The organism is Bacillus sp. FSL K6-1006, assembly GCF_038593175.1.
GTDB classification, from domain to species: Bacteria; Bacillota; Bacilli; order Bacillales; family Bacillaceae; genus Bacillus; species Bacillus safensis.
The window spans coordinates 3,509,639-3,624,981 of the sequence record NZ_CP151970.1; the positions used below are offsets into that span (position 1 = coordinate 3,509,639).

The 115,343-nt window shown below is 42.4% G+C and carries 112 protein-coding genes, 2 pseudogenes and 3 riboswitches (2 of these 117 running past the window's edge); of the genes and pseudogenes, 25 read left to right on the forward strand and 89 right to left on the reverse strand.

What is annotated here, in order from left to right:
- On the reverse strand, nucleotides 1–602 hold the 5' portion of the coding sequence (locus NSS65_RS18280; RefSeq protein ID WP_214755325.1) for a class I SAM-dependent rRNA methyltransferase. Its footprint begins 580 nt before the window's first position; 602 of the gene's 1,182 nt are visible here — the first part of the coding sequence; the start codon lies at nucleotides 600–602; the stop codon falls past the left edge of the window.
- 118 nt (nucleotides 603–720) lie between these two features.
- On the opposite strand from NSS65_RS18280, the gene NSS65_RS18285 reads away from it, so the two are divergent.
- Entirely contained in the window at nucleotides 721–1,104 is a 384-nt protein-coding gene (locus tag NSS65_RS18285) for a VOC family protein (protein WP_024423854.1), read from the forward strand.
- An 85-nt stretch (nucleotides 1,105–1,189) separates the two neighbouring features.
- Here the strand turns inward: NSS65_RS18285 and NSS65_RS18290 are convergent, their stop codons facing one another.
- The 3 genes from NSS65_RS18290 to NSS65_RS18300 form a co-directional block, all read right to left on the reverse strand.
- Nucleotides 1,190–1,918 (reverse strand): amino acid ABC transporter ATP-binding protein, encoded by a 729-nt coding sequence (locus tag NSS65_RS18290; RefSeq protein ID WP_034281322.1) that lies wholly within the window; start codon nucleotides 1,916–1,918, stop codon nucleotides 1,190–1,192.
- Nucleotides 1,915–2,559: an amino acid ABC transporter permease gene (locus NSS65_RS18295; protein ID WP_024423856.1), complete on the reverse strand. Its 645-nt coding sequence runs from the start codon at nucleotides 2,557–2,559 to the stop codon at nucleotides 1,915–1,917. The genes NSS65_RS18290 and NSS65_RS18295 overlap by 4 nt, the downstream gene beginning before the upstream one ends.
- 70 nt (nucleotides 2,560–2,629) lie before the next feature.
- Entirely contained in the window at nucleotides 2,630–3,394 is a 765-nt protein-coding gene (locus tag NSS65_RS18300; RefSeq protein WP_024423857.1) for a transporter substrate-binding domain-containing protein, read from the reverse strand.
- A gap of 518 nt (nucleotides 3,395–3,912) precedes the next feature.
- Between NSS65_RS18300 and NSS65_RS18305 the strand changes: the two genes are divergently transcribed.
- Both NSS65_RS18305 and NSS65_RS18310 read left to right on the forward strand, forming a co-directional pair.
- The gene (locus NSS65_RS18305) at nucleotides 3,913–4,998 is read left to right on the forward strand and encodes a Rap family tetratricopeptide repeat protein (RefSeq protein ID WP_211043686.1); all 1,086 of its coding nucleotides are present in this window, start codon (nucleotides 3,913–3,915) and stop codon (nucleotides 4,996–4,998) included.
- 19 nt (nucleotides 4,999–5,017) lie between these two features.
- Nucleotides 5,018–5,158: a hypothetical protein gene (locus NSS65_RS18310; RefSeq protein WP_162860197.1), complete on the forward strand. Its 141-nt coding sequence runs from the start codon at nucleotides 5,018–5,020 to the stop codon at nucleotides 5,156–5,158.
- A gap of 45 nt (nucleotides 5,159–5,203) precedes the next feature.
- Here NSS65_RS18310 and NSS65_RS18315 read toward each other — a convergent pair whose 3' ends face one another.
- The 5 genes from NSS65_RS18315 to NSS65_RS18335 form a co-directional block, all read right to left on the reverse strand.
- On the reverse strand, nucleotides 5,204–5,836 hold the full coding sequence (locus NSS65_RS18315; protein WP_025093809.1) for a GTP pyrophosphokinase family protein: 633 nt from the start codon (nucleotides 5,834–5,836) through the stop codon (nucleotides 5,204–5,206).
- Between the two features lie 95 nt (nucleotides 5,837–5,931).
- Nucleotides 5,932–6,945 carry an ABC transporter permease gene (locus NSS65_RS18320; protein ID WP_326135218.1) on the reverse strand — a complete coding sequence of 338 codons (1,014 nt, stop codon included), beginning with the start codon at nucleotides 6,943–6,945 and terminating at the stop codon, nucleotides 5,932–5,934.
- Nucleotides 6,942–8,438 carry a sugar ABC transporter ATP-binding protein gene (locus tag NSS65_RS18325; protein WP_217008662.1) on the reverse strand — a complete coding sequence of 499 codons (1,497 nt, stop codon included), beginning with the start codon at nucleotides 8,436–8,438 and terminating at the stop codon, nucleotides 6,942–6,944. Before NSS65_RS18325 ends, NSS65_RS18320 begins: the two co-directional genes overlap by 4 nt.
- A 69-nt stretch (nucleotides 8,439–8,507) precedes the next feature.
- Complete coding sequence (locus NSS65_RS18330; protein WP_034281327.1) at nucleotides 8,508–9,626, reverse strand: sugar ABC transporter substrate-binding protein; 1,119 nt, start codon at nucleotides 9,624–9,626, stop codon at nucleotides 8,508–8,510.
- A gap of 171 nt (nucleotides 9,627–9,797) precedes the next feature.
- Nucleotides 9,798–9,907, reverse strand: a riboswitch (SAM riboswitch).
- A gap of 97 nt (nucleotides 9,908–10,004) precedes the next feature.
- Nucleotides 10,005–11,432: a right-handed parallel beta-helix repeat-containing protein gene (locus NSS65_RS18335; RefSeq protein WP_046312807.1), complete on the reverse strand. Its 1,428-nt coding sequence runs from the start codon at nucleotides 11,430–11,432 to the stop codon at nucleotides 10,005–10,007.
- 367 nt (nucleotides 11,433–11,799) lie between these two features.
- On the opposite strand from NSS65_RS18335, the gene NSS65_RS18340 reads away from it, so the two are divergent.
- Nucleotides 11,800–12,891, forward strand: coding sequence for a branched-chain amino acid aminotransferase (locus NSS65_RS18340; RefSeq protein ID WP_326135217.1), 1,092 nt, complete (start codon nucleotides 11,800–11,802; stop codon nucleotides 12,889–12,891).
- 316 nt (nucleotides 12,892–13,207) lie between these two features.
- Here the strand turns inward: NSS65_RS18340 and NSS65_RS18345 are convergent, their stop codons facing one another.
- The 13 genes from NSS65_RS18345 to sigY form a co-directional block, all read right to left on the reverse strand.
- Nucleotides 13,208–13,606: a hypothetical protein gene (locus tag NSS65_RS18345; protein ID WP_326135216.1), complete on the reverse strand. Its 399-nt coding sequence runs from the start codon at nucleotides 13,604–13,606 to the stop codon at nucleotides 13,208–13,210.
- Nucleotides 13,607–13,724: 118 nt separating this feature from the next.
- Nucleotides 13,725–15,053: a 6-phospho-beta-glucosidase gene (locus tag NSS65_RS18350; protein WP_326135215.1), complete on the reverse strand. Its 1,329-nt coding sequence runs from the start codon at nucleotides 15,051–15,053 to the stop codon at nucleotides 13,725–13,727.
- A complete protein-coding gene (locus NSS65_RS18355; protein ID WP_024427495.1) occupies nucleotides 15,050–15,376 on the reverse strand; it encodes a PTS lactose/cellobiose transporter subunit IIA in 327 nt (108 codons plus the stop codon). Before NSS65_RS18355 ends, NSS65_RS18350 begins: the two co-directional genes overlap by 4 nt.
- A 26-nt stretch (nucleotides 15,377–15,402) precedes the next feature.
- Entirely contained in the window at nucleotides 15,403–16,752 is a 1,350-nt protein-coding gene (celB, locus tag NSS65_RS18360) for a PTS cellobiose transporter subunit IIC (protein ID WP_326135214.1), read from the reverse strand.
- 14 nt (nucleotides 16,753–16,766) lie between these two features.
- Nucleotides 16,767–17,072 (reverse strand): PTS sugar transporter subunit IIB, encoded by a 306-nt coding sequence (locus tag NSS65_RS18365; RefSeq protein ID WP_024423869.1) that lies wholly within the window; start codon nucleotides 17,070–17,072, stop codon nucleotides 16,767–16,769.
- 122 nt (nucleotides 17,073–17,194) lie between these two features.
- A complete protein-coding gene (locus NSS65_RS18370) occupies nucleotides 17,195–19,138 on the reverse strand; it encodes a BglG family transcription antiterminator (protein ID WP_144496448.1) in 1,944 nt (647 codons plus the stop codon).
- Nucleotides 19,139–19,375: 237 nt separating this feature from the next.
- The gene (locus tag NSS65_RS18375) at nucleotides 19,376–19,990 is read right to left on the reverse strand and encodes a class F sortase (protein WP_061110250.1); all 615 of its coding nucleotides are present in this window, start codon (nucleotides 19,988–19,990) and stop codon (nucleotides 19,376–19,378) included.
- Nucleotides 19,991–20,049: 59 nt separating this feature from the next.
- A complete protein-coding gene (locus tag NSS65_RS18380) occupies nucleotides 20,050–21,432 on the reverse strand; it encodes a hypothetical protein (RefSeq protein WP_061110251.1) in 1,383 nt (460 codons plus the stop codon).
- 126 nt (nucleotides 21,433–21,558) lie between these two features.
- Entirely contained in the window at nucleotides 21,559–21,672 is a 114-nt protein-coding gene (locus NSS65_RS18385; RefSeq protein WP_223250414.1) for a hypothetical protein, read from the reverse strand.
- 82 nt (nucleotides 21,673–21,754) lie between these two features.
- Nucleotides 21,755–23,125, reverse strand: a complete 1,371-nt coding sequence (gdhA, locus tag NSS65_RS18390) for an NADP-specific glutamate dehydrogenase (RefSeq protein WP_144496449.1) — start codon at nucleotides 23,123–23,125, stop codon at nucleotides 21,755–21,757.
- A gap of 311 nt (nucleotides 23,126–23,436) precedes the next feature.
- Complete coding sequence (locus NSS65_RS18395; protein WP_034281335.1) at nucleotides 23,437–23,649, reverse strand: hypothetical protein; 213 nt, start codon at nucleotides 23,647–23,649, stop codon at nucleotides 23,437–23,439.
- Nucleotides 23,646–23,957: a YxlC family protein gene (locus tag NSS65_RS18400; protein WP_034281336.1), complete on the reverse strand. Its 312-nt coding sequence runs from the start codon at nucleotides 23,955–23,957 to the stop codon at nucleotides 23,646–23,648. Before NSS65_RS18400 ends, NSS65_RS18395 begins: the two co-directional genes overlap by 4 nt.
- Nucleotides 23,954–24,487 (reverse strand): RNA polymerase sigma factor SigY, encoded by a 534-nt coding sequence (sigY, locus tag NSS65_RS18405; RefSeq protein WP_041118218.1) that lies wholly within the window; start codon nucleotides 24,485–24,487, stop codon nucleotides 23,954–23,956. Before sigY ends, NSS65_RS18400 begins: the two co-directional genes overlap by 4 nt.
- A 461-nt stretch (nucleotides 24,488–24,948) precedes the next feature.
- Here sigY and NSS65_RS18410 point away from each other — a divergent pair, with 461 nt between their 5' ends.
- Nucleotides 24,949–25,986: a pectate lyase gene (locus NSS65_RS18410; RefSeq protein ID WP_034281462.1), complete on the forward strand. Its 1,038-nt coding sequence runs from the start codon at nucleotides 24,949–24,951 to the stop codon at nucleotides 25,984–25,986.
- Between the two features lie 57 nt (nucleotides 25,987–26,043).
- Here the strand turns inward: NSS65_RS18410 and cydC are convergent, their stop codons facing one another.
- From cydC to NSS65_RS18485, 15 genes are all read right to left on the reverse strand, one after another.
- Entirely contained in the window at nucleotides 26,044–27,777 is a 1,734-nt protein-coding gene (gene cydC, locus NSS65_RS18415; RefSeq protein WP_326135212.1) for a thiol reductant ABC exporter subunit CydC, read from the reverse strand.
- On the reverse strand, nucleotides 27,767–29,503 hold the full coding sequence (gene cydD, locus NSS65_RS18420; RefSeq protein WP_214755323.1) for a thiol reductant ABC exporter subunit CydD: 1,737 nt from the start codon (nucleotides 29,501–29,503) through the stop codon (nucleotides 27,767–27,769). Before cydD ends, cydC begins: the two co-directional genes overlap by 11 nt.
- On the reverse strand, nucleotides 29,503–30,519 hold the full coding sequence (gene cydB / locus NSS65_RS18425) for a cytochrome d ubiquinol oxidase subunit II (protein ID WP_041108365.1): 1,017 nt from the start codon (nucleotides 30,517–30,519) through the stop codon (nucleotides 29,503–29,505). Before cydB ends, cydD begins: the two co-directional genes overlap by 1 nt.
- Entirely contained in the window at nucleotides 30,506–31,921 is a 1,416-nt protein-coding gene (locus tag NSS65_RS18430) for a cytochrome ubiquinol oxidase subunit I (RefSeq protein ID WP_041118224.1), read from the reverse strand. The genes cydB and NSS65_RS18430 overlap by 14 nt, the downstream gene beginning before the upstream one ends.
- A gap of 320 nt (nucleotides 31,922–32,241) precedes the next feature.
- Nucleotides 32,242–33,363, reverse strand: coding sequence for a heme oxygenase (isdG, locus tag NSS65_RS18435; protein ID WP_034281342.1), 1,122 nt, complete (start codon nucleotides 33,361–33,363; stop codon nucleotides 32,242–32,244).
- Nucleotide 33,364: 1 nt separating this feature from the next.
- On the reverse strand, nucleotides 33,365–34,378 hold the full coding sequence (locus NSS65_RS18440; protein WP_326135210.1) for an iron ABC transporter permease: 1,014 nt from the start codon (nucleotides 34,376–34,378) through the stop codon (nucleotides 33,365–33,367).
- Entirely contained in the window at nucleotides 34,375–35,313 is a 939-nt protein-coding gene (locus NSS65_RS18445) for an ABC transporter substrate-binding protein (RefSeq protein WP_326135208.1), read from the reverse strand. The genes NSS65_RS18440 and NSS65_RS18445 overlap by 4 nt, the downstream gene beginning before the upstream one ends.
- Nucleotides 35,314–35,331: 18 nt before the next feature.
- Nucleotides 35,332–36,084 carry a class B sortase gene (gene srtB, locus NSS65_RS18450; RefSeq protein WP_144496453.1) on the reverse strand — a complete coding sequence of 251 codons (753 nt, stop codon included), beginning with the start codon at nucleotides 36,082–36,084 and terminating at the stop codon, nucleotides 35,332–35,334.
- A gap of 26 nt (nucleotides 36,085–36,110) precedes the next feature.
- Nucleotides 36,111–36,881 (reverse strand): ABC transporter ATP-binding protein, encoded by a 771-nt coding sequence (locus tag NSS65_RS18455; protein ID WP_326135207.1) that lies wholly within the window; start codon nucleotides 36,879–36,881, stop codon nucleotides 36,111–36,113.
- The gene (locus NSS65_RS18460) at nucleotides 36,868–37,854 is read right to left on the reverse strand and encodes an iron ABC transporter permease (RefSeq protein ID WP_041118234.1); all 987 of its coding nucleotides are present in this window, start codon (nucleotides 37,852–37,854) and stop codon (nucleotides 36,868–36,870) included. Before NSS65_RS18460 ends, NSS65_RS18455 begins: the two co-directional genes overlap by 14 nt.
- Before the next feature lie 33 nt (nucleotides 37,855–37,887).
- Nucleotides 37,888–38,775: a heme ABC transporter substrate-binding protein IsdE gene (gene isdE, locus NSS65_RS18465; protein WP_120207960.1), complete on the reverse strand. Its 888-nt coding sequence runs from the start codon at nucleotides 38,773–38,775 to the stop codon at nucleotides 37,888–37,890.
- A 75-nt stretch (nucleotides 38,776–38,850) separates the two neighbouring features.
- A complete protein-coding gene (locus tag NSS65_RS18470; protein ID WP_120207962.1) occupies nucleotides 38,851–40,662 on the reverse strand; it encodes an NEAT domain-containing protein in 1,812 nt (603 codons plus the stop codon).
- Between the two features lie 19 nt (nucleotides 40,663–40,681).
- Nucleotides 40,682–41,335, reverse strand: coding sequence for a heme uptake protein IsdC (gene isdC, locus NSS65_RS18475; protein WP_326135206.1), 654 nt, complete (start codon nucleotides 41,333–41,335; stop codon nucleotides 40,682–40,684).
- Nucleotides 41,336–41,355: 20 nt separating this feature from the next.
- A complete protein-coding gene (locus tag NSS65_RS18480) occupies nucleotides 41,356–41,814 on the reverse strand; it encodes an NEAT domain-containing protein (RefSeq protein WP_326135205.1) in 459 nt (152 codons plus the stop codon).
- Nucleotides 41,815–42,179: 365 nt separating this feature from the next.
- Nucleotides 42,180–42,512: a helix-turn-helix domain-containing protein gene (locus tag NSS65_RS18485; RefSeq protein WP_034281352.1), complete on the reverse strand. Its 333-nt coding sequence runs from the start codon at nucleotides 42,510–42,512 to the stop codon at nucleotides 42,180–42,182.
- A 177-nt stretch (nucleotides 42,513–42,689) separates the two neighbouring features.
- On the opposite strand from NSS65_RS18485, the gene NSS65_RS18490 reads away from it, so the two are divergent.
- Genes NSS65_RS18490 through ribD form a run of 3 tightly spaced genes read left to right on the forward strand, consistent with a single transcriptional unit; the run spans nucleotide 42,690 to nucleotide 45,400 of the window.
- A complete protein-coding gene (locus NSS65_RS18490) occupies nucleotides 42,690–43,544 on the forward strand; it encodes a VOC family protein (RefSeq protein WP_070326187.1) in 855 nt (284 codons plus the stop codon).
- Nucleotides 43,545–43,560: 16 nt separating this feature from the next.
- A complete protein-coding gene (locus NSS65_RS18495; protein ID WP_034281353.1) occupies nucleotides 43,561–44,322 on the forward strand; it encodes a GTP cyclohydrolase II in 762 nt (253 codons plus the stop codon).
- The gene (gene ribD, locus NSS65_RS18500) at nucleotides 44,309–45,400 is read left to right on the forward strand and encodes a bifunctional diaminohydroxyphosphoribosylaminopyrimidine deaminase/5-amino-6-(5-phosphoribosylamino)uracil reductase RibD (protein ID WP_070326188.1); all 1,092 of its coding nucleotides are present in this window, start codon (nucleotides 44,309–44,311) and stop codon (nucleotides 45,398–45,400) included. The genes NSS65_RS18495 and ribD overlap by 14 nt, the downstream gene beginning before the upstream one ends.
- Nucleotides 45,401–45,444: 44 nt before the next feature.
- On the opposite strand, the gene NSS65_RS18505 is transcribed toward ribD, so the two are convergent.
- The 7 genes from NSS65_RS18505 to NSS65_RS18535 form a co-directional block, all read right to left on the reverse strand.
- Nucleotides 45,445–45,813 carry a VOC family protein gene (locus tag NSS65_RS18505; RefSeq protein ID WP_024423896.1) on the reverse strand — a complete coding sequence of 123 codons (369 nt, stop codon included), beginning with the start codon at nucleotides 45,811–45,813 and terminating at the stop codon, nucleotides 45,445–45,447.
- A gap of 321 nt (nucleotides 45,814–46,134) precedes the next feature.
- Nucleotides 46,135–46,968: a polysaccharide deacetylase family protein gene (locus NSS65_RS18510; RefSeq protein ID WP_251027170.1), complete on the reverse strand. Its 834-nt coding sequence runs from the start codon at nucleotides 46,966–46,968 to the stop codon at nucleotides 46,135–46,137.
- 80 nt (nucleotides 46,969–47,048) lie between these two features.
- A complete protein-coding gene (locus NSS65_RS18515) occupies nucleotides 47,049–47,378 on the reverse strand; it encodes a PTS lactose/cellobiose transporter subunit IIA (RefSeq protein WP_024423898.1) in 330 nt (109 codons plus the stop codon).
- Between the two features lie 19 nt (nucleotides 47,379–47,397).
- Complete coding sequence (locus tag NSS65_RS18520; RefSeq protein WP_024423899.1) at nucleotides 47,398–47,721, reverse strand: PTS sugar transporter subunit IIB; 324 nt, start codon at nucleotides 47,719–47,721, stop codon at nucleotides 47,398–47,400.
- A gap of 12 nt (nucleotides 47,722–47,733) precedes the next feature.
- Complete coding sequence (locus NSS65_RS18525; RefSeq protein ID WP_326135204.1) at nucleotides 47,734–49,167, reverse strand: glycoside hydrolase family 1 protein; 1,434 nt, start codon at nucleotides 49,165–49,167, stop codon at nucleotides 47,734–47,736.
- Nucleotides 49,168–49,198: 31 nt separating this feature from the next.
- Nucleotides 49,199–50,509 (reverse strand): PTS transporter subunit EIIC, encoded by a 1,311-nt coding sequence (locus NSS65_RS18530; protein WP_041118250.1) that lies wholly within the window; start codon nucleotides 50,507–50,509, stop codon nucleotides 49,199–49,201.
- Between the two features lie 89 nt (nucleotides 50,510–50,598).
- Nucleotides 50,599–52,557, reverse strand: a complete 1,959-nt coding sequence (locus NSS65_RS18535) for a BglG family transcription antiterminator (protein ID WP_144496457.1) — start codon at nucleotides 52,555–52,557, stop codon at nucleotides 50,599–50,601.
- Between the two features lie 136 nt (nucleotides 52,558–52,693).
- Between NSS65_RS18535 and NSS65_RS18540 the strand changes: the two genes are divergently transcribed.
- Complete coding sequence (locus NSS65_RS18540; RefSeq protein ID WP_231122805.1) at nucleotides 52,694–52,909, forward strand: hypothetical protein; 216 nt, start codon at nucleotides 52,694–52,696, stop codon at nucleotides 52,907–52,909.
- 48 nt (nucleotides 52,910–52,957) lie between these two features.
- On the opposite strand, the gene NSS65_RS18545 is transcribed toward NSS65_RS18540, so the two are convergent.
- The 6 genes from NSS65_RS18545 to NSS65_RS18570 form a co-directional block, all read right to left on the reverse strand.
- The gene (locus NSS65_RS18545) at nucleotides 52,958–53,383 is read right to left on the reverse strand and encodes a DUF5082 family protein (protein ID WP_065214959.1); all 426 of its coding nucleotides are present in this window, start codon (nucleotides 53,381–53,383) and stop codon (nucleotides 52,958–52,960) included.
- 289 nt (nucleotides 53,384–53,672) lie between these two features.
- Nucleotides 53,673–53,936, reverse strand: a complete 264-nt coding sequence (locus NSS65_RS18550) for a YwqI/YxiC family protein (protein ID WP_034281361.1) — start codon at nucleotides 53,934–53,936, stop codon at nucleotides 53,673–53,675.
- 37 nt (nucleotides 53,937–53,973) lie between these two features.
- The gene (locus tag NSS65_RS18555; RefSeq protein WP_024423906.1) at nucleotides 53,974–54,399 is read right to left on the reverse strand and encodes a DUF5082 family protein; all 426 of its coding nucleotides are present in this window, start codon (nucleotides 54,397–54,399) and stop codon (nucleotides 53,974–53,976) included.
- A 296-nt stretch (nucleotides 54,400–54,695) separates the two neighbouring features.
- Nucleotides 54,696–56,102 carry a Na+/H+ antiporter NhaC gene (nhaC, locus tag NSS65_RS18560; RefSeq protein WP_034281362.1) on the reverse strand — a complete coding sequence of 469 codons (1,407 nt, stop codon included), beginning with the start codon at nucleotides 56,100–56,102 and terminating at the stop codon, nucleotides 54,696–54,698.
- 143 nt (nucleotides 56,103–56,245) lie between these two features.
- The gene (aspA, locus tag NSS65_RS18565) at nucleotides 56,246–57,667 is read right to left on the reverse strand and encodes an aspartate ammonia-lyase (RefSeq protein ID WP_024423908.1); all 1,422 of its coding nucleotides are present in this window, start codon (nucleotides 57,665–57,667) and stop codon (nucleotides 56,246–56,248) included.
- A 28-nt stretch (nucleotides 57,668–57,695) separates the two neighbouring features.
- Nucleotides 57,696–58,685 (reverse strand): asparaginase, encoded by a 990-nt coding sequence (locus NSS65_RS18570; RefSeq protein WP_024427527.1) that lies wholly within the window; start codon nucleotides 58,683–58,685, stop codon nucleotides 57,696–57,698.
- A gap of 205 nt (nucleotides 58,686–58,890) precedes the next feature.
- Between NSS65_RS18570 and NSS65_RS18575 the strand changes: the two genes are divergently transcribed.
- Entirely contained in the window at nucleotides 58,891–59,238 is a 348-nt protein-coding gene (locus tag NSS65_RS18575) for a helix-turn-helix transcriptional regulator (protein ID WP_065214960.1), read from the forward strand.
- A 54-nt stretch (nucleotides 59,239–59,292) separates the two neighbouring features.
- Here the strand turns inward: NSS65_RS18575 and NSS65_RS18580 are convergent, their stop codons facing one another.
- The 5 genes from NSS65_RS18580 to NSS65_RS18600 all read right to left on the reverse strand — a co-directional run bounded on the left by NSS65_RS18580 (nucleotide 59,293) and on the right by NSS65_RS18600 (nucleotide 62,701).
- On the reverse strand, nucleotides 59,293–59,757 hold the full coding sequence (locus tag NSS65_RS18580; RefSeq protein ID WP_326135203.1) for a helix-turn-helix transcriptional regulator: 465 nt from the start codon (nucleotides 59,755–59,757) through the stop codon (nucleotides 59,293–59,295).
- Between the two features lie 99 nt (nucleotides 59,758–59,856).
- Nucleotides 59,857–60,384: a YfjD family protein gene (locus NSS65_RS18585; RefSeq protein ID WP_046312740.1), complete on the reverse strand. Its 528-nt coding sequence runs from the start codon at nucleotides 60,382–60,384 to the stop codon at nucleotides 59,857–59,859.
- Nucleotides 60,385–60,405: 21 nt separating this feature from the next.
- Nucleotides 60,406–61,164 carry a hypothetical protein gene (locus tag NSS65_RS18590; protein ID WP_326135202.1) on the reverse strand — a complete coding sequence of 253 codons (759 nt, stop codon included), beginning with the start codon at nucleotides 61,162–61,164 and terminating at the stop codon, nucleotides 60,406–60,408.
- Nucleotides 61,165–61,176: 12 nt separating this feature from the next.
- Entirely contained in the window at nucleotides 61,177–62,373 is a 1,197-nt protein-coding gene (locus tag NSS65_RS18595) for a glycine zipper domain-containing protein (protein WP_024427531.1), read from the reverse strand.
- A 4-nt stretch (nucleotides 62,374–62,377) separates the two neighbouring features.
- The gene (locus NSS65_RS18600) at nucleotides 62,378–62,701 is read right to left on the reverse strand and encodes a WXG100 family type VII secretion target (RefSeq protein ID WP_046312739.1); all 324 of its coding nucleotides are present in this window, start codon (nucleotides 62,699–62,701) and stop codon (nucleotides 62,378–62,380) included.
- Nucleotides 62,702–62,927: 226 nt separating this feature from the next.
- Here NSS65_RS18600 and pepT point away from each other — a divergent pair, with 226 nt between their 5' ends.
- Together pepT and NSS65_RS18610 are read left to right on the forward strand one after the other, a co-directional pair.
- Nucleotides 62,928–64,160, forward strand: coding sequence for a peptidase T (gene pepT, locus NSS65_RS18605; protein ID WP_047202931.1), 1,233 nt, complete (start codon nucleotides 62,928–62,930; stop codon nucleotides 64,158–64,160).
- 289 nt (nucleotides 64,161–64,449) lie between these two features.
- Complete coding sequence (locus NSS65_RS18610; protein ID WP_008345664.1) at nucleotides 64,450–64,629, forward strand: hypothetical protein; 180 nt, start codon at nucleotides 64,450–64,452, stop codon at nucleotides 64,627–64,629.
- An 85-nt stretch (nucleotides 64,630–64,714) separates the two neighbouring features.
- Here NSS65_RS18610 and NSS65_RS18615 read toward each other — a convergent pair whose 3' ends face one another.
- Nucleotides 64,715–65,392 carry a DUF3298 and DUF4163 domain-containing protein gene (locus NSS65_RS18615; protein WP_034281367.1) on the reverse strand — a complete coding sequence of 226 codons (678 nt, stop codon included), beginning with the start codon at nucleotides 65,390–65,392 and terminating at the stop codon, nucleotides 64,715–64,717.
- A 161-nt stretch (nucleotides 65,393–65,553) separates the two neighbouring features.
- Here NSS65_RS18615 and NSS65_RS18620 point away from each other — a divergent pair, with 161 nt between their 5' ends.
- The 5 genes from NSS65_RS18620 (at nucleotide 65,554) to NSS65_RS18640 (ending at nucleotide 71,709) form a co-directional block, all read left to right on the forward strand.
- Complete coding sequence (locus NSS65_RS18620) at nucleotides 65,554–66,411, forward strand: MurR/RpiR family transcriptional regulator (protein ID WP_170825854.1); 858 nt, start codon at nucleotides 65,554–65,556, stop codon at nucleotides 66,409–66,411.
- 198 nt (nucleotides 66,412–66,609) lie between these two features.
- Nucleotides 66,610–67,503: a 2-hydroxy-3-oxopropionate reductase gene (gene garR, locus NSS65_RS18625; protein WP_034281369.1), complete on the forward strand. Its 894-nt coding sequence runs from the start codon at nucleotides 66,610–66,612 to the stop codon at nucleotides 67,501–67,503.
- 7 nt (nucleotides 67,504–67,510) lie between these two features.
- The gene (locus tag NSS65_RS18630; RefSeq protein WP_034281465.1) at nucleotides 67,511–68,932 is read left to right on the forward strand and encodes a four-carbon acid sugar kinase family protein; all 1,422 of its coding nucleotides are present in this window, start codon (nucleotides 67,511–67,513) and stop codon (nucleotides 68,930–68,932) included.
- 49 nt (nucleotides 68,933–68,981) lie between these two features.
- On the forward strand, nucleotides 68,982–70,301 hold the full coding sequence (locus NSS65_RS18635; RefSeq protein WP_024423918.1) for a gluconate:H+ symporter: 1,320 nt from the start codon (nucleotides 68,982–68,984) through the stop codon (nucleotides 70,299–70,301).
- A gap of 82 nt (nucleotides 70,302–70,383) precedes the next feature.
- Nucleotides 70,384–70,496: riboswitch (SAM riboswitch) on the forward strand.
- 88 nt (nucleotides 70,497–70,584) lie between these two features.
- Nucleotides 70,585–71,709 carry a 5-methyltetrahydropteroyltriglutamate--homocysteine S-methyltransferase gene (locus tag NSS65_RS18640; protein WP_034281370.1) on the forward strand — a complete coding sequence of 375 codons (1,125 nt, stop codon included), beginning with the start codon at nucleotides 70,585–70,587 and terminating at the stop codon, nucleotides 71,707–71,709.
- A 53-nt stretch (nucleotides 71,710–71,762) separates the two neighbouring features.
- Here NSS65_RS18640 and NSS65_RS18645 read toward each other — a convergent pair whose 3' ends face one another.
- The 11 genes from NSS65_RS18645 to NSS65_RS18695 all read right to left on the reverse strand — a co-directional run bounded on the left by NSS65_RS18645 (nucleotide 71,763) and on the right by NSS65_RS18695 (nucleotide 84,183).
- A complete protein-coding gene (locus NSS65_RS18645; protein ID WP_034281371.1) occupies nucleotides 71,763–73,181 on the reverse strand; it encodes a glycoside hydrolase family 1 protein in 1,419 nt (472 codons plus the stop codon).
- The gene (locus NSS65_RS18650; RefSeq protein WP_101676604.1) at nucleotides 73,153–75,060 is read right to left on the reverse strand and encodes a beta-glucoside-specific PTS transporter subunit IIABC; all 1,908 of its coding nucleotides are present in this window, start codon (nucleotides 75,058–75,060) and stop codon (nucleotides 73,153–73,155) included. Before NSS65_RS18650 ends, NSS65_RS18645 begins: the two co-directional genes overlap by 29 nt.
- Nucleotides 75,061–75,386: 326 nt before the next feature.
- Entirely contained in the window at nucleotides 75,387–76,220 is an 834-nt protein-coding gene (locus tag NSS65_RS18655) for a PRD domain-containing protein (protein WP_034281373.1), read from the reverse strand.
- A gap of 235 nt (nucleotides 76,221–76,455) precedes the next feature.
- Nucleotides 76,456–77,271, reverse strand: coding sequence for a YwqG family protein (locus NSS65_RS18660; RefSeq protein WP_041118272.1), 816 nt, complete (start codon nucleotides 77,269–77,271; stop codon nucleotides 76,456–76,458).
- A 169-nt stretch (nucleotides 77,272–77,440) separates the two neighbouring features.
- Nucleotides 77,441–78,280 carry a methyl-accepting chemotaxis protein gene (locus NSS65_RS18665; RefSeq protein WP_326135200.1) on the reverse strand — a complete coding sequence of 280 codons (840 nt, stop codon included), beginning with the start codon at nucleotides 78,278–78,280 and terminating at the stop codon, nucleotides 77,441–77,443.
- Nucleotides 78,281–78,430: 150 nt separating this feature from the next.
- Nucleotides 78,431–79,165, reverse strand: coding sequence for an energy-coupling factor transporter transmembrane component T (locus NSS65_RS18670; protein WP_120207977.1), 735 nt, complete (start codon nucleotides 79,163–79,165; stop codon nucleotides 78,431–78,433).
- The gene (locus NSS65_RS18675; protein ID WP_326135199.1) at nucleotides 79,155–80,753 is read right to left on the reverse strand and encodes an energy-coupling factor transporter ATPase; all 1,599 of its coding nucleotides are present in this window, start codon (nucleotides 80,751–80,753) and stop codon (nucleotides 79,155–79,157) included. The genes NSS65_RS18670 and NSS65_RS18675 overlap by 11 nt, the downstream gene beginning before the upstream one ends.
- Nucleotides 80,728–81,327 carry an ECF transporter S component gene (locus NSS65_RS18680; RefSeq protein WP_061110279.1) on the reverse strand — a complete coding sequence of 200 codons (600 nt, stop codon included), beginning with the start codon at nucleotides 81,325–81,327 and terminating at the stop codon, nucleotides 80,728–80,730. Before NSS65_RS18680 ends, NSS65_RS18675 begins: the two co-directional genes overlap by 26 nt.
- Nucleotides 81,324–82,010, reverse strand: a complete 687-nt coding sequence (tenA, locus tag NSS65_RS18685; protein WP_025093767.1) for a thiaminase II — start codon at nucleotides 82,008–82,010, stop codon at nucleotides 81,324–81,326. The genes NSS65_RS18680 and tenA overlap by 4 nt, the downstream gene beginning before the upstream one ends.
- Nucleotides 82,011–82,097: 87 nt before the next feature.
- Nucleotides 82,098–82,201: riboswitch (TPP riboswitch) on the reverse strand.
- Nucleotides 82,202–82,257: 56 nt separating this feature from the next.
- Complete coding sequence (locus tag NSS65_RS18690; RefSeq protein WP_326135198.1) at nucleotides 82,258–83,385, reverse strand: hypothetical protein; 1,128 nt, start codon at nucleotides 83,383–83,385, stop codon at nucleotides 82,258–82,260.
- 141 nt (nucleotides 83,386–83,526) lie between these two features.
- On the reverse strand, nucleotides 83,527–84,183 hold the full coding sequence (locus NSS65_RS18695; RefSeq protein ID WP_326135197.1) for a type 1 glutamine amidotransferase domain-containing protein: 657 nt from the start codon (nucleotides 84,181–84,183) through the stop codon (nucleotides 83,527–83,529).
- 255 nt (nucleotides 84,184–84,438) lie between these two features.
- Here NSS65_RS18695 and NSS65_RS18700 point away from each other — a divergent pair, with 255 nt between their 5' ends.
- The gene (locus NSS65_RS18700; protein WP_003214630.1) at nucleotides 84,439–84,603 is read left to right on the forward strand and encodes a hypothetical protein; all 165 of its coding nucleotides are present in this window, start codon (nucleotides 84,439–84,441) and stop codon (nucleotides 84,601–84,603) included.
- Between the two features lie 34 nt (nucleotides 84,604–84,637).
- On the opposite strand, the gene NSS65_RS18705 is transcribed toward NSS65_RS18700, so the two are convergent.
- The 11 genes and pseudogenes from NSS65_RS18705 to NSS65_RS18755 form a co-directional block, all read right to left on the reverse strand.
- A complete protein-coding gene (locus NSS65_RS18705; RefSeq protein ID WP_034281380.1) occupies nucleotides 84,638–85,009 on the reverse strand; it encodes a DUF1304 domain-containing protein in 372 nt (123 codons plus the stop codon).
- Nucleotides 85,010–85,014: 5 nt separating this feature from the next.
- On the reverse strand, nucleotides 85,015–85,269 hold the full coding sequence (locus NSS65_RS18710; protein ID WP_012011773.1) for an ORF6C domain-containing protein: 255 nt from the start codon (nucleotides 85,267–85,269) through the stop codon (nucleotides 85,015–85,017).
- A gap of 206 nt (nucleotides 85,270–85,475) precedes the next feature.
- A complete protein-coding gene (locus tag NSS65_RS18715) occupies nucleotides 85,476–87,857 on the reverse strand; it encodes an immune inhibitor A domain-containing protein (protein WP_144496460.1) in 2,382 nt (793 codons plus the stop codon).
- 189 nt (nucleotides 87,858–88,046) lie between these two features.
- A complete protein-coding gene (locus NSS65_RS18720) occupies nucleotides 88,047–88,340 on the reverse strand; it encodes a putative quinol monooxygenase (protein ID WP_024423933.1) in 294 nt (97 codons plus the stop codon).
- Nucleotides 88,341–88,364: 24 nt separating this feature from the next.
- The gene (locus NSS65_RS18725; protein ID WP_041118286.1) at nucleotides 88,365–89,003 is read right to left on the reverse strand and encodes a nitroreductase family protein; all 639 of its coding nucleotides are present in this window, start codon (nucleotides 89,001–89,003) and stop codon (nucleotides 88,365–88,367) included.
- A 13-nt stretch (nucleotides 89,004–89,016) separates the two neighbouring features.
- Nucleotides 89,017–89,501: pseudogene (locus tag NSS65_RS18730) on the reverse strand (MarR family transcriptional regulator).
- A gap of 149 nt (nucleotides 89,502–89,650) precedes the next feature.
- Nucleotides 89,651–90,952 (reverse strand): pyrimidine-nucleoside phosphorylase, encoded by a 1,302-nt coding sequence (locus tag NSS65_RS18735; RefSeq protein WP_041087525.1) that lies wholly within the window; start codon nucleotides 90,950–90,952, stop codon nucleotides 89,651–89,653.
- A 25-nt stretch (nucleotides 90,953–90,977) separates the two neighbouring features.
- Nucleotides 90,978–92,159: a NupC/NupG family nucleoside CNT transporter gene (locus NSS65_RS18740; protein ID WP_144496461.1), complete on the reverse strand. Its 1,182-nt coding sequence runs from the start codon at nucleotides 92,157–92,159 to the stop codon at nucleotides 90,978–90,980.
- 166 nt (nucleotides 92,160–92,325) lie between these two features.
- Nucleotides 92,326–92,997: a deoxyribose-phosphate aldolase gene (gene deoC / locus NSS65_RS18745; protein WP_070326199.1), complete on the reverse strand. Its 672-nt coding sequence runs from the start codon at nucleotides 92,995–92,997 to the stop codon at nucleotides 92,326–92,328.
- An 84-nt stretch (nucleotides 92,998–93,081) separates the two neighbouring features.
- A complete protein-coding gene (locus NSS65_RS18750) occupies nucleotides 93,082–94,026 on the reverse strand; it encodes a sugar-binding transcriptional regulator (protein ID WP_070326200.1) in 945 nt (314 codons plus the stop codon).
- Nucleotides 94,027–94,085: 59 nt separating this feature from the next.
- On the reverse strand, nucleotides 94,086–94,961 hold the full coding sequence (locus tag NSS65_RS18755; RefSeq protein WP_070326201.1) for an aldose 1-epimerase family protein: 876 nt from the start codon (nucleotides 94,959–94,961) through the stop codon (nucleotides 94,086–94,088).
- Nucleotides 94,962–95,187: 226 nt separating this feature from the next.
- On the opposite strand from NSS65_RS18755, the gene NSS65_RS18760 reads away from it, so the two are divergent.
- On the forward strand, nucleotides 95,188–97,011 hold the full coding sequence (locus NSS65_RS18760; RefSeq protein WP_070326283.1) for an acyltransferase family protein: 1,824 nt from the start codon (nucleotides 95,188–95,190) through the stop codon (nucleotides 97,009–97,011).
- 27 nt (nucleotides 97,012–97,038) lie between these two features.
- On the opposite strand, the gene NSS65_RS18765 is transcribed toward NSS65_RS18760, so the two are convergent.
- The gene (locus NSS65_RS18765) at nucleotides 97,039–98,136 is read right to left on the reverse strand and encodes a saccharopine dehydrogenase NADP-binding domain-containing protein (RefSeq protein WP_070326202.1); all 1,098 of its coding nucleotides are present in this window, start codon (nucleotides 98,134–98,136) and stop codon (nucleotides 97,039–97,041) included.
- Nucleotides 98,133–98,840, reverse strand: a complete 708-nt coding sequence (locus NSS65_RS18770; protein ID WP_326135194.1) for a class I SAM-dependent methyltransferase — start codon at nucleotides 98,838–98,840, stop codon at nucleotides 98,133–98,135. Before NSS65_RS18770 ends, NSS65_RS18765 begins: the two co-directional genes overlap by 4 nt.
- A 129-nt stretch (nucleotides 98,841–98,969) precedes the next feature.
- On the opposite strand from NSS65_RS18770, the gene NSS65_RS18775 reads away from it, so the two are divergent.
- Nucleotides 98,970–99,977: a helix-turn-helix transcriptional regulator gene (locus NSS65_RS18775; RefSeq protein WP_326135193.1), complete on the forward strand. Its 1,008-nt coding sequence runs from the start codon at nucleotides 98,970–98,972 to the stop codon at nucleotides 99,975–99,977.
- Between the two features lie 35 nt (nucleotides 99,978–100,012).
- Here NSS65_RS18775 and yidA read toward each other — a convergent pair whose 3' ends face one another.
- On the reverse strand, nucleotides 100,013–100,825 hold the full coding sequence (gene yidA / locus NSS65_RS18780) for a sugar-phosphatase (RefSeq protein ID WP_041118302.1): 813 nt from the start codon (nucleotides 100,823–100,825) through the stop codon (nucleotides 100,013–100,015).
- Between the two features lie 301 nt (nucleotides 100,826–101,126).
- On the opposite strand from yidA, the gene NSS65_RS18785 reads away from it, so the two are divergent.
- Both NSS65_RS18785 and NSS65_RS18790 read left to right on the forward strand, forming a co-directional pair.
- A complete protein-coding gene (locus tag NSS65_RS18785; RefSeq protein WP_039182663.1) occupies nucleotides 101,127–101,486 on the forward strand; it encodes a MerR family transcriptional regulator in 360 nt (119 codons plus the stop codon).
- A 129-nt stretch (nucleotides 101,487–101,615) separates the two neighbouring features.
- A complete protein-coding gene (locus NSS65_RS18790; protein WP_144496463.1) occupies nucleotides 101,616–102,599 on the forward strand; it encodes a Gfo/Idh/MocA family oxidoreductase in 984 nt (327 codons plus the stop codon).
- 40 nt (nucleotides 102,600–102,639) lie between these two features.
- On the opposite strand, the gene NSS65_RS18795 is transcribed toward NSS65_RS18790, so the two are convergent.
- On the reverse strand, nucleotides 102,640–104,154 hold the full coding sequence (locus tag NSS65_RS18795) for a PAS domain-containing protein (protein ID WP_034281394.1): 1,515 nt from the start codon (nucleotides 104,152–104,154) through the stop codon (nucleotides 102,640–102,642).
- Between the two features lie 314 nt (nucleotides 104,155–104,468).
- Between NSS65_RS18795 and NSS65_RS18800 the strand changes: the two genes are divergently transcribed.
- Nucleotides 104,469–105,806 (forward strand): amino acid permease, encoded by a 1,338-nt coding sequence (locus NSS65_RS18800; RefSeq protein ID WP_326135191.1) that lies wholly within the window; start codon nucleotides 104,469–104,471, stop codon nucleotides 105,804–105,806.
- A 31-nt stretch (nucleotides 105,807–105,837) separates the two neighbouring features.
- On the opposite strand, the gene NSS65_RS18805 is transcribed toward NSS65_RS18800, so the two are convergent.
- The 6 genes and pseudogenes from NSS65_RS18805 to NSS65_RS18830 all read right to left on the reverse strand — a co-directional run bounded on the left by NSS65_RS18805 (nucleotide 105,838) and on the right by NSS65_RS18830 (nucleotide 111,928).
- The gene (locus NSS65_RS18805; RefSeq protein ID WP_240491051.1) at nucleotides 105,838–106,821 is read right to left on the reverse strand and encodes a hypothetical protein; all 984 of its coding nucleotides are present in this window, start codon (nucleotides 106,819–106,821) and stop codon (nucleotides 105,838–105,840) included.
- 215 nt (nucleotides 106,822–107,036) lie between these two features.
- Nucleotides 107,037–108,365 (reverse strand): GntP family permease, encoded by a 1,329-nt coding sequence (locus NSS65_RS18810; protein ID WP_034281397.1) that lies wholly within the window; start codon nucleotides 108,363–108,365, stop codon nucleotides 107,037–107,039.
- A 24-nt stretch (nucleotides 108,366–108,389) separates the two neighbouring features.
- Nucleotides 108,390–109,935 (reverse strand): annotated as a pseudogene (gntK, locus tag NSS65_RS18815) (gluconokinase).
- 185 nt (nucleotides 109,936–110,120) lie between these two features.
- Entirely contained in the window at nucleotides 110,121–110,978 is an 858-nt protein-coding gene (locus NSS65_RS18820) for a MurR/RpiR family transcriptional regulator (protein WP_326135189.1), read from the reverse strand.
- A gap of 164 nt (nucleotides 110,979–111,142) precedes the next feature.
- Nucleotides 111,143–111,481, reverse strand: coding sequence for a DUF3969 family protein (locus tag NSS65_RS18825; RefSeq protein WP_051627327.1), 339 nt, complete (start codon nucleotides 111,479–111,481; stop codon nucleotides 111,143–111,145).
- Nucleotides 111,482–111,484: 3 nt separating this feature from the next.
- Nucleotides 111,485–111,928: a hypothetical protein gene (locus NSS65_RS18830; RefSeq protein ID WP_024427564.1), complete on the reverse strand. Its 444-nt coding sequence runs from the start codon at nucleotides 111,926–111,928 to the stop codon at nucleotides 111,485–111,487.
- Nucleotides 111,929–112,326: 398 nt separating this feature from the next.
- Between NSS65_RS18830 and NSS65_RS18835 the strand changes: the two genes are divergently transcribed.
- Complete coding sequence (locus tag NSS65_RS18835) at nucleotides 112,327–114,003, forward strand: hypothetical protein (protein WP_098677070.1); 1,677 nt, start codon at nucleotides 112,327–112,329, stop codon at nucleotides 114,001–114,003.
- Nucleotides 114,004–114,021: 18 nt separating this feature from the next.
- On the opposite strand, the gene NSS65_RS18840 is transcribed toward NSS65_RS18835, so the two are convergent.
- Nucleotides 114,022–114,918: a LysR family transcriptional regulator gene (locus NSS65_RS18840; protein ID WP_046312694.1), complete on the reverse strand. Its 897-nt coding sequence runs from the start codon at nucleotides 114,916–114,918 to the stop codon at nucleotides 114,022–114,024.
- Between the two features lie 172 nt (nucleotides 114,919–115,090).
- Here NSS65_RS18840 and NSS65_RS18845 point away from each other — a divergent pair, with 172 nt between their 5' ends.
- On the forward strand, nucleotides 115,091–115,343 hold the 5' portion of the coding sequence (locus NSS65_RS18845) for a LacI family DNA-binding transcriptional regulator (RefSeq protein WP_044334886.1). The gene runs 743 nt beyond the window's last position; 253 of the gene's 996 nt are visible here — the first part of the coding sequence; its start codon is at nucleotides 115,091–115,093; its stop codon lies beyond the right edge, outside the window.

Sequence of the window (115,343 nt, forward strand, 5' to 3'; positions counted from 1 at the left end):
ATACCCGTCATCGCGCCATCATTTAAGTAAACCGCCACGTTCATGCCGTTTTCTTTCACGATGAGAGGAAATTCACCTTTCTCTCCCTTCACAAAATCATCATCTTCTATATACTGTCCAGATGTATCAAATCGTTTCTTTTCATAAATGCCTTTATAGTCTGGATATACGTGCTCAAGTGCAGCCAATACATATTCCTTTAATGTATAGACTCCTTCGCTATACCATTGGATGAGGTAGAATCCGTCATAATGGTCAATCGTGACACCGCCAATTCCATCACCCTCTCCGTTGAACACACGGAAAGCAGTCGTCTGTGCATCACGAAATAAATGCGCTCTGCTTTTCGCTGCCTGCTCAAGCCTAGAGACAAAAAAAGCTTGATCTATTTTTTCGTTCGCATCAAAGGTTAGGACCCAGCCGATACCTTTATTTTGTACACCATAATACCCTTTTCCTAAAAAAGTGCCCCGCTCATCCACCCATTCAATGAGCTCGCCTTCCCGTACACCGTTCACATGCGATACTGCATCTTTGGAAATGAGCGGATATCCCTTTTTCACTTGTTCCGCAAATGTTTGTTTTAATGAGATTTTTTTCATTTGTGTCATCCTTATCCTAAATTGACTCTCTCTATCCTACCATATGAATGTATACGTTACTTCTATTATGATAAGATGAGGAGAAAATTATCAACATGACATAGAGGAGGCACTTCGTTTGACGACATTACGCTTAGATCATACAGGTATTATGGTTTCGAACATTGATCAGTCGATTGATTTTTATGAAAAAGTGGTGGGCATGAAATTAAAGGACCGCATCACTCATACAAATGGAGTGATTGAGCTTGCCTTTCTCGGTTTTAAAGATGAAACCGAAACGGAAATTGAGCTCATCCAAGGCTACAGCAGTGACCTGCCATCTGAAGGGAAGGTCCATCATCTCGCTTTCACAACAGACAATATTCATGCTGAATTCAATCGTATTCAAAAGCTGCAAATTGAATTAATTGATGAAGAAATTACGACATTACCAAATGGATATTGCTACTTCTTTTTCAGAGGACCAGACCAAGAATGGATCGAATTCTTCCAGCGCTAATATTTCCTAGGAAATGGGGCCGCTAAATCTCTCCCATTTATTCATAAAGAAAAGAGTAAGAGCATATACATGCCCTTACTCTTTTTTATAACACCTTACTAAGAAATGATTTTGTACGCTCATGCTGCGGGTTCCCAAAGAGAGCTTCCGGTTTGTCTTCCTCGACAATATATCCGCCATCCATAAAGATGACACGGTCTCCTACCTCTCTTGCAAAGCCCATTTCATGTGTGACCACAATCATTGTCATACCTTCGACAGCTAATTGTTTCATTACAGCTAATACATCCCCTACGACCTCAGGATCAAGAGCTGATGTCGGCTCATCGAATAATAGTACTTTCGGATCCATTGCCAACGCTCTTGCAATGGCTACACGCTGTTTTTGTCCACCAGATAATTGGTTAGGATAGCTTTGAGCTTTGTCTTTTAAGCCGACTTTTTCAAGCAAGTCTAACGCTTTTTCGACTGCTGCCTTCTTCTCGATGCCTTTTACTTTTATCGGTGCAATCGTAATATTTTCTAAAACGGTTTTATGAGGGAATAAATTAAAGTGCTGAAACACCATGCCTACTTCTTGTCGTACTTTATTGATATTCACCTTTGGGTCTGTAATCGTGTGCCCGTGGACAACGACTTCTCCAGCCGTGATATCTTCTAATTTATTGAGGCATCTTAGAAACGTGCTTTTCCCTGATCCAGAAGGACCTATGACACACACGACTTCCTTTTCCTCGATGACTGCATTAATATCCTTTAACACTTCGTGATCGCCAAAGGATTTCTTTAAGTTTTTCACCGTAATCATACTCATTTGATATCAAATCTCCTTTCTGCGTAGCTAGCCAGTAGAGAAAGTAAATAAATGATCACGAAATAAATGACACCGACAATGAGCCAGACATTCAAAGGATCAAATGTAGCCGATGCTTGAACTTGTCCTCGCTGCATAATATCGGCAATTCCGATAATAGATAAGAGAGATGTATCCTTCAAGCTGATGATGGCCTGGTTTGTAATCGCTGGGAGCATGCGGCGGAATGCCTGCGGTAGGACGATAAAGCGCATGTTTTGCCCCCCTGTAAAGCCTAAAGAGCGCGCAGCTTCTGTTTGTCCTTTATCAATAGACTGAATCCCTGCACGAATAATTTCTGAGAAATAAGCCCCTGCATTAATCGCTACTGTAATAATCCCTGCGGGCACTCGATCAAGCGAAATGAATTCAAGTGTATTCAAACCAAAATAAATGAAGAATAGCTGTACGATAAATGGTGTGCCTCGAATGGCATTCACAAAGACGAGTGCGATGAAATTTAAGATTTTAAATGGTGACAGACGGAATAATGCCACAATTAAACCGATGATAAACCCTAAAATGATGGCAACAACAAAGATATATAAAGTGGTTTGCAAACCATCCATTAAATACGGAAATGCATTAATAATAGTATCCATGTTTCTCCCTCCCTAATTCACATACGGCTGACACATAAAGAAAGCGCGCTCGGAGCGCGCCTCGCTTGAGTTATGACTTCAAATATTTATCAATAATTTTGTCATATTCACCGTTTTTCTTTAGGTTCTCAAGGCCTTTATTGATCTTCTTCAATAGGTCTTGGTTTTTCCCCTTCATGACAGAGATACCATACTGGTCTCCATTCAAGCGGTCTCCAACTGTTTTCAATTTTAAATCTTGTTGTGCGATCGCATACGTAATGACAGGATAATCCTCAATTAAGGCATCTGCATTTCCGTTTGATACTTCCTGGAACATAGATGGGCTGTCATTAAATTGAACGACTTCATACCCATATTTATCTGCGTTATCAGATGCGAACTTTGCACCAGTCGTCCCGTTTTTAACAGCTAGCTTTTTCCCCTTTAAATCATTAATAGATTTGATGCTGCTGTCCTTTTTCACAACAACTGTCAGTCCAGCGTCGAAGTAAGGATCTGAGAAATCTACTTTCTTCTTACGCTCATCTGTAATACTCATCCCGCCCATTCCAACATCAAGCTGTCCTGCCTGCATCGCTGGAATGATACCTGAGAAGTCCATGGCTTCAAGCTTCACTTTGAAACCTTGGTCTTTCGCGATTGCATTAATTAAATCAACGTCTATCCCTTCATATTTACCGCCCTTTTCAAATTCAAATGGCGGATAAGTTGTATCTATCCCGATTTTATATGTGCCTTTGCCTTCTCCCGAACCACTGTCCGATTTTGATCCACAGGCTGCCATGACAAGCACAACAATTAGTCCCATGATCAATAACATCGATTTCTTCATAAAACACGACCCCCATTGTCAGTTTTGTCTAAATATTCGCAATAACAATAATACTATACCACGCTAAAGCTATAGTGTGTGATATTTTTTATCAATACCAAAGATCCATACAATTCTAGATCAATAGTCTCTTTAAATTTTACTTTTTTGCGAATAACTCATTTTATTCTAAAAGAAGAGTCATTCACAATTATGATGTGAGATAATCTCACAAAAAACGAGGCAGCGCCTTGATAAATGATGTTTCTCCCTTGCATACGAAAGCAAACTCAACAACTTGCTTCCTCTCTATATTGATATTGTAATATATTTTTCCCAAAACCCTCTTTTTACCCGAAAAAATGTAAGCGTATACAAAAGAGCGGTGTCTCCCTATTTCTTTCACTACTGGTTGAATTTACATCAAAAAACATGTTTTACAAACTGCACGAGAGAGCTTAAAATATAAGAAGATACTGGAATATGGGAAGTTGATTCAGAAGAACGGATATTGATAGATGAAGAAAGGAGGATAAGAATTGGCAGAAGCAGGTGTTTTGTCGTCCGTTGATGTAGCGAATATGCTCAATGATTGGTATGTCATGATGAAAAAAAGAGAGATACAAGGTGCCATCCAGTTAAAAGAAGACATTCTTCAAGCGTTTGATCGAATGGAAGAAAATCAAGACGTCTTACTTTACTATCAACTGCTAGAGTACCGTTTTAAAGATCTAATAGAAGATACAGCTTCATTAGATCATAGTCTTTTTGTTGATGAAAATGCCATCCGTACGGATGATATGCTCAGCTATTATTTCTATTTCTTTAAAGGGATGTATGAAATGCGCAGAGGCAATCAGGATACGGCATTTCACCATTTAAAATTGGCCGAGGATAAATTAGATCTCGTGCACGATGACATTGAAAAAGCCGAATTTCATTATAAAACTGGGTGTCTTTACTATAATATTAGGTCCACGCTTCTCTCCATCCACCACTTAAAGATGGCTTCATCTATTTACGACGCAGATCCATGTTATGTGAAAAAATCAATCAGCTGTCAAATGATGCTTGCTTTGAATTATGCGGATCAGTCGAAATATGATGAGGCAGAATCGCTGTTCGAAGAAGTGATTCATTCACTAGAACAGATGGAAGATCCAGATTTACTTGGACATGCCTATTGCAATGCAGCCTTTATTAAAAGTCTAAGAAATGAATACAATGAAGCTGTGCCGCTTCTAGAAAAGGCTTTAATGATAGAATCATTCGAAACTTCTTCTCCAGGCGGCTATTTACTTGCCATGTACGCCTACACAAAAGCACTTTTTAAGCTGAAAAAGCCAGGTTTGTTCCACTATTATGTACAGCTTTCACTTCAAAAAGCAGAAAATTTAAAACAACGAAACATTTCACTTAAATTATCCATTTTAGAAACACTTATGATTCAGCCAGACAACATGATTGAGCAAATCAAGGCTTATTGCGATCAATTAGAAACAATGAATTTCCTTGTTGACCTTGAAGCTATTTGTCAGGATGCAGCAGCTTACTTAACGGATCTTGGGCTTCATGAAGAATCCTCTTATTTTAGAAACAAGGCGTTGTCCTTGAAAACTTGTTAAGAAAATGGAGTGATGTATGATGAAGAAATGGCTCATCACAAGTGCGATTTTAACCCTCTTGATAACAGGTGTTTCTGTTGGTACTTCCATTCAAAAAGACAGCCAATCTGCACAATCTCAAGATATTATTCAAAAGAGAGACCGTGGAACCAATCCTTAATATGAAAAAAAGCAGCTGTGATCAAAACAGCTGCTTTTTGATGTGCTAATCAATTTCTCGTTTAATATTCTGCATTTTTTCATCTAAGTAATGGGCAATATCTGCGGCTTCCTTCAGTTCATCAGTCAGCTGATGAGGAACATCGTTTTGCAGTTTATAATAGATTTTATGCTCTAGACTCGCCCAAAAATCCATCGCAATGGTCCGCACCTGAATCTCAACCTTCACATGCTCCACACGATTTGTTAAGTAGACAGGTATCTCAACAATTAAATGAAGGCTTCTGTAGCCATTTGGTTTTGGATGTTGAATGTAGTCCTTCACTTCAAGGATCTTTAAATCCTCTCTTTGCCTCAATACATCCATAATGTTATAGATATCTTGAATAAAAGAACAGATGATGCGGACACCTGCGATATCATGGATATGCTCCTTGGCACATTGTGTCGTGATGTCGCATCCTTTTCTTGCTAGTTTATTCACTATGCTTTCAAAGGATTTAATTCGTGATTTTGTATGCTCTATTGGGTTGTGTCCATGGATTAAATTATACTCCTGGCTGATAATTGAAAACTTTGTATCCATTTCATCTAACGCAAATTTATATACTAATAGTTCATTTTTCCAGTCTTCCATGACATTTTTCAAATCTTCTACATGAGTTGCTGACATATTCATTTTCTTTTTGTCATCTCCTTTTGGGAAACGGCAGCTGCACCGCTTTCCGTTTACTAGACGGAGAGAGGACTCGAATGGTTTTAAAAAATACGCAGTTAGCCTCGTTGTTTGTAATATGTCAGCGCCAGTGCAAGGGCCAGCACAGAGCCTTTCACAATATCCATTGCATAATAAGGGACAGACATCATCACAAGCCCATTTTGTAAAATACCGATGAGTACAGCCCCGATAAAAGTGCCAAATGCGTTTGGCTTACCTGCTCCCATGACGGAAAAACCGATAAAAGCAGCCGCTACTCCATCCATTAAATATGGTGCACCCGCATTAATTTCTGCTGTCATCACCCTTGATGCCAGCACGATACCGCCGATCGCTGCAAATAACGCAGAAAGCAGATAGGCCGCAATTTTGTATTTGTTCACATGTATGCCAGACAAACGAGCCGCTTCCTTATTCCCACCGATGATGTACATGAATCGGCCGTGCTTTGTGTAGGTCATGAAAACATGCGCAAATAGTACAATGGCAGCCATAATGAGAATGATATATGGCACCTGTCCAATTTTGCTGAAAAAGGCAGGAATCGTTCCCGTTGAGAACGTGCCATCGGGAAGCACCATATTTTCAGAAATGGTCGCCCCTTTCGTATACGTTTGAGCCAGTCCTTGAATGATAAACATCATGGCTAATGTCATGAGCATATCTGGAATTTTCATTTTGACGATCATCCATGCATTTATCAATCCAACAATAATAGAAGCCGCTAGTGCAGAGAGGATTGCAATCACTGGGTTTTGCGAGAACCATACGAACATAGAAATGACAATTGCATTTGATAGCGTAGCGACTGATCCAACTGATAAATCAAAGCCGTTTACTGCCAATGAGATGGTTAAGCCCACCGCAATGATGGTCACTATCGAGATAGACCGTAGAATATTGATGATATTTCCTGATTGCAAAAACGCTTGATTCGATGCCGCAAATATTACAATCAACACAACAATGGTTAAGATTGTGCCATATCGATAAAAGAAATCAAACAGATGAAAGGATGGCCGCTGTTTTTTAATTTGCTGCACAGGGGCTGGAATTTGTTGTTCGCTCATGATTGTCCTCCTGTTGAATGATATAAAAGCTCCTCTTCAGTCGTCGGTGCGGTCATTTCCCGGGTAATGCTGCCATCATATAACACGTATACCCGGTCAGCGATGCCTGCAATTTCTGACAACTCACTCGACGCATAAATGACAGATTTTCCGCGGGCGGCAAGCTCTGCAATCAAAGTGAAAATATCTTTTTTCGCTCCAACGTCTACACCTTTGGTTGGTTCATCAAAGAGATACACATCTGCCTCAGCCAGCAGCCATTTTCCGATAGCAACCTTCTGCTGATTTCCACCAGATAGGTGCTTCACCTTCGCTTCAAGCGACGGCGTTTTGACACCAAGCCGTTTGACGATGTCGCCTGCTCCCTGCTTTTCCTTCGAACGATGTAAGAAGCTGAATATCCGTGAAAATGAGTGAAGACTTGCAGCCGTTAAGTTCCACCCCACGCTCTCTTCGGTCAGAATCCCTTCTTTTCTCCGCTCTTCCGGCACAAGAGCCATTCCAGCTCTCACCGCTTGATGAGGCGATGTGATGCGGATGGTTTGACCATGAAGCTGCACGGTCCCCGTCTTTTTTTCTGAGGCACCGAAAAGGGCTTTGCACAATTCTGTTTTACCAGCACCGACAAGTCCTGCGATCCCGAGAATTTCTCCTTTTTTGACATAAAAGTGAATGTTGTTTAATTTATGTTGATCGTTTAGCTCTTTCACTTCAAGCACAATAGGTGCATCTTTCAGTGGCCTGCGAGACGGGAATTGCTCCTCTAATGGTGCGCCTAGCATTTCTTCAATGACCTGCTGCGGATTTGTGTCTTTGACAAGGTGAGCTGCAACATCCGTTCCATTTCGCATCACAGTCAATTCATCACAGATGGTGAAAATTTCAGGCATGCGGTGAGAAATAAACACGATCCCCGTCCCATTCTGTTTCAACCGATCAATCATTGAGAATAATTTGCTTGTTTCTGCATGACTAAGCGGAGCCGTTGGTTCATCTAAGATTAAAATGCTGCATTTAATGGAAACAGCCTTGGCAATGAGCACCAACTGTTTTTCGGCAAGGGTCAGATCGCTGACAAGTCGTTTTGTGGAGATGTCGATGTCCATTTCTTTTAATAGTTGAGCCGCCTTGCGATGCAGCTCTTTCCAACTGACAAATGTTTTTTTCTCAATTTCATGCATCATCATATTCTCACCAACACTTAAGTAGGGAACAAGAGCCGTATCCACTTCTTGATGGACCGTCTGCACACCATATGAGGATGCATCCTTTGGGGTTTGAATGGATGCCGCCTGGCCATTGATGTAGATGGTCCCGTCGAAGTGGGAATGAGCGCCAGAAAGAACCTTCATTAACGTTGATTTCCCAGCACCATTTGCTCCAATCAGTGCATGGACCGTCCCTTTTTTTAATGTGAAATTCACTTGATCTAACGCTTTGACCCCTGGGAATTCAATTGAAATATTCTTCATACGAACAAGCGGCGCTGTCATAGGTGTCCTCCTTCTCTTGATATCATCTGAAAAACGAAACACCCTCTATGGAAAGAGAGTGCACGTCGCTTATTTTGTATAATGCTTCTTCAAGGTCTTCATCCAATCTTCCTCAAAAGCAGTCGATGAACCAAATCCCTTCACTTCGTCTGCAAGATTGACCATGTTAATGGCTTTTCCTGCTTGTTGAAGCTGCTTTTGCGAGATGAGAGAGGCCTCAAGGTCATAGGAAGACGGTGTTTTCTCACCAGCTATTTTCTTCGCAAGAATCCTCACGTCGACTGCGCCGATGAGCTTCGGATCAACCGCTGCTGTGTACTTCCACGGACTGTCCTTCGCTGTCATTTCTTGAAGATCCGCATTTGATACATCAATCCCATAAATCTTCACTTCTGTTCTTCCTGCTTCCTTTAACGCTCTTGCTGCCCCAATGGCAAAGGCATCCCATGTGGCAAAAATAGCGTCCAGCTTGCCCTTTGGATACTTATTCAGCATGGCTGCTACTGCATTTTGCGTTTGAACAGACGTATCAGAGGAGGCAATACCAAAGCGGTCAAGCTCCTTGATCCCTGAATGTTGTTTAAGCGTTTCTTGATAGACCTTATTTCGTCTCACCATTGGCGGGAATCCATCTACCCAGAGGTACGCAATATTTGCTTTTCCTTTAAAATCAGACACGAGCGCATCTAATGATTTTTTCGCTAATTGTTCGTCATCTTGAGACGTCACTGTGACCCCTTTGATGTCCTTCAGCTTAGGATTCGAATCAAACGCTACAACTGGAATGCCTTTCGCTGTGATTTTTTTCACATCAGCGACTGTCGCCTCGTCGTCCCCGTGAGAGATGATAAAACCGTCATAATTTTCTTCAAGTGCCTGAGAGATGGCATCATGGAATTTCGCTGTATCTCCATTTGCGGTGTAGACATCTACCGTAAAGCCGAGTGCTTCACCTTCTGCCTTGGTTCCAGCTAAAAATTGAGCTGTATGATCGTCTCCTCCAATTTTGCGGATGACTTTAATTTTTGCTCCCTGTCCCTTTGCAAATCGCTTCGGTACATTGTCAAAAGAGACTTTTTCGTTCGTATTTGCCTTTGAGCCTGCACTTGATCCAGTGCCGCAGCCTGTTAATAGGACGGTTAATGCCGTTAATAAGACAAGACATGATGTAAAATGCTTACGCTTCATTGCTGTTCCTCCTCAAGTTGTTTTGATTTTTCACATCGGAAAACTGGGTAAAAAAGTGGAAATACGCCTGTAAAACAGGCATTTGATTCTAAAAAAGAGACGAAAAAAAGCCTCTCTTGGAAAGAGAGGCTTGATCACCGTTGCATGAAACATGTATCGGGAAGTCTTCCTCTCTTATCTGTCAAAGCTGTAACAGCTTTGCAGGAATTAGCACCAATTTCTAAAATAGAAACGGTTGCTGGGCGTCATAGGGCCAGTCCCTCTGCCTCTCTTGATAAGAGATCCGTTATGAAATTTGTTTTCGTTGAAATGTCTTCTTTACTTTAATGTGATGTCACATCAATGTCAATGACTTTTTTGAAAATTTCTAATATACCATCAGCTTCCGATGATTTTCTTCGCAGGTGATGATTTCTTCAGACGGAAATCATATTTTTTCTCATTCACAAATTGCGGGTTGAGATGTGCTGATCCTTTATCTTGACCGCTTTTAGAGAGATACGTTTTGTAGCCTTCCAGCCATTTCCCGTGCCATACCCACTGTGATGCTTTCGCACCTTTGCGGTCATCATAAACGTTCTTCTGGAAGGTATTCTTTTGGTTCACTTGATAAAGATTCACGACTAAGTAATGCGAGGCACTAGCGGTCATGATATTATTCGTGATTCGATTGTTCACTGCTTGATACTGCATCAGCAATTGACCGCCTTCTAAGCCGGCTGTGTCATTTTTGTACAAAGTATTATGTGAGATCGTCGTATTGGTTGTACCGCCACGCTTCTTATCATAGCCGCCAATAGAAATGCCTGTATAACGGTTCAAATACACTTGATTGTGTTCGATGCGGATGCGGTCCGCCATTTTTCCTTTATGTTCGCTTGTGACTTCAATCCCTAAGTCATTGTGATGTGAGATGTTATGATCGATCACAATGTCTTTTCCGCCATCGACATAAATTCCGCCAGCAGAAATGTCGCTGCCATAGGCTGGGTTCCCTGCACTCGTAATCTCATATACTTTGTTTCTTGAGACGACACCGTTTCTGACTTGATCATACTTTTTAGAGGGTGCCACGTTCTCAAATCCAATTAAATCAATGCCAATATTATCAGTGTGCCGGACCGTATTATGTGTCACACGGAACTTTTTCACGTTCCCATTTAGCACAAGCGCTTCACTGAAGCCCAGCTTTAATTTTTCAACGGTATTTCCTTTGATTTCAATGTCTTCAATCGCTGCTGGAGCTTTTGTCCCATAGACAGCAATTCCATGTGCATTTCCATTTTCATGTTTCGTCTGAATATCATACACTCGGTTATTAAGCAGTTTGACGCCTTTGCCGCTTCCTTTGATGAAAATACCAACTGGTGTCAAATCTTCTTTATTCGTCTTAAGATGTCCTACAGTCAGGCCTTTGAGGGTGATGTAGCTCTTTTGATCGATCGTGACAAGACCGCCATCGGCTTGATTTCCTTTAAGGGAAGCCCCGCTAATCACAGGTTTTTCTTTTCCGTAAGCTTGAAAGACAACGGGTGCTTTCTTTGTTCCTGAATGGCGGACAATCAATTTTTCTTTGTATGTGCCGCCTCTCATGTAAATGGTTGCCCCAGCCTTCGCCATACTTGCCGCTTTTTTCAGCGTACGGAAAGGTTTTTGCTTAGTTCCCGGGTTTTTGTCGCTTCCGTTTACCGCTACGTAATAGGCTGTGCTTTGCTTAGCGCCAGCCTCATCTGTCATCGCTTGACAGCCAAAGCTGATGACGGTCATGAATAAAATGAGTAAAATGCCTGGTATCGCTCGTTTCATCTTGTTGTTTGCTCCTTTCCCTTCTCTCCTTCCTTTATCGGTTAAAAAAAAGAGGATTAAAATATGACGATGTCCCTTGCAATGTACTAGTCAAAAGGTGTATGGTTGAAAGAATATCTTACAGGAAAACCATTCGTTTTTAAATTGTCAGATTAATCAGTTAATAATGCATTTGGATTTTATTTCTTTTTTAAAAGGGGTGACATGAGCCAAACTGACAGCAGAGAGAAGGAAAGCGCTTTAACAGATTTTTCTTGTCTGAATTACAGAAAACCTATTGCTAATATTTTGTGAAGGTATAGAATAGAATCATAATTATTTCATATTATTAGAATTTTCAAATAATCAAACAGCAAGGAGATTTACAATGCCAAAACAACCCATCCGAGTTGAACTTAGTTCAACAAGAAAACCAAAACCTCAATCTGATCAACTTGAATTCGGAAAAATCTTCACAGATCACATGTTTGTGATGGATTATTCAGTTGATAAAGGCTGGTACGATCCAAGAATTATCCCTTATCAGGCCATTCCAATGGACCCAGCTTCGATGGTCTACCATTATGGTCAATCTGTTTTTGAAGGCTTGAAAGCTTATGTTTCTGAGGATCAAAAAATTCTCTTATTCCGTCCGGAAAAAAACATGGAACGCTTAAACAGATCCAATGACCGCCTGTGTATTCCGCAAATTGATACAGAAACAGTATTAGAGGGCTTAAATGAACTCATTCGTATTGATAAGGATTGGGTACCTGATGCAGAGGGAACTTCCTTGTATATTCGTCCATTCATTATTTCCACTGAGCCGTATTTAGGCGTTGCACCGTCTAGCACGTATAAGCTGCTCATTATCTTATCTCCTGTGGGATCATACTATAAAGAAGGCATTCATCCGGTCAAAATTGCAGTTGAAAATGAGTTTGTCCGTGCCGTTAAGGGTGGAACAGGAAATGCCAAAACAGCTGGAAACTATGCCTCAAGCCTTAAAGCACAGCAGGTTGCTGAAACGAAAGGATTTTCACAGGTTCTTTGGCTTGATGGGGTCGAGAAAAAATACATTGAAGAAGTCGGCAGCATGAATATCTTCTTTAAAATCAATGGCGAAATCGTGACGCCTGAATTGAACGGCAGCATTTTAGAAGGCATCACACGCAACTCTGTACTTGAACTGTTAAAGCATTGGGGAATTCCAGTAACAGAGCGCAAAATTTCAATTGATGAGTTAATTGAAGCACATCAATCTGGCGAGCTTGAAGAAATTTTCGGAACTGGAACGGCAGCCGTGATCTCTCCTGTCGGGGAATTAATTTATCATGATCAGCCATATGTGATCCAAAATGGTCAAACAGGCGAAGTATCGAAGAAATTGTACGAAGCCATTACTGGCATCCAAAAAGGGACACAGCCAGACATCTTCGGCTGGACAGTTGAAGTTGACTCAGTCGTCAAGCAAGCATAAGCATATAAAAAGAACCTTTCAATCATGAAGGGTTCTTTTTTGTTTATTTACCTCTCTTTTATCCCTTATAATGGTAAATACACATGAATAAGGGGAGTGATGGTATGTTTTTTACTTATCTACTAGCATTCTTTGGAATCTGCATCGGATCGATGATCGTCGCCACTGGTTTCGACGATTCACCTTTCCTCACCCGGTTTTTATTTAAGGCTTTTGGAATCTCTATCCTTGCTCTTTCCATCTCTTTTGTAAAGGTCCGACGAAAGAAGTTACAGAAACAAAAGCGAAATAGACTTAGTTGACCCGTCTCTTCCCATCAAATCGTGCACCAAAACAAGACCGATACCCCAACAATCGCCCCTGCGTATATCCACTGTTTCCTTTTGATGCTCCGCTTTTTTTCGATCAGTAAAAAGATCTCTGGCAAAAAGATGATCATGATTTCTAGGATAAAGACAAGATAATAAACAAGCGGCATTGGCTGGAAATCAAATTTCCTTGCATCTCCTCCAATCGTTGCAAAATACATCAACAGATTGGTCACGGGAATGGTAAAACAAACGAGCAGGCGGAGAACATAGATCCACACATATTCCTTATGCCGAATGAGGCCAACAAATGAAGCAATAAGGCCATACAAAAACAAGATCACTGTACCATAACTAATGACAGGCTGTACGACAAACCCGTAAAACATTAAACCAATTGCAACCATATTCCAACAGTCCTTTCTTTGAAGCCATACATGCTGTTTTTTCTAATCATACACTTCTTTCTCCAGTTTCCATATGGGGCAATCAAAAAAATGACCCCATTAAAGGGGCCATTATGTGTTAAGCATTGACTGATTTGAAGAATCGCGGTAAATGCTCACGATGCGCTTCGAGCATTTCGTCTAAAATTTGCTTTGCAATGTCGTCAGATGGGACGAGCGGGTTGATGGTCATCGCCACAAGAGCCGTCTCGTAATCTCCAGTCACAGCCGCTTCTGCTGCCACACGCTCGAATGATTTGATTTGTTGAACGAGTCCTCTTACAGCTACAGGCAGATCACCTGTCGCGATTGGTTTTGGTCCGTCCTTCGTAATGATACAGTTTACTTCAACCGCTGATTCAGCCGGAATGCTGGCAATCGCCCCTCTGTTCACTGTATTGACTGGTTGAATGTCGTGCTTATCATTATAGATGGAGCTGATTAAGTTACAGGCCGCATCGCTGTAATAGGCCCCGCCTCTTTTTTCGAGCTGTGGTGGTTTAATCGACAAATCAGGATCTTTATAGAGCTCAAATAATTCCTGCTCGACCTGCTGTACAACCTCTGCTCGTGTTCCTTTCTCTTGAGCCGCCTTTTGCTCTTCTTCCAGCATATCTTTCGTTTTATAGTAATAGCGGTGATACGGACATGGGATGACCCCTAATCCTTTCACAAAAGAAGGCTCCCAGTTTTTCGCTTCAATGTTTTTCATGGACCACTGGCTGTTTGGATTTCCTAGTTCATCAAGCACTTGATCCATAATGCTGACCCCGTCTAAATATACGTCTAATCCATAGACCATGTGATTGAGACCGGCAAACTGTACCTCGATGCGTTCAACGTCCACATCAAGCGCTTTGGCAATCCCCATTTTGATCCCAATCGGCACATTGCATAGACCGACCACTTTTTTTAGATTCGTGTAGCGTAAAACAGCTTCTGTGACCATGCCCGCTGGATTTGTAAAGTTCACAAGCCATGCGTCTGGGCAAAGCTCTTCCATATCCTTCACAATGTCTAGAATGACTGGGATGGTCCGAAGGCCTTTAAATAAACCGCCTGGTCCGTTCGTTTCCTGACCGATGACGCCGTATTTAAGCGGTATTCTCTCATCCTTTGCCCGTGCTTCCAGCAGTCCTACACGAAATTGTGTCGTCACAAAATCTGCGTCCTTCAAGGCCTCCCGACGATCAAGAGTCAGGTGTACCTCAATCGGCAGACCTGCTTTTTCAACCATACGTTTCGCCAGAGCGCCTACGATGTTTAACTTTTCCTGACCCGCTTCAATATCCACAAGCCATAATTCTTTTACAGGCAATTCTTGATATCGTTTAATAAACCCTTCGACGAGCTCAGGCGTATAGCTCGATCCACCGCCTATTGTGACAATTTTGATTCCTTCTTTCATGAATTGACACCTCCGAGTTGCTTCATTTTTTCATGGAGCTCGATGATTTCTGCTGCGAGCTCCTTGACGGTCATTGCGTTCATGAGATGATCCTGCGCATGAATCATTAAGAGACTAATATCCGTCTTTTCGCCCCTGATTTCTCCTTGGATCAGCTCTGTCTGTGCGTGATGCGCCTCATTTAACGCGTCTTGTGCGTCCTGCAATTTTTGCTTCGCCTCATCAAAGTTTCCTTGTTTTGCACATGTAATGGCCTCCATCGCGGAGCTTCTGCCATTTCCGCCGTGCAGGATGAGTTGAAACACAATTTGTTCCATTTCCATCGGCTGCATCCCCCTTGTTCCCTCTATTATATGCTGACGACATTTTCATCAGTTGATGCTTTTGTTTCTAGCTCACTTTCTTCTTTCAATTTCTGCTTATCCCACATTCTAAAGAATGGGTAGTATAGGGCAAATGACAGCGCAAGGTTAATCAGCTGCATGACAGCACCAGAGATTTTGCCTCCTGTGGCGAGATAGCCTGAAATGATTGGCGGCATGGTCCATGGGACAGCGATCCCGGCTGGTTTTGCCACAAGCCCTGTACTCATTCCGATATATGTGGTGATGATCATCATGATTGGCGTAAGGATAAACGGAATGAGGAGCATTGGGTTCATGACAATCGGCATTCCAAAAATGATTGGTTCGTTGATGTTAAAGATGGCTGGCCCAATGGCAAGGCGGCCAAGCTGTTTCATTTGTTTACTTCTGGCACGTAAGATCATGGTCAGCACCAAAGCAAGCGTTGCTCCGCTTCCGCCGACGTTGATGAAGATTTCAAAGAACTGCGCTGTGAAAATATTCGGCAGTACTTCTCCTGCTTGGAATGCAAGACGGTTCTCATCCATTGCACCGAGCCAAATTGGCCCCATGACGCCGCCGACAATGGTTGCTCCGTGAATACCACATGCCCAGAGGAGCATTTGCACACCCATCGCAACAATACTGCCGCCTAAGCTGCCACCAAGAATCGATAGCGGTGTGCCAATTAAGACCGTGATGATATTATGAATACTCTCAAAAGGTGTCATCTCAATCACAAGTCTAGCGACCCAGATCAGGGTGATGACCACAAAACCTGGAATAAGTGCAATAAACGATTTACTGACTGCTGGCGGTACACCATCAGGCATTTTGATAACAATGTTCCGCTGTACAATGAAGCGGTAAATTTCGGTTGAAAGCATGGCAATAATCATGGCAACGAATAAACCTTTACTGCCCATCAGTGTGACAGGAATTCCCCCGCCTACTAGGATAGCTTCTGTTGAGCCTTCAGGTGTGAAAGGTACTTGATATGGTGTAGCCAAAAGGAAAGCCGCAACAGCGATCGCACCAGATGATAGCGCATCAACGGCATACTTTTCAGCAAGCCTGTAAGCAATCCCGAAGGTCGCAACAAGTGCCATAATGTCAAAGGTTGCATTAACAGGATAGGATAGTTTCGTGGCCCATTCTGCTCCGAAGATACTTGCCATAAAATCGCTGTATCCTGGAATCGGAAGGTTGGCTAAAATGAGAAACAGTGAACCGACAATAATGAGAGGCATCGTTAAAACAATTCCGTCACGCAATGCTTGTAAATGTCTTTGAGCGGCAATCTTCCCTGCAAACGGCATGACCTTCTCTTCTAGAAATCGGTTGAATCCATTCATCCCCTCCGCCCCCTTTATCCGTTCACTAACTGTTCAGCAGATTTTAAAACCTCAGCGCCATTACAAACGCCATAATGCACAGTATTAATCACGTCTACTGGGATTCCTTTTTCTTCTCCGAGCTTTTTCATTTGTGGTAATAAATATCGAACCTGAGGTCCTAATAAAAGCACATCGGCTTGATCAATATGATTTTTCGCAGAATCTCCTGATACTGCCCAAATACGATATTCTTTTCCTTGTTCTTGTGCGCTTTTCTCCATTTTTGTGACAAGTAAGCTTGTGGACATACCTGCTGCGCAAACCAATAAGATGTTCATGTGTAAACGCCCCCTTTTCAAAGTGTGAAGCTATTCTTTACACTTTCATCATATTATGAAACCGCTTTCATAAACACCCATACTTTTTCCCTTAGGAAGCGGAAAAAGTTAATATCACACAGTTAGTTCTTGTACGAAGGAACCTTTTTATACATGATATCAAGCATGTCTTCAAATGTATCACAGGCGATCAGATGCTGAATGAATTTCACATTATGCACAAGCTCTCCCAGCAGGCGGTACATGCCTTTTAAATCTTTGGCATTCTCTTTTTCGACACAAAGCAGGCAGACAAATTGAACCTTTTTCTCTCCCCAAATGATTGGTTTTTCTAATGTACATATCGCCCAAAACGTCTCATCTGTCAGCGGCGTCATCGGGTGCGGAATCGCTGTATAATGTCCGAAAGAGGTTGGAGCAGCCTCTTCTCTTTCCATGACAGATGGTGTGAGTTCAGCTGGCGCTAAGCCCAAATCGATGACTTTTTGCGTTAAAAAGGTGATGACCTCTTCCTTTGTGTGAAAAGCTCGTTTTGTAAAAACCAATTCCTTTTTCATATATTGAGAGGCCAATGTCACCCTTGTTTCACTCGTCAGAGCTTCTTCAATTTTTAAAAAATCACCGCCTCCCAATATGGTGTTCACTTGAATGACTGGAACCGGTAAATCCATATGAATTGGGATCGTTGTAATAATCAAATCCAGGGCATGCAAAGAGACATGCGGCAGCGAATATAGCTCTGCTGTTCCTAAAATGGTCAGCTTTGATCCAAATTGTGACCGCAAACGATCCTGCAGCAGCCTTGCACTCCCTGCACCAGACGCACAGACAATAAGACACCGCTTCGGCGGGATCTCCATTTTCCTCCGCTCTAAAGCCGCACCAAAGTGAAGCGCCATATATCCGATTTCGTTCTCATGAATACTCAGCTCTTCCTCTTCTTCAAGGACCCTGCTGGCGATAATCCCCGCTTCAAAAGCAAGGGGATACCCCGCTTTTATTTCATCAAGCATCGGATTTCTTAAGTTCATTCCATATTTACATCGGTTGATGGCAGGCTTTAAGTGCAGACTGAGTCCAATCATTAGTTCCGTATCACCGGCTAAATCAAGCTGCAGTTTTTGATCAATGGCCTTCAGCATGAGCTGTACAAGCCGGCTCGTTTCATCATCTACAATTTGTTTTTGACCGTTCGAGGAAAAGGACTGTACCATTTTGGCTGTTCCTAGCAAATGAATGGTGATATAGACAATTTCCTCTTGTGGAAATGAGACATCCAGCAACCCTTCAAGACGCTCCACCATTTTTTTAGCGACCTTATATTCCTTTGCCCGCGGAATTTCGCTGATTTCCTCTGGAAGAACAGATACATAGTTTCCGTGTCTAATTCGTTTGCAGGCAATGGCGACATGAACGATTAAATTATTCATGCAAATGTCTGATAGATTCATACCTTCCTCATTGATATAATTGATCATTGTTTTCTGAATCAATTCGAGTTCATGCTTTGGCAAAATAGTAACAGCTGTGTTCAGCATCGTTTGATAAGAACGACGTTCATTGAATAAATATTCTGACATACAATAACGGATTTTCATCTCTGATCCCTTGATTCGGCAGCCTTTGCTAGGCTTCGCTTCCAGCTTCAGATCAAAGGGCTCCAGCTTACGTTTGACCGATTTCACATCGTTGCTCATCGTTGATTTACTAATAAACAGCTGCTCCTGTAAATCCTCCAGCTTCACATAGGATTCTGCCAAAAGAAGCCTTTTTAAAATAAACCGAACACGCTCCTCTGGCAGCACAGCAAGCGGCTCTTCCTGCTCGACCTCCTCCTTCATAAAACGGCGAAAGGCATTCTCATCGTTGATCAGCAGCTCATAACCAGCTCCTCTAACAGCTGTTACAGCCGCTAGGTAAGGGGCAAGGCGGTCGTTCAGTTCCTTTATGTCTGTACGAATGGTGCGGCTTGTCACTTGTAAACTGGCAGAAAGTGCAGCGCTGGTGAGCGGGGTCTCAGCTGCCATGAGCTGACTTAAGATGTGCGCCAGTCTTTTACTCAGCATCAGATCGGCCTCCTTATGTAGGGATGGAGAATCTGCCTTGTCTGGACAGGTTGTATCCGCTTGCAGTTCTCTTCATTACTCATATTCTACTGAAAAGAAATAAAAATTGCCAACTCATTTATATGACAAATGCCCCTATTTATACAACTAACCATATCTAATGTCCTATGAATCTTTTTGAAAGATACTTGCGAAAACCACGAAAAAAAGGCGTACACCTTCGTGTATCCGCCTTCTTTATGAAGAGATCAGCTCGGTAAAGACAACCAATCTTTTTTCATGCGTACCTGCTGCATGATCAAAGGTCCCTGTACAAGTGATTAAATTGAGATTCCGTGTAAAGGCGTATCCAAAAAACGCATTGGGCTTCTCTTCACGCGGATAGCTTCTTACTTTTATGACTTCAAAGCTTCGCTTTTTTCCTGATGAGGACGTGACGACCACCTTGTCTCCCTTTTTTAGCTCCTTTAATCGATAAAAAACCGATGGCCCCCATTTATTATCTACATGGCCATTCATGACGGCATTCCCTTTATCTCCCGGCTTTGGACCATCTTCAAACCAAGCGGTGTTGTCTGTATCCTGAGGAACACCCATACTGCCATCATTTGATAAAGATGTTTTCTCCACTTTTGCTTTGACATCAATAGCGGGAATGGCGATTTCAGCTGGTACAATGCCAGACGGCTCGTCTTTTAATGTATCGTGTGAGTGGTTCTGTTTCTCAGCTTGATGTGTAGTCATTTCCTTAGAAGCGGATATGTTTTTTGAGGATGACGATTCATCCATTGACGGTGATGAACAGCCTGTGATGATGAGAAGCGAAAGAATACTGAGCAGCCAATTCTTCATCTAAGCCGGCCTCCTTTTGAAGAAAGGAACGGCACGATTGTGCACGTTCCCATCTGTCTTTATGAGTTAGAATTTGATGCCTTACGGCGAATGAGGAAAAATGCACTGCCTGCTAGAATTAAACTTGCGATCATACCCGCAAATGCTTCATAGGACATGCCTAAAGGACCGGCTGTGCCTCCCATACCTGTTTTCGGCATTTCATTAGGCATATTGGATTTGAACAGCTCAGGATGCTGATCAACAATCGCTGCTGCGACATCCTGACCAACCATGAACATATGACCATAAGCCTCTCTCACTGTCGGATAAAGCTGATCATATTCGCCATTATGGTAAGACGTATATGTTTTGATCAGCTCATCAATATGTGTTTTCAAACCAGCCTCTAAATCAGCTGCCTTTAAACGTCCATCTGTCGCTTGATCTAGGAATTTCGCTTGCTTCATTCGATACGCATCTAAATCTTTGACAGCCTTTTCTTTTGCTTGTTGATTCCCTGATGCATCCGCTTTGACATAATCAACTAAATAGCCGATATGGCTTGACCAAATGTCTTTGAATTGTTTGCCTGCATCCTTACCATAAACAGATGCAATCGCAGCAGATAAATCATTTGTGTTTTCATTTAAAGCCGCTGCTGCCTGTTTAAAGTCCTTACTGCCATCATTTCCTTTTTGCATGGCAACTACCGCGAGTGCCAAATGCTCTGAGAACAAGTAGTTTAAATCTTCACGAAGATCCGCTGCTGGTGTATCCACTGACTTTTGATCAAATTTCCCAGGAAATTGATCTGTGATGGCCCATGACACGCCTTTTCCTACCTCAAACATATGATGAATGGATTTTCTAACCGTTTCATAGGTCGTATCAAAATCCTTTTCAGTATAGCTGTCAAACGCTTTAAGCAGTTCATTCACATGCATCTTCAAGCCTTCTTCAAGCTCACTTGCTTTCAGTCTGCCGTCTGTTGCTTGATCGAGCATATCGGCTTGTTTCATTCGATATTGATCAAGCTGCTTCATCGCTTTCTTTTTACCTGCATTATCTTTTTTCGCTGCGGCTTGTACATAGTCAACAAAGTAGCCGATATGACTTGACCAAATGTCCTTGAATTGTTTGCCTGCTTTTTTTCCATATACAGAGGCAATTGCATCTGATAAGTCATTCGTGTTGTCATTTAAAGCCGCCGCTGCTTGATCGAAGTCTTTACTGCCGTCAATTCCTTTTTGCATTGTGATCACTGCTAAATAGGCATGCTCTGAAAACAGCTGATCTAGTGCTGCTCGAAGATCTGCGGCTTTATTTGACACCTCTTGTGACGAAGACGTCTTCTTCGCCTCCCCATGCATATGTCCTTCGTGTGCACTTGCGATATGAGCCGCTGGGAATAATAACGCTGCGCTCAGTGGAATGGTTAACATTGCTTTCTTCATGTTCATCTTTTATTTCCTCCTCTTTCCGTTTGTTATGTACTTAACGGAAAGAGGGAGAAAATAGATCATTCGATTCTATTATTTTTTTCTTGCAACACAGGCTCTGTATGTTTGCATAAAAAAAAAGCCGGATTATCCGGCTGATACGTTACGACGTTTAGATGCTTTTCGCTCTTTATATATTTTTCTCACCACTGGATAAATCACAGGTGCCCATTTGACAATTTGTTTCAGCCATTTTTTCATTTCTCCCGCGCCTCCTTATTGTCATTCTTAAAGGACGATTCCCCATCTTGTCATGAAATAAACAGGTGCGGGAGAGCAGGAGTTAAATCACGCCTTGTGCGATCATGGCATCTGCCACCTTACGAAATCCTGCAATATTTGCTCCAACCATGATGTTTCCTGAGTGTCCATATTCGTCTGCTGTCTCTGTACACTGACGATAAATAGACTGCATCATTTGTTTCAGCTGAGCATCTACTTCTTCAAATGTCCAAGATATTCTTGCACTGTTTTGTGCCATTTCCAATGCTGATACACCTACACCGCCAGCATTCGCCGCTTTTGCCGGCGCAAACAAAATACGATTCTCTTCAAATACTTTGATCGCCTTAAGAGTGGATGGCATATTGGCTCCTTCTCCTACAGCGATGACACCATTTGCCACAAGCTGCTGTGCATGCGCCTCCGATATTTCATTTTGTGTTGCACATGGCAGCGCAATATCACAAGGAACGGACCAAATTTGTTCGCAATCTTCAATTAATTCAGCATGCGGGTGAATGTCTATGTATGCCCCAATCCGCTGATTCTCGACTTCCTTGAGCTGTTTGATCGTCTCAAGTGAAATCCCTTGAGGATCATAAATCGCTCCGCTTGAATCACTGCAAGCCACAACCTTACCGCCTAATTCGATTACCTTTTCCATTGCATAGATAGACACATTTCCTGAGCCCGACACAACAACAGAACGTCCTTCAAATTGGAGCCCATGTGCTTTCAGCATTTCCTCCATGAAGTACACCAGTCCGTAGCCTGTCGCCTCTTTTCTCGCTAAGCTGCCTCCGAATCCAGGGCTTTTCCCCGTGAGTACCCCCGCTTCATAAGCACCGCGCATTTTCTTGTACTGTCCGAACATATAGCCAATTTCGCGTGCTCCTACACCAATATCACCTGCTGGCACATCTTGATCAGGTCCAATATATCGGCCGAGTTCACTCATAAAGCTTTGAACGAAACGCATGATTTCTCCATCAGACTTCCCTTTAGGATCAAAATCCGATCCGCCTTTCCCTCCGCCAATCGGCATACCAGTCAGTGCGTTTTTAAAGATTTGTTCAAACCCTAAAAACTTGATAATGCTTGCATTGACGGTTGGATGGAAACGAATGCCTCCTTTATAAGGACCGATGGCACTATTGAATTGAACCCTAAACCCTCGATTGACTTGTACTTTGCCCTTATCGTCTACCCATGGCACTCGAAATACCACAAGCCGCTCAGGCTCAATGAGCCGTTCTAAAATGCCTTGTTTTTCATACTCTGGATGCTTCGCAAAAACTGGGACGAGTGATTCCAGAATTTCTTTTACGGCTTGCTGGAACTCCTCCTCGCCGGGATTTCGTTTTTCCACCTCTTCTAACACACGGTGGATGTAGCTTTGTGCTGTTTGTGCTGCTCGATCTAAGGTCAACATGTCGCATCTGCCTCCTTGTAGATATCTCCACACATTTAATTGTTAGATTTTCTAACGCATATTGAGATTAATTTAACACCAATTGTAAAATCTGATCAATATTGATAACAGATGAAAATGATGCCGAATTGAGATAGATCAAGCAGCCGCAGCGATTGTTTTTAAAAATAAGCGCTCAAGGAATGACTAATGTGCTAGAAACGAACGAGCGGATATTTCTCGTCCCGTTTTCTTTGACAAATACATGAATCATGATGAATTTCTAGCTGGTTTTCCATTGAAAAAAGGGTCAAAAGTTTGATCGGATGCACTCAATCTTTTCGGGGCTTCCCGCCTCTTTTTCGATCAGGTAACACGACACAAAGCCAATATAGAATAGAAGACGATGGAAAGTTAATGAGACCGACAATGCCCCAAAACCACTTGTAACGCCCTCTTTTCTTTGCATCTATAAATAAAAGAAAGCCCTGTGCAAACAATAACGGCAAGACGCACAATAAGATGATCATTTCCGACTGACTCATACGGAAGACCCTCCTTTGATATGTTGATATTCCTTGTAGCCAACAACAAAGCAGATGGGGACGCTCACTATTTGGAGAAGAATGAAGATGATAGGCAAATGGGTAATGGCAGCTGCAAAGAGTGCTAGAATGGTCAAACTGATCAAAACGTATGCCAGCACTTCTTGTTTAAAACGCCTTTTCTCTTTTTCCTTCGCCTGTTTCAGCATCATCATGACAGCCTGCTCACTTGGCTTTTCCACTTCAATTTGTTCGTCTAGCTGCTGCAGCTCTTCTTTTAAACGTTCGGTCAAACGATCTTCCTTCATAAATCCCACTCCTTTCGAATTTTCTTTAATCCATGATGAACCCTCGATTTCACAGTGCCTTCTCTCATTCCAAGCATTGAAGCCATTTCTGGGTAGGTAAATCCATAATAATAGTGCAGAATAATCGGTGCTCTCTCCTCAGCCTTTAATTCATTTAAAGCATCCCACATGTCATGCCATGTGTTCCCCTTTTGCTGAACGTCCCATTTAAAGCGGCGTATGGCTTCCTGATTTGCTTTTCCTTCTCTCATTTGTTCACGTTTTCTTTTCTTCTGGTGATCTAAAAATTGCCTAGATGCAATCGAAATAAGCCAGGTTGAAAATAAGGCATCTCCTCTAAATGAAGAAAGTTTCATATACGCTTTCAGCATCGTTTCTTGCATGATTTCCTCTGCCAGCTCTTGTTGAAGGGTCAGCTTCAACATATATCGGTAAAGAAATGAATAATGATGCCGATAAAGGGCTGTAAACGCGGCATCATCTCCCTGTTTTGCCCGCTGAATCAATAATGTCTCTTCTGTCTGCTCCAAGCACGCCCCTCCTTCCTTTTCTTCTCTTACTCATAAGACGACACGGATGACAATATCGTTTAAAATGGACCTTATTTTTTAGCATATCTTCTATGATTCTCGTTTTATATCCAATTTTTTCTTATGTAATGATTATGGCATTCCTTCTTCTCTAACAAAATGATGCGTTTATAATCATCTTGATTTTCTACCAAACGGAGAGCCTCCTCTCCATAATCAAGATGTCATCCTCATACCTATCGACAATGGTCCTTATCTCATGAAGATGAAAATGAAATAATCATTGGCTTAGCTTCCTAGAAAATCATGGAATACGCTGCGCCTATCCTTAGCCGATGATACCTTTTTGCATGCTATGCTCATCCTACATTCCGAAAGAAGCAATGCTTGTGAAGGAAGGAGGAGTGGTTGAATCACAGCTTATTTTGGAAACGTTTTCATTAAAATAAAATAGAATGGAGATGTTGAGTTTGAAAAGAAAAATTCCAATGTTAGCCGGTGTATTAGCTGTTGGTCTCGTCACTTCATTATTTGCACCAAACGGGGAGGCAAAGGCAGCAGCCAAATATCCAGAAAGCCCTTCTATTATGGCCAACTTTAATCAACAAGGCTTCTCCACATTAAATGGCGGCACAACAGGCGGTGAAGGCGGTAAAACCGTCACAGTCAAAACTGGAAATGAACTATTGGCTGCCCTCAAAAATAAAGGAACAAACGAAAAATTAAAAATTGTTGTAGACGGGACCATTACCCCTTCTAATACATCAGCCAATAAAATCGATGTGAAAGATACAAATAATGTCTCGATCGTCGGTAAAGGGACGAACGGCGAATTGAATGGAATTGGCATTAAAGTATGGCGTGCCAATAACATCATCATCCGCAACTTGAAAATCCACCACAGCAAAATCGGTGACAAGGATGCCATCGGGATCGAAGGCGGTTCTAAAAACATATGGGTCGATCATAATGAATTGTACAACACATTGAATTCCGGGAAGGATGATTACGATGGTTTATTTGATGTAAAAAATGACTCTGACTACATTACCTTCTCGTGGAACTATGTACATGACAGCTGGAAAACAATGCTCATGGGCAGCTCCGATAACGATAACTACAATCGAAAAATTACGTTCCACAACAACCGCTTTGAAAACCTAAACTCTCGTGTACCGTCTATGCGCTTCGGGGAAGGACATGTCTATAACAACTATTATAAAAACATCCTCACAACAGCGATTAACTCACGTATGGGCGCGAAAATGAGAATTGAACACAACGTATTTGAAAACACCACAAATGCCATTGGAAGCTGGGACAGCCGTCAAGTTGGTACATGGCATGTCATCAACAACTCGTATATTAACAGCACAGGCAGTCTGCCAACGTCTTCAACAGGTACGTATAACCCTCCTTATAACTACTCTTTGCTTAACGTGAACAATGTGAAATCAGAAGTGATATCAAATGCAGGTGTTGGTAAAGTAAACCCTTAAACCACAAAACGTTCGGGCAGAGATTTCCTGTCCGAACGTTTTTGTCATTTCATCCATTTATATTGTAGAAAACGGGCGATCCATTTCATACAGCTTTTGATAACGCGTGTTTTCTTTTAATAACTCCTGATGCTGACCCTGCATCTCAATGCGCCCGTCTTCAATAAACATGATGCGGTCACATGCCTCACAGCCAGTCAAATGATGGGTTATCCAAATAACTGTTTTCCCTTTTAACACACGGAAGATGGTTTCAAGCAATTCACGCTCTGTCCGTGGATCAAGCCCGACGGTGGGTTCATCTAATACAACAACCGGCGTGTCCTGAAGCAAAATTCGAGCTAACGCCATACGCTGTCTTTCTCCACCTGAAAATCGAACCCCTGTCTCCTGAACACCTGTGTGATAACCTTCTGGCAAAGACTCGATGTCATCATGCAGCTGCACTTGTCTAGCTGCTTCTTGTACCTGCTCTTCTGTTGCCTCTGGAGATCCTAAACGAATATTGTTTAAAACAGATGTATCAAATAAATAAGGCTGTTGATTGAGCACAGACACATAGGCAGACACCTTTTCTTGAATGCTTTGAACCGGTTTTCCTTGAATGCTGACAGCTCCTTGATTTGGAACGACTGCCCCTTCTAACAATTTCAAAATGGTCGATTTTCCTGCACCGCTTTTTCCTAAAAGCGCGAGTGATTCCCCTTGCTTCAGAGAAAATGACAGGTCTTGAAGGACATATTGATGCGTGTCATACCGAAAGGACACTTGATCAAAACAGACAGCTTCATCGTGAGAAAGGGCTGATTGATCCACTGCCTTGCTCTCAGCTTCTCCTTCATATGACTGCTTTTCATAATGATGTAATCTGCTGACAGCATGCTGATAGACGGGAATATCACCTGCCGCATCTGACAGCGGAAGAAAGGCTTCTGTTAATGGAAACAGCACAAGTACAAAGGCTGCAATCAGTGTGTGTGACATGGATCCTGACTGAACGACGGAGCCGCTCCAATAAACAACAAGCACGACAGCTCCTCCAATCAAGAGCTGTGCCAAAAATTGACGCACGCGGATAAATCGGTGTTTGGCTGCTTCAAGCGCTAACAGCTGCGCTTCTTTTTGTTCATATCTATCCACAAAATCTTTCTGCCTGCCGCTGAACAGCCAGTCACTAACGCCCATGACTGCATCTGTTAAATGGGTGTACAGTTCATTTCTGCCTTTTTTCATTTGAATTTGTCTTGCCCGGTTCACAAGCACTGTGACGTATGGGAAAACGAATACGAGAAGTGCCATATAAAGCAGCATCAGTCCAGCAAAAGGCCATGAGAAAAGGCCAAGTGCTCCAATGGATGCGGCATATAAAAGCAGTGCACCGATGGATGGAAAGATGGTTTTTAAATAGGCATCCTGCAATCTCTCCACATCATCTGACAAGAGACCAAGCATTTCACCTGTCCCCAGCTTTGTCTGTTTGGCACTTCGTTCAGCCATGTCATAGAGGCGTACACGCATTTTTTCAATCATTGTCAAAATGAGCTGATGACTTGCCAGCCTTTCTGCATAACGGGCAGCAGAGCGCGAAATACCAAAGGTACGTACCGCCACAATTGGAACGTAGACCATGAGTATATTCTCAGGTCTTGTCGCAGCCTTTGAAATGAGAAATCCCGACGTGTACATCAGCATAGAAGCAGAGAATACCGCAATGGCTCCTAAAAATAAAACCAAGGCAAACAGCTTTTGATTCTCCTTGATATAAGGTATAAACCAGCCTTTACTGACCATGTGTGACCGCCCCCATTTGCTCCTGTACCAATTGATAATACACGCCTTTTCTTTGCATTAATGATTCATGTGTCCCCATTTCTGCGACGGTTCCTTGATCCATGACAATGATTTCATCCATGTCCGGCATCCAATGGAGTCTGTGTGTCGCTAAGAACACAAGTTTATGTTCAAACAGTGGAAGCATTGTTTTCTTCAGTTCATACTCTGTTTCAATATCGAGATGCGCCGTTGGTTCATCTAACAGCATAATGGACCGCTGGCCCAGCACAGTTCGAGCAAGCGCAATTCTTTGCGCCTGTCCTCCGCTTAACTCTCTTCCCTGTTCTCCAATGACTTCGTCCAATCCGTTTGGCAGCTGCGTAACCAGCTGAGATAAGCCAGCTTCATGCACCGCTCTTTCCACTTCTTCCTCTGTTGCATTTGGTTCATAAAAACGAATGTTTTCTCTTAATGTCATGTGAAATAAATAGGGGTGCTGCGGCATATAGACAACTTCCTTTTGCCATTCGTTCATCTGTAAATGACCAAGCGGCTGGCCGTTTAGCGTGATTTGACCCGAAGACGGTTCAACAAAGCCGCCGAGGACATCAGTTAATGTCGATTTCCCTGAACCACTGGCACCAATGATGCCGATTTTTTTCTTCCCTTTGACAGTGAGATCTACATCCTGAATGGAATAAGGAGCAAGTTCATCATGCTGAACACAAACATCCTGCAGGGTGAGCACGGATTGTTCATCCCACTTATTCAGCTTGACGGATTGTGTCTCCTGCGCGCGGAAGCCTTTTTCTTCTAAAATGACCTGCATGGCCTCATTCGCTTCTTTTCCATTTAACGTCGCATGATAATCATTTCCCACTTCACGTACCGGCAGAAAATACTCCGGCGCCAGCATAAGCGCCGTCAAAGCCGGCAATAACAGAAGCTCTCCTTCAATTAAACGTAAGCCAAGAAAAACAGCGACGGTTGCAATTGATAGCATGGAAAAGAAATCGAGGGCAAACGATGACAGAAAGGCGACCTTCAGTGTACTCATGGTCGCTTTTCGATATCGCTTTGACACCTCCGCAATATTACGGGAGTGTTTTTTGCTGATACCTAAGTAACGCAGCGTCTCAAGGCCCCGGAGAGAGTCAGTAAAATGATTGGATAATTTCTCATACGATCTCCATTGTTTGGCCGCTTTACGCTGAGCAACAAGGCCTAGCAAAATCATAAAAATAATTAAAATTGGCAGCGTCACAATTAAAATGACGGCTGATGTTTCATCTAATGTCCACACATAGATAAGGACCACCGCCGGAATCACTGCCATGTTCACCATTTTCGGCAAAAACAGCTGTAAATACTGACGGTATTGAGCAATTCCTTCCATTGCTAATGTGACAAGCTTTCCTGTCCCTTTTTTCTTTGCGAAGGCAGGCCCTAATCGAAAGAGTTGGTCTAACAGCTGCTTTCTGACGTCTGCTCCAATTCGGGAAGAGTAGGTAAACATGACCTTCTCCCGAATCAAGGTGAGACCGTGCCGCACAACAAAGGCAGCAAGAAACAGCATGACATAAGGCGTTGCCTGCGAGAGGCTTTTCCCGTCAAACAGCGTTGTAATGGCATGTGCCAGCCACTGTGCTTGGAAAATAATACTTGCTCCTTGGATGAGTGACACAATACCTAAGAGGGCAAGAAGCCCTCTCATTCCTTTTAATTGAAGCAAACGTTTATCCATTAGTAGGTCATTGGCTCCTTACCGCTTACACGTTTACGGAAGACGTAATAGCTCCAAATTTGATACCCAAGCACAAAGGGCAGCAAAGAAACAGCAACAATCGTCATGACCGTCAGTGAATAAGATCCAGATGCAGCGTTTTGAATTGTGAGATCAAATGAATGACTGATTGAACTAATCATGACGCGCGGGAACAATGCAGTGAACAGCATGGACACCGTCACCATGATGCCTGCGCCTGTGAATAAGAATGTCCAGCCATCACGTTCTTTTCTCATCAAAACAAGGGCAGCTACATAACAAACCACAATCAGCACAGTTAATGGAATGGTGATGATCGGGCGTACAGTATAAATATCTGTTTCAATGATGGACACACCGACAAATATAACAAGAACAGGGAGTGCAATGAGCAGGACACGCTGGCCCAGTTTTCTTGCACGGTCTCTTAAGTCACCCTCTGTACGAAGTGTGACGAAAATCAAGCCATGCAGCAGACAAAGAACCGTCACAGCTAACCCGCCGATTACTGAGTAAAGATTCACAAAGTCCGTAAAACCAGCGTACATGTTCATGTCTTGATCAATTGGCATCCCGCGTAAAATACTCGTGAATAACACACCGAGCAAAAACGGCGGAAGCAGACTGCCAAAGAAGATCACCCAGTCCCACGCCTTAATCCAAGAGGCTTTCTCAACCTTCCCTCGGAATTCAAAGGCGACGCCGCGCCCAATGAGCGCTAAGAGGAGAACCGCAAACGGAATATAGTATCCGCTGAACATCGTGGCATACCAGTGAGGAAATGCAGCGAAAATAGCGCCGCCAGCTGTAATCAGCCAGACCTCATTCGCATCCCAGAAAGGACCAATCGTATTGATTAAAATTCGGCGCTCGTGCGCGTCCTTTCCAAGCAGCTGCATGGACATCCCGACACCAAAATCAAATCCTTCTAAGAAGAAAAATCCAACAAACAATACTGCGACAAGAATAAACCAAATCTCGTTAAGATATGCCATGATATGCGCCTCCATCAAATGGATCTGTAGACAGGTCCGTTTCATCCTTTTGATCTGTATCCTCTTCAGAATGTGCACCTTTTTTAATTTCTCGAATGAATAAGTAGGCAAGCAAAATGGCAAGAATCAGATACATCACCGTAAAGCTAATGACTGAGAATAACAGCATGCCATACGATACGTTCGGTGAAATCGATTGAGCTGTCGTCATCATACCAAAGACAGTCCACGGCTGACGCCCAATTTCAGTCATGATCCAGCCGGCTGAGTTCGCAATAAACGGAAACGCGATCATCCCTACCATGAAGCGTAAAAACCATTTGTTCGTTTCTAGTTTCTTTCTAAAGCTCAAATATAAGCCAATCATACTAGCAAAAATCATCAGCATGCCAGCACCGACCATGATTCTAAAGCTCCAGAATGTTGTTTTCACTGGCGGAATGTAGTCTCCAGGACCAAACTTGGCTTCATATTCTTTTTGAAGTGTCAGCATGCCTGGAACATCTCCACTGAACTTCTGATACGCCAAATAACTTAAAGCAAACGGAATATTGATCTCCGCAGAGTTTTCTTTTTTATTTGTGTCAATGTTGGCAAATAGTGTCCAAGCTGCTGGATCTCCACTATCCTTCCAAAGGGCTTCACTTGCTGCCATCTTCATTGGCTGTGATTTCATTAAGTGCTTCGCTTGATCATGTCCAGAAAACGCTACACCTAAGCCAGAAATTAAAGCGAGGACCATCGCAATCTGGAATGATTTTTTGAAAAAGGCGATTTCTTGTTTTTTGATCATTTTATAGGCACTAACTCCTGCAATAAAGAAAGCTCCTGTTGCCAGTGCACCAAATAGAACGTGCGGAAACTCAACCCAAAGCTGCGGGTTCGTCACAAGAGCGCCAAAATCATTCATTTCTGCACGGCCATTTTTAATGGCAAATCCAACTGGCTCCTGCATAAATGAGTTAGCGAGTAAAATCCAAAATGCCGAAAAGATCGTACCAAGGGAAACAAGCCAAATGCACAATAAATGAATCTTCTTCGGCAGACGATCCCAGCCGAATATCCAAAGTCCAATAAATGTAGATTCAAGGAAAAAGGCCAAAAGTGCTTCAATGGCAAGCGGTGCACCAAAGACATCACCGACAAACCTTGAATAATCTGACCAGTTCATCCCAAACTGGAATTCCTGCAGAATCCCTGTTACCACACCTACTGCAAAGTTAAGTAAGAACAGGTGACCCCAAAACTTCGCCATCTTTTTATAGATGTCTTTTTTCTTGACGACATAAAGGGTCTGCATCAATGCGACGATAAACACCAAACCTATTGACATAGGAACAAAAATAAAATGAAATAATGTCGTTGAAGCAAATTGAAATCTTGCTAAAAACAGCTCACTCACAGCCTTACATCCTCCCTTACTTTCACATGCCGAACGATCCATGCTCACCACTTCACAAAATATTCACCATTTGTTCAATGTTTCACAAATAAAAGTCCATTTGAAATGGTTCGCTAGGTGAAATTTTACTCTTGATTTTCATTCGGTTAGTTATTTATACCTGTACTTTACACCCATACGCTTCAAAAATAAAGTAAATTTTACCTAAAAATTGGATGGTATTGTGTCAGTTGTTTGAATACTTTGTCAAAAATATGTGACGGAAAATAAAAAATCGCAAAAAAAAGCGCTGCATGTGGGCCGCAGCGCTGTGTTTCTTTTTAGGCTTTTTTCTGTAAAGCAGGTCTTGTCACTTGGACTTCATAGTACGTAATTTTGTTTTTTAATAGGCCTTCAGGTTTCGCTTTTCCGTGAGCATGTGCATCTCCAAATGCCTGAGATTTTGTCCAGTTCACAAAGTCTTCTTTTCGATTCCAGCGGGTATGAATGGTCACCTCATCGTAATCAGTTGTCTGCTGTGTGACCCAGACTTCCATGCCTAAAAATCCTTCCATGAATTCTACTTGTCCCTGCTTGTTAAAACGCTTAACAAGGTGGTCTGCACTGCCTTTTTCTACTCTAACCTGGTTGTTTACAATGATCATGTTTGGTTCATCTCCCTTTTGTTGTTGGATCGAAGCGATTGGGATAATGAGCGGATGCTCTCCATCTAGGTGAACCTCTGCCTGAATCCCAAATACCTCTTTGAAAAAGTTTTCTGTTAATACTTCCTTTGGTGTCCCTATTTGGTAAACCTGACCACGCTTCATCGCAATCAGGCGGTCACAATATTTTGCTGCCTGCTGCAGGTCATGAAGTACCATTAAAATGGTGATTCCATGTGTTTCATTCAGCTGTTTGAGCAGCTCTAGTAAATCAAGCTGGTGCGCAATATCTAAGTAAGTGGTAGGCTCATCCAGAATAATCGTCTCTGTCTTCTGAGCCAGTGCCATTGCAATATACGCCTTTTGCCTTTCTCCGCCTGACAATGTATGCAGCATCCTGTTTTCATTCACGCGGCTATTTGTCACATCAAGCGCCCACTCTACCGCTTCCTGATCTGTCTTCGAGCTCTTTTTCCAGATCGAACGATGCGGACTGCGTCCAAGTGCGACCAGCTCACGTACTGTCATCGATGGGATCGCCGTTCTCGTCTGCATCAGAACGGCGATTTCCTGTGCAATCTCCTGTGCTGTCATTTCTTTTTGCGGTATATCGTGAATATAAATCATGCCGCTTTCAATCGACGTAAGACGTGCGGCTGCTTTAATAAACGTCGACTTCCCTGAACCATTTGGTCCAATAATGCCTGTTACACTTCCTTTAGGCACAGCTGCTGAAATAGAAGACAGCCGAAAGCCTCCTTGACTGAGACTCACGTCATCCATCGCAATCACATCCAACTTAACCCCTCCCTTTCTTTTTTAATAAATAGAGGAAGAAAGGTGCACCGATACAGGCAAGCAGGATACCAACAGGCAGTTCAACCGGTGTAAACCATACCCGTGCTGCTGTATCAGCAAAGACCACAAGTACGCCGCCGCCAAGCATTGAGATCGGCAGCAGGTACCGGTAGTCATCTCCAATTAAAAGGCGGATAAAATGAGGGACGACAAGACCGACAAATCCAATTAATCCGCTCACGCTTACAGCTGCACCCGCCAAAAGCGCCGCCAGTGCAATTAAGAAAAATCGGGTTCGCTCGACTCTAAGTCCTAGCAGCTGCGCTGACTCATCACCTAGCAAAAGGAGATTTGCCGGCTTGATTGCAAAAAAACAAAGACACAATCCAGCAATCGCATAAGGTGACACAAAGCTCAGGTGATGCCAGCTCCGTCCATTTAATCCTCCTGATAAAAAAGGCAGAACAGCCTGCACACGCTCACTATAAAGCACCATAAACCCATTCATGACTGCACCAAGCAGAGCATTGACTGCCACTCCTGCCAGAATCAATTTCAGTGGTGAAACCCCTTGATCAAACGACAACATATACACAACAAGTGCCGCTAATAAAGCGCCAAGGAAGGCAGCTGCTGGAAGCAGATATGTGAATTGCGGAAACACAATCATGCTGAGTACAGCAGCTAACCCGCCGCCGGCGGTCACACCGATGATCCCGGGGTCAGCGAGTGGATTTCGGACGACTCCTTGTAAAATCGCCCCTGATGCTGCGAGACAGGCCCCGACGATGAAACCTATGAGAACGCGCGGCAGGCGTAAATCCATGACGATTTTTTCATGGACTGGCTGGCCTGATCCCGTCAAAGCAGCGATTAAATCTGGCAGCGATAATTGAACAGAACCTAAGGCAAGCCCTAAACAAATGCCCACACCTAGCGAAAGAAGCAGTCCCAGTATCAGCCATCTTCGTCTCGACTGTCTTTTTTGAAAATCTAACTCTGCATTCATCTTCATGATGACAATCGCTTCAATCTCTTCTCTAGTTCATCAATCGCCTTTATGACGTCTGCGCCTGGATTCGTCCCGAATAGATCACTAGGCAGAACCTCCACGCGGCCATTCTTGACAGCAGATACATCGTGCCATGCTGCATTCTGTTTCATTTCACTCATAAAACCTGCTTTCACATCTTCAGGATTGCTGTGTGTCATGAGCAGAATGAGATCAGGATCGGCTTCGATCACCTTTTCTGCATTGATTTGGGCATATTGAGGGAATTTTTCGAGTGCCGGTTCATTCTCAGCGATGTTTGCACCCCCTGCGATATGCAGTAAATCTCCGCTTAAGGATTGAGGAAGCGCCGCCATATATGTGCCGGGTGCACCGTACACAACGAGTGTTTTCACTTTTTTCTCAGGCTGCTTGACCTGTTTTTTCCGCTCATCAATTTGATCATTGAGTGCTTTAGCCTGTTGCTGTGTCCCAAGTAACTCCCCAAATAACGTCATTTGACGCTGGATGTCCTTCACTGAATTGGCGCTTGTCAAAAGAAGCTGTGAACCAATTCCTTCTATTGTAGAGATGTCCTTGCTGTTTAACTGTTCATTTCCAAGCACCACATCAGGCTTTAAGCTTGTGATCAGCTCTACATCAAATTGATGCGTTGTGCCAATCGTTTGTACGGACTTTGCCTTTTGTAAGCTGTCTGGTAACTCAGCAGTTGGCCGGCCGACCACCTCACCGCCTAAAGCATACACAATACTCATGTCCCCAGACGACAAAGCGACGATACGCTGAGGGGGTTCATCAAACGACAGCGTTCTTCCGGTAAAATCCTTTATCTTCAGCGCTCCTTGCCCGCTTCCTTTCTCTACAGGTGCTGCCTGACTGCATCCCCCGAGGAGAAGCATCAAGACGAGTCCCGCCAAGATCACATGTGAAAATTTCAACCGCCTGTCTCTCCTTTTCTAGTAAACTTTCTTTAGCTTTGCCTGTACCACGAGACGCCCGTTTTTAGGTGCAAGCACATGATCACAGGTCGATAAGGTGAGGATGAGGTCATCTGTGGACACGTCTGTCTTCGTTTGATAGATTGATTTCTTCCGTACAGCTTGCAAGTAGTGCGCATATTCGCCAAGATCTTGAAAATCGGTTTGAATATAGTCGAAGTCAACCGTCGTTTCATACACAGCAAAAATCTCCGCTTCATAGCTTTGATACAGCGTATCGTAATGAAATGTCCGGTGCTCTTGGAAGAAATCTTTTTTTAGATAGTTTGTGAGTCCAGCGAACATGGATCCATCCCTCATCCGATGGCCGTACACGACTGTATTTGGGCTTTCATGCAGGACATCATTACGATAATCCATAAAGATACTGCCTGCCCGGGTGTCTTTTTTTAAATAATTGCGAGTTAAGTAGAATGCATTATCCCGAGATTGAACAATCGGATACTGAATCATCGTGTCCTTCATATTGATCCAGCCGACAATATCCTCATTCACCTTCCGCAGCTCATCAAATGACGAACGGATCTTTCCCGGCTCCCGTTTTTCAGTCATTTCTTCTTGATGTCCATACATCGTTTGGGCCTTTGCAAGCACCTGGCGATTTTGATAATAACCGAAAAGTTCGAAGCCGATGGCTGTACCGCTATAAATAAACACGCCTAAACAAACAATCGTCAGCATCCGCTGCCAGAGCCGTTTTCCTCGTTTCACACTGTCTCACCTGCTTTTTGCACAGCTTATATACCAACAGGCACGATATACATCCCTGTTTCTGCATCCTGTCTAATCGTGACGGACACATCATAAATGTGACGCACGTTTTCCTCTGTTAACACATCGTTTGGCTGTCCTTCACTGATAACCTGTCCATCCTTCATCGCTATGATGATATCGCTGTAGCGGACAGCCTGATTCATGTCGTGCAGGACCATGACAATGGTTAATCCATGCATGGCATTCAGTTCACGGATCAGCTCAAGAATGTCAAATTGATAGTAAATATCCAAATAAGTTGTCGGTTCATCTAAGAAAAGGATTGGTGTTTTTTGCGCAAGCGCCATCGCAATCCATACACGCTGCCGCTCTCCACCTGACAGAGAGGCGAGCGGCACCTTTCGTTTGTCCGTTAGCTTTGTACTGGACAGCGCCCACTCTATGGCTCTCTCATCCTCTTCCTTGTCTCCTCCGCGCATCGTCTGGTACGGCGTTCTGCCGAATGCCACGACCCGTTCGATCGTTAAATCAAGCGGCGCTTCATTTTGCTGATGGACGACAGCGAGCTTTTTTGCCAGCTCCTTTGGCTTGAACGTATTCAGCGTTTGCCCGTCTAAGTGAATTTGCCCTTTATTTGGACAATGATTATTCGCCATTAAGGAAAGCAGTGTGGATTTTCCCGAGCCATTTGGACCGATAATGGTTGTGATTTTCCCCTTTTCAATCTGTGTTGTGACCGATTGAACAATGTCCTTCTGCTGATCATATGAGAATGACACCTCACGAATGTCCATGGAGACGGTCCCCCCTTCTTAATAAAAAGATCAGAAACGGCCCGCCTATCACGGCCATGATCGTAGAAGCAGGAATCTCATTTGGCGCCACAAGCGTCCTGCCGAGCGTATCAGCCGTTAAAATAAGCAAAGCCCCGCTTAACGCAGAAAATGGAATCAGTACCCGGTGATCCGAGCCGACAAGCCTTCTTGAAATGTGCGGAATGAGCAAGCCGACAAAGGCTATCACGCCCGCTACTGCAGCTGTCACCGCCGCAAGTAAAACGGCTGTGATGGAAATCAAAAGGCGCATTCTGGTCACACGCAATCCTAAATTTTTCGCTGTCTTGTCCTGAAGAGCCAGGAGGTTGCACCATCTGCTGAAGAAGAGTGCAACGACAAGGCCGGCGACACCATAGACACCGATTAAACGGACATCTCCCCACGTTTTCATCGTGAGATTCGACTGCCCTGACTGATTAATTGTGATATTGAAATAGCTGCAAATGGTCACAAATGCTTCAGCCATCCCAGTAAACATGGCATTGATGGCGATCCCAACCAAGATCATGCGGATCGGGCTTAAACCACCCTTCCAAGACAGAACGTACACGAGGAAACACGCAATAGCCCCGCCTAAAACCGAAAATAAAGGAGAGTAGAAATAAAATTGAGGAAGCGCTGTAATCGCCATTAATGAAAAGAAGCTGGCTCCTGATGAAATGCCAATGACGCCGGCATCAGCTAACGGATTCCTCATGACCGACTGCAGCAGTACACCGGAGACAGATAAGGCGGCCCCTGTAAACATCGCGATAAGCATGCGGGGAATTCTCAAATCTTTAATGATTTCTACCTGTGCATGTTGACCGGTGATGAGCCCTTCTAATAATTCAAATGGGGTGACATGAATGCTCCCAGTAATGGCTGAATAAATAAATACGCAGACCAGTAAGAGACTGACTATCAGAAATAAAATCCCTGTTTTTTTCATCTTGAACGTCCTTTTATCATTAAGATTCGCCGCTTATGACGGATACAACATACGAGTCAATTCATCTAATGCTTCTGCTGCCTTTAAATTGCCTGTTGTCCCGAATAAGCTTTCTTCGAGGTCATACACCCGGTCTTGTTTGACCGCATTGAAATGTTTCCAGATGTCATTTGTTTTGAATTCTTCATCAAACATTTGGACGACTTCGTCTGGCATCCCATGTGCGGCCCGGAGAATGATATCTGGATTGGCTTTTTGTAAATATTCCGTATTGGATGCCAAATACTCCATTTTCTCGCCTTTGACAATATTCTTTCCTCCTGCGATACGCACAAGATCACCAATATATGAATTCTCTGTCGCCACCAAATAACTGCCTGGCACACCAAGCAAAATCAGAACGGACGGCTTGCGTTTTCCTTTCGTTCTCTCTTGAATGTCTTTCTTTTTTTGCTCAAACTCAGACACAATGCGTTCAGCCTGCTTCTTTCTGTCATACTGATCTCCAAGCTTCGTGATGGCCTTCTCCATGTCAGCCATGCTCTCGAGATTTAGGTATGTGGCAGGGACACCTGCTTGCTGAAAGGGTGTCTCTAAATCATATTGAAGGGTTGTGACAGAAAGGACATCTGTCGGTTGAAGTGATTGGATGATTTCCATGTCCGGGCTCATTGGGTTACCGACTTCCGGCAGTCCTTTGTAACGAGCTGGCAAAGATTTTTGACTTGTTGGCACCCCGACAAGATCCACCTCTAAAGCATCCATGATCTCCGCAGCAGCTACAGTCGTTGCTACAATGCGCTCACTTGATTCAGCGCTTTTTTTGCCTTTTGCTGAGCTTTCAGCTGACTGTGAGCAGCCCGATAAGATCATGCACACACTGAAGGCAGCGATCAAGGTACATAATATTCGATGCTTCAAAAATAGAAGCCTCCTTTCGAAAAAAGAGAGTGGATGCGCCAGCATAAATGGCGCATCTCACATAAAATAAACAGTCTATCTTGTCCGTGTTTGATATTTTCTGACGAGTACCAATAACGAACCGCCGAATAAAAGAATATACACCCAAAGAAGAGAGGTATCTCCCGTTTTCGGATTCAGCTGTCCAGACTCAGATTTGGTTTGATCATCTGATGGCGTAAATGTCATCTGCTCCGCACCCGTTTCCTCAGGTACTGCATTCTCAAGTTGATTCGTTGGAGAATCGTGATCATTTGGATTTTTGATAAAGCCGATACTCTCATCGTCTCCAATGACCGTTGAAATTCCGCTTCCCTCACCGAGAGCGATTCCTTTTGTGTCATAGACGAGTTTGACATCGTACTGCTCATGGTAGTTCGCAGCTGGAATATCAATTTTTACGCGTGCAGCCTGAGCTCCACTTAAACTTTTTGCTTCATATTGAATGACGCGTGTATCTGCTTTTTGATCTGTCTTCGCGACAAGTGTCTCCTCAAACTTTCCGCCTGTTCCTACTTGGAATGACGTGATCGCTGAGCTGTTCTTCACTGTATATGAAACGAAATGGCGGCCATTTTTTACAACCAGTGTCGCAGGACTCACAACGTAATCGTTCATACGAGAAAGCTCATCCTTGTCTGCTTTCTTCATTGAGAAAGGAAGCTTGTATACACCATCTTTTAGCTGAGCCGTCTCTTGATTTGCTTCGCCGTTATTTGTTTCTGTTGTTGGTGTGTTTGGTTTTGGTGTTTCTGGTGCAGCTGGTGTTTCTTCCTCTACCACCTGCCCGTCCTTCACTGGAGCGATACTCTTTGAATCAAATTGAAAACGAATATCGTAGGTTTGGTCATAGTTAGCGGCTGCTACTACAATGTGTACTTTTCCTTTTACCGCTTTTTTCAAATCATCTACATCAAATGAAACCACTCTTGTGTTCTTTGCTTCATCCTTGCTGACTGTTTTGGCTTCTTGATAAGAACCGTCTTTCTCTGTTTTCAAAGAAGCGACAGACTTATGGTCCTTCACCGTAAAGGAAATGGTTTGCTTTCCATTTTTGACAGTTAAGGATGCAGGATGTGAGAAGTAATCACTCATTCGAGATGCCTCATCCGTATCCCCTTTTAGTACACTGTAATTAATACGATATACGCCATCTTTTAATTGATTTTGCGCGGAATCATCTGGTTTTGTGCCATTGTTATTACCTGGTTTTGTCGGTTGATCGTCTGGCTTTGTACCATTTTGATCATCCGGTTTTGTTTCGTTATCGTCTGGCTTTGTACCGTTTTGGTCATCCGGTTTTGTTTCGTTATCGTCTGGCTTTGTACCGTTTTGGTCATCCGGTTTTGTTTCGTTATCATCTGGTTTTGCAGGCGTAACGAGTGTGAGGCTGCTTTGATCGAATGCAAGCTGTACGTCATATGCTTCGTCATAAATAAAGCCGCCTAAATCCCAGTAAATTTTCACCCAGCCGTTTAATTTCGCTGATAAGTCGTCGACATTAAATTTGATCACACGTGTATTGGCTGTTTCGTCCTCACTGACCGTTTCAGTGGTAACGAGAGCACCATTTTGTTCGACCTTGAAATCTGTTATTTCTTTGCTTTGCTTCAGTGTGACATAGGCTGTTTTCTTGCCATTTTCCACAATCAGCTTAGCTGGCTTTTCTGTATAAGTATCCATCATGGACGCTTCTGTGCTGCCATTTTTTAAAACGGTGAATCCAACTGTGTATTCACCATCAACGAATGATGCCGCTTGAGCTGTTCCTTGAGGAATCTGAAACGCAGTCAACAAACTGAATAAAACGAGCAGAATGGCTGCCTTTAGATGAAAAAGACGTTTCAAATGGTGACACTTCCTTCCGTTAATGCTTGATGATCCACTTTCTTGCTAAAAACCCGCCTGAACATAAGACAAGCACAAGGAGCCACCCTGTCTGGCTTGTATCACCAGTTTGAGGATTTTCTTCTTGTTTCTTCGTGGATGAATCAGCTTTGTTCGTTGATTCTTTTGATGGCTGCTGACTTTCTGCTGCACCCGCTGATTGATTTGCATTGTTAGACGAAAGTGACTTGATGCTGCTTTCATCGAATTTCAGCTGAATGGTGTAATCATGATCATAATCAGCAGATTTCACAGTGACATGAATTTTTGACTTGATTGGTTTAGACAAGCTTTGAGCTTGGAACTGAACGAGCCTTGTATTGGCTTTTTTATTTGTTGAGAGAACAGTTGTATCGACATAGCCGCCATTTCCCGGTACTTTAAATTCCGTTACCCAGCTGCTATTTTTAATCGTCATTTGCACTGTCAGGTTCCCATTTTTCACTATCACCTTTGCTGGCTTCAGCCAGTAATCATTTGCCATTGAGACCGCATTTCCTTCAGCTTTCAGCACTGTATAATTGACGGAGTATGTACCATCCTTTAATGCGGCAGCCTGTGCGTTTGAAAAAGGCAGCATAAGTGCCAGTAAAAAAACCGCCATGAAGACTGACAGCCTCATTCTTTTTTTCATCAAGCGAATTTCCTCCCTTTCTATTGAACAGATGCCGCATCAAACTTGAGGCGAATGTCGTAATTGCCTGTATATCCGATAGCCGGTACAGTCACACTCACTTTTGCTGGTACGGCCTCAGTCAGGCTGTTCACATTGAATTCTACTGTTCTCTTATTCGCAGCTGTATTTGTATTGATCACCTTCGCATCTTTATAGACACCTTGATCGAGCGTTTTAATGCTTGTAATCCAAGAGCTATTCGTTAACGTGACTTGCGCTTTGATTTTTCCATCCTTTACGACAAGCTTGGCTGGTTTTTCGAAATACGTATTCGCTGTTGAAGTCGAATCGCTATCAGCTTTCCATACCACATATTGCGCTGAATATTGACCATCTGCTAAGCCAGCTGCTGAAGCTGAACTAACAGGAGCTAGAGCAAATAATAGAACAAAACTAAGGAATAATAATACGGGTGACGTTGAACGAATGACTTTCATGTGAGCCCTCCTAAATGATATTGATAATTATTCTCAATAGACAATAAAAAAAATAACCTTCATAAGTGCTGGAACACACTTATAGATGATTATGATAATCATTATCAATTGAGTTGAAAAAATAAATCTTTGCTTCCTAAAGTCAAAGATGTCTGCTTCTAAATGATGGATAAGAGTTTTAGGCAATCTGTCCCATTCATAATACCATGGCATAACCTCCATTCCATTACAGGGAAAAGAACCCTCTTCTCCTTGATATTATATAATGCATGAAATGATTGTCAACATCATTTTTCATACTATTGTCTTAGTTTTCTGGAAAATCACACAAAAAAATTTCGATCAGACACACTGATCGAAATCGATTAAGAAGGAACATGTTCCTCTATTTTGCTGTTTTTACGCTCTAAAGACCATGCATACATTTCACGAATAATCGGTTCAGTTTTCTTTCCTTGCACTGTTAATTCGTATTCAATCCGCACTGGAATGTCGGGGTATACCTTTTTCTCAACAAGTCCCTCAGCTTCTAAATCCTTCAGCCTTTCTGATAGTAATCTTCCGCTGATGTTCATTTCATTTTCAAGCTGACAAAAACGCTTAGGCCCTGTCAGAAGCTGATTGATGATGAGAATGACCCACTTCTTGCCTAGAATCTCCATGGCATCTGTAATTGGGCAGCCATCTACTTGAGCCATATCTTACTCCCTCCTGCTTTTTTCTCTTTTTTTCATTATAACACAATTAATTACTTGAAATAAGTCACTAACTATTATATAGTTTAGTTACTAAAAGTAACAAGGTATTCATTTTTTATAGATTTTCAAAAACATTTGAACATGCCGATGCATATATCATGAAGGAGATGACCGAGCTTGAAGACAATTGAGCAGCTAAGGTTGGGTGTGACAGAATTACATGTGTCCAGCTTTGATCGTTCTTTACCTTTTTATACAGACATTTTAGGATTTACTATATTAGAAAAAACAGATTCCACGGTGACACTTGGCAGCAATGCAAAGGAACCGATTCTTTTGTTAAAAGAAGATGCACAGCTCAAAGAGAAGCCTGATCATGAGCCAGGACTTTATCACTTTGCTGTTTTATTACCTACCAGAAAAAACCTGGGCACATGGCTGGCACATGTGATCAAAAAAGGCTATCCTTTAATTGGAGCAAGCGATCACTTTTTCAGTGAAGCCATTTATTTAAGTGATCCTGACGGCATTGGCGTAGAAATTTATGCTGACCGTCCTGAGGACATTTGGGTAGGTGAGCATGGAGAACTGAAAGGTGGCGGAAATGCGCCGCTTGATGGAGATGGACTCCTGCAGGAAGCCGCTGATACCACATGGGAAGGACTCCCTGCCGGCACAGTGATGGGACACTTGCATTTTCATCTCAACCCAGAAGAAGCAGATTCCTTTTATGTCAATACGCTCGGTTTTCATATCCGAATGGCTCCACCAGCAAGCCTATTTATCGCTGCTGGTGTGTACCACCACCACCTTGCATTTAATGCATGGGGACGCGGACGAAAAGGAGCCATTGATCCACGTTTTTCAGGAATTAGAAGCTATACACTGGTTTTCCCAGAAGAAGCAGACAGACAATCCGTCATCGAACGCCTGACAAAAGCAGGCACTCAAGTCAACACGACAGGAAAAAGCAGCGAATTTGTTGATCCATTTGGCGTTCTCGTTCGTTTACAGATTGAAGAAACAGACTAAAAAGAAGGTGCAGAATATGGACAAACACACAGAGCTTAAAACAGCCATATTAAAAGATAAAATCAAACGAGTACAGCAAGAAGACGGGTATATATATATCACTGGACCCATTAAACTGCCAGTGAATTTAGACGGCAGAACCGTCATGTTCAACTGGTATTCATGGTTAAAAGACGATGGAAGAGAGCCATTGTCAGATGAAGCTTTAATTGAAAGCCTCTCGTCCCGCCAGCTTGCTGATCATCAGCAGTCAAGCGTTCTAGTATACGGGGATTTTGAGCAAGCTGACGAAGCCCTTATCCGCATGCATTCCATTTGCCACACTGGCGATATTTTCGGAAGCAAGCGCTGTGACTGCGGATTCCAATTGAAGCAGTCTATGCGAATGATCGAGGACAATGGGGCAGGAGCCCTGTTTTACTTAGCCAATCATGAAGGCCGCGGCATTGGTCTTTTCAGTAAAGCCATGGCTTATATTCTTCAAGAAAACGGCTACGATACAGTAGAAGCGAACGAAGCACTTGGTTTTGAAGATGACACACGTCAATACGAAGAAGCCATTGCCGTTCTTCAAACACTTCGTACAAAGCCAGTCAGACTCATTACCAATAATCCGAAAAAGACAGATGCGATCAGCCATGCAGGCTTATCTCTTTCTGGACGCATTCCGCTTTGGGGAGATGTCTCTGAATTTAACGAAAAATACTTGCAGACAAAAATCAACCGCTCAGGTCACATGAAGGCGGAGCAAGAGGTGCGTACGATTGCCACATCATGAGCGATATATGAAGCTAGCCCTTGATAATGCACGGGCAATGAAAGGTCAGACATCTCCGAACCCGCTCGTCGGGGCTGTGATTGTGCGAGAGAATGAAATTGTTGGAGTCGGTGCTCATATGAAAGCCGGTGAACCGCATGCTGAAATTCATGCACTCAACATGGCCGGAGACAAAGCAAAAGGAGCCACTATTTATGTGACCCTCGAGCCTTGTTCCCACCATGGCCGCACAGGCCCTTGCGCGGAAGCGCTTGTGAAAGCCGGCGTCGAAACTGTTGTCGTGGCGGCACTTGATCCGAATCCGCTTGTCGCTGGCCGCGGGATTGCCATTTTACAAGACGCAGGCATACAAGTCATCACAGGCGTACTTGAACAGGAATCCATTCTGATGAATGAAGTATTTAATCACTTTATTACGAAAAAAACACCTTTTGTGACGCTCAAAGCAGGCATTACCTTAGATGGAAAAATCGCCTCTGCCACGTCTGACAGCAAGTGGATTACATCTGAGACATCCCGTTGTGATGCTCACCATATCCGCAGTATCAATGATGCGATTTTGGTCGGTGCTCAAACCGTCATTCACGATGATCCTTCATTAACTGCGCGGATTCCAAATGGGAATAATCCGATTCGAATTGTCTTAGACTCTAAGCTGTCAACACCACTGACAGCAAAGATCGTCACGGATCAGATGGCACCTACATGGATCTTTACAACAAAGCAAGCCGATAAGGAAAAACGAGCGGCTTTAGAAGAAGCTGGCGTCCGTGTCTTCATGACAGACAGCGACACGCGGGTGCCCCTGAAAGAAGTGCTTCAAGTGCTGGGAGAAAAAAATATCTCCTCTCTCATGATTGAAGGCGGCGGCCAGATTAACGCCTCATTCTTAGAGCAGCAGCTTGTAGATAAACTCGTCATCTATATGGCGCCTAAGCTCATTGGAGGACGACTTTCCCCTTCCTTTTTCGGAGGCGAAGGCATACGCCTCATGAGTGATGCCATTGAACTGGATCAACTCACCGTGGAACCACTCGGAAAAGATATCAAAATGACGGGCTATCCCGTTTATCAATAACAAGTAGGCTGTCGAGAAAATCTCGACAGCCTTATTTTTGTCTTCTAGTCTCTTCTCTCTAAAAACTCAATTCGATTCCCAAAAGGATCTTCTACATAAAACCGATTGGCTCCCTCCAATGGCTCATCTTCTTTTATACTAATCTGATGCTTCAATAATACCTCTTTTAATTCCGATAGACTCTTTACAAGAAAAGCTGGATGAGCTTTCTTTGCAGCTTGAAAATGTTCCTGAATGCCAATGTGAAGCTGATGATGACCGCATTGGAACCAGACACCTCCGCGTTTAGCTAAATTACTAGGCTTAGGTATTTCTTTCATCCCTAAAATTTCACCAAAAAACAAACGAGCTTTCTCTTCACTGCCTTTTGGGGCAGCTAGTTGAACATGGTCGATTCCAAAAAAGTTTGACATATTCCCCTCTCCCTTTCTTTTCTCAATTGGTTTTTCTATGTAGTGTGTCTTAAGTTTTTGCGATGCTGAGAAAATTTACTTGTTACTTCATTGGCGGGCTTGATACTTGGTGACTTTCTTTGAGGTGTTTCATACGATGTAGGGTTTGAATGACAATGCAGTATTTTTTTCAAAAACAGAACTCCCACGGTCATGAAAGTTCTGTCTATCTAAGTGTCTTGTAATAACAGTTGAAACCAAGACATATCATGTCAAGGTGTATGGGCGGTGATTCATTTTGGTGAAACTTGTCGAAAAATGTTTCATGTGAAACATTGATCGTTACTTCCCTTCTACCAGCCTGCCAAAGCTTTCTGGTGAAAGTCCCGGTGAAATACGGACGCGGTGCAATGACATCATGCCTTGTTCCTTCTTCGCATGTCCTGGTTCAGTGGTGACAGCCATTTGATATCCGGCTTCCTTCGCCAGCTTCAACGTCTCTTCATTATAGCGCCCGACAGGATAGCTGACCATTCTCGTACGCTGAGAAAATCGCTGATCGAAGAATGTCTTTGATCCTTTTAACTCCTCTTCCTGCTGCTGCTTTGATAATCGATTGAGCTCTAAATGATGAATCGTATGACTCTCAATCGATATCCCATGTGCCATCATCTCGTCCATTTGCTCATCCGTTAAGTGATTTGGACGGCCAATGGATTGCTCAATCATGAAAATCGTTGCTTTCAATTCATACTGCTTTAAAATCGGAAATGCCTTTGTATAGTTATCCGTATATCCATCATCAAATGTAATGAGGACACTCTTCTTACTTGGCATCGAATTTGTTGTGAAAACGCGGTACACCTCTTCTGGCGACAGTGTGACATAGTCGTTGTCCTTCAGCCATTTCATATGAGCTGCAAATTCGCTCTTTGGCACACGTAACGAGTTGCCGCTTGAGATACTATGATACATCAAAATCGGAAGCTCGACCGGCTCCTTTTGCTTGATCCAGTTTTTTGTCTCTATCACTGCCGTTTCTTTTTTCTGCTGAATGTCTTTTGTTTGTAATCGACCCTTTTCCTCTTTGATGACTTGCTGGCTTCCTCCCGCCTGCTCCTTCATTCCCATACAGCCCGAAATGAGCAGCAGCATAAGACCAATCGTCATCAGCATACATGTTTTCTTCATTCACCAATCCTGCTTTCTCTTTATCTACCGAATGATTATAACAGAAATTGGTTATTCATTGACAACTATTTTGACAGGGTATTCATTTTTTTACACATTTCGATCATTTCGATGGCGAGCAGATGAATGGTCTCTGTTGTGAGCATTTGATCTTCTGCGTGTATGAGCAGTAAAGAAAAAGGAAGCTGTTCACCTGCCGCTTCTTTTTGAATCAGCGACAGATGCAGGTTGTGGATGCTTCGAAACGCTTCCTCCCCTTTTTCGATCAACTGCTGCGCTTTTTCAAAATCATCCGCTCTTGCTAGACGAATCGCTTCTACATAATGACTTCTTGCCTCGCCTGCATGGGCAATGATTTGAAAGGCTGCTCCCTGCATTTCCTCTAATACCGTCATCTGCTTCTCCTCCAATTATTCAAGATTCATTTGCTAGTTTCAGTGCATGCTCTAGAATTTTTTCTCCGTTTGCTGTTCCGTATAATCTTACATTGACGACATCGACAGGTATTTGATAGGGTGCCGCCGTTTTTTCAGCTGCTTTTTTCATAAAGCTTACTTGCGGTCCAAGTAAAATCGCCTGTACATCCTCTCCATGCTCTTCTAGTTCATCTGCAATGGCTCCTTCAGGTATAGCATAAATATAGTAATCCAGCCCTTTAGCTTCTGCGGCAGCCTTCATTTTGGACACCACAATAGACGTTGACATTCCTGCTGCACAAGCGAGAATGATTCGTTTCATTTCTCATCACTCCTATTGATAAATGACTTCTGTTTCAACCTGCAGTTCCCTTGTTTTGATTAATGTCTGGTACCAATACGCAGATGCTTTCAGCTGACGATTTCGTTCATTCTCCAGCTGGATTTCGACTAATCCGTAGCGGTTTTTAAAGGCATTCATCGGTGAGACATTGTCTGTAAATGCCCAAAGCATATAGCCTATGCAATTTGATCCTTCTGCTTTCGCTTGAAGTGCCCGCTTCAAATGCTGGCTGATAAATGAAATGCGATATTGATCATCAATGATACCGTCTTCTGTTTTAAACCGTTCTTCCTTTTCTACACCCATGCCATTTTCGGCCACAAACCACTCAATATTTCCGTATTCTTCTTTTATCCTCATCCCCATATCATAGACAATGTTCGGGTAGATTTCCCAGCCTCTGAAAGGATTCATTTTTCTCCCTGGAAGCACAAACATATCGTAATAATAGGATGGATGAAAAGGCGTCCCTTCATTCCAAGCCTTACTCGGTGCCTTGACACGATGCGGATAGTACAAGTTAAGCCCAACAACATCCACCGTATGATTCTTGATGATCTGAAGCTCTTCCTCTGTGGAATCGAAAAGAATATCATGCTTTTTCAACACATCGATCAGTTCCTCTGGATACTCCCCTTTGATGGAAGGATCTAGGAACACTCGATTAAAAAACAAGTCATACATACGTGCCGCTTTTTGGTCATGGGGAGCAGACGATCTTGCATACGTCACTTCTGGATTGAGAATCACGCCGATTTTGGCTCCTGCCGATTCCTTCAAGCCCATCTCCTGAAACAGCTTCACCACTTTTGCTGTTGCCAGCGCTTTATGATAGTTCCACTGCATCCATTTCTTCGTATTTTGCTCAAACGGATATCGTATCGCATCTAGATAAACACGTGTCTGAACAACAATCGGTTCATTAAAACTAAACCAATGCTTGACTCGGTCTCCGTAGCGTTCAAACACCTTTTCTGCATAGAGAACAAACAGCTCGACAACATGCTTTGATGACCATCCGCCGTACTTCTCAAGCAAAACAGCAGGAAGTTCATAGTGCTCTAAGCAAAACATTGGTTCTACACCTGATGCGATTAATTCATTGATCAGATCATCAATGTAACGAGCATAGGCCTCATCCACTATCCCATTCTCGTAATCTATGAGAAACCTCGACCAATTGATCGATGTCCTGTAATGTGTCAGCCCAATCTCTTTCATTAAGGCGACATCTTCAGGGTAGCGCTCGTAAAAGTTTGTCGCACCAGCAGGACCATAGCCTTCGTGCCACACGTGATATCCTTCCTTATACCATAAGTCGATGTACGAGTCCTGATGCGCCCGCTTTCCCTTCCATCCCTCGGTCTGCCAAGCAGAAGCCGCAGCACCTAGGATAAAATCACTTGGAATCTCAATTCTGTTCATGTCGCCGCCTCCCTTTTCTTCGTCTGAATGTTTATTCTGAATCTGGTGCTGCTTCTGGCTTGCGATTAGACAATAGAACAAACGGTAAATAGATGAAAACAGCAACTCCAATGCAGATAAGCTGTGTGATGACAGCGCCCATACTGCCAGCGGTGGACAGCCATGCATTCACAAGCGGTGGTGTCGTCCATGGCACCATCACGACCGCTTTTCCAGCGAATCCTGTAGCCGTCGCAATATACCCAATCGTACCGGTCACAAGGGGCGTGACGATAAATGGGATCGCCATCACAGGGTTTAGCATCACAGGTAATCCAAAAATAACGGGTTCATTGATGTTGAACAGTCCGGGTCCAGATGAGAGCTTGGCAATGCTTCGCATCTCTTCCCTTCTCCCAGCAATAAAAATCGCAATCAAAAGACCAATGGTCACACCTGAACCACCGATGCTCATATACACATCCCAAAACGGCATCGTGATGATATTCGGTATCTCTTTTCCCTCTTGAAATGCTGTCATATTCACTGCAATCGATCCTAATAAGAGCGGCTCCCGGATCGGCTTAATCATCTGGTTGCCATGAATGCCGATCACCCAGAAAAATTGCGCCACAAACATCAACGTTAAAATCCCAGGCAGCCCCTGTACAACACTTTCTAACGGACGCTGCACCACGTTATACACTGCTTCATGCAGATAAATGCCTGTCAACCGGTGAAATGCAAAGCCAAATGAGCTAATGATTGTAATTGTAATGATCGATGGGAAAAGTGACGAAAAAGACGTTGCCACATTCGACGGAACCGAATCCGGCATCTTGATTTGCAGCCATTTCACCTCGGTCAGCTTACAAAAAATCTCCACAGATACGATCGCAATGATCATCCCTAAAAATAAGCTTTTTGGATCAGAAAATTGTCTTGCCAACACGTCAACAACCTCACGCATCGATCCATCGACTTCAAGAAGAAGTGTCGTTGGAATAACAGATATAAATGAAATCAATGCCATCAATCCTGGGAACAGAGACTTGTGACCGTTGATTTTCCCAAGCTCAATCCCAATGAGGAACACAGCCCCAATGGTTAAAAAGTTCAGTGTGGCATAATTGATTGCCTTCATAATAGGCTGAAGCTCTGCTAAAAACCTGAATATCTCAAAATGAGCAAGCCCTGTTTCCGGGCTCATGATCATATTCGCCACCAGTACAGCAAAAGCTCCTGTAATGATGATCGGCATCAGTGTCACAAATGCCTGTTTAATCGCCATAATATATTTCTGGTTGGTGATGCGATAAGCCACATGCCCCATGACATCTGCCGCTTTCTCCTTGAAGCTCATGATCCGTCTCCCCCTTTGCAAAAACTCGTGATCATCCTCCTTTTTGATGTTATTTTAAAAGCGCTTTCATTAACATCTAATCTTTTTCCTCACAGATGCGGAAATGGGTGCCGCGTTTTTTCATTTGGATGCTCCAATATTTGAAGCGCAGCTGTCAGTTCTTCAAATGAAGCGGCTTTGATGAGCTGTTCCACCACTTCCTTCCGTTCTGTCAGCCGCACAAGAAATTGATAAAGCGACTGTAATTCTTTTTGATACGTCTTCTGGATGCTTAACAAGCATACGACTTGTACTCGATCTTCACCCCACAGCACCGGCTTTTTCAACGTACAGATCGCACAAAATGTATCATCTGTTGCCGGCTTAATTGGATGAGGAATCGCAACCAAATGACCGAAAGATGTGGGTGACACCTGCTCTCTTTCTAGCAATAATTGTTCAAACTCGTCTGGGATTCGATGCTGCTCCTTTAGCACGTTCACGAAAAATTGAAGAACCTCTTCCCTTGATTGGAGATCTTGCTGAAAAAATGTCAGCGCCGGACTCACATACCGCAAAACTCCTGTATCCTGTGAATTCTTCACAAATCGTTTCAGCCGTACAATATCATCGTCACTTAGAATCGTATGTACATCAATTACTGGCACCGGCAATGTATTCTGAAGCGGAATGGTACTAATAATAAAATCAATGCTTCTCAAATCATACGAAGGAAGTTCCCCGACACTTGCAGTTCCAGCGATCTCCAGCCTTCCGCTAAAAGCCGCCGTGAGCTTATGAAGAAGAAGCTGACTGCTGGCGACACCCGTCGCACACACAATAAGACATGTCTTTCTCACATGCTGTGATTTTGTCCGCTCGATTGCAGCCCCAATATGAAGTGCCAAATATCCGATTTCATCCTCAGGAATCTCAACACCCTCTTTTTCCTTCAGCCATCTCCCCATATAAACACCCGCCTCAAACGCAATGGGATAATACCTTTTAATGTCTGGTAAATAAGGATTTCGGATGTTCATATCGTATCTAAAACGATGAATGGCTGAACGCAAATGAAGACTTAAACCAACGATCAGCTCCTTATCAAACTGAATATCAAGTGACATGTGCTCCTCTACATAAGCAAGCAATTGGTGAGTGAAACGAAAATGATCTTCGTCCAGCAGATGAAATAGCGTATGGCCAGCCTCTCCATATGCCATCATCTTTGCCCCCATTAAGTGAATCGCGATGTACGCCATTTCTGATAGCGGAAAATCAATCGATAATACGCGGCGAATATCTTCAGCCATTTGTTGAGCTACCTGAAAAACTGGCTGTACTTGAATTTCTCTCAATTCCGCTTCTGGCATCTTGACCAGCTTTTTTTCTTCAATTCGTTTGCATGCGATAGCAATGTGGGTTACTAAATTACTTAAACCGATTTCTGATAGATGAAGTCCGGTGGCTTTTGTACGTGAACGCACGATGTCCTGAATCAATTGATATGTTTCTTCAGGTAACAGTGCAGCGTTCGCGTGCTCCTGCTGAAACACATGCTCTGCCATACAATATCTTAATTTCATTTCATCGCCTGTCAGACGCAGTCCATATTTAGGCCGGTGCGATATAGAAAGTCCATGCAATGAAAACAAGTGCCTGACAGCTTTCAAATCATTTTTCACTGTAGATTCACTCACAAATAATTCCTCTGCCAACCCCTCTAATTTGATATAGTCTTCTGACAGAAGCAGCCTTTTCAATAGATAAGCCACACGGTCCTCAGGCTGATTGGGAATGAACGGTTCCTTTTTCTCATTCCTTTCTCTCAGTGACGTTTTCAAAAATGTACGAAATGCTCCATAATCTTCAACGCTCAATGTATACCCTGCTCCGCGTTTAATATGCAGTGCGGCACCATGTTCTTCTAAGATCTTTTTAAGCGCTTTCATATCTGTTCGAATAGTTCGTGATGTGACTCCGATCACACGGGCAATTTCTTCACTTGTCAGTTCCTGCTCCGCTTGCATCAATCGTTTCAAAAGCTCCTCCTGACGTAGAGTTAGCATGGGCTCTCCTCCCTTGGCATTTACTTTTGCCTATCATCATAAACGAAAATAGAACTCTTTGCCCAGTATTTCTTTCAAATCGGGAACCTTGATATGGCTCATTCGTATGAATATGAAACTAGAGGAGGGATGCATTATGGGTACTTTTATGTTTGTAGTCATTATCATATTAGCTTCTTTAGGAGCCATCGTTGCCAGCTTGTTCACACCAAAGGATAAACGTGTATCTGCTAAGCGTTCTGCACATCATAGCTCAACGACAAGCACTTATACTGATTCGTATACCCATCACGCTTCTGATGCCTCCTGTGGGAGTGTTTCAGGTGACAGCGGCGGTGGTGGATGTGATTAAACAAAAAAACAGCCGCCCTTTTATGAGTCGGCTGTTTCATTTATGGTTTTAAAGAGCTTTCCAGCCCCGTTCAATCAAATGTTTAACATCCTTTGCAAAATCCTCGCCCTTTTCCATCACGTCCTGAGCTCTTCCTGCAAAATTACTGGCTACGGCCAGCTCCATTTTTTTCAATTCAAAGTGTAAGATTTTTTGATCAATCTCTGTTATATATTTTTCATATTCATTGTTGACGATGTCATGCATCACGCTGTAAGCGTCTTTCCGATGGCGATGAAAGTCGATCCCTCTCTTGCCTTTCCATGACGAATCTAGTGCAGGCTTCTTGATTTCTTTGATATCTGACTGGGCAAGATCTTGTTCTGTTTGAATATTGCTTTTGGCTGTCTTTAACCGAGAGATCATTTCGTCAAATTCTGCACGTTTGTTCTCAATTCCCATATGCAGATGGTACAGCATCTCGGATAAACTCATGTCATCCACCTCTATCTGACCTCATACGAAAGCATGGCGTGAGCGCCTTTGGAAACCAACGAATCACATGATTTTTCCAATCCTGACATTTCTATCGTTTTGCTTTCATTAAGTATAGTATAAGGCGAAAAGCCTCAGCCTTAAATAGGGAAAAGGTGTCCTTTTAGTGACGCGTTTGGAAGAAAAACGGAATAATACAAGGTCTTACACCCCTAATTTAATATGAGTCTTTAAGACTATAATTATACACCGCGTTAAATGTACCTATAAATAAAAGCGAGTGTGCTGATTATTTTGCAGCAATCGCTTCGTCTTGTTCTTTTAATGTTTTCACGTTAGAACGTGTATCCTGAACATTTTTAATTAAGGCTTCTTTAAAGCTTGAGACCATTTCGCTCACTTCTCTTTCACGTGCCGTCCACTTAGTTACAAATTCAAGGCTGTTTTCACCCGCTTTATCTGCTGCTTTTTTCATCGCTAAAGCTTCTACGGCTTGGGAGACTTCATCTAGTTTATCCATGACTGTTTGGTAGTTTAACTTAATTTGTCCCATTGTGATTTCCTCCAGATTTGTTCAGCATGACGCTCTCTTACAAGCTGCTCCATGCTTTTGAGATCAAGCGTTTTGCGTCCTCTACTGCGTCTTCTCCTTTTTCAGCAAGACGTGCAGCGTCTCCAGCTAAGGAACTGGCAAAGGATAACGCAGCTTGTTCTGCTTCTAATGTACTGATTTTGAATTCGATGCGGCTCACGTAGCGTGGGTATTGATCGTTCACGATTGTTTGCAGCGCATCATGTGCTTCATTTCGGTCTGTTTTGAAATCCTGGCTTCGCTCACCTTTCCAAGAGGTCCCAAGCTTTGGCTGCTTGATTTGCTTTAAATCTGTTTCTGCCGCATCTTGTTCACGTTCAACCTTGCTTTTCGCCTTTTTGAGTCGAGCAATTTTCTCTTCAATTTCTGCTTTTTTATTTGAAATGCCACCGTTAAGGGCAGACAGCATATCCGATAAGCTCATATGGGTTCCTCCTCCTGTCCAAAAATAAAAACGCTGCTTAGAGTCCCTCTAAACGAGCGTAAGGTGAATAGCACTTTTTCCAATATTGTTATTATAAGGTTCAAAGACTCATGTTTGAATAGGGATTTATGCCCTTTTTATGGGATAAATATGCTTTCATTCTGCTTTATACCACCCCTTTCGACCTCTTTTATTGGAGGTCTAAATTCCTGTTCGTTTGCTATAAGCCACATATAGTCTCACAGTCCTAGGACAAACAAAGCCGCCCCCGTTCAGGAGCGGCTTTTGCAAACGGCTTATGAGGCCGATTCTTCTCTTTCTTGTTGATCTTTCACGTACCAAATGAATTTACCCGTATATCCGTAAATGATCGCAAGACCAATGGCGACAAAGCTCAACCACATAAATGGTAAATAAGAGAATGTCGATACGCCAAGAATTCCTGCCATGTAAATACCGTTATCTGACCATGGAACCATACCAGACGTAAGCGTACCACCGACCTCAGAGTTTCTGGATAAAACTCGTCTGTCTAACTTTAATTTATCGTAGCTCTTTTCCATAATTTTTGGTGTAAGGATTAACGATACATACATCGCACAGCCAAAGATATTGGCGAAGAACGCAACAACGAGTGTAGACAGCGTTACATTCCCTGCATTATGTAATTTTTTCTCAAATGTCGCGACGATAACTTTTAATACGCCTAAATATTCAAGTACTCCACCGAAGCCAAGTCCCAGGATAATCACCACTAGAGACCCTAACATATTAACGATACCACCGCGGTTTAACAATGTATTTAAGAATTCTACATCTGAATTAATAGAGAAACCATTATAAGCTGTACCAAGTGCATCGGCTGGATTCATTCCTTGGAATGCCATTGCCCAAACTGCGCCAAGAAGCGCACCAATCGCAATAACAGGCATTGAAGGCTTTTTCAAGACAAGTAATAGCACAACAATAAGCGCCGGAATGATCATCCAAATATTAATCGTGAATGTATCTTGCAGTGCTTGTTTCAAAAACTCTACTTTTCCTTGATCAATATTTTTTCCGCCATACATAAACCCGGTAATTGTAAACATAATAGCAGTTATGACAAATGCAGGTATGGATAAGACCATCATTGCTCTAACATGTGCGAGCACGTCCACTTTTGAAAGTGAGGAAGCAAGCACAGTACTATCAGATAAAGGAGATAACTTATCGCCAAAATAAGCTCCAGATAAAACAGCACCAGCCACGATAGGTAATGGAATTCCCAAACCTTCACCAATCGCTATCATGGCAATACCTGCGGTTCCAACTGTCCCCCATGATGTTCCTGTAGCAACAGACATAATGGAACAGATAATCAGTGTAGCTAGTAAGAAAATATTAGGATGAATAAATTCCAGTCCATAATAAATTAATGTGGGTACCACTCCGCCGGCAATCCATGTTCCAACAAGTGCACCTACAGCAATTAAAATCAAAACAGCCTCTAGACCATTCGATATCCCTTTTGTAATGGCGTTTTGAAGATCTTTGTATGAATGCCCCAATCGAATACCTAAAGCAATAACCATAAACCATGAGATAAACAATGCTAACTGAATATCTAATTTGAAGTAAAGAGTAAAAGATAAAACAATCGCTAAAAACAAGCCAAGTACAGCTACGACTTCTAAAATAGATGGTAGACGTGGTGATTTCATTGTGTTTCCTCCCTTTGTGCGTTCGTTAAGCGTTTTCAAAATATTGTGAAAAAAGTGTGTCAATTCGAAAGAAAGTGAATTGCCTGTTTTTCTCTTTTTCACAGGCAATTCCACATATTAATAAAATAAAATTTTTGATATTATTATCGCTCTAGGAGCTCTGCACCTGCAATGCCAGGCTTTGTCATCTCGAATGGATTTAAGATAATATCAAGTTCTTCTTCCGTTAAAACATCGTACTGCAAGCAAAGATCTCTGATCGATTGTCCTGTTAAAATGGCTTCTCTTGCAATTCTAGCGGCTGCTTCATAGCCTAAGTGAGGGTTCACAGCAGTGATCACGCCTGCACTTTTTTCTACATATTCTTTCAAACGTATTTCATTTGCTTCAATGTCCGCTAAGCAATGATCTGTGAATGAGCGGAATCCGTTATTCATTATACTAATAGATTGAAGCAAGTTAAAGACCAGAACAGGTTCCATCACATTTAACTCAAGCTGGCCTGCTTCAGAAGCAAGACAGATCGTGTGGTCGTTCCCAATGACTTGGAATGCGATTTGGTTAATGAGCTCTGCCATGACTGGATTGACTTTCCCAGGCATGATAGATGATCCAGGCTGGCGGGCTGGCAATGCGATTTCAGCAAGACCTGCGCGCGGACCAGATGCCATTAAGCGAAGGTCATTGGCAATCTTAGACATGTTCATCATACATACTTTTAAAGCGGCGGATACTTCTGTGTAAGCATCTGTATTTTGCGTTGCATCCACGAGATGCTCTGCGCCTACAAGAGGAAGACCAGATATATCAGCGAGCTTCTTCACCACGATTTCAATATAACGAGGATCTGCGTTTAAGCCTGTCCCAACTGCTGTTGCACCCATATTGACTTCATATAAATGCTGTTTTGATTGGTTGATCCGCTTAATATCACGGCTCAGCACGCGGCTGTAAGCTTCAAATTCCTGTCCCAAACGGATTGGAACAGCATCCTGAAGGTGCGTACGTCCCATTTTGATCACATGATCGAATTCTTTCGCTTTCTTTTGAAAGACGTCCTGCATGACTTGCATCGTTTCAAGCAGAATATCTAACTGCTTGAGCACAGCAATGTGGATCGCCGTTGGGAATGAATCATTCGTTGATTGCGACATGTTCACATGTGTGTTTGGGCTTAAATGGATGTATTCTCCCTTTTGATGTCCCATGATTTCTAGTGCTCTGTTTCCAATCACTTCATTGGCATTCATATTCATGGACGTTCCTGCGCCGCCTTGAATTGGGTCGACAATAAAGTACTCGTGCAGCTTGCCTTCAATGACTTCATCAGACGCTTGAACGATGGCATTTCCAATTCCCTCATATAAACGTCCAACTTCCATATTGGCTTGAGCTGCTGCTTTTTTCACGATGGCAAAGGCTCTGATTAGTTCCTCGTGCATCCGATATCCTGTAATCGGGAAATTCTCTTTTGCACGAAGGGTTTGAACCCCATAATACACGTCTGCTGGAATTTCTTTTTCACCAAGAAAATCCTTCTCATAGCGATAAGTTGCTTGAACCATCTCTTATGACCTGCTTTCTATAGAATAGTTAAATCACTAAATCTTCTGCGATTGGCGTTTCCATAATCTTTTTGACTTCTCTTGGATCTGTTGTTTTGCCTAGTGCCCACATCAGTTTCGGCACGATAGCTTCTGTATTCATATTTCTTGAACGTGCCACCAATTCTTGATTGATCTTGCGTCCTACCTCATACACACTCATGTCTTCTCCTTCTTCAAGACACTGAGTGGTGATGACAACAGAAATGCCTTCTTCCAGCAATTCGTTAATCTTTTCTAAAAGGTTTCTTCCTTCGAAAGGAATTCCGCCGCTGCCGTAGCTTTCAATGACAACCCCTTTGTACATGCTTTTGACTGCATCTAAAAACTCGGGCTTCAGGCCTGGGTGCAATTTTAACAGACACACATCTGTGTTCAAAGATGCATCTAATTTAAGCGGTTTCATTGGTGTTCTTTTTACTTTGCTATTGTATTCAATTTGATGGTTTTCAATTGATGCAATATATGGGTAGTTAATGCTTTCAAATGCATCGTAGCTTTTCGTTCTTAGTTTGATCGCACGTGTTCCTTGGATGACCCTGCCATCAAACACGACATACACGCCGCCAACACCGTCACATGCAAAGCGAATCGCATCTGTGATGTTTTTCTTCGCATCTGTTTTCTTAAAAGTAATCGGAATTTGTGAACCTGTAATCACGATCGGCTTATCAGGATTTTGCAGCATATAAGACAGCGCTGCTGATGTATAGGCCATTGTATCGGTTCCGTGAGTAACGACAAACCCATCATACTGATCATAATTCTCATAAATGGCTGTTGCGATATCAACCCAGTATTCAGGCTGCATATTTGTACTATCTATACTCATTAGGGACTTTGTGTCCATTGTATATTCTGCATTAATTTCGTTTAAATAGCTCAAAAGATCCTCAGCTTTAACACCTGGAGCTAAACCATTTTCACTCTCTACAGATGCAATCGTCCCACCAGTCGTTAAAAGCAATAATTTCTTCAACAGGTCCACCTCTTTCGTAAAATTACTTCGTTTGTCACACATATTATAAGCTAGCTTGTGCTATTCTATAATATACGCTTTACGCGTACCTTCATTGCCATTATAGTCACATAACGCGAATTAATCAAGAAATTGTTACGCATAACGCGTACATTCTATGTCAAAATATGATATACTGTTGTTGTAAATAAAGGAGCGTTCATGTATGATACTCGATCGTTTAACCACCCTTAGAAAAAAGAAAAAATGGTCTCTCCAGCATACGGCAGATCGCCTAGGTATCGCCAAAAGCACCTATGCCGGTTACGAATCTGGGTACCGACGACCTTCGCTTGAAGCAGTGAAGCTGCTGGCTGATTTGTATGATACGTCCATTGATTTTTTACTTGGTAGAACGGACGAGCCAGAGATACAACGCAAAATCTCTGATATCAAAATTGAACTGACGGAAGCAAAAGAAGGAACCATTTATGTAGACGGCGTTCCCCTAAATGAAGAAGAAATCAAACAGCTTGTTGCCTTTATTCGGGCGAAAAACACTCTAAAAGTATAAACACAGAAAAGAGAGGCACCTTATAAACAGATGCCTCTCTTTCCTTTTGCAATCTCAATATGGAGAAGACAGCTGGCTTAATTCCTCTAGCCGCCGCTTCGCTTCTTCTTTATTAAACGAACTATAATAGCGATAGTTCTCCTCATCTAAGATGCGGTAATGCTGACTAAGTACATTTTGCTGAAGGCGAAACGTGCCTTTTTTGACAGACGTCCTCCACCAAACCTTGCCGCCAATCGTACGCTCTACTGATAGATGTAATTCATCATGTGCCACAACTTCCAAAATCTCGAGCGGGTCATCCCCCAGGGTGCCTTTTAAAATGTCACTATCTCTGAATAATGCACATACGGCCGCGAATTGCGTCCAGTTGAGACGCAGCTTGTTTTTTTCAACCTGCTGTAGATGCCGTTTCGATAGACCAAGTACCTCCGCCATACGATCCTGCGTATAATCCTTTTCTTTTCGAATCCGTGCCATTTGTTCTGTGACGAGGTCGATTACCATCTCTTTATCCATCTCTCATCACCTCTTTCGAGTGTTCAGTCTTTACTGACATCATACACGATTTCTTCGAAAAAGTGGCGTCTCATCCTATGGAATTCTGACAAAAACAACTTAGTCGGTCTTTTCTTCTCCTTGGCCATGCTGCTGTCTCCAATTTTCTTGGGCTGTCTGATGTAAATATGGATAGATCTCCTGTTTGACGGTCTGCTCAAATACTTCTTCATCTAAAATGCTGTACGCCGGAATTTTGATCAATTTCCCATCTACTTTCCGAATGAGCACATCCATGAAAAGAAATCCTCTTATACTGTAACGATGCCTGCGCATGTCGATTGATTGAATATCTTGAAAAGGAATCGTTCGCTCCCGATGCAGCACAGCGCCATTCTCTCCGCGCTGAATGCGAAAAATCACATTTCCTCTCTTCGTAAAAGCAGGCAAAATCATCAAAAAGGAGATCCAGCCATAGACAATACCTAATAGTCCGCCTAAAAATAAAAACAATGTATAGTTCGATTCAAATGTAAGAGCTTCTGAAAATAACCAAATACCGATGATACCGAAGCCGCCCGTTGCTAAGAATGCCCATACTCTTAAAAAAGGTCTGCTCCTTACTTCTATTACTTCACTTGGATTCAAGTGTCATTCTCCTTTTCTCCATTAGAATATAGAACGTAACCCGTCTCGATGAGCCGTCTCAATGCGAAATTGATTTTCTTTTATTCCTGATACAAGCCACGATTGGTTCTCACCTGGAATCACAAATAGCATGGACTCCACATCAGGCGTATTATTTTTGTCATAGACGACCTTCATGAGGGAGTCCATCTTTCCTTTTCTCGTCTGTATATCAGAAACAAATGCCTTCACGAGCTCTTGATTCTCTGCTTTATTCAGGAAGGATGGCCACTCATTTTTCGCTTCACTTGCTTGCTCTAACAGCATTTCAAATTCCTCTGCCTGCAGGCTGATGACAGGTTCAGGGTGATCATTCATCTGTATGTTGAAAAAGGCTGTCACTTGCTCCTCTGCCTGCTGATCGCCATCCAGTTTGCGAATCTGATGTACTTGTTGATCATAAAGCGTATGATGCGCATATACACCCGCTTGTGTTGTGTGAAAAGAGGTGCTGACTTCTTCATCTAAATCTCCAAATCTAGACGCCTTGATCGTGTGGGAGGCATCATTCATCGCCTGGATGAAATGACGGTATTCCGTTTTATAACGGTATTGTCTGTTTCGAAATTCCAGTACACCTTTTGCGAGCAAAGAGCGGCACGCAATTTCAAATAAAAACCCCAAGCGCTCGTCCTCTACTTCAGGATAATAAGCCTCCTTTAAGGACATACCTTGTTCAAAATAGCCTTCACTGTAAAAACTAAAGATGAGTTCCTCAATACTTAGACTTAGCTGATCCAACTTGATCTCTCCTTATCCAAAAGAAAATGCACCCTTAAAGAAATCGCCTGCACCCTTTATGAGCGAATCTGCGGTTTCTTTTGTTTTTTCTATCCCTTTATGTATTACCTGATTTGCCTGATCAATGGTATCATTCACTGCTTTCACACCTTGACCCGCCAGTTCGAATGCTTTTTTCCCTTTATCCACGACTGCATGAATCGGGTCCTTTAATTTCACTGCCATCTGTTCAGCAAAACCGGATGTCAGCTTGGCGACTTTTTCTCCAATAAATCCACCTACTGCTGAACCAATGGCTCCGCCAACCACGGTTCCAATCGGACCTGCAAAGCTGCCAAGAGCACCGCCGACAACGGCACCTGCGACAGAACCGCCAGCGATAAAGACCGTATTGTTCACTGCATTTCCAACAGCCTTTGCATTTTCACGCTTAAGAACTTCTGGCTGATCGCCGAATTCTGCATAGTTCTCGGCAATTTTCAATCCACAGCCAACCGTCTCAGTTGCACCAGTGACAACTGTTGCAATGATGGCATTTCCTTTCGCAAATCTTGCACCATTTTTCAGAACAGACTTAATCGCAGCCGTGTCCTTCCAATTAATACTTCCTTTTGTAAAATCACGAACACTGTTTGTGAACGCAACTGTATCGTCAGGATAAAATTTTGTGAATTTCTTATGAACCAAGTCAGCCATCGGCCAGTTCGATCGTTTTAATAATTCTTTTTTACTCAGCCAAATCCTTGCTAACCGGTCAAATCTCGTTCCTTCTACCCGGCTGGTCAGATCAAGCAGCAGCTTTGAATGCTGCGCTGCATATCGGCCATTCTCTTTAATGAAAGTCGTCATTCCAAGCCCGTAATATTTCGCCTGCATCATCACGATACCAGCTAAGCTCGTGAGTGTACCATATTGATCATAAATACTGTACAATTTCCGCAATATATCATCTGCTTCGACCATTTTATCCGTTGCATGACGAATGGCAATATCATCACTGCTCAATTTGCTGATTAATGCCTGTCCTGCTCCCCATGCATCCCCGACACCAGAAAAACAGCTTCTATACCGAGGATCGCAGCCTAAAATCAGCCCGTCCAGTTCACTATGTAAATCGCGGTGCTTCGTTTCAATGGCTGACAGCTCGCCTACAAAATCATTCGCCAGCCCAGTCAGCTGATCTGGATCAACCACAATGTCACGTGCCATCACATCATCTCCCTTCTCGGTTTCTTTCTCTCCGTTCTTCTCGTCTCTTTCGCTCAAGCTCTTCCATTCTGGCAATTTCAGCTTTACGCTCCTCAATTTTGACCGCTGCATCCCGCAGTTCCTGACTTGTTTCAAGCAAATCTTTTTCAAATTGATCGTAGCGTGCCGTTGTTTCTTCAAAGCTTTGATCAAATTTATCCCTTGCTTCTCCCTGCCAGCCTGTTCCTACTGCCTTCAGCCGATTTTCCAGCAGCTGCTTGGACTGCCGAATCTCATCAGCCGCTTCCTGAAACTTTTGAGCGAGTGCCAGCGTTTGACTAGAATCCAACTTTCGCACCCCTTTCTCCCAATTTAACGTACAAATGGATGATTTTATATGTCCTCATTATAAATAAAAAGACACCCAAAAAAATCACCCTAAAGAACCATTCAGCACATTACCTAATGAAAGTAGGCCTTTTTCCTCTCTAATTGCCAGAGAAAACCTTTCTTGTTATGAAGCGCATTCAAGACGTGATAAAATGGACGTATTCTACAAAAGGAGTGACGTATAGATGAAAGAGGAAATGATTCAGCGTTTCACAAGTTATGTGAAGGTAGATACGCAGTCGGATGCAGAAAAGGAAAGCTGCCCATCTACTGAAGGACAATTGAATCTGGCGAGACAGCTTGTTGAAGAAATGAAATCCATTGGGATTCAAGAAGTAACAATGGATGAAAACGGCTATGTCATGGGAACAATCCCTTCTAACACAGACAAAGATGTGCCGACCATTGGCTTTCTGGCTCATATTGACACAGCCACTGACTTCACCGGCAAAAATGTAAAACCGCAGCTTCATGAGAACTATCAAGGCGGCGACATTACCTTAAATGAAGATCTACATATCGTTTTATCTCCACAACAGTTTCCAAATTTACAAAAGTACCAAGGACATACACTGATCACTACAGATGGCACAACCCTGCTTGGTGCAGATAACAAAGCTGGTATCGCAGAAATTATGACCGCTATGCATTACCTCATCGAACACCCAGACATCAAGCATGGAAAAATCCGTGTCGCTTTTACGCCAGATGAAGAGATTGGCAGAGGGCCGCACAAGTTTGATGTTGATGCCTTTGGCGCTTCCTATGCGTACACAATTGACGGCGGACCGCTTGGCGAGCTGCAATATGAAAGCTTCAACGCAGCGGGCGCGAAAGTATCCATTAAAGGAAACAATGTCCACCCAGGGACAGCAAAGGACAAAATGGTCAGCGCTGCGAAAATTGGGATGCTTTTTCACAACAAACTTCCTTCTGACGAATCTCCGGAGTATACAGAAGGCTACGAAGGCTTTTTCCACCTGACGAAATTTGTAGGGGAAGTAGAAGAGGCTGAGCTGCAATATATTATCCGTGATTTTGATAAAGAGAAATTCAACAATCGCAAGGCCCTGTTTGAAAAAATAGCTAATGACTTAAAAGCCACATACGGAGAAAACAGCATCACCCTCAGCATTCAGGATCAATATTATAATATGAGAGAAAAAATTGAGCCGGTGAAACATATTGTGGACATTGCTCATGAAGCCATGGAAAACCGCTCAGTAACACCGGTCATTGAACCAATCCGCGGCGGCACAGACGGCTCCCAGCTTTCATATAAAGGTCTTCCAACGCCAAACATCTTTACTGGAGGGGAAAACTTCCACGGTAAATATGAATTTATTTCCGTTGAAAACATGGTGAAAGCAACTGAAGTTATCGTTGAAATTGCCCGTTTATTTGAAGAAAAAGCATAGACATGTTTAAAACCGTTCCTGTTCGGGAACGGTTTTTTAATAAAAGTTTACAATTTTCTGAAACTTTTATGACACTTATTCGTACTAATAGAGACAACCCCAGAAAAAATTCTTCTTGACGAGTGAAATAACTGGAAATATAATAGTTAAAAACAACCAGTATTTTAGACCTAAAATAGCAGATCGAATGAACCTTAAGAACTAAACCGATTCTGCTGCTTATTTTCAGTTATAAACATCACTCACCCTGTCTACACTTAAAGAATAGGATGAATTGGAGGAATGTCATATGATGATTTTATTGATTATCGCTTCACTTTGCTGCTACTTACTATTCTCTTTCAAAAAAGATAACCGCACCCAAAAAAGAAAAAGCGCAGAGCTTTCGGAGTTTGAAATCTTTCGTATGCGCCGCCACTACAACGGAAAACGCCGTCACCCACTAAACGATGCACCTAAACAAGTATAAATCCAAATAAAAGAGCCTCATGAGGGGCTCTTTTTTGTTTGCATAAACAGCAAAAAACGACCAGATTCAGTGGTCGTTTTTCTTTTTATTTATATACCTTCGCAGGCACTTGAATCATAGGAATTCCAACATAATAAGGTGAAATTTCATATGGCTGGAAGACAACAGCAATTCCCTTTTTCGTGAAGTAATACTGCGTGTTGTAGTTGATTTCAATGTCGCTTTTTTTCAAGTTCGCGTAGAATTTGCTTTTATGTTTCTTTGTGTAGTTATAAATATAATCTCTTACTTTCGTACGCTTTTTCTTTGTTTTCACAACGTCTGTCAAGAACAGCTGCTTTGTTTTTTTCTTTGTTAACACATAGTTCATGCTGGAAACCATTGTGTCTCCGTGCGCTCCACCGTTATACATGTAATCATAGTTTAAGATACTCAGTTTCTTACCATTGTTAAATTTCGTTTTATACGTTCTCTCATACGTGACCTTCCCGTAGCCTTCCTTTTTCGCTTCGTCCTTTAAAAACAAGTACGTAGAATAAGAGAAAGCGATATCTTCTTTTAAATCACGATTGATGGTTTTCATATGCGTCTTGCTTAGGTTTTTCACCTGTGCATATTTGAACGTTTTTTTCTTTTTATAATAGTGTGTGCTTACTTTTGCTTTTTTTGCTTGTTTGGCATCCGCAGATCCAACTGGCGCAAACAAGGAAACAATCAGTGAGAAAATAAGCAGGCTGATCGTTAGACCTTTTTTCATTGTCATAGTAAAAACCCCCATTTTTGTTTATTACCAAATGAGTATACCATGACAAAAGAACCAAAAGAAGTATTTTTTCCATATTATTCTTTATTTTTCCACACCGGGTTTGTTTACCGTTTTCATAAGTTCCTGTATGCTTAATGTAGAATGCTAGATGAAGTGTGGTGTTTATCATAGAAGAGAATATTTTTAGTCACATTCGGACGACGTTTCATAGTTTGTCCCCAACCCAGAAAAAGATTGCCAATTACATTTTACAAAATCCTCAGAAAGTTGTGCTTCATTCTATAAGTGCACTCGCTGCTGAATGCAGCACAAGTGAAACGACGATCTTTCGGTTTCTAAGGAAAATTGGCTATGAATCGTATCAAGTGTTTCGTGTCCATGTTGCACAGGATATTGCGACCAATACCCCTCAATCCATATACGGCGAGATCGAGGCAACCGATAGTGTCGCTGACATTAAACATAAGGTCATAGAGTTAACAACAAACTCTATTCAAGATATGAAGCATATTCTAGAGGATCATGCCGTCACGCAATTCATTGAACACATGAAACAGGCACATAAAACCGTCTTTTTTGGAGCAGGTGCGTCCAGCTTTATTGCTGGAGATGCTTATCATAAGTTCCTGCAGCTTGGTTTTGAAGTGAGCCTATGCAGTGATCCGCATATGATGAATATGATTGCAACACACGCCATGGAACACGATTTTATCGTCGCAATCTCCCATTCAGGAGAGAGCAGAGAAATTCTTGACGCCGTACAGTTTGCAAAAGAAAAAGGGGCAAAGGTTGCTTCTATCACCAGCTATCCGAAATCTGAGCTCGCAAAGCAGTCTGACTTTCATCTGCTTAGTTCTTCCAGAGAGACAACCTATCGATCGGACTCCATGATCTCCCGTATCAACCAGCTTGTGATCATTGATGTACTATACGTCGCCGCTGTTTTAGAGCTAGGATCAAATGCCATTGAAAACGTGAAACGATCTCGATTAGCTGTAGCTAAAAATAAAACATAAACGCAAAAGACCGGAGTTGATTCCGGTCTTTTTTTGTGACTTTTATCATATTTTCCGTTGACACGTTCCTATCACGTCATGTACATTAAATGAACAATAGTTTATTTCCTACTATTAAATTTAATTGATAGTATATATACTAACAATAAGAAAAGAAAGCGCTTTTTGTAAGGGTTTTCTATATAGGAGGCAGACAACGTGACAAAGAAGATTGGATTCATTGGACTAGGTATTATGGGAAAACCTATGGCACTCAATCTATTAAAAGCCGGTCATACTTTGACGGTTTTTGACCTAAATGAGGAAGCGATTCGATCGTTACAAGAAGCCGGAGCAAAAGGTGCTGTTTCAGCAGCTGAGGCAGCTTCTGAAAGCGATATCATCATCACAATGCTTCCTAAAGGAGAGCATGTAGAGGCAGTCGTTTCAGGTGATCAAGGCATTTTAACGACAGCTGCACCTGGCACTGTCATCGTAGATATGAGCTCAATTTCTCCTGTCACCTCCAGGGCTTTAGCTGCTTTTGCCAAACAGCATCAGGTGGAATTTATCGATGCACCTGTCAGCGGCGGAGAACCGAAGGCAATAGACGGAACACTTGCCATCATGGCTGGCGGCGAAGAATCCATCTTTGAGAAAGTAAAGGATGTCCTGCTTGCAATGGGCACTGAAGTCGTATTAGTTGGGGCAAATGGCAGCGGGACAACAGCGAAGCTTGCCAATCAAATCATCGTCAACTTAAATATTGCGGCCATGTCCGAGGCGCTCGTTCTAGCTGCTAAATCAGGCATTGCCATTGATAAGATGTATGAAGCCATCCGCGGCGGACTGGCAGGGAGCGCTGTTCTCGATGCAAAGGTCCCTCTCATCTTAGAACGAAATTTTGAACCTGGCGGACGCATCGACATCAACTTGAAGGATTTAACCAACGTCATGGAAACGGCTCATGATATCGGTGTTCCTCTCCCGCTTTCTAGTCAGCTGCTTGAAATCTTCCACGCCCTCAAAGCGGACGGGAAATCCGGGCTTGATCATGGAGGCATCGTTCAATATTACGAAAAAATGGCTCATGTCGAAGTAAAGAAAGGATGAGATGGTCATGAAGCAAAGCACTGACATACTAAATGCCATTCCGAAAGCAGATTCAAAGGCCATTCAATCAGCATACGAACAAGCACTGAGCAGCTTTGAGCATAAAGTCATTGTATTAGACGATGATCCAACAGGGATTCAAACCGTACATGGCATCTCTGTTTTCACCGATTGGTCAGAAGAAAGCATTGAGGCTGGTTTTCTTGAAGACAGCCGCATGTTCTTTATTTTGACCAATTCACGCAGTATGACTGAGAAAGAAACTGCCGCTGCGCACAAAACAATCGCAGCAACCATTGTAAAGGTGGCTGAACGTCTTAATCAGGACTTCGTCATTGTCAGCCGAGGGGATTCTACTCTTCGCGGACACTTTCCGCTTGAAACTGAAGTACTCAAAACGACCATTGAACAGCAAAGCTCCCGCCAGTTCGATGGTGAAATCCTTCTTCCTTTTTTCCAAGAAGGTGGACGCTTTACGATCGACAATATTCATTACGTACAGGAAGGACACGAATTAATTCCTGCTGGTGACACAGAATTTGCAAGAGACCGTACATTCGGCTTTCAATCTTCTCATCTTGGAGAATGGATTGAAGAAAAGTCAGAAGGAATGTTCACAAAAAAGAACACTACCTACATTTCGTTAGCTGATCTGCGGGCTTTACGCATTGATCAAATCAAACAGCAGCTCATGAGTGTCAAGGATTTCAAAAAGGTGGTTGTAAACGCGGTGGACTATGATGATGTCAAAGTCTTTGTCACCGCTCTCATTGAAGCCATTCAAGCAGGACAGCAGCTGATGTTCAGAAGTGCGGCGGCGCTCACAAAAGTACTTGGCGGTATAGGGGATCAAGCCTTATTAACAAGAGATGCCTTGATCCAAGAAGAAAGCCCGCATGGTGGTCTCATTATGATCGGTTCTCATGTGAAAAAAACAACAGAACAATTAAAAGCGCTGCAACAAGATAAAGAGATAGCTTTTATTGAATTTAATACCCACCTCGTATTAGAGCCTGATGCCTTTCGCGAAGAAATTGACCGTGTCATTCAGCAAACTGAAGCACTGTTGGCAGCAGGTCAATCTGTAGCTGTTTATACAAGAAGAGAACGGCTTGATCTTGGGGATGATCGCCAAGAGGAAGAATTAAAGCTCTCTGTACAGATTAGTGATGCTGTGACAAGTATTGTCCAGCGTCTCACCATTCGTCCTAAGTATCTTATTGCCAAAGGTGGAATTACCTCCAGCGATATTGGAACAAGAGGACTTAGCGTGAAACGTGCGACCGTGGCAGGTCAAATCAAACCAGGGATCCCCGTTTGGCAAACAGGAGAAGAAAGTAAATTCCCTTTCATGTCTTATGTGATTTTCCCGGGAAATGTTGGGGCAAAGGATACGTTAAAAGAAGCTGTAGACATACTTGAAGGATAAGGCATAGGGGGTGTTTGCGCCCCTTATGCACCACAAAGGAGGAAAGATCATGTCGTTAGTGTTTATTGGACTTGGCGTTTTGTTACTGCTTTTACTCATGGTTGTCTTTAAGTTAAACGCTTTCATATCTTTGATTATTGTCTCTTTAATTGTTGCTGTGTTAGAAGGGATGACACCACTAGAAGCGATCGCTTCCGTCGAAAAAGGACTTGGCAGTACGCTCGGGCATCTCGCACTCGTTCTCGGTTTTGGTGCGATGCTTGGTAAATTGATGGCTGATTCTGGCGGAGCTCAGCGGATCGCGATGACACTCATTGACCGGTTTGGCATCGGAAAAATCCAATGGGCGACGATGCTGACTGGATTTGTGATTGGAATTGCTCTATTTTATGAAACCGGATTCATTATCTTAATTCCATTAGTCTTTACGATCGCTCAGGCTGCAAGACTTCCTGTGCTGTATGTGGGGATGCCGCTCGTCGCTGCACTCATCACCACACATGGCTTCCTCCCCCCTCACCCAGGACCGACTGCCATTGCAAATGTCTTTCAGGCAAACATGGGACAAACCTTATTGGTTGGGATTATTTTAGCGATTCCTGCTGTTTTAGTAGGCGGACTTCTGTTTACGAAACTATTTAAAAAAGATCAGTTGCACGCACATATTCCAAAGAACTTATTTAATCCAAAGGAATTCACAGAAGAAGAAATGCCTAGCTTCGGCATTAGCATTTTCACCGCTGTTCTGCCTGTATTGCTTATGACATTTAGAGCATTTCTAGAAATTTTCTTCCCATCCTCTCCATTGCTGCCAACTGCTGAGTTTTTAGGCGAACCGGCGATTGCACTATTAATCTCAGTGCTGCTTGCCATCTACACGTTTGGGCTTGGAAGAGGAAAGAGCATGCAGGATGTGATGAAGTCCATCACGGATTCTATCGGCTCTATTGCTATGATTCTATTAATTATTGCAGGCGGCGGCGCCTTTAAACAAGTGCTCATTGATAGCGGCGTCGATCAATACATTGCAGGAATCATGCAAGGAAGCACACTTTCTCCCCTGCTTCTGACTTGGCTCATTGCTGCTGTCCTTCGTGTCTCTTTAGGATCAGCCACTGTCGCCGGTCTCACGGCGGCTGGCATTTCTGCACCACTGATTGGCCTGACGGGTGTCAGCCCTGAATTAATGGTGATCGCAACAGGTGCGGGAAGTATTACATTCTCTCATGTGAATGATGCGGGTTTCTGGATTTATAAAGAATACTTTAACCTATCAATGGCTCAAACCTTTAAAACGTGGACATTGATGGTCACCGTGCTTTCACTTGTCGGACTTGCTGGTGTTCTTGTCGCTGATTTGTTCATGTAGGAAATTAAATTGTAAAAACCATTGACTTTTCCTCGAAAAGGTTGAATAATTGTGTTTATTAAGAAAATTGAATCAAAAGGTAACCTTATTAAGAGTGGTGGAGGGACTGGCCCTGTGAAACCCGGCAACCGCTGTTCCTAGGAACAGAATGGTGCTAATTCCTTAAGCAAGCAAATGCTTGTTTGAAGATAAGGCAGAGTTCTCACAGTATATGATGCTCTTCCTTATCTAAGGAAGAGCTTTTTTATTTGATTTTTTAACCTGAGGAAAGAAGGGATTCAGCATGACACAAGTACAAACCATTGGAAAGAAAACAACGAAACCGCCATTCCGCGCAGATCAAGTAGGAAGTTTACTTCGTTCAGAGCGCATCAAGGAAGCACGCAAGCAAAAAGCAGACGGTACGCTGACAGCAGAGCAGCTCCGACAAATTGAAAACGAAGAAATTACACGTATTGTAGAGAAGCAAAAAGAAATTGGGTTAGAGGTTGTCACAGATGGTGAATTCAGACGTGCATGGTGGCATTTTGACTTTCTTGAAGGACTCGATGGAGTTGAAGGATTTGAAGCAGATCAAGGCATTCAATTCCATAACACAACGACAAAAGCTAGAGGTATCAAGGTAACAGGCAAGATCGATTTTACAGATCATCCAATGCTGGAGGATTATCGTTTCCTTCACAGCATCGCTGGTGATCATACGGCTAAAATGACGATTCCAAGTCCGAATATGCTCTTTTTCCGTGGAAAGCTTGAAGAAGGAGTGTATGACAGCTTAGAGGAATTCCACCATGATGTGGCACAAGCGTATAAGAAAGCCATCCGTGCTTTTTATGATGCAGGCTGCCGCTACTTGCAGCTGGATGATACGGCATGGGCAGTGTTCTTTTCTGAAAAAGGCCATGAACAAATCAAAGCCTTTGGCCGTGAAGAAGATGAACTTCGTGAATCGTTTGCGAAGACAATCAATGAAGCTGTTGCCGACCGCCCAGAGGATTTGGTGATCACCATGCATATTTGCCGAGGTAACTTTAAATCGACATGGGCAGCTGAAGGTGGTTACGAAGCAGCGGCAGAAACAATTTTTGCCGGCTTAGATCTTGATGGTCTCTTTTTAGAGTTTGACGACGATCGTTCTGGCGGATTTGAGCCCCTTCGATATGTGAAGAACCCAAACCTTCAAATCGTACTAGGCCTTGTCACTTCAAAATACGGAGAGCTTGAGCCAGTTGAACAGATTAAAAAACGCATTGAGGAAGCGGCTCAATATGTAGACATTAACCAAATTTGTTTGAGTCCACAATGCGGATTCGCCTCAACAGAGGAAGGCAACCTGTTAACAGAAGAGCAGCAATGGGAAAAGCTGCGTCATGTGATTGAGATTGCAGATCAAGTGTGGACTTCGTAGTCCCTCAGAGTAGAAAAAAGACAAACCGCAGTATGGCGGTTTGTCTTTTTCTTTTATGCATCCAAATGTTCACCATTCGTCGCAATCACTTGTTTATACCAATCGAAACTTTTCTTTTTCTTTCTATCTAATGTACCGTTTCCTTCATTATCACGGTCAACATAAATGAAGCCGTAGCGTTTTTTCATTTCAGCCGTTGATGCGCTGACAAGGTCAATTGGGCCCCAGCTTGTATAACCGATCAGGTCAACTCCGTCTGCGATCGCTTCTCTCGCCTCTAGCAAATGGCTTCTGAGGTAATCAATTCGGTAATCGTCTTGAATGGATCCGTCTTCTTCTACTTGATCGACAGCACCCAATCCATTTTCTACGATAAACAATGGCTTTTGGTAGCGGTCATACAGCTGATTCAGTGTTGTACGAAGTCCTTTCGGATCAATTTGCCAGCCCCAATCACTTGCTTCTAGATAAGGGTTTTTCACACCTTCAAATAAGTTACCGCCAGTCACTTGTCCAAGAATCTCTGGATCTGTACTTGTCACAAAGCTCATATAATAGCTGAAGCCAATATAGTCCACTGTATGGTTTCTTAAAATATCTTCGTCCCCTTCTTGGAACTCGATGTTGATGTCATTTTCAAGGAAATAACGTTTCATGTAACCTGGGTAATAACCTCTTGCCTGTACATCTGAGAAGAATAATGTTTTACGGTCTTGCTCAATTGCAGCAAACATATCTTCTGGTCTTGAGCTGTACGGATAAGTTGTCATCGCTGCAATCATACAGCCGATTTTCGCATCAGGAATGATTTCGTGTCCTGCTTTGACAGCCAAAGCACTTGCAACAAATTGGTGATGCGCTGCTTGATATTGAATGCTTTTCTCGTCATCACCCTCTTCAAATACAAGTCCGCCGCCAGTGAAAGGCGCATGTAATACAACGTTGATTTCATTGAAGGTCATCCAATATTTTACTTTGTCTTTAAAGCGGGTGAACAATGTTTTCGCGTATGTTTCATAAAGATCCACAAGCTTACGGTTTCTCCATCCGCCGTAGTTTTTCACAAGTGCGAGAGGCATTTCATAGTGAGAGATGGTGACAACTGGCTCAATTCCATGCTTATGCAGTTCATCAAATACTTTTTCATAAAAAGCGAGGCCTGCTTCATTCGGTTCCGCATCGTCGCCATTTGGGAAAATACGCGGCCAAGAAATGGATAATCTGAAGCACTTGAATCCCATTTCTGCAAAGAGTGCAATATCTTCTTTATAGCGATGGTAGAAATCGATTGCATCATGATATAAGTTAAGGTCTTTCATTGATTCATCGAATGGGTGCATAATACCATTTGGTGATACATCAGCTGTCGATAAGCCTTTTCCATCTTGATTATATGCGCCTTCAACTTGGTTGGCTGCAACAGCGCCGCCCCATAAGAAACCTTTAGGAAATGTTTTTTCTAACTTGTTCATGTTGAATACCCTCCTCTTTTTCTTCTACACTGACTGTAAGCAGTGTCTCTTTCACTGTAATCGTTCCATCTGTTTTCGCATCAACTTGTGCAAAATCGTTTGTGTTGGTGACAATAACAGGTGTGGTGACATCATAGCCTTCTTGCTGAATGCCCTCGATATCAAAATCAATGAGTACATCTCCTGCTTGAATCAGATCACCTGACTGCACATGACTTGTAAAATACTTTCCGTCAAGTTTTACCGTGTCAATCCCCACATGAATGAGAAGTTCTGTACCTTGTTCACTCTTCAAACCAATGGCATGTTTTGTGTGGAAAATGGTTTCAACCTTGCCGTTGAAAGGTGCTACAACACGCCCAACTGTTGGTACAATGGCTGCACCTTTACCCATGATTTCATTAGAGAATGTTGCATCATTTACTTGATTGAGCGGCTTTAGTTGACCTTCAAGCGGGCTTTGTACCACTTCATTTTGAAGTGCTGCTGTGTCTTTCTTTTCTTCTGGTTTGTCTGCTTTTGTATCATCTTTCACTGGTACATCTTTGAATCCGAGAACAAGTGTCATGATCGTTGCTACGACAAAGGCGATTACTAAGCCGATGATTGAGTAGACAAATGTTGGTCCAATGAATGTTGGGAGACCTGGAAGGCCTGCTGATCCAGATATCACATATGATTTTACTTTAAAGATTGACATGAACACGCCGCCTGCTGCTGCACCAATAAGGGCTGCAAGGAACGGTTTTTTCAATCGCATGTTCACACCATACATAGCAGGTTCAGTAATACCCATTAAGGCTGTGATACTTGTAGACATCGCCAATGATTTAAATGTTTTGTTTTTTGATCTTAAGAAGACACCGAATGCTGCGCCTGCTTGTGCCATATTTGCTACAAACATCATTGGAAGAATGAAGTCAAAACCGTTTAACGTAATGTTGTTGATCATGATTGGAAGCAGTGCATAGTGCATGCCCGTAATGATCAATGGTGACATGAAGCCGCCGATCAAGAGTCCGGCCAAAATACCTGCATGTTTGAACAATAAATCAATTCCACCTGAAAGGCCACTTCCGATAATCCCGCCAAGCGGTCCAACCGCGATGAGCATAACTGGTACAACGACTAGAAGTGTGACTGTTGGAACAAGGATGATCTTTAATGATTTCGGACTATATTTTTCTGCGAATCTTTCAACATATGAACCAAGCCAGATGGTGAGCAGAATTGGAATCACCGATGAAGAGTACACAACGGCAACCACTGGCAAGCCTAGAAATTCTGTATTTCCCGCGCCCAGTAAAGCGGTTAACTGCGGGTGCAGTGCTGCTGCTGCAATGGCAGCCGCGATATACTGATTTGTGCCAATTTTTTTGGCTACGCTTACAGCAAGCAGAATCGGTAAGAAGTAAAAGGCTCCATCTCCAATGGCTGTTAAAATCGCATACGTACTGCTTTTATCTGATATCCACTGGAATGTGAGCATCAGTGCCAAAATCCCTTTGATCATACCGGCCCCAGCGATGGCTGGAAGAATCGGTGTGAAGACACCAGAGATAAAATCGAAAAGCTTTGATATCACATTTTGCTTTGACGCTTCTTCTGTACCGCCTGACTTTACATCAGATGATAGACCTGAGTCAGCAATCATCGCTTGATAGACATTTGAGACATCATTGCCGATAATGACATGATATTGGCCTCCGCTTTGATTCACGCCCATGACGCCATCTGTTGATTGCAGCTTCTCTTTATCTGCCTTGCTTTCATCGTATAAGTTGAAGCGAAGTCTTGTCATACAATGCGTAACTTGCTTAACATTCTTTTCACCGCCGACAAGTTCTAGCACTTCTTTTGCTGTTTGTTTGTGGTTCATTGTATTACCCTCCAATCGTTGATTTCATCTTGATATAGAAAAAACCTAAACATCCATTAATGTCCGAGAAATAGCGATTCAGACATTAATCGATATTTAGGTTTTGCCTGCTTAACCAGTAACAATCCTTCATAGCGATTGATCGTTATTTAATTTTTATAAGTCTTTAGATATAAAAAAACCTAAATCACGCCTTATCATAGATAGGGACAATGATTTAGGTTTTGCCTGCTTGACCAGTAACAATCCTAAAAGATTGTGGTTATTTAGTTTATAGTTATAAATTATCATGTTAATTTTGTGATGTCAACGCTTTCTTTTTGAATTTATTTTCTTTTTATTACTCTGTCTATATGCAAAGTTAAATATAGCATTTCATCTTCTATGAGACTTCGGTTGTATTCTTTTTGAACATAATCGTTAATTTTTTCTGCGCACTGAAAAGCTGCGGTGTTTTTCTCTTTTACCACTTCATACAGAAACTCGTTTTGATTTTCCATCTGTGTTTCGTTAAACAGACGCTGACCAAAAAACTTCAAATGCGTAACAAAACGGAAATAATTTAATGATTCCTCGTCCAAATCAATTTGAAAGTGATACTTAACGATGTTTAAAATGTCTTGAATGAGTTTGGTGATTTGAATAACGTTTGGCATTTCTTCATTGAGCTCTGCATTGACAATATGCATGGCAATAAAGCCGGCTTCATCCTCAGGAAGATGGATGCTCAGCTTGTCCTCAATGATCCGAATAGCTTCTAAACCGCATCTGAACTCATCTTTATACAGCCGTTTGATTTCCCAGAGCAAGGCATTTTTGATGTCCATTCCTTTTTGATGACGTTCAATGGCAAAGGTGATATGATCCGTCAGCGTCACATAGATGCTGTCATTTAAATTTTTGTTAAGGGTTGTTCTCGCATGCTCAATAATCGCCTCACACACTTGCATATACTCGATTGGAATATCATAAAGCAGGGTTTTGAATTTTTCTGATATATCTTTATTTTGAATAGAAAATACTTTTTCGATTCGTTCTTCGTCAATCGGGTCTCCGCTTTTCTTTTGAAACGCGATCCCTCTGCCCATAATGACCAGCTCATGCTGCTCGTCATCATATGCACTGACAACATTATTATTGATTACTTTAGAAATGATCAATTGATACCCCCCAGTACATTCCGCTTTTTCGAGCATTTTATCGTTGATTCATATGTCATGTTATTATTATTTTCAAAAAAGAGGACTTTAAGATGATTTTACATTTTTTTTTGATACGGTCAACTAGAAAGAATGACATATTACCTCTCAAAAATGACGAAATAGGGGCAAAAAAGTCTAAAAAAATACACAAAAACACTCTAAAAAGAGTGTTTAAAGTGTGTATTTTACAAAATCAAGAGCAGTCCCAATTATAGACGACATTCTCGAAATTTTTTCGTTTAAGATCTTCTGGTTTGATAAAAAAGTTGGCGATTCCGCAATCTCCCCACATCAGATCTACTTCATCATCTGAGTCAATTTGCAATAACAGAACGGTATGTTCTTGATCTACATAGGTACGCGGGTCTTCTTGTGTAAACCCTGGATACCCGCCCAATTTGTGACCAAAGCCACTCGCTGTTTCATAGAATTCATCCAGCAGGGCATCTGCTTCATCGCCATTAACACCATCTGCATCTTCGAATAGGTCCCAGCTGTTCTTTCCTGTGACTTTTTCAAAGCGGAAATCTCCTACACTGATCGTTTCGCTTGATAATTCACCTGTAATCGCGCCTTCCTTCGTCACAGGAAAATAAAAATCATCTGGAATTTTCACAAAAGAAAAATCAGTCATTAACTCTTCTTCTGCCAAGAAAGGTTCCTCAATAAATTTGATGCGAAAATCTTTTTGCTCTGTTTTATGGTCAATATTCATCCCATAAAGATCATCATGCACAGAAATAAAAACTTGCATAAGTCCTGTTTCTGGATAATCCTTCAGCTTGGGCAGCTGGCCGAAATTAATTTGTGCCAAAAGTTTCATAGGATGTCCTTCTCCGTCAACTGGATATTCGTCGTTTTTGGGAAAATAAGGATCACCAGCTATTTTGCTGTCGTATGGTCCTGTTTTTCCTTGTTTCATCTGTAATTGAATCATTGGTTTTTCCGTTTCATCTAACAACGGACGGTAGGGTGCAAGTATTTCTTTCAGCTTCGCTGATTGTGTCACGATGATCTTCCTCCTTATGAATAGGTCTAATGACAAAACTAGTCTCTCTTTTTCTATCATACAGAAGTGTATCCTGCCTGTCAGCGATAAAACGGTCATAATCCTAACAAGTTTCTCACCTTGAAATGATAAAAAAACCTCCGATTCAGCTGGAGGTTTTGTCGTTCTTTTATTTCACTTGATAGTTTACTAAGTCGTTTGCTAATGCTTTCATCGTTTCGTTTGTTTCGTGAAGACCTTCAATAATTTTTGTGAAAGTGCCTACTAGCTCTGCCTGATGCTCAGAGGAAGCGACAATTTGCGCAATTTCTTCTTCCATTCCTTTGATCGATCCCTGCACATCTTTTAGGGCTGTTTCAATATCAGTCGTCGCTTGTTTCGCGTGAGTTGACAGCTTTCTCACTTCTGTTGCGACCACTCCAAAACCTGCTCCTGCTTCCCCTACTCTTGCAGCTTCTATTGATGCGTTGAGTCCAAGTAAGTTCGTTTGATCAGAGATACCTTTGATGAGATTGGACACTTGATTGATTTTAGAGGAATTTTCGACAGTGGTTTTCGTATTTTGTAGAATTTGTTCACTTGTCGCTTGTAGTTCCTCTGAATGTGCGGCAACCTGCTGTACCATTGCGACTAGTTTTTCGGAAGCTTCGTTGCTCTCCGTCATGATGTGATCTAATCGTTGTTGATTCGTTTGGTCATATGCCACACAGAAGGCAGCAGCCACTTGACCTGATTCATCAGAAATTGGAACGGCTACGATATCCATTGGAATCCCGTATACTTCTTTTGGAATTTGAATAAACGATGGTTCTCTCCCATTTTTCAACATCGCAAAGTTTTGGAATCCAGCATCTAGTGCATCACCAGCTTTAAATCCTAAATCAATATTCCCATGCTGCTGATAATAAAGAACCTTCTCTTTCCCTAAAACAGAAAAGGTTAGCTGCTCTCTCATAGCAAGTCCAATGATTGGTAAAGCGTCTATTATGTTATCAATTCTCTGTGACATTCGCTTACGTTCATCCTCTCTATTTCTCAGTACACCTTCTTTATCGGTTCGTTATATGATCTATTACAGCCTGTAATGTGCACTAATATCAATCAAATGACCTAAGACATATAAAAAGCCCACATTCTATCAAGAGAATGTGGGTGTTTTTTAAACAAAGTAAATGCACATGAAGACACTGATACCGATGAGAAAAAGATACATATAGTCAATCCATGAGGTGCTGATGTTATGATAATACGTTCGCTCTTTCGTCCCTATGAAGCCCCTGGCTTCCATCGCAATCGCTAAGCGCTCTGATTTTCGTACACCTTGTGTAAAAAGGGGCAAAGCATAACGCATAAAGGCTTTCCAGCTGTTTTTTTGTTTGTAGCCTCTGATTTTATGTGCAGCTTTCATTTGTTTTAATTCACTTTGAAATAACGGAATAAACCGGAAGCCGGCAAGCATGCCATACGCCCATTTTGGGGACAATCGGCATTGGTGAATCAGACTCATCATAAATGCCGTCAAATCTGTTGTGGACGTAAAAAGGAGACCAAATGTCACAAATCCAAGCATTCTAAAAGCGATGGTGAGCCCATTTCTTAAACTCTCCTCTGTGATATGAAACCACGCCCACTTCCAAACGGTATGATCCCCCTTGCCGAAGGCCGCCATCATCCAGAACACGAGAATAAAAAAGAGCAGATAAGGGACAAGCCTTGTAACGAGATACTTCATATTCCATCCACCTAAAACAACTCCAATGCCAAGAGCAAACAGCCAAATGATAAAGGTTGTTTTAGGGTCAGAAATCGCCATAAGACAGCCCATCGCAAGCAGATGAGCGAGTAATTTCATGACTGGATTCACAGTAGAAAGAAAGGAATGATTACTTTGCAATCGTCAGCACGTCCTTTCTTTCTGCCACATAGCGATAATGCAAAGGAGCTCTTAGCCGATATGTATCAACAAGTTCCTGATTTGAAAATAAATCATAAGGAGTGCCATCATACACATGCTTCCCTTGATGAAACAGAAGCACTTGATCGGCACACTCATCGACAAGCTCCATATCATGTGTGACCATCACAATGGTAGTGCCTTGGCGCTGACGCTCTTTTAAACGCCTCATTAATTCCTTCGCCGTTTTTTCATCCTGCCCGAAAGTCGGTTCATCTAACAGCAATACATCTTGATCAAAGAGGAGCATCGTGGCAACACTCAATCTTCTTTTTTGCCCTAAACTTAAGGTGAAGGGATGTGCTTTTGCATGCTTCTCTAAACCGAACTCTTCCAGCAGCTGAACCGTTTTTTCTTGTACGACAGATTCTGGCCAGTTTCGCTGTCTGCCGCCAAAGGCAATTTCATCGAATACTGTGTCTTGTATAAATTGAAGCTCCGGATTTTGAAACACAAAGCCTGCTTTTTCATATAGTTCTCGGTCTGACCACTTTTTTAGGAGTGTATCTTTTAAGAAAATGTGGCCTTTTTTCGTTGGCTCTAAACGAACCAAATGTTTGAGAAGTGTGCTTTTTCCACTTCCATTTTCCCCAATGATCGCCACCCAATCCCCTGATTTGATATCAAGCTGAAGGTTACTTATAATCCTTTTTTTCCCGTAGCTTAATTGCAGATTTTCTGTACGAATCATTGTCTTTCGTTCGATTGATGGCACTTTTTCACGCTGCTCTTTTCGTGCTTTAAAGGTTTGCATAAAAGTTTGACTCAGTGGATGAAATGGATCTTGAATGATCGTGGACCATTTCTCGGGAAATAATTTAGGCCGCCAAATTCCTGCCTCTTTCATTTCTTCCACATATGCCGCGAGCACATCATTTGGAGCTCCATCTGCTAAAATGCTGCCTTGATCATCTAATAAAATCACCCGGTCCATCCATTCGATGACACCATCAAGCACATGCTCTACAAAAATCATGGTCTGATGCTGATCGGCTGCAAGCTGCTGCAGCAGTTGAAATATGTCCATTCTACCTGCCGGGTCAAGCTGTGCGGTCGGTTCATCAAAGAATAGGACATCCGGCTGTAATGCGAGTAGACAAGCAAGTGCCAATCGCTGCTTCATGCCGCCAGATAAAGTGTGTATCTCTGTATGCGGATCGACATTCAGTTGGACTTTTTGCATGAGCTGCTGAATGATGTCATCCATCTCTTCACGAGGGACGGAACGGTTCTCTAAGCTAAAAGCAATTTCTTCATTGACGCGGTGCATACAAAACTGAGAGTCTGGATCTTGAAACATGACGCCTGTATGTCTTTGCAGCACCACTTCACCCTGCATGTCTGCTTCCACATGCTCTGGAATGATTCCAGCCAGAACCGAAATGAGCGTAGATTTCCCGCTTCCGCTCGGTCCTAAAATAAGCACCTTTTCCCCTTTTTGAATCGTAAGGGAGATTTGATGCAAAACGGGCTTAGGCTGTTCATAAAAACGGACAGAGAGTTCATTGCACGCGAGAAATGAATTCATGCTGTTCACCTTTGTTTCGTTTTTCTTTCATGATGGCATATTGATTCAGTACACCTGTTTTGGATAGTGCGTCCACCACCACTTTCGCAAGGCAGCCGCCAAGTATCATTCCACTAATGATTTGAGTCACAAGCGTCATAAGTAAAACTTGAGGCGTGTAATATCCAAAGCCATTTGCCACGAGACTGTAAGACATCGCTCCGATAGCGGCAAAGGCACCAGAGAGCATCAGTGTCCACATGCGATACCGTTTATAACCAAAAAGAGCAAAGGCGATTTCTGCCCCAAGCCCTTGGCATACACCAATCAGCAGAGCTGAAAGTCCAAAGTGGCTTCCTGTCAATAATTCCACAGCAGCGGCGGCTGTTTCCGCAATCAGAGCAGCTCCCGGCTTTTGAATGATATATGCAACGATTGGACTGGCAATGACCCATATTCCAAACATGATGTTGCCTCCTGCTGGGCCAACAAGTGCTGTAATCGGTAAGTATAGCGTGGACCATCCTAAATAGATCACACCGCATGCAACGGATAAAATCACCGCAAGAACGACTTCTTTCATCTTCCATGTCATGATGAATGCACCTCCAGTTGAACTGGCCACTCTTCAACAGTGAAGGCCATTTCCCAAAACTTGTACTCGAGCTGGCAGCTTAAGATAAAATGCTGTTTCATTTTTTCCTTTTCCTTCTCACTTGCTGCTTCCGCCAACTGATCGAGCCGCTTGCAAAGCTCACCTGTAACAGAATCGGTTAATCCTCCATAAAACGTGATCCACTCATAAAACGGATGTGACGGGTCCGGCTGCACATCTGTAAGCATTCGTTTCCCTATTTCCCAATATGTCCAAGGACATGGAAGCAGGACAGCGATGATTTCACCAAGCGTGCCTTCTTGCGCAACTTGCAGCATGTGATGAATATAGTGATGAGCACTCGGAGCCAAAGAAGCACCTTGGAGCTCATCATATGCTACTCCTGCCACTCGGCAAAGGTTTTGATGAGGGTGCGTCTCACTATCTAGTACAAACGCAATCTGCTGATGGAAAAACGCAATATCCTCTCTGTCTGTACATCTGCTGAGCGCTGCTGCATAAATTTTAATGAATGCTTGTAAGTATTCTGCATCTTGTTTGACGTAATGAATGATTTGTTCCTTTTCCAGCTTTCCTGCTGCCAGGCCTCTGACGAACGGATGCTGATAAATGGCTTCAAATAACGGTTCTGCTTCTTTCCTTAATTGCGTAGAAAATGTCATAAAAAAAGCCTCCTCTTCTTCAGTTGAATAAATGAAAAAGCCACCCCAAATGGAGCGGCCTTCTTATCAATTCAATCATGAATAAGACAAGGTCCAGCTCCACTTCCCTCCGCTAGTACGAACTAGATCAGGTTCAAAGGGTCCAAGATTTTCTCTTGTCTCAGTCATACATGACTCCCCTAGTGGACTTTTGTCATTTAATTATCTTTACTCTACACATGTGGCGATTTGATGTCAACCGCCTTTCTTAATTCAACGTTCTGATTGTTGGCAGCTTCTCGATCCCTGCAGCATAGTAGAAATTCAGCACACTGAAGAAATCAATCGGCTTTCCTGTTTTTAAATCTACAGCTAAAATATGATCACCGTAATTTGTCATATCATCAATATCTAAGCGTCTTGGTGTTGTCTTCCCGAGTGTATCAACAAAGGTATCATGGTAATATTGCCCGCTTGCATATGATGATTGATGGTACATAAACAATGTCTCAACATCTAAGTAAACGAGGATGGCTTCTGAGGAGCTCGCATAAGGAGCTGAGTATGACACAGGAGCCGAAATGTTTTTTACTTTCACACTTGAGATTGAATGAGTTCTTTGTTCGTATTTTCCATCATAAGAGAAATAAAAAACACGCTCCCATTCATAATTTGCTGTCTTTGTTTGCTTATTGTATACTTTTGTACCATTTGCAAATACATCACCGTTTGCATACTCAGCTACAAAATATTGCAAGGTGGACGAAAGAGATACAGCCCCCGTGAAATTGGGCGGGTTTTTTGCATTTACTTGTATCGTGTAGGAATCTCCAAATTCTCCGGCGCTTGTAATACCGAATGCATAATCACCTGCTGGTAAGTTGGTCAATCCAAGCAGGCTGCCTGCCGGTTGAATCAAATCTGTCGGGTAGGCTTGTCCTGTTTCATAATCAACAACAAATAATTGAACAAAATAATCAGGGTTTGAAGAGGTAATCCGGCTGATGAGTGCCTGAGGTGAAGATGTGCTTAAAAACCATAAATCAACTGGGTCGTCCTCTGTTAAGACAGCCGATTGATTAATAGCTAGTCCATCAATGGAGCGAACGGCAGACGTGCGCATTTTGCCTTCTTTAGCAGCTTTTCGTTTGATACTGATTCCTTTCTTCTTATTCACTTTAAATGATTTTTTCACTTGCTTCTGTTGAATAGCGGTTCCTTCATCCTGCTTTTCAAACGATTCTTGCACTTGCTGAATCGCTTTTTCCGTCAGTGGTGATATTTTCCCTTCTGATTTCGGTGCTTCTTCTGCTTTTAATGCTGGTGACAACAAACCTGTTGCGACGAGTAAAACAGATAGTAAAGCTGCGGTGATTTTGACATAAAATGCTCTCACAGGAACATCCCCTTTTTCCTCATTTGGGTTTTTTACCCTGTGATTATTTTACCATTATTCTAATTACTGTTTTGGTCTTTTTTGGGACATTTTTATAACAAAAAAACCAGCCGCATGAGTCACGACTGGTTTTTGATCGTTTTATGCAATAGTTTTGACAAACAAGCGTGCTGTTTCTGCACTTGATCCCGGGTTTTGTCCAGTGATGATTTGTCCGTCAACGACAGCAAATGGCGCAAAGGCGTCTCCTTTTTCAAACGCTGCCCCCTGCTCACGAAGTTTTGTTTCCAATAAAAATGGAACTTTTGATGTCAGCTGCACGGCTTCCTCTTCTTCGTTTGTGAAGCCTGTGATTTTTTTGCCTTCGATAAATGATTTGCCATTATGGTCCTTCACATCAACGAATGCTGAAACGCCATGACAAACGGCTCCGATCGCACCATTTTTATCTGAAACTGCTAAGATCGCATCCGCTACCAGTTGATTAGACGCAAAGTCGATCATAGGGCCGTGCCCTCCAGCAAAGAAAATTCCGTCATAATCAGCGGGATTCACATCTGTAAGCGCCTTTGTGTCTTGAAGTAATTCATATACATCTTGATATTGCGTTGGGACACCTTCAGGAATTGAATTTTTGTCAATTGGTACAGTGCCACCTTGAATAGAGACAATTTGTACTTCTAGTTCATTTTCTTTAAAAATATGAAATGGCTCTGCCAACTCTTCTAGCCATAAGCCTGTTGGATGTCCATTCATTTCTGGGCTGCTTGTCGATACTAATAACACTTTCTTACTCATCTTGATCATCCTTTCGATTTATCCTGTGGTTATTTTATATTTTGCACAATTAAATATCAAGCAATATGACTTTAGGCCAGCTCATTATGTTATACCCGATTTTCTAAAAAATATGGTATGACTCGAAATCTAATCAATATGTCACATTCTATTGGTAGGGAATTTCATGTAAAATTGTCATTGAGTGATATAATATGAGGAAAGATTGACAGATCTCTCGTCACATGAGGGGATTTTTAAAGGAGTGGAAAAGAGATGAAAACCTATTCGATTGTGATGATCATCATCACGCTCTGTATTATATTGGCCGTCTTTTTGATGAACCTAACGGGGGTCATGTACGGAAAAATCATTTTGGCCGTTGCCGTTGCCCTTTGTCTGACATCCATTATTCGTTTGATGGGTCTTCGAAAAAGATAAAAGCCGCCCTCACCAGGGGCGGCTTTATTTAAGATTAGATCGCCAGCATCAGTGCAATGAGTGCAAGCAGTGCTGGTACTCCTTGTTTGATGATAATTGATTTATTGGATGTTACACCGCCAAATACTGCTGCGATGATCACACAAAGAATGAAAAACAGCTGAATCATATATCCAACGGTATTCGATCCAAGAATGAGCCCCCAAATGAGTCCTGCAGCTAAAAACCCGTTATAAAGCCCCTGATTGGCAAACATTACTTTGACATTTGGATCTTTTTGCAAGTGTTCTGGCAGCTTAAAAGACCGCTTCGCCATCTTTGATTCCATAAAAAACATTTCTAATAACATGATGACAATGTGTTCTAATGCGACAATTCCTACTAAAATCATTGCTAAAATATTCAATTTAGTTAATTCCTTTCTGATAGACGGTCACGAATCTCTATTTTGTCCGTGTATAAATCAAAGTCTTGTATTAATTCTAGTGCTTCTGTAAAGCGACTTTGTGGAATGTCTTTCATTTTTCTCACGCCGAATTCCTTTTTAATAAAAGCCATGATGGTATTGATATGAAGCTTACCGTGGCCATCATACTCCAAATGGCTGCAAAAAGTCTGCATCGTCCCTCGAATCACCTTTAATTGCTTGGCAGTGACACAACTCATTGGTAACGCTCATCCTTTCCTTTGTTTTAACAGCTAAAAAGAATCTTGGTTGAAAGAAAAACCTTCCAGTGTCTATTATATAATGGTTTCATTCGGATATCAAAATAAAAAAGAACAGACATTCGATTTAAAAAACAATCGTGCCCTCACAATCCTTTTCTCACATATCAAAAAGCCGGATTCAATGGTAGAATCCGGCTTTCTATTTAGTTACTTTTCGAAATTAACACCTTTCCAACAGAACGATCCTTACTTTGTCCAACGACTTTAAAGGATAACCCATATGTCGGTACATCGCGTCCTGCATCTGGGTTGTTTGGATTCACATAGTTCTTTTTATCACTAAATGTACGAGCCGGTCGAATGTAGCGATCTTGCAAAGTTAAGCCCGTTGTTGCTGTATAATCTATATTCAGCTTCGTACTTGGATTCAAAGAGAATGCTGCATCATGTACTTGGAACCCTGTGGCGGCAATGGAACCGTCACTCCATTTTAATACTTGCTGATCTGCATCTACTACGCCAAGGAAGCCGTTCCCCGGATGTTTTCCTACCCAGTTATCACTGTATGATTGATCGACATACCAAACGACCAACCCGTTATTGTAGCTCATCAGACTTGCCCCGCGTTTAATATGCTTTAAGCCTTTATCGACATCAGCATAAGAGCGCCACTCTAGTAAATAGTATTGTGCTGCATATTGTTTTCCATTAGATTTTGAGAATCCATTAAAGGTAAAAGTAGACGTGCCCTCGGCATCATCTGACCATACTTTCGCTCCATCTGCCGTGATGTTCAGGTCATCTACGAATAAGCCTGGAAGTGAATAGCCTGCATCAGTTGTGTAACGGAATTGCAGGTCGATTTTCTTCCCTGCATAAGCAGACAGGTCAAAGGCTGCATCTACCCAGCCGTCTGATTTTCCGTCGATGCCATTGCCTTCGTTTGCACCTGCTTCATTTCGATCATTCGTGATGTTACCCGCGATGGTCTTCCATTGATCAGTCCCTGTTTCACGCACTTCGACATACGCATAATCATAATCTTCTTCAATATCGTACCATGCTTTAAATGTCAGCTCTGCTTTGCTTCCTTTTGACAAATCAATACCTGTTGTCGTCATGGTTGCATTCAAATTGTCACCCGTTCCGCTGAAGTACGAATATTTCCCTTGAGCAGGTGTCGTGACGACAATCTCTTTATCTGGTAAATCGACTCGAACGGCATCATGGTTCGTTCCTTTTGTTGCTGCTTCATCAATTAATACTGTTTTGCTTTTCTTTAATGTTTTACCATCGATGGTTTGTCCAGAAAGCCAGTTGCCCCCATGCAGATTTTGAAGCATTTCTTTCGCATATGGGCTAAAGCCTGTTGGTTCCGTACCAGGAACTTTACCTGCCCAGCTTCCGCTTGACATGATCGACCAGTAAGAAACGGGCTCTCCTCTGCCTGTGTACTGTGTATCGTACTCGTCAGGAAGACCAAGATCATGTCCGAATTCATGTGTGAACACACCTGCTGCGCCATCTTCAGGCTCGATGGTGTAATCCAACGCGCCTAATTTCCCGCCTTGACCAACTTCAGATTCAGTATCCTTAATTTCAAATACATCACCAAGTGACCAGCGGTGTGACCAAATCGCATCAGCGCCAAGTTGTCCGCCGCCTGCTTCTTCACCTACGCCGGCGTGAACGACCATCAGATGGTCAATGATGCCGTCTGGCTCGTTATAAACCCCGTCGCCATCAATATCATAGCGATCCCATTGATCATACTCGCTGAGATCAATATTCGGATCTTTTGCTGCAGCTTCGAGTGCTTCTTTCACCAATTCGCGCGGCCTGCCGTCACTGCCTGAATCGTCAGGTACGTTCCCGCCGTAATAAGCTGCTTCATGCTTCGCTGTATACCATCCTGCAACTGTTCCACTAACTGTGTAACTGCCGCCAGACTGCTTTTCATAATATTGCTTCATGGATACTTTCCGTTTCCCATCTGGACCGATGTAGCCATTTTTTCCGAAAAGCATATCTTGATAGTGCTGTTGATCGTACTTGTCATAGTACATATCAGTCTCTTCTTTTTTGATACTATTATGCTTATAATCTTTAAAATCTACTAATAAAACCAATACTTTATCATTGCGGACGTCACCTTTATACTTTTCCTTTTTGACCGGTTTTACTTGATTGCCTTCTTTTCCTTTATGCTTCTTTAATTTTTTCTTTTTGGCAAGTTTGTTATGTACCTCTTGTTTGTATTCTTTCAGGAATTCAGGCTCTTCTGTTAAGGTGCTGGCACTTTGTTTCATTGCTGATTCTTCTTTTTTCTTTAGATAGTTCTTTAATGCTTTTTGGGTTTCTGCCTCATTGGCATTCTTTTTGATCTTTCCTTGTTTTTTCAAGGCTTTGATAAGACGGTCTTCATTCACGACACTTGAGTCAAATGGAATACCTGAATAATGACCGCCATCTGAGGATGTTGATTTTTCTGTGGTGTGGGCAGATAGAGGGGTGCTGAAAGCTGTCAATGTGCCTAAACTTAGGACAGCGGTTAGTGCAATTTTCGTCCATTTCCCTTTTTTCATATTGGTTCCTCCCTATTTTGGTAATAAATAATATCTAATTCTAGCATATTCCAATATAGTTAAGTCGAAAAACATTTTATTTTCAGAAATTTTGTGGAAAATGCACAATACGTGAATGAAATGGGTGGAACCATATGTCGAAAATAAAAGAACCCTAGGCGATAACCGCCTAGGGTGTTTGTTGTTTTTCTATGAAAGCTGCTGGCCTTGAAAGGCAACCACGTCAAGTGGAGCGGCTAAGAATTCTTTTGCCTTCGCTACGAAAGCCTGGAAATGAGCACTTGCATTATGGCTCTGAACCGCAGCGTCATCTTTCCACACTTCTACCATTAAAAATGTATTTTCCTTTTCTGTATCCTTGAACAGCTTGTAGGAAACATTGCCTTCTTCAGCCTGTGAAGCTTTCATTAATTCGTTGATTTCTTCTAAAAATACGTTTTCTTTTTCTGGATGAATGGTCATCCCTGCATGAATAATGATCATGTGATCGTCTCCCTTTTTTAAAAATTATTTCCACTCTGTGATACGGTCGATCGGTAAACGGTAAGATGCATAACCTTCGTCAGCCGCTTTCCCAATGGACAGAAGCATGACTGGTACATAACGTTCTTTATCCCATCCAAATGTTTCAGCGATGACTTCTTTATCATATCCGCCAATTGGATTTGTATCATAACCGTGTGCACGTGCAGCAAGCATAAGCTGCATAGACACAAGTCCACCGTCAATTAAGATTGTTTCACGATTCACTTGTTCTGGAAGAGCTTCAAAATGTGCAGTTAATGCAGCAATTTGTCTTTCTTTCACTTCTTGCGGCATGTAGCCATTTTCTACTGCTTTTGAATAAATTTCTTCTAAGTATTCATTGTTTTTCATATCTGCAAAAACTGCAATGACAGCTGCTGATGTTGACACTTGAGTTTGGTTGAATTTTGCAAGTGGTGCAAGCTTTTCTTTTCCTTCTGGGCTGTCAATCACCATGAAGCGCCAAGGTTGTGCATTTACTGATGATGGTGCAGTTGTTGCTTCTTCTAAAATCTCTGTCATTTCTTCTTTGCTGATTTTCACAGATGGATCATAGTTACGAATAGAGCGGCGCCCTTTCATAATTTCCATAAAATCGTTTGTTTTTAATGTTGTAGCCATGTGTAACACTCCTTTAGGTTGTTTGAATCTTTTCGATGTTTTGTTGTATACGGATGAGCACATCAGTGAGAAGCCTTCGTTCTTCTTCACTTACGTTTTCAAGCATTTCTGAGATAAATCGTTCTTTTTCTATTTTAGAAGCTTCGATTCTCGTTCTGCCTTCTTCTGTTAAGCGGACAAGTGTGACTCGATTATCTTCTGGTTTTCTTCTGCGTGTGACCATTCCTTTTGTTTCCAGCTGTTTTAAATGACGCGTCACAGCTGCACTATCAATATTTACTTTTTTCTGCAAATCTGATTGGCTGATTTCATCGGCTTGGAATAACAGCGATAGCAACTCAAGTCTTGATTGGCTGATGCCCGTACATGCTTCGAACTTCACGCCCATCATACGGTTCACGCACTGCAAACGATATAATATCTCTGCCTCTTCAGAGCAAAATGCAGTCAATGCCATCCCCTCTTTTCTATTCAGAAATCAATTACTTGATATATCAATCATTGACTCGTCAATTAATATACACCCATTGTTTGATGATTGCAAGAGGTTTGTTTCATAAAGTGAATTTTTTTATTTCAATAGAAAAAGACGAGCCTAAAATGACCATAAAAAAAGACAAAAGCCGAATCGCTTTTGTCCTTTTTCTTTATTCAGTAATGACCGTGTGGATCAATGTTGGTGCATCGGCATGATCAGCAATGCGGATGTTGTCATAAATTTTCTCCATGACATTTGCAACATCTTCACGATTCGCATGCAGAGTCACAAGTGAATCTCCTTTTTCAACACGATCTCCCACTTTTTTGTTCAGCATGATGCCGACAGATAGGTCGATATCGTCCTCTTTTGTTGCGCGTCCTGCTCCAAGGATCATCGCTGCAACACCAATTTCATCCGCGACGATTTCAGCTACGACACCTGATTCTTTGGCAGGTACTTCAATTTTGTAAGGTGCTTGCGGCAGTTTTTCAGGCTGATCCACAATTGAGCTGTCTCCACCTTGGTTTTCTAAGAATTCTTTGAATTTCTCAAGTGCTTTTCCGTTTTTCATCACTTCAATCAGCTTTTCTCTTGCTTCATCAAGTGTGTCTGCTTTTTTCGCAAGAACGACCATTTGACTTCCTAATGTGAGCACAAGCTCGTTTAAGTCTTCAGGACCTTCGCCTCGGAGTGTGTCAATCGCTTCTTTCACTTCAAGGGAATTCCCAATCGCTAATCCTAGCGGCTGAGACATATCAGAGATGACCGCCATTGTTTGTCTGCCTACGTTGTTACCGATGCGAACCATGGCTTTTGCAAGCTTTTCTGAGTCTTCTGGTGTTTTCATGAAAGCACCTGCGCCTGTTTTCACATCAAGTACAATCGCATCTGCACCAGCAGCGATTTTCTTACTCATAATGGAGCTTGCAATAAGCGGAATTGAGTTAACAGTTCCTGTCACATCACGAAGAGCATACAGCTTTTTATCAGCTGGTGTCAGGTTGCCTGATTGCCCAATGACCGCTACTTTATGACGGTTCACGAGCTCGATGAATTCGTCTTTTGTAATTTCTACGTGGAAGCCTTTCACCGCTTCAAGCTTGTCCACTGTACCGCCTGTATGCCCAAGGCCGCGCCCAGACATTTTCGCAACAGGTACATCTAGTGCTGCAACAAGAGGGGCGAGTACAAGCGTTGTTGTATCGCCTACTCCGCCTGTTGAGTGCTTGTCTACTTTAATACCGTCAATGGCAGACAGGTCAATTGTATCTCCTGAGTTCGCCATAGCGAGTGTTAAGTCTGCACGTTCTTGATCCGTCATATCTTGGAAGAAAATTGCCATAGCCAAGGCACTTGCTTGGTAGTCAGGAATTGTTCCATCCGTATAACCTTTGACAAAGAAAGAAATTTCCTCTGAAGATAATTCTTTTCCGTCACGTTTTTTCGCAATGATATCTACCATTCTCATTGTTTTCACCATTCCTTTTTTTAAATTAGAAAATTAAACCGACTACACCTGCTGTTAAGAAGCTGACAAGAGTTGCACCGAATAACAGCTTTAATCCAAATCGTGCGACGACGTTCCCTTGCTTTTCGTTTAAGCCTTTGACTGCTCCAGCAATGATACCGATAGAAGAGAAGTTCGCAAATGATACAAGGAATACAGAAATTATCGCTTCTGTACGAGCAGTGAAATGGAAAGCATCACCGGATAGAATTTGCATTGCCACAAATTCGTTAGATACCATTTTGGTCGCCATAATGCTTCCTGCTTGTACCGCTTCGCTCCAAGGAACACCAACAATGAACGCAAATGGAGCAAAGACATATCCAAGTACATCTTGGAAAGAAACACCGATGGCAGCTGTAAAGATACCGTTAATCATCGCAATTAATGCAACGAATCCAATCAACATTGCAGCAACAACAATCGCTACTTTGAAACCATCCATAATGTATTCGCCAAGCATTTCGAAGAAGGATTGTCTTTCTTCCTCAACGACTTCAAGCATGTCTTCGTCCTTAGATACTTCATATGGATTGATGATCGATGCGATAATAAATCCACCAAATAGGTTCAGCACAAGTGCTGTAACCACGTACTCTGGCTTAATCATTTGCATGTACGCACCAACAATCGACATCGATACCGTCGACATTGCAGATGCACATAATGTATAAAGACGTTGCTGAGGTAATAATCCAAGCTGTTTCTTAATAGAAATAAAGACTTCTGATTGACCTAAAATCGCAGACGCTACTGCGTTGTAAGATTCTAGTTTCCCCATACCGTTTACTTTACTAAGCAAATATCCGATTCCGCGTACGATAAGCGGAAGAATACGCCAATGCTGCAGGATACCGATTAACGCCGAGATAAAGACGATCGGCAGTAAAACATTGATGAAGAAAGTGGACGCATTATCATTCATTAACCCGCCAAATACGAAGTTGATTCCTTCACCGGCATAGCCTAGAAGCATTTGGAATCCTTTTGCAAAACCTCCGACTAGGAAGTTTCCAACACCTGTATTGAGCAGAATATAACCTAAAATAAATTGCAGTACAATCATGACAATTACTGGACGGAATTTCACTCGTTTTTTCCCATTACTAGCCAGCCATGCAATGGCGAGAATCACTAGCAAACCGATGATACCAATCACGTATTTCATGTTTTTCCTCCTTGAATGAATTCGTTTACATTAATGCGCTTGTATAGAACAAACCCTATTTTGTAAACAAAACGCGGAAGAAATTCCCAGAAGTGAGATCCTTCCGCATATGACTTTTTCATCATTTATGAGTCATGAATGTTATCCTACCATAGGATCGTATGAATTAATAGTCTTTCGAAGGAGCTGATTGATCCCCTTTGATAATGGAAACGCCTGCACTAGCGCCAATACGGGTAGCACCTGCTGCTGTCATTGCCTCAACGTCTTCTTTTGTTCTCACGCCGCCTGATGCTTTCACACCGATGTCAGGTCCTACTGTTTTACGCATTAATGCGATGTCCTCAGCAGTCGCACCGCCTGTACTAAATCCAGTTGATGTTTTCACAAAATCAGCGCCCGCTTTCACTGAAAGCTCACAAGCTTTGACTTTCTCTTCATCAGTAAGTAAACATGTTTCAATAATGACTTTCACTAATGCTTTGCTTTTTGCTGCGTCTACAACTGCACGAATATCTTGTTCAACCACATCATATTCGCCGTCTTTCAATGCCGCAACATTGATGACCATGTCCACTTCTGTAGCACCGTTTTCAATGGCATCCTTTGTTTCGAATGCTTTTACCGCTGTTGTGTTTGCGCCTAACGGGAAACCGATGACTGTACATACATCTACACCTGTTCCTGCTAGTTCTTTCGACGCTAGAGATACCCAAGTTGGGTTTACGCAAACAGATGCAAACTGATGAGTCTTTGCTTCTTCAAGTAACTGCATAATTGCAGCTCTAGTTGTATCTGGTTTTAGTGCTGTATGATCAATGAGCTTTGCTATCGTCATGCTTCACACTTCCTTTTAATTATGATACTTTCATCATATATGACGAGTGAACAATTGTAAACATGGTTATGAAATTTTGTTCATCTATTTTGTGACATTTAAAAGAGACCTCGCTGTGTGCTGATCGATGATCAATACATTCGCATATTTTCCTCTTAGTGCGCCGTGTATAGAAGCCACTTTTCGATGACCGCCAGCGACAAGAATGGATCGTTCTTTTGTCCTTAAATCATCTAACTCCACGCCAATTGTGCGATTGTTAATGGCTTCACTGCAAATGCGTCCATCTTGATCATAAAAGCGCGAGCAAATATCTCCGACACTGGATTGCTTGAGGAGCGCTTTTTCTTCTTCACGGAAATAACCTAGTCTAAACAAAAGTGCTTCATCTCTTACCGTTCCAACAGTAAACACAGCGATATTCGCCTGCTTGCCCATTTCAATAATTCGCTGAATATGTCTGTCCTGCTCAACCATCTCTTTGACGGCAGCACTATCAAATACTACAGGAAGCGGCAAATAGCGCGGTGCTGTTTGAAAGGCCTCAGCAAACAGCTGGATGGTTTCCGCAGAATATGTATTCACATGAGAGTGGCTGATTCCGCCCTTGAGCTGGACAACCTCTACACCTTTTACCTGTTTAGGTTGCATCTTTTGTGCAATTTGATACATAGTCGTTCCCCAGCTCACGCCAACGATATCGCCGTCTTTCACCGTCTCTTGCAAGTAATCTGCACCAAATCGGCTCAAATAATCGGTGATGGTTGGATAGTCGTCCTTTGGCGAAAACACCACATGAGCTTCGAGCAGGTCATATTTTTCCTTGAGCAATGAAGAAAGCTCATTTAAATCCTCAAACGGATCCATCACCGTAATCTGGACGTACCCCTTCTCTTTCGCATATTGAAGCAGACGAGATACAGTCGGTCTCGACAGGTCGAGCTGTTTGGCAATTTCCTGCTGGCTGTAATCAGACAAATAGTAAAGCCTTGCCGCTTCAATACTCAGCTGTTGTTTCTCTCGATCCATTCATACGCCCCCTTTTTCTTCTATCATAACAAATTGTTCACCTCATCATGCACAAATGTTCATTTGAAGAAAATCGTATAAGCGGCATGAAAGGTCTCATTCTTTTCTAATGTTTGAATACCAAACTTCTCTTTATACTGCCCATTCGTCCCTTCCATATCGGCGATGCCATACCACGGCTCAATACAAACAAAAGGAGCCATCGTTCCTTTTTCTTGATCAAAAGGTGACCAAATGCCAACGAAAGGAAAGCCAGTGAGATCGACCTCAACTCCGTGACCTGCCCCTGAAGTCAATGACACTCGATTGATATGGCTAAAAATCATCGCATCATGCTGAAAAAGCTCTGGCCGAAGCTGGATCGGCTCAAGCTCAATACCTTTTTCTTTCTCTCTGACAAGTGAATTCCGCAGTTCATATTGCACAGGGAGATGATCAGTGGAAGGTGTCAATGTGAGTGAATAATCTGCTGTTTGATCGCCTTCAACAAGAGGAATGCGAAATGCTGGGTGCCCTCCAATAGAGAAATACATCGTATCCTCTCCGTCATGATCAATTTCCCAGGAAATCGTCAGTCCATTTTCCGATAGTTCATAACGAATTCGCGCTGTAAATTCATACGGGTATTGCTTCACATGCCGGCCTCTTGATTCATATTGAAAGGTCACCGTATGCTTCGTTTCTTCATATAAATCAAAATTGACATCACGTAAAAATCCGTGCTGCGTGAGCTCAAAGGTTTGATCGTCCATCTTGTATTGATCATTCATTAATCGCCCAACAATCGGAAACAAGACAGGCGACACCCTGCCCCAATAAGCTGGATCACCAGACCACATATAGTGACGCCCGCTTTCCTTGTCAAGCACCTCCCTGACCTCCGCTCCCTTTTCATGAATCTGAACCAATAACTGATCATTTTCGATCGTTCTCATTCAACACATCCCCTTTCCTTCTTCATTTATTATGACAGGGATTTTGGTTTTGAGTATCAAATTCGACATCTCTTAACCCATCAATTAAAAAAATTTTAAAAAAGATAGAAATTCGCCAACAAAATGTAATGCTGATTCGTCTAATCTTATATAAAATAAAAGAATCGTTGCTCTTTTGAATGAACAACAAAAAGATGCGTTTGACATTGATGGGGGATTCATTTTCATGAACAGCAAGGAAAATCGTTTTCGTTATATTTTAGGATTAGATGGACTAAGAGCCGTTGCTGTATTGGCAGTCATTGCTTATCACTTACATATCGGACCCGCAAGCGGCGGGTTTCTTGGCGTTGATTTATTTTTTGTCATTTCTGGTTACTTGATTACAACGATCTTGTTACATAAGCAGGATTTAGGCTATCAAGAGCTTTTGCCATTTTGGATGGGACGGATCAGGAGGCTTCTTCCAGCCGCTTACATCATGATTTTTATAACCGTCAGCTGGTGCGCGATTGCTGGATCAAATGCATTATTGTCCATTCGTGGCGATGCCATATCGTCCTTTTTTTATGTCAGTAACTGGTGGTACATTTTTCACCAGCTTTCATATTTTGATAGCTTCAATGCCCTATCTCCACTGAAAAATTTGTGGTCTCTGGCAATAGAAGAGCAATTTTATATCATTTGGCCGGTACTGTTGATTGCAGGGCTGAAATGGGTAAAAAACAGATCCCATCTGCCTATGATCACCTTTGGCCTAGCGCTTGTCTCCGCCTTATGGATGGCGATTCTTTACTCACCAGATACCGATCCAAGCAGGGTTTATTATGGGACAGATACTCGTGCATTTGCGCTTCTGATTGGGTGCAGTCTGGCATTTGTATGGCCTATGCAAAGACTATCCAGCAAAAAATTACTTCCTGTTGGCAGACGTATTTTACATATTGCCGGTTTCGGTTCGTTTGCGATTTTCCTTTTTTGTGTTTATGCAGTGGACGATTTCGATGCCTTTCTCTATCAGGGCGGCATGCTTTTATTCTGTCTGAATGCGGCCATCTTAATTGGGTGCGTCTGCCACCCTGCAAGTCTTATAGGGAAATGGCTGTCCTTTCAGCCGCTCGTCTGGCTTGGTAAGCGGTCTTATGGTATTTACCTGTGGCATTATCCCATTATCGTACTGACCACACCGGTCATTGAAATTGGACAGCCTTCCATAGCGCGTGTCACATTGCAGCTCATCGCCATTTTACTAGTTGCTGAGGCTTCCTATCGCTTCATCGAACAGCCGATCCGCCAGCATGGCTTCAGACAATATTTTTCCTCTTGGTCTATTTGGAAAAAAGGAATCAAACAGTGGTCTACATCTAATAAGGTGTTCCTTGGGATCACCGCAGCTCTTTTGATCTTATTTATCATTGGCATGTCTAACTCGTCCACTTCCTCCCCACATGTGAAGGAAGTGACGCAAATTAAGACAGCACCGAAAAAAACAGCCGAACCATCGGAATCAAAAGCGAAGAAAAAGAAAGAAAAGCACGAGAAAAAAGCAGCTGATCAAAAACAATTTCACCAAGTTCTTGCCATTGGTGATTCTGTCATGCTAGACATTGCGCCGAATCTCGAAAAAGCATATAAACAAATCACCATCGATGGGAAAGTTGGCAGACAAATGAACGAAGCCGTCAGCATTGCCCCTCAATACAAATCATTTAATCAATCTGATGCCGCTGTTATCATTGAACTCGGCACAAATGGTTATTTTACTGAGGACACGCTGAAAGCATTCATTCAAAACTTTTCTAAGGCACATATTTTCCTAGTGAATACGAGGGTTCCAAGGTCATGGGAAAATGATGTGAATGCGGTCATTCAGCGAGTGGCTGATCAAGATCAAAATGTCACCTTGGTCGATTGGCATTCAGCCGCTACTGGACAGCCATCCTATTTTCAGTCCGATGGTGTCCATCTTTCAAAAAAAGGTTCTGACACACTGACACAGCTCATCACAGCAAGCATTAAGAAAAAAGGGGATGTGTCAACGTCATCATAAAAAGACTAGCAGAATGCTAGTCTTTTTTTATGCCGTCAAAAGGCTGGCCCTTATCGCTAATGTCTGCTCTTCCCCTGTTTTTTGATCCACCAAAGCAAAATGCCCGTTCTCATATGCTAGTGAAAATAATTCTTCAATATGAAAAATCCCTGGCTGAAACCGCCTGCTCAATAAATGCAGGACCGCAGCACAGGCGACTTGAGCTGTTGCTTGAGACTCGTCGTGTCCTTTTATTCCAAGTGCTGCATGATGAACCTTTTTCCCATCCGTCCCTGCCGCTTCCACTTTGACCGCATATTGATCTGTTCCCACTTGAGAAGATTGTATCATTGAAATGGCTCGATCCTTCATTTTCGGTAATGTAAGGAACGACGTCAGTCCAAGGCTCCTTGTAAAGGCCAATGCACCCGTCGCTAGACGTGAATCAAAACAAAGCCTTGTCGTCACAGATGGCACATGAATTGTGGAAGGCAATGTCTGTTGATCAGAGAAGGGGAATCGATAGGCATACCGCTTTCCAAGCTGTCCACCAAAGTTGACCGGTCTGCCTCCAGTAAAGCTTTTCACTCTTTTCTGCTGATCATGTTCAGTGAGTTCATATTCAGTATGGACATGATCAATCGTCCATTCAATCGCGGCTTTTCCATGCTGATCCCCCAATCCAAGCATAATCCCAATATCTATTTGATCCACTGATGAAAGCATAGAAGCCGCTTTCGCAGCTAATAAATTTGTAAGACCGGGCGCGAGGCCTACACTGAGCAAAGCCGTTGCACTGATTTGCTGCTGATCCAGCTGTGCCATTTGCTCCATATACGCCCCTTTTGCAGAAATATCGATATAATCAATGCCTGCCCTCAGAACGGTTTCAGCAAATGACGTGTCTTCTTGATCGAGACACATGATCACCAGCTTTGTTTCATTCATCCAGTCAGAATCTAATGGCTTTCTAACATCTAGTTTGTAAGGACGGACTCTGCCTTTGGTCTGCTGTGAAAATTGTTCAGCCTTCTCATAGCTTCTCCCCGCCGCAACAATTTGCCCTTTATACACTTCACTTAACTGAAGACATATTTGCTGTCCGACATGTCCATAGCCGCCAATTACCATTACCTGTGATCTCATCTCTCATCCGCCTTTCTACGACCTCGCTTGCAAACAAGCCCTTTGATCATTCCTGCCTGAAAATAAGGTCTGATGTCTCGAAACCCCGCCTCAATTAAATGTCCCCTCATTTCCTCCTCAGGCACAGGATATGTTGCACGTCCCAGTCTGTCATGAAAGGACGAAAACACTTCTTTTCCTAGACCTTGCCGCTTCATGAAAAGAGACAGCATATGAAGCTCTTGCTGAAATGCGCTGGAATTCATCTCTCCTTGTATAAATGCGAGTACAAACGGGGCCCCTGGTTGAAGCCTTTGTGCAATCTCCTGTAAAAATGGCAGCCGATTTTCTACAAAATGAATCACGAGCAGGCTCACTGCGGCATCGTAAACAGCTTCAGCAGACACCTTGTTTAATGCGGTCTCATACCATGTGACACGCGTCTCCATATGAAGCTTTGAAACCCGCTGTTTCGCCATATCCAGCATAGATGCAGAGGGATCGACTCCTGTGATGAGCCAGTCTTCTTTTCTCTGAAGCATGTTGATGATCTTTTCGCCCCCACCCGCTCCGACAGTTAGAATACGAGAGGCCGCTCCCTTTATTTCAGTTTCTAATACATCTACTGTTAACTCATGCAAAAGGTGATAGCCGGGTACTTTATGTGAAATCGTTGCTGCGTATGATTCAGCAACAGGGTCGTGCCAATGCTCGTTTCCTTTCATATGATTCTCCTCCAGTTCCTTTCCGCTTTCCATCGTTTCCTGTACACTAACGATATGACATCTTTATTGTAAAAAGAGGCACCAGAAAAAACGATCCCTAAAAGTGGGGGTTTTTGAGGAGGAGATCATGTGGTCAATCCAGCCACTCATTTTCAGCAGCTAAGGCAGCACATTCGGGACGAGCTTGCTGCTGTCATTGATTTTGATGCCGCCTGTATCACAACCATCGATCCAGCTACTCTCCTCTCGACAGGTTCCTACACTGATGAACCGATTGAAGAAATTCATGACCAGCTCTTTCAAAATGAATTTTTAAAAAAGGACGTGCATCAGCATGAGTTTCTAGCCAAAGGCCCTATTCATGCTGCGAGTCTCGTCCAAAGCGGTGAATATCTGAGCAGCGAGCGCTATCTGCATATTTTGATACCTAACGGTTGGTCTGATGAATTGCGGGCAGCCCTTGTGATCCAAGGAGAATGCTGGGGTATCGCCAGCCTTTATCGTCAACAGGGCAAGGAACCTTTTCAGAAGCGAGATATACAAGCAGTCATCGATCTAACACCGTCACTTGCAGCCAAGCTGAGAGATGAGATTTTCAAAAAAAGGGACACTGAAGATGATGATGCGGCGGAGCAGCAAGGATTTCTCATTCTTACAACTCATTACAAGCTTCTTTATGGAAATGAGACAGGGCTCCATTGGCTTCATACATTTCAAGTCTTTGAGCAAATCCATGACCAAGCCGTCATGCCCCGGCCGTTCAGAGCATTAGGCGCTAAACTTTTATACGGCGGCACCGATCAAACAGCAGCAAGCATCACAAGAATGCCTACGGGGGTCTTTCTTTCCCTTCAAGCCTTTCGATTGGCGCAGGCTGACAGGCAGGAGGAGGCTGTCATGATTCACATCAAACGAGCCCAAACAAATGATATTCTTCCTTATGCAGCGAAAACGTACAGGCTGACAGAAAGAGAGATGAACGTCCTCGACTGCTTATTAAAGGGCCAGTCGACAAAGGAAATTGCGAGTACGTTATATATTTCACCCCATACCGTTCATGATCATGTGAAAGCGATGCTGCAAAAGACGAATTTAAGCAGCAGACGTATGCTTGTTTACTTTTTCTCCAATATATAAAAAAGCGGCTACCGCACTGGCAGACCGCTCTTTTCTTATTTTCCTAAAACCAGCTCATGCAGGACATGTGCTACTCCGGCTTCATTATTAGATTTTGTTACAACATCTGCTACGGCTTTGACATCATCAATGGCATTTCCCATAGCGACGCCGCAGCCCGCAAACTCTAGCATTGAGACGTCGTTCCCGTTGTCACCAATAGCCATGACTTCTTCACGAGGAATTCCCAGCTCCTTCGCTAGAAGCTTCACGGCATTTCCCTTACTCACATCAGGATGCAGGATTTCAAGGAAGAAATCTGTACTTTTCACCATCATATACTTTTCCTTCACTTCAGATGGGATGGCTTGTATCGTTTTTTCCAAACGTTCTGGCTGATCAATATACATCATCTTCGGAAGCCTCATAGATGAATCTGCCTCTTCGACAGGTAAATACTTAAGCGGCAGTTTTGTTAAATAGGATTCAAGAACTGTGTATTCACTAATATCGCGATTCGGTGTGTATAAATTGGCTGAATCGAAATAATGCATCGGTGTATCCAGCTGACGGCTCAATTCATATAAAGAAGCTAAGTCATCATAGGATAATGTCAGCTCTGACACCACTTCATTTGTATGGCTATTTTGAACAAGTGCTCCATTATACGCGATCACATAATCTCCCTCTTGATTAAGCTGAAGATCAGCTAAATAGCGATTTACTCCGCCAATCGGCCGGCCTGTACATAAGACAATTTTAATTCCTTCTGCCTTAGCCTGTTGAATGGCTTCAAACACTTCATCCGGTACCATATGTTGATCATTTAATAACGTACCATCCATATCAATTGCGACTAATTTATACATTCACTGGTCCCCTTTTCTCAGCAAAAACGTGCTGTCACTATTTTGAGCCACCATTACGATGATGACAGGTTATTTCATTACTATTTACCTATTTTAGCCTATCGTTTTTTCTTCACGCTGTCTACTTGTTCATATCTGTAACAAATATCACATGAGTCTACTCTATTATAACGCATTCTATTCATCGCGCTGATCCCCCATTTGAAACTAGTAAAACAGAACAATCGTCCACCACTATAGAATGTTTTGAAACGAGTAAATCTAATTGTATGATGGATAGCAAAGAAAGGAGGTGCAGGGAATGATTACGTTTACGAGAGGTAAATTGTCAAAAATGTCTGGTGTACATATTGAAACCATTCGTTTTTACGAAAATGAGGGAGTGCTCCCAGAGCCAAAAAGAGCACATAACGGCTATCGTCTATATGATAAAAAATATGTACTCATGCTGTCATTTATCACGGAAGCGAGAAAGCTAGATTTCTCGCTTAAAGAAATTCGTGAAATTATCAAATCACTTTTCGAAAAACAGTCAAAAACAGAAGCTGAACAGCTGCTCGAGCAAAAAGTCGAAGATATCCAGCACTCTATTCAAGAGTTAAAAAAGAGGAAGGCAGCTATTCAATTGTTAACAAAGCAAACATTAGCAAATATCAGCTGATTGTAAGGGCTGCCAAAGGTGTGCCGGTGTTGATCACTGGCACACCTTCGCTCAGGTATCTCAGTACACGTTCAATGATAACATCGGTTATACTAGAGTCAGCTTAAACGAGTGGAAGGGGTTTTGAGAATGAACATCGCAACCATCGGAACAGGTATCATTGTGGAAGGCTTCCTGCAAGCGGTTGAACAGCTCGACGGTGCTTCTTGTCACGCTGTCTATTCAAGAAAGGAAGCAACGGCAAAGAAGCTCGCAGACAAATTTGGGGTGCAGACAACTTATACGGATCTAACTGCTATGCTAGAAGATCCTCACGTAGAAGCCGTTTACATCGCATCACCGAATCGTTTACATAGCGAGCATGCAACGAAAGCATTGAAACACGGAAAACATGTGATATGCGAAAAGCCTTTCACCTCTAATGTGAAAGAGCTGGAAGCCTTAATCGCTCTCGCAAAGGAAAAGCAGCTTCTCCTATTTGAAGCCATTACGACCGTTCATATGCCAAACTATCATTTGATCAAAAAGCACCTTCATCAATTAGGTAAAATCAAACTGGTTCAATGCAACTATAGTCAATATTCAAGCAAATATAATCAGCTGCTAGCCGGCGAAACGCCAAATGTCTTTAACCCTGAGTTCTCTGGAGGAGCGCTGATGGATATTAACATCTATAATGTCCATTTCATCATGAACCTCTTTGGATCACCAGAGCAAGTCCGATATCAGGCAAACCGCCATCCAAACGGTATTGACACATCTGGTGTTTTGACGTTCACTTACAATGATTTTATTGCGACAAGTGTCGGCAGTAAGGATACAAGCAGCATGAACTTTGCATTGATTCAAGGAGAAAAAGGCTTCATTCATGTGAAGAATGGGGCGAATGGGTGCGAGGAAGTGCTGCTGCATGTTGATGACAGGGTCATCTCACTCAATGCACAAACGAATCCAAATCGGCTGTTTTATGAAGCTGAAGCTTTTCAGCAGATCATTGAAACAAAAAATCATGAACAGTGCTATGCATGGCTTGATGAAAGTCTCTCCGTGATGAAAGTTCTTGATGCCGCAAGAAAAGATGCAGGTATTGTTTTCCCAGCAGATCAAATTTAATGAAAAAAACCGCCTTCTATGAGAGGGCGGTTTTTCACGATTAAATACTCTTTGAATACGCCACAAGACGCTGAGACATGTGATTCACTTCATCGACTGCAGCATTCACTTGCTCTGTTAAAGCAGCCTGTGTTTGCGTAAGAGCTGTCATATTCGAGATATTTTCAAGAATTTCATCAATTTGTGTTTTCATTTCCGTTAAACTAGATTCGATATTTTCCGTTGCATTGGCACTATGCAGCGCCAGCTTCCGTACTTCATCTGCAACAACAGAGAATCCGCGGCCCTGTTCACCAGCTCTAGCTGCTTCGATTGCAGCATTCAGACCAAGCAGGTTCGTTTGGTTCGCCACTTCTTTGATTAAGTCAGAAATGTTTTTCGTTTCATCTGCACTATTTTTTGCTAGATTTGCGGCAGACGTTGACTGCTCTTGAGCAACAGCAAGCTCCTGTGCTTGATTTGTCACAGAGCTAATGCCCGATACCATCTCGCTAATAGAACTTGAAAGCTGTTCTACTTGTGAAGCCATTTCATTCGCTGTTTTCTCTTTGTTTTTTTCTAACGTGATGTCACGAATGGTTCCTGCCACACGAAGAGGAACACCTTTTTCATCACGAATGGTTTCACCACCCGCATGATACCAGCGGTACTCCCCATTTTTGCGCTGCAATCTGTAATCAATATCAAACGGTGTGCGTCCAGAGTGGTCATTTAAATGATCTGCAAAGGCTTGAAGAGCCATTTCTTGATCTTCAGGATGCAGACGGTCGCTCCAGCTGCTTAACACGTTCGGGAAATCTTTTTCGTCTGTAAAACCAAGCGTTTTTCTGAACTGCGGAGACCACCAAAATTCGTTATTTGGATTGACTGGATCACCGGCCTCTACCACCATGTCCCAAGGAGCTTCGACAAGCGCACGGTTGATTAAGTCATATCTTGTGACGAATGCTTGCAGCTCTTCTTCTTTCAATTTCTGATCATGGATATCAAAAAGAGCTCCCGCCACACGAAGAGGGACACCATTTCGATCACGAACGGTCGTTCCAGTTGCTTTGAACCAGCGATAATCTCCATTTTTTAACTTTAAGCGATATTCGATATCATATGGCGTACGCCCTGAATGATCCAATAAATGCGAAGAAAATGCATCTAATGTATATTCTTGTTCATCCGGATGTATTCGAGATGCCCAGCTGTCTAATAGATTTGGAAAATCGTGCTCATTTTGAAAGCCGAGCATTCTGCGGAATTCATCCGTCCATGTGAATTCATTTTTTGGATTGACCGGGTCTCCAGCGATGACGACCATATCCCATAAGCCAACTTGAATGGCTTTTGTCACTAATTCCACCCGCATTTGAATATTTTCATGAGCTTCCTGCATCTTTTGCAAAGCTTCATTAATTTGCGCTACCGCTTCTATCGTTTGGCTTGAAGAGAATGCAGCAGTATCTAATCTTGCTGAAAGGTCTCCCTTTTCGATTCTTTCTATTAATTGGCTGCTTTCACTCAGAAGGATTCCAGCCGATGAATCATTTGCTTTTTTCATAAACATCTTTCATAACTCCTTTCAACTCTTACATTTTTGAAATATTTTACAGTTATAAACAATTCTTTATTAGGACTTTAGTAATACAAAAGATATATCGACAAAAACTGAAAATTGTTTATGTCATAAATAAGGCAAATGTTCATTTATTTGAAGTTTCATTTTTAGAATATGGATGAAATAAGGGGATTATGGATATAAGTATATGTTTTGATAGAATCAACCACTATTTTTGTCTGAAAAATCTCTTTTTTTATATTGACACTGACGTCTTGAAAAAAGAAAATGGAACATAAGCATTTTTAAAAAAGGAGAACGTCATGAGCGCGAATCAGGAGCAACAAGAATTAAAAAAGCTTTTATCACCGCGTCACATTCGCATGATTGCGATGGGCGGGGTCATTGGTACAGGAATCTTTAAAGGAAGTGCCGATACAATTGGTTTAGCAGGCCCTGGGGTCATTTTTTCCTATGTATTTGCTGGATTGCTGCTCCTCATTGTGATGGCAGCATTAGCCGAAATGGCCATTGTGTATCCGGGAAATAATCTTCGCGACCTTATACAAATTGCGCTTGGTCAACGTTTTTCATTTGTCGTCGGCTGGGTTTATTGTTTTATGTGGCTCACTGTATGTGTCATTGAGATTATTGCAGCTGGCAGTCTGCTTCAATACTGGCTGCCGAACGTGCCGCTATGGTCACTATGTTTACTTTGTTCACTCTTAGTCATCGGAATTAACTTAAATAATGTAAAATACTTTGGTGAAATTGAGTTTTGGTTCGCTGGAATGAAGATTTTCGTTATTATTGTCTTTATTATTCTTGGTGTAGCATTATTATTTGGGATCATTCCAAACGAACAAAGCACACCAGCCTTTACCAACTATCAAAACTTCGTCCCGAACGGATGGGGTGCGATCTTTGCATCACTTTTAGTGGTTATTTTCTCTTATGGAGGCTCTGAATTGATCGGGCTGACCATTACTGAAACAAAGGATGCGGAGAAGGTCCTGCCTGGAGTAGTCAAAAGTATGATGTGGCGGATTATCTTATTTTACACATTGCCGATTTTGATCATCTGCGGCCTTATTCCTTGGAATCAAATTGACCCAAATAACAGTCCTTTTGTCCAAGTCTTTTCTGCTGCTGGTATGCAAGGCGCCTCTCACTTCATTAATTTCGTCTTGATTACAGCCGTTCTATCTGCGGCTAATTCCGGAATTTATGGAACGACGAGAATGATTCATTCTCTGGCTAAATCAGACGGCGGTCCGAAAAAACTGGCACGAGTCAACAAAAGAGGCGTACCCATTTTAAGTTTATGGGTTACCGTTCTATTTCTTCTTATCGGAACATTTTTTGCTTACTTATATCCGGACCAAATTTTCAGCTATATGCTGGCTATTCCTGGTTTTGCTGTTTCACTCATTTGGATCAGCATTTGTCTGGCACATCTGAAACTGCGTCCAAAATATCCACAGGAGCCGTATTTCAAGGTGTGGCTGTTTCCGTATCTAACTTTATTTGCAGGTCTTGTACTCAGTTTGAGCTTTGTTTTGTTCCTATTCAGACAAGAAAACCTGCCTAGCTCCATTATCAGCATTGGTTTCTTAGTCGCTGCCATCATCGCTTCATTCTTAATGAAAAAGAAGGCTTAAACGCCAAAACCCGCCGAATTGGCGGGTTTTTTTATGAGCTGCTATCTTCTGTTACCTCAAAATCAATTGACGCTTTTGGAATGCCGTTGATAATAATCGTTAAAGTATGGGTTCCCTCATAGTGCTTTCTCGTCGTCATATTTTGAAAGGACTGAGACCTGATAAATTCTCTATCTAACGCTGAACTTGTTTCAAACTCTGTGATTTTAAATACCTTTTGATTGCGGGTACCCCGAGCTTTGACGTAGTCTATGGCATACTCTACACGCAGCTTTAGTGGCTTAGCGGCCTGAAGTGTAAATTGAAAGGTCATTTTCTCTCCAATACGAATAGGGTCTTGCACTACTTTCAAATCTGTCACTTGAACAGATGGATCATCCCCATAGCCAAACAAAGCCATGATATCTGGATCGCCTTTTTTTAGTAAGGTACGAGATGCATGTTTGATGATCCAGTTCGTATGTTCATTCGTTCCATACCAGCTTTTAGCCGTCTTCTTCATCAAATCAGGCTGAATTGCAGAAATATCATTTAGGTGGTTCGCTACACTTTTTTGCACATAGCGCGCTGGGTCCGACTTCAAGTTTTCTAGAATAGGCAGCGTAACCGAAGGATTCTTTTTAAGCGCAGGAACAGTTAATCCCCATGGCAAACGTGGTCTGCATCCTTCACTAGCCAGCCGCCGAATATGCTCATTTTGATTCTGTGACCATACAAGCATTTGCGCCAGCATTTTGTCTTGATCCTGAATCAGAAAAGGCCGAACGGCAAATTCAGAAGTGGAAAAAGGCGTAAAGAATTCGAGCGCCTTGATCGAGATATCCCAATGTGCTAGGCCATATGTTTCGACGTAGTCTGGAAATACAAGCGCACTAAGTCCTGAAAAATGCGGGGCTGTCTGACGCAGCACTTCAATGGCCTTCTCATAATCCTTAGGCAGACAGGCATGCATCGATTCAGTGACTCTTCTCATTCTGCCTTTTAACTCAAGCTGCTGCCAATCCTTTTGAAACACAAGCCGCTGGAATTCTTCAGCATCAAACCCAGTCGACGCTTGTGCAAGTTTCTCCGCTAATTCTTCAATAAATAATTCATGATAAACGTGTTTTAATGGTTCGATCGTGTACGCCTCCCGCTTCTCAATATCTTTATTTTACCCCAATCTGACAAAGGTGGTATTGCCAAAAGCAAAAACAGCCCAATTCCGAAGAATCAGGCTGTTGCGTTTCACTATATAAACATATTAATGATCATAATAAATGCAATAGCACTAACAGAAATGATCGTCTCCATAGCCGTCCATGTCAAAAACGTTTCTTTAATGGTCATACCAAAATACTCTTTGATCAGCCAAAAACCAGAGTCATTGACGTGAGACAAAATCAACGAACCCGCCCCTGTTGCTAACACTAGAAGCTCTCTGCTCACATCCGGCATAGTTGCAGCAATCGGTGCGACAATACCTGCTGCCGTCATCATGGAGACCGTAGCAGAACCTGTTGCCACACGAATAACCGCAGCAATCAGCCAGCTAAGCAAAATTGGCGAGATTGGCGAATGCTTGGCTAAATCCGCAATATATTCACCAACACCCGAATCGATGAGCACATTATTGAAAGCCCCGCCTGCTCCAATGACAAGCAAAATGGAAGCAATCGGTCCTAAACACTCATTACTAAAGGAAAGCACCCGGTCACGGCTCATTCCTTGCACAAAGCCAAGACTGAAGAAAGAATACACCGTTGCAATCAGCAGTGCTGTAATTGGATCTCCAATGTACTTAAATACCTGATACCAAATATTGTCCTCTGGTAAAATAATATCCGCCAGTGTGGCAAGAAGCATTAAAATCACTGGCACCAAAATCGTAAACATCGTATTTGCAAAGCCGGGAAGTTTTCGATCTTCATTGCGTTCAGTAAATTGCTTTCTCAGCAGCTCTGGAACTGGTTTATGAATCCGCTTTCCAATCCACTTTCCATACAGCGGCCCAGCAATAATAGCTGTCGGCAAACCGACAATAATGGAAAAGAAAATGGTTTTCCCCACGTTGGCATGATAGATGCCGACAGCTGCCATGGCAGCTGGATGAGGCGGCACAAGACCATGAACGACAGACAATCCAGCAATGAGCGAAATCCCAATTGTCACGAGCGAGATGCCCGTTTCAATCGCAATCGTAAACAATAAAGGAATGAGAAGAACGAATCCGACCTGAAAAAAGACAGGTATTCCCACAATAAAGGCAACAAACATCATCGCCCAATGCACATTTTTCGTCCCAAACCGGCCGATTAATGTGTGAGCAATCCGCTCAGCTCCACCTGATTCAGCCATCATTTTCCCGAGCATGGTTCCAAGCGCTAGAACTATGGCGAGCAATGATAACGTATTGCCTAACCCCGTTTTGATGGATTGAATGATTTCCTGCAGGTCCATCCCTGTGGCAAAGCCGACTAACATAGAGGTAATAATTAAACTCACAAACGGATTCAACTTAGCAACTGTTATGAGGATGAGTAAAAGGACAATTGCGGCAATCACGATGAATAAAAGCATGCTCTCCCACCTTTTCCCTGATGTTTAATGATTTTGTTTTAATTGAAGCGCACTAATGACATCAAATTCATCCTTGAGTTTGTCATAGAGACGCTCATATAAGTAAAACAGTTCTATGTATGTTTCATTGTTCTCCATATTGGGTTCATGACGGGCAGAGATTCGAATCCAATCTTGAACCTCTTCTATCTCTTCCATATAACCTAAACTATGAAGTGCGAGGACAGCCGCCCCAAGTGCTGATGCCTCGTAGCTTTCTGGAACAAGTACTTCCCTGCCCATCGTATCCGCTAAAATTTGCCGCCACAGCGGAGATCGCGCAAATCCGCCCGACGCCCTGACATCCTTAGCTGAACCGGTTAAATCCCTTAAGGCCACACCGATTGAGAAAACACTCATAATGACGCCTTCTAACACAGCTCTGATAAAATGCTCCCGCTTATGCTGAAGACCAATCCCAAAGAAAGTGCCTCTCGCATTTGGATTCCAATAAGGTGCTCGCTCACCTGTTAAAAATGGCAGAAACAGCAGCCCCTCTGATCAAGGCTGGAACTTTTTTCGCAATGTCAATCATCAGGTCGTAAGGGTCCACTCCAAGGCGCTTTGCTACCTCTACCTCCGAGGATCCAAATTCATCCTTCAGCCATCTCAGCATGATCCCGCCATTATTCGTCGGTCCTCCAACCACCCAATGCTTATCAGTCAGCGCATAGCAGAACGTTCTTAATTGTTCATCTGTTATTGGTTTGTCCACGACCGTACGGACTGCACCGCTTGTCCCAATCGTGACAGCCACCTCACCTTTTCCAATCGCTCCCACACCTAAGTTCGCTAGAACCCCATCATTCGCACCAACAACAAATGGTGTATCTTCCGCAATGCCCATTCGCAGGGCGATCTCTGGCTGAAGCCCTCTCAGCTGATACGTCGTGGGAACAAGTTCAGACAATTGATCAGCTTCAATTCCAGCAATACGCAGCGCCTGCTCATCCCATTGAAGCGTTTCCAAACGGAACAGTCCCGTTGCTGAAGCGATTGAATAATCGACGACATACTGACCGAAGAAATGATAAAGAATATATTCTTTGATGGAAATGAATTTAGCTGCCTTCTTAAAGACATCAGGTGCCATTTCCTTGATCCACCGTATTTTTGAAAGCGGTGACATTGGATGAATCGGCGTGCCGGTTCTTTTATACACTTGGAAGCCGTCCATGTCTGAAGTGATTCGCTTGGCTTGTTCTGCACTTCTGTTATCTGCCCAAATGATACTGTTCGTTAACGCCTTGCCATCCTTATCCATCACAATCAAGGAATGCATCGCTGTACTAATCCCGACGCCTATGAGATGTTTTGCATCAAATGCTGCTTTCGTCAACGCACCTCTTACACTTGCAATGACGGCTTCTAATATATGTTCAGGGTCCTGTTCAACCCATGCTGGCTGGGGCTGAATGAGATCATAAGGAACCGAATGCTTTGCTATCACTTTCCCCTGTGGTCCAAACAGAACCGCCTTTGTACTTGTTGTTCCAATATCCAAACCAATTACCGCCTGGTTTCCCTTCATCTGTATCACGCCCAATCATTGATTTGAAATCATATTTTATTGTTTTGATATAGCTGTTAAATCCCATTATAGGAATAATTTTTTCGACATTCAACGACTAAAAAGAAAATTATTTTCACTTAAAAGCTCAAAATCGTTACCACAACGGCATTTTTCACTAATAGAAAAATTTATTTTTGAAACCATTACACCCTTTTTTGTGAAATGGTTTCTCTCATTTGTTTTAAATTTGTTAAAGTTTCCTGCTGTCTTAAGTGAGCAAGTGCAAAGTATAGTACGTCAATGACAGTGAGCTGAGCAAGTCTTGCAGACATCGCTTCTGTTCGAAAAGCCGTTTCTTGCGTCGAAGTATACAACGTGACATCAGCAAGCTGGCTCAATGGGGAGCGCTGATAACTTGTAATACCGATGGTTTTCGCTCCTTTTTCCTTTGCTGTTTTCATTGCATCGAGTAAATCTTTATTACGGCCAGAATGAGATATACCAATCACTGTACTGTGCTGGTCGAGAAGACCGGCAGACATCGCTTGAAAATGGGAATCGGTGTGAACAATACAGTTGATGCCTGTCCTCATAAATTTATGAAAAGCGTCTGTTGCAATAAGTCCGGACCCGCCACTCCCATAAAACTCTAAGCGCTTTGCTTCATGAATGATTTGAATGGCTTTTTCTACATCCTCTGGATTCAGTAATTGAAAGCTATCCTTTAATGCAGATATATTCGCCTGAAAAACCTTTTGCATAAAAACGGCCGTATCATCATCAAGACTCATTTCTTCATCTACATAATCAGGCTTTGTTTGATCTATTTCCTGGGCAATTGCAATCTTCAAATCTTGAAAGCCCTCAAATCCAAGCCTTTTACAAAGACGAAAAATCGTTGCCTCTGAACTAGCTGTTTTTTTGGCAAGCTCGACAATAGACAAATGAATAATGTCGCTGGGTTCACTCGTAATATGTTCTGCAATTCCTTTCAGCTTTGGCGGCAATCCTCTGCTTGCTGCTCGTATTTTTTCAATACTACTTAAACTGACAGAAGCCAATTGACTTCACTCCTTCCTTATTCATGTGAGCGCATACATTTCCTCATGTTCCCATCTTATAAAAAAGAAGCCTGTTTGCACAGACTTCTTTATTTATGAATTCATCGTTTTGATCAATAGATGAAAACAGATTTACTCAAAATTTTATAATATACACTTTTAGCTCAATAATCTACCACATTATTTTTAACTTCATTTTCTGTATTTCTTTCCAGGAATTTTAAGCATTTTACCCTTATTTCTTCTAAACTATCACTTAATTCTTGTGGTATTAAACTTTCTACATCTTCAAGTTCTGTTCCCAAATGAAGGATATTTATCAGTTCTTCATTTATCCCTTTCTTCTTTAAAACATCGATTGTTCGTGGACTGAACATGAGCTTTTCCGCTTCTTCTATAGTGATTAAACCTTCTTTTAGCGATATGATTATACCAATGATATTTATAACAATAATCCTATCTAAATCTTCATGTGAAGAATATCTTAGTTCTATTTTATTCATAAATCATTTCACACTCCAACCTTTTTTAACTTTCACATCATACACCAAACCAGATTTACTTTGAAAATAATGTACAGAAACCTTTTTTCCGTCTTTATAGCCATCTTTATATACTTTTTTCCAAGTCCCTCCTTCAATCTGTTTTAACTCAGATAACAACTTCTTATTATTTACTGTAACTTTTTTAGTCCCATTTTGAACAGCTTTAAAACCAGCAGGATATTTAGGGGCATATTTTATTGATTTATACAAATGTTTACTTGCTTTCACCCCGTTTACAAAAATAGTTCGAATGACAAGACCCCATACAGCATCGGCTTCTTTATAACCAATTTGGACACTTTTGTCTCTTGAAGAAGCCTCTCGATTAATATTGAATGTTACAGACGGTGAAAATAACGATACAATTAAAGTAAAAATAATGAGAAAAGGGATACGTCTTTTCAATTTAAATTACCTCCTAATATTAACTATATAAAAAATAATATAACATAATAGGAATATTATAACTATTTCATTCTGTAGAAAATTAAAATGAATCTTTATACTGTTTAAAAGATATCTCTGTCTTTTAACATCTTATTTATTACAATATAAATTCATAAAGTAATGAATAAAAAGAATATACACTCCTCGGAGATAAAAATTAATGTTTACGTCCACAAAATATTCACTAAAATCTAATCATCTAGCGCAAGGACAATATCATTTAACCTACCGAAATATTAAAAGGCCCTTTTCAACTCATTTTTTCATAAAATCGAATTGGTATGATTCTTCTGAATCTTTTCCCCCTCACACTCGTATATACTAAAAGAGTGATTGATTTGAAAGGAGATCTGTTTGTGGGATATATTTTGTTATTTTCGGTTGTGATCGGTCTTGTCTTGACCCTTTTGCTCACACCGCTCAGGTTGATCGTTAGAAAGAAAGGGACAAAGCAGCAGGTGCCGCTCATGTGGATTGCTGGCCTTGCTTTGCTGTTCATGATCGGTATTTTTGTTTTCTATTACATCACCAATTTAGACCGGAACCCTTCATCTCTATGGCTGATTGGACTTGTTGTGACAGCAGCAGGAGCCTTTTTGTCGGTTGGATTGGAGCGTAAAATCAAAGGCGTGCTGTTTCTTATTCTATTGCTGCTCGGTGTTTACATGGCGACAGCTTTTCTATTCAATGCGAATGAGAAATTCGATGTCTCCAAAATGGAGCAAAAAGTAGAAATCAAAGCATTTGATGAAAAAGAAACACCTGCGAGTGTGCCGCCTCAATTTGCCCGGAACAAAATGAAGAAATCGTTCGGACAGGTGCCAAACACAAGCTACTATGAGCTTGGCAGCTTGCAAATTCAGAAGGTCAACGGTGAGTATGTATACATCGCTCCAGTGGAGTTCTCGGACTTCTTTAAATGGATTCGTGCAGGCAGCACGCCGGGTTACTTCACATTAAGTGCGACCGACTCCTCTGCTAATCCAAAGTTCGTGAAAACGGAGATGGTCTATACGCCTTCCTCCTATTTCAACAAAGAAATTGAGCGGCATATCCGTCTCCAGTACCCAGATTTGATTTTCTACGGCGGTACACAGCTGGAAATCAATGATGACGGCAAGCCTTATTACATTCAAACGTATGGCGATTTCATCTCTGCCCGAAACGGCTTTAAAGCTTCCGGTGTCGTCGTTGTTGATGCCAAAACGGGTGCAACGAAGAAATATGCTCTAGATCAAGTACCTGCCTTTATCGACGGTGCTGTTTCACCAGAGGCGGTCAGTCTGCAAAACAGCTATTTCGGAAACTATATTCACGGATTCTGGAACAGTATGTTTGGAAAGTCAGATGTCAAGCTGCCTTCAGATGAAGGAACGGAAGCCAATGTGAGCCCGGTATTTGATTCAAAAGGAGATATGTATTACTTCACAGATTTCACAAGTCCGAAAGAGGGCGTTGATTCTATGCTCGGATATGCCCTGACCAATGCCCGAACAGGAAAAGCGACTTATTATACCGGAAATCTTGAAGAATCCTACATGGATTCTCAGGGCGCTCTGCAAATTATTGAGAAACGATTCATCGAGAAGAAATGGAAAGGGCGCATGCCGATTCTCTATAATTTCTATGGAGAAGCCAGCTGGCTCACACCGGTTCTCGATTCAAATGGATTCCTGCAAAACTACTTTATCGTTTCTGCAGCCAATCCAGAAATCGCTGCGTATGCTTCTACACCAAACGAAGCACTGAGAGCCTATAAGACAGCTCTTCAAAAAGGCGGCGGTACCGTTAACAGTTCCTCTAAGCAGGAAAAGAAAGAAGCGGCAGGGAAGGTCAAACGAGTCTACAAAGAAAAGACCGGTGATTATACAACCGTCACCTTCCTGCTAGACGATGGAAAAAGCTACACTATGTCATCTGAAAAGGAACCTCTCGTCATTTATTTAAAAGAGGGCGATCAGGTCACCATGAAATATACAGATACAGGTGAGATCTTCCTTCCAGTCGATGAAATCAAAATTAAAGGGTTATAAAAAAAGAAGCTTCTCCTATTACGGAGAAGCTTCTTCTTTCTCTTTCCTTAACAATTCAACGAGCAATTCCTTATTTTTATTTCCCCCGGTCATCGGTGACTCGACATAGGAGAACTTTCGTTTGAAATCCATGCCTCTCACAGAAATAACAGCCAATTCACCGCCAATGCTGCCTCGCTGGAGGACATATTTAGATAAAACAGAAAGACCCATTCCATGGATCACAGCTTCTTTAATCGCTTGATTGCTGCTAAAGGTCACAAAGGTTCGCGCTTTCAGTCCATTTGATTTCAGGACATGCTGTAAATATTCTCCTGTCCCTGATCCCTCTTCTCTCGTAATCCATGTTTCGTTCTGTAATTGATCAATGGTGACATCTTTTTTCTTGGCAAAAGGATGATCTAATGGCGCCACAATATAAAGTTCGTCCTCTAGAAAAGTTTCTACAGAAAGCTCCTTGTCATTGGTCTGTCCCTCGATCAAACCGATGTCGACATGGAATAAACGGACATGTCTGGCGATCGCCTCTGTATTATCAATGACCACCTCAATATCAACATGCGGATAGAGCTGATGAAACTCTGCCAATATTTGCGGCAGCACATACTCACCAATTGTGAAGCTCGCCCCGATGGTCAGCTTTCCTCTTGCCAAATGATGATGCTCATAAATGTCCTGCTTCGCCTGTTCATAAAGACGAATGATTTGTTTTGATCGATGGTACAGCATATCCCCAGTTGGTGTAACGGTTAATTGCTTTGGTGAACGATTCAGCAGAACGGTCTGGAATTCCTGCTCCAAGTTCTTAATATGAAGACTGACACTCGGCTGAGAAATTCGCAGCTTTTGGGCTGCTTTTGTAAAGTTCTTCTCCTCCACCACTGTCACAAATGTCTTCAGTGCATCGTAATACATCGGTCCCTCTCCTATCAGAAATCTTAATCCAACACCTTACCTATATATATCTTACTAATTCCTCTCCAGCACGTAAAGAACCGCCTAAACGAAAACAATTTAATAAAAATATTTACTAATTTTTTTAAAGACTCTATACTAAGAGGAGATATTTTCTATAGGAGGTGCTGATTTGGCAGCTAAAATAAAGGACATTGCAGAAAAAGCAGGCTTATCCATTGCAACGGTATCTCGCGTACTGAACCAAGATCCCAACCTATCCGTCACCGATCAAACACGCGAAAAAGTATATGCCGCCGCAGAAGCTTTGTCCTACCAAAAGAAGACATTCAAACATTCATTAAAAAAAATCGCCTTTCTCTATTGGATGACCGAAAAGGAAGAGCTTGAAGATATTTATTTTAAATCCATTCGACTCGGCATTG

Excerpts from the sequence above, each read along its gene's own strand:
- NSS65_RS18290 (WP_034281322.1), bottom strand. The coding sequence starts at position 1,918 with ATGAGTATGATTACGGTGAAAAACTTAAAGAAATCCTTTGGCGATCAC.
- NSS65_RS18295 (WP_024423856.1), bottom strand. The coding sequence starts at position 2,559 with ATGGATACTATTATTAATGCATTTCCGTATTTAATGGATGGTTTGCAA.
- NSS65_RS18300 (WP_024423857.1), bottom strand. The coding sequence starts at position 3,394 with ATGAAGAAATCGATGTTATTGATCATGGGACTAATTGTTGTGCTTGTC.
- NSS65_RS18310 (WP_162860197.1), top strand. The coding sequence starts at position 5,018 with ATGAAGAAATGGCTCATCACAAGTGCGATTTTAACCCTCTTGATAACA.
- NSS65_RS18315 (WP_025093809.1), bottom strand. The coding sequence starts at position 5,836 with ATGAATATGTCAGCAACTCATGTAGAAGATTTGAAAAATGTCATGGAA.
- NSS65_RS18320 (WP_326135218.1), bottom strand. The coding sequence starts at position 6,945 with ATGAGCGAACAACAAATTCCAGCCCCTGTGCAGCAAATTAAAAAACAG.
- NSS65_RS18325 (WP_217008662.1), bottom strand. The coding sequence starts at position 8,438 with ATGACAGCGCCGCTTGTTCGTATGAAGAATATTTCAATTGAATTCCCA.
- NSS65_RS18330 (WP_034281327.1), bottom strand. The coding sequence starts at position 9,626 with ATGAAGCGTAAGCATTTTACATCATGTCTTGTCTTATTAACGGCATTA.
- NSS65_RS18335 (WP_046312807.1), bottom strand. The coding sequence starts at position 11,432 with ATGAAACGAGCGATACCAGGCATTTTACTCATTTTATTCATGACCGTC.
- NSS65_RS18340 (WP_326135217.1), top strand. The coding sequence starts at position 11,800 with ATGCCAAAACAACCCATCCGAGTTGAACTTAGTTCAACAAGAAAACCA.
- NSS65_RS18345 (WP_326135216.1), bottom strand. The coding sequence starts at position 13,606 with ATGGTTGCAATTGGTTTAATGTTTTACGGGTTTGTCGTACAGCCTGTC.
- NSS65_RS18350 (WP_326135215.1), bottom strand. The coding sequence starts at position 15,053 with ATGAAAGAAGGAATCAAAATTGTCACAATAGGCGGTGGATCGAGCTAT.
- NSS65_RS18355 (WP_024427495.1), bottom strand. The coding sequence starts at position 15,376 with ATGGAAATGGAACAAATTGTGTTTCAACTCATCCTGCACGGCGGAAAT.
- celB (WP_326135214.1), bottom strand. The coding sequence starts at position 16,752 with ATGAATGGATTCAACCGATTTCTAGAAGAGAAGGTCATGCCGTTTGCA.
- NSS65_RS18365 (WP_024423869.1), bottom strand. The coding sequence starts at position 17,072 with ATGAACATCTTATTGGTTTGCGCAGCAGGTATGTCCACAAGCTTACTT.
- NSS65_RS18370 (WP_144496448.1), bottom strand. The coding sequence starts at position 19,138 with ATGCTGAGTAAAAGACTGGCGCACATCTTAAGTCAGCTCATGGCAGCT.
- NSS65_RS18375 (WP_061110250.1), bottom strand. The coding sequence starts at position 19,990 with ATGAAGAATTGGCTGCTCAGTATTCTTTCGCTTCTCATCATCACAGGC.
- NSS65_RS18380 (WP_061110251.1), bottom strand. The coding sequence starts at position 21,432 with ATGAACATGAAGAAAGCAATGTTAACCATTCCACTGAGCGCAGCGTTA.
- NSS65_RS18385 (WP_223250414.1), bottom strand. The coding sequence starts at position 21,672 with ATGAAAAAATGGCTGAAACAAATTGTCAAATGGGCACCTGTGATTTAT.
- gdhA (WP_144496449.1), bottom strand. The coding sequence starts at position 23,125 with ATGTTGACCTTAGATCGAGCAGCACAAACAGCACAAAGCTACATCCAC.
- NSS65_RS18395 (WP_034281335.1), bottom strand. The coding sequence starts at position 23,649 with ATGAGTCAGTCGGAAATGATCATCTTATTGTGCGTCTTGCCGTTATTG.
- NSS65_RS18400 (WP_034281336.1), bottom strand. The coding sequence starts at position 23,957 with ATGAAGGAAGATCGTTTGACCGAACGTTTAAAAGAAGAGCTGCAGCAG.
- NSS65_RS18410 (WP_034281462.1), top strand. The coding sequence starts at position 24,949 with ATGTTGAGTTTGAAAAGAAAAATTCCAATGTTAGCCGGTGTATTAGCT.
- cydC (WP_326135212.1), bottom strand. The coding sequence starts at position 27,777 with ATGGTCAGTAAAGGCTGGTTTATACCTTATATCAAGGAGAATCAAAAG.
- cydD (WP_214755323.1), bottom strand. The coding sequence starts at position 29,503 with ATGGATAAACGTTTGCTTCAATTAAAAGGAATGAGAGGGCTTCTTGCC.
- cydB (WP_041108365.1), bottom strand. The coding sequence starts at position 30,519 with ATGGCATATCTTAACGAGATTTGGTTTATTCTTGTCGCAGTATTGTTT.
- NSS65_RS18440 (WP_326135210.1), bottom strand. The coding sequence starts at position 34,378 with ATGAAGATGAATGCAGAGTTAGATTTTCAAAAAAGACAGTCGAGACGA.
- NSS65_RS18455 (WP_326135207.1), bottom strand. The coding sequence starts at position 36,881 with ATGGACATTCGTGAGGTGTCATTCTCATATGATCAGCAGAAGGACATT.
- NSS65_RS18460 (WP_041118234.1), bottom strand. The coding sequence starts at position 37,854 with ATGAAAAAAACAGGGATTTTATTTCTGATAGTCAGTCTCTTACTGGTC.
- isdC (WP_326135206.1), bottom strand. The coding sequence starts at position 41,335 with ATGAAAAAAAGAATGAGGCTGTCAGTCTTCATGGCGGTTTTTTTACTG.
- NSS65_RS18480 (WP_326135205.1), bottom strand. The coding sequence starts at position 41,814 with ATGAAAGTCATTCGTTCAACGTCACCCGTATTATTATTCCTTAGTTTT.
- NSS65_RS18485 (WP_034281352.1), bottom strand. The coding sequence starts at position 42,512 with ATGGCTCAAGTAGATGGCTGCCCAATTACAGATGCCATGGAGATTCTA.
- NSS65_RS18495 (WP_034281353.1), top strand. The coding sequence starts at position 43,561 with ATGGACAAACACACAGAGCTTAAAACAGCCATATTAAAAGATAAAATC.
- NSS65_RS18505 (WP_024423896.1), bottom strand. The coding sequence starts at position 45,813 with ATGTCAAACTTTTTTGGAATCGACCATGTTCAACTAGCTGCCCCAAAA.
- NSS65_RS18510 (WP_251027170.1), bottom strand. The coding sequence starts at position 46,968 with ATGCTGATGACGATTGGTCTTATGCTGCTGCTCATTTCGGGCTGTATG.
- NSS65_RS18515 (WP_024423898.1), bottom strand. The coding sequence starts at position 47,378 with ATGACGGTATTAGAGGAAATGCAGGGAGCAGCCTTTCAAATCATTGCC.
- NSS65_RS18520 (WP_024423899.1), bottom strand. The coding sequence starts at position 47,721 with ATGAAACGAATCATTCTCGCTTGTGCAGCAGGAATGTCAACGTCTATT.
- NSS65_RS18525 (WP_326135204.1), bottom strand. The coding sequence starts at position 49,167 with ATGAACAGAATTGAGATTCCAAGTGATTTTATCCTAGGTGCTGCGGCT.
- NSS65_RS18530 (WP_041118250.1), bottom strand. The coding sequence starts at position 50,509 with ATGAGCTTCAAGGAGAAAGCGGCAGATGTCATGGGGCATGTGGCTTAT.
- NSS65_RS18535 (WP_144496457.1), bottom strand. The coding sequence starts at position 52,557 with ATGCTAACTCTACGTCAGGAGGAGCTTTTGAAACGATTGATGCAAGCG.
- NSS65_RS18540 (WP_231122805.1), top strand. The coding sequence starts at position 52,694 with ATGGGTACTTTTATGTTTGTAGTCATTATCATATTAGCTTCTTTAGGA.
- NSS65_RS18545 (WP_065214959.1), bottom strand. The coding sequence starts at position 53,383 with ATGAGTTTATCCGAGATGCTGTACCATCTGCATATGGGAATTGAGAAC.
- NSS65_RS18550 (WP_034281361.1), bottom strand. The coding sequence starts at position 53,936 with ATGGGACAAATTAAGTTAAACTACCAAACAGTCATGGATAAACTAGAT.
- NSS65_RS18555 (WP_024423906.1), bottom strand. The coding sequence starts at position 54,399 with ATGAGCTTATCGGATATGCTGTCTGCCCTTAACGGTGGCATTTCAAAT.
- nhaC (WP_034281362.1), bottom strand. The coding sequence starts at position 56,102 with ATGAAATCACCACGTCTACCATCTATTTTAGAAGTCGTAGCTGTACTT.
- aspA (WP_024423908.1), bottom strand. The coding sequence starts at position 57,667 with ATGGTTCAAGCAACTTATCGCTATGAGAAGGATTTTCTTGGTGAAAAA.
- NSS65_RS18575 (WP_065214960.1), top strand. The coding sequence starts at position 58,891 with ATGATACTCGATCGTTTAACCACCCTTAGAAAAAAGAAAAAATGGTCT.
- NSS65_RS18580 (WP_326135203.1), bottom strand. The coding sequence starts at position 59,757 with ATGGATAAAGAGATGGTAATCGACCTCGTCACAGAACAAATGGCACGG.
- NSS65_RS18595 (WP_024427531.1), bottom strand. The coding sequence starts at position 62,373 with ATGGCACGTGACATTGTGGTTGATCCAGATCAGCTGACTGGGCTGGCG.
- pepT (WP_047202931.1), top strand. The coding sequence starts at position 62,928 with ATGAAAGAGGAAATGATTCAGCGTTTCACAAGTTATGTGAAGGTAGAT.
- NSS65_RS18610 (WP_008345664.1), top strand. The coding sequence starts at position 64,450 with ATGATGATTTTATTGATTATCGCTTCACTTTGCTGCTACTTACTATTC.
- NSS65_RS18615 (WP_034281367.1), bottom strand. The coding sequence starts at position 65,392 with ATGACAATGAAAAAAGGTCTAACGATCAGCCTGCTTATTTTCTCACTG.
- NSS65_RS18630 (WP_034281465.1), top strand. The coding sequence starts at position 67,511 with ATGAAGCAAAGCACTGACATACTAAATGCCATTCCGAAAGCAGATTCA.
- NSS65_RS18635 (WP_024423918.1), top strand. The coding sequence starts at position 68,982 with ATGTCGTTAGTGTTTATTGGACTTGGCGTTTTGTTACTGCTTTTACTC.
- NSS65_RS18640 (WP_034281370.1), top strand. The coding sequence starts at position 70,585 with ATGACACAAGTACAAACCATTGGAAAGAAAACAACGAAACCGCCATTC.
- NSS65_RS18645 (WP_034281371.1), bottom strand. The coding sequence starts at position 73,181 with ATGAACAAGTTAGAAAAAACATTTCCTAAAGGTTTCTTATGGGGCGGC.
- NSS65_RS18650 (WP_101676604.1), bottom strand. The coding sequence starts at position 75,060 with ATGAACCACAAACAAACAGCAAAAGAAGTGCTAGAACTTGTCGGCGGT.
- NSS65_RS18665 (WP_326135200.1), bottom strand. The coding sequence starts at position 78,280 with ATGTCACAGAGAATTGATAACATAATAGACGCTTTACCAATCATTGGA.
- NSS65_RS18675 (WP_326135199.1), bottom strand. The coding sequence starts at position 80,753 with ATGAATTCATTTCTCGCGTGCAATGAACTCTCTGTCCGTTTTTATGAA.
- NSS65_RS18680 (WP_061110279.1), bottom strand. The coding sequence starts at position 81,327 with ATGACATGGAAGATGAAAGAAGTCGTTCTTGCGGTGATTTTATCCGTT.
- tenA (WP_025093767.1), bottom strand. The coding sequence starts at position 82,010 with ATGACATTTTCTACGCAATTAAGGAAAGAAGCAGAACCGTTATTTGAA.
- NSS65_RS18695 (WP_326135197.1), bottom strand. The coding sequence starts at position 84,183 with ATGAGTAAGAAAGTGTTATTAGTATCGACAAGCAGCCCAGAAATGAAT.
- NSS65_RS18700 (WP_003214630.1), top strand. The coding sequence starts at position 84,439 with ATGAAAACCTATTCGATTGTGATGATCATCATCACGCTCTGTATTATA.
- NSS65_RS18710 (WP_012011773.1), bottom strand. The coding sequence starts at position 85,269 with ATGAGTTGTGTCACTGCCAAGCAATTAAAGGTGATTCGAGGGACGATG.
- NSS65_RS18715 (WP_144496460.1), bottom strand. The coding sequence starts at position 87,857 with ATGAAAAAAGGGAAATGGACGAAAATTGCACTAACCGCTGTCCTAAGT.
- NSS65_RS18720 (WP_024423933.1), bottom strand. The coding sequence starts at position 88,340 with ATGATCATTATTCATGCAGGGATGACCATTCATCCAGAAAAAGAAAAC.
- NSS65_RS18725 (WP_041118286.1), bottom strand. The coding sequence starts at position 89,003 with ATGGCTACAACATTAAAAACAAACGATTTTATGGAAATTATGAAAGGG.
- NSS65_RS18735 (WP_041087525.1), bottom strand. The coding sequence starts at position 90,952 with ATGAGAATGGTAGATATCATTGCGAAAAAACGTGACGGAAAAGAATTA.
- NSS65_RS18740 (WP_144496461.1), bottom strand. The coding sequence starts at position 92,159 with ATGAAATACGTGATTGGTATCATCGGTTTGCTAGTGATTCTCGCCATT.
- deoC (WP_070326199.1), bottom strand. The coding sequence starts at position 92,997 with ATGACGATAGCAAAGCTCATTGATCATACAGCACTAAAACCAGATACA.
- NSS65_RS18750 (WP_070326200.1), bottom strand. The coding sequence starts at position 94,026 with ATGGATCGAGAGAAACAACAGCTGAGTATTGAAGCGGCAAGGCTTTAC.
- NSS65_RS18755 (WP_070326201.1), bottom strand. The coding sequence starts at position 94,961 with ATGAGAACGATCGAAAATGATCAGTTATTGGTTCAGATTCATGAAAAG.
- NSS65_RS18760 (WP_070326283.1), top strand. The coding sequence starts at position 95,188 with ATGAACAGCAAGGAAAATCGTTTTCGTTATATTTTAGGATTAGATGGA.
- NSS65_RS18765 (WP_070326202.1), bottom strand. The coding sequence starts at position 98,136 with ATGAGATCACAGGTAATGGTAATTGGCGGCTATGGACATGTCGGACAG.
- NSS65_RS18770 (WP_326135194.1), bottom strand. The coding sequence starts at position 98,840 with ATGAAAGGAAACGAGCATTGGCACGACCCTGTTGCTGAATCATACGCA.
- yidA (WP_041118302.1), bottom strand. The coding sequence starts at position 100,825 with ATGTATAAATTAGTCGCAATTGATATGGATGGTACGTTATTAAATGAT.
- NSS65_RS18785 (WP_039182663.1), top strand. The coding sequence starts at position 101,127 with ATGATTACGTTTACGAGAGGTAAATTGTCAAAAATGTCTGGTGTACAT.
- NSS65_RS18790 (WP_144496463.1), top strand. The coding sequence starts at position 101,616 with ATGAACATCGCAACCATCGGAACAGGTATCATTGTGGAAGGCTTCCTG.
- NSS65_RS18795 (WP_034281394.1), bottom strand. The coding sequence starts at position 104,154 with ATGTTTATGAAAAAAGCAAATGATTCATCGGCTGGAATCCTTCTGAGT.
- NSS65_RS18800 (WP_326135191.1), top strand. The coding sequence starts at position 104,469 with ATGAGCGCGAATCAGGAGCAACAAGAATTAAAAAAGCTTTTATCACCG.
- NSS65_RS18810 (WP_034281397.1), bottom strand. The coding sequence starts at position 108,365 with ATGCTTTTATTCATCGTGATTGCCGCAATTGTCCTTTTACTCATCCTC.
- NSS65_RS18825 (WP_051627327.1), bottom strand. The coding sequence starts at position 111,481 with ATGAATAAAATAGAACTAAGATATTCTTCACATGAAGATTTAGATAGG.
- NSS65_RS18840 (WP_046312694.1), bottom strand. The coding sequence starts at position 114,918 with ATGTATTACGATGCACTGAAGACATTTGTGACAGTGGTGGAGGAGAAG.